This window comes from Bacillus sp. V26, assembly GCF_034296245.1.
Lineage (GTDB): Bacteria > Bacillota > Bacilli > Bacillales > Bacillaceae > Bacillus > Bacillus halotolerans.
The window spans coordinates 1-115343 of record NZ_JAXKQF010000004.1 but is presented as its reverse complement, the minus strand read 5'-3'; the positions used below and the strand labels follow the sequence as shown (position 1 = coordinate 115343).

The window sequence follows — 115343 nt, the reverse complement described above, 5'->3', positions numbered from 1 at the left end:
ATCGGCGGCCAGCTTGTTTACAAAATAGGAATTAAACCGCAAATCATAACAGGCATGCTGATTATGGCTGGCGGATTCCTTCTGTTAACCACCTTGGATTTAGACACGAGCAAACTTGTCGCAACATCCTATATGGCCATTATCGGTCTTGGAATGGGTCTTGTGATGCCGATTCTGACGCTGGCTTTACAGGAAAGCTTTTCGAAAGAGGAGCTTGGGGTCGTCACCTCTTCCAGCCAATTCTTCCGTTCTATCGGGGGCACATTCGGCATTACCATGCTGGGCGCTGTAATGAATGCCAGATCCGGAAGCTTGCTGACTGATAAACTGGTTCCATATTTAGATTCGCTTCCGGCACAGGCAAGCTCATTTGCCGCCCAGCTAAAGGGTATGATTGATACAAATCCGCAAGGGCTGCTGCAATCACTGTTCAGCCCGGACGCAATTAAACAAATCCCTGCGGCTTTCTCATCCCATATTATGCCGATATTAAAAACATCGTTGATGGATTCGCTCCACAGTGTTTTTTATGCAGGCCTCATCTTTATCGCAGTCGGAGCTGTATTTACCTTATTCTTAAAACCTATTAAGCTTTCGAATAAGAAAACGGATGAACAAAAGGAAAAAGCGGCAAAAGCCGTTGAATCCCCTTCTCATTAATAGCTCCCCCGCGGACATAACCGCGGGGGCTTTTTTATTCGATCATCTGGGCCCTTCCGTTTCCGAAGGACCAATCCTCATCCTGATTTCCGGCCAATATGATAAACACATCTTCTTTTCTTACACCGAGCTCCGAATGTATCCGGCTTGCCACTGAATGGTAAAACGATTTCTTCTGTTCTATTGTTCTTGAATCTTTCAATGTAAAATGGATGTAAATCAGTTCATCTGTGCGCTCTACCTGTAAATAAGACGGATCATAAAAAAATTCGCTTTTTTGGTATTGCCGGATCACTTGAAAGTAATCATCAGCCGGTACATTGATTTCTGCGATCATAGACTGGTGAATGGCTCTGCTCAGTTTTTGAAGCCATTCTTTGCTTCTCCCCGCTCGTAAATGAATCTGTACAAATGGCATCTCTCACGCCGCTCCTTTCTTTACATCGTCTGGCCGCTGTCAATCGTGATGATTTGTCCTGTCAGGGATTCCTGTTCAAGCACGGAACAAATCAGCCGTGCCACATCACTCGCTTCAGCAATTCGCTGCAACAGCAAAGTACCGCTCAAATTTTTCATTTTTTCTTCACGCCCCGCCCACCATCTTGTCGCGACAGCTCCGGGTGCGACACCGCACACTCTGATTTCTGGCGCCAAAGCGTGTGCCAATGATTTTGTCAGCCCGTGCACTGCTGCTTTTGACACAGCGTAAGGCATAGAAGAGCCCGCCCCGGTTGCCCCCGCGATACTGCCGGTATTAATGATCGCCCCAGCCTTGCTTTTTTTCATGAAAGGAGCCGCTGCTCTCGCGCAAAAAAACATTCCTTTGACATTGACTGCATACAACGCGTCCCATACGTCCTCTGTCGCGGCGTCGAGATCATCCATTGGAATATGCCGTGTAATACTTGCGTTGTTGATTAAAACGTCAATCGTGCCGTATTGCTTTACTATCGCTTGAACCATGTCCTGCACTTCACTGTTTTTGGACACATCGGCTTGGATAGCAACGGCCTGCCCGCCCTCTCTACTGATGATTTCTGCTGTTTCCTCCGCCTCAGCTCGCGAGCATGAATAATTCACCGCAACAATCGCTCCGCGTTTCGCTAATTCAATGCACGCTGCTCTTCCTATTCCCGTGCCGCCCCCAGTGACGAGAGCTGTTTTGTTTTTAAGATCCATTGCCGCCACTCCTTGTTGTTTGTATATATTTTGAAATCTAAACTGCTGATTCTATTGTAATGGAGGTTTGGTGTTACGTATAATGATTGTTAAAGATACTCGATATCATTTAGATTGATATCAAAAGAACGGGGGATTCAACATGGAAAGCGGAGATCTGCGTGTGTTTCAAATGGTAGCCCGTGAAGGCACAATTACGAAAGCCGCACTGCAGCTTGGCTACGTGCAATCAAATGTGACGGCCAGAATTCAGCAATTGGAAGCTGAGCTCGGCACCACCCTTTTTTTGCGCCATAATCGAGGGATGACACTCTCTTCTAGCGGAAAGCTTCTGCTGGATTATACGGATAAAATTATCGGGCTGCTGGATGAGGCGTCCAAAGCGCTCTCTTCCTCAACTGAGCCGAGCGGACAGCTGATGATCGGTTCCACTCAGACAGCCGCCGCAGTCAGGCTTCCAAAACTGCTTGCTTCGTATTATGAAGAGTATCCAAACGTACAGCTGTCTTTAACAACAGGGCATACACAATTTTTAATCGATAAAGTTCTTCGGTATGAACTCGATGGAGCGTTTATCGGCTGTGAATGCAATCATCCTGAGCTTCAGTCCTTCCCCGCATTTGAGGAGGAGCCCGTAGTCGTGTCCGCTGCATCTGTATCCTGTGCAGAAGAAGCGATCACAAAGCCGATTCTCGTTTACAGCACAGGCTGTTCGTACCGAGATACTCTTGAAAAATGGCTGCATTCCGTCGGCGTCACACAGCCGGTGATTATGGAGTTCGGCACACTTGAAGCGATTATAGGCGGGGTAACAGCGGGCCTTGGCATCTCATTGCTGCCGCGGACTGTTGTACAAAAACACGAGTCTGAAGGTTCGATCCGATTGTACACGCTCCCTGAACCTCTCAGACAGATGAAAACGGAGTTTATTTTCCGGAAGGATTCGTTTATCAGCAGCGCGCTGCGCACCTTTATGGATTCCTTCGCACCAAATGAAACAGCCACATAACAAAAAGCAGTCTGCCGTTCATGAGCGGCAGACTGCTTTTTTAGCCTATTCTTTGTTTCGATGCTCTTCGTTTAACTGTTTGATATGCTGTATGATGTCTTTCATGCCCTGCTTCGCGTCAGGATATGTAGTATTCCAATGCTTGGCGAGCGGAGGCATGCTTTTGGCGATATGCGTGTACAAGATCCACTGCTTCACTTCTTCTTTTAATTCATGATTTGACTCCCCAAGGAGCAGCTCGGTATATTTTTCAAGCAATCCATCCAGCTGTTCTTGCAGTTTTTGTTCCATTTATACATCTTCCTTTCAAAAAAACAGCAAGGAGCTTTCTTATTGATGAAAGCTCCTTTAGCCGTGTTATTTATCCATGTGATGTGAAAGCCGCTTCCCGGACAATGCATCTGCCCCGGCCATGAGGAATGCAAAGAGGCGTTCCGAACAGCGGATCCTGTGTGACCTGACAGTTCATAGAAAACACATTTTGCACCAGATCACAAGTAATGACCTCTTCCGGACGGCCTTCAGCGTAAATCTGTTTATCTTTAATAGCCACAAGGTGATGTGCGTAGCGGCACGCTAAATTCAAATCATGGAGCACCATGACGATCGTCCGCTGTTCCTTCTCATTCAGCTCAAACAGCAAATCAAGAATTTCTATTTGATGCGTCATATCCAAATACGTTGTCGGTTCATCCAGAAGTATAATATCCGTTTCCTGGGCAAGCGTCATCGCAATCCAAGCCCGCTGGCGCTGTCCGCCTGATAAGGAATCAACGGCGCGGTCAGCCATATCTTCCAGCTTTGTGGCTTTAAGCGCTCTCTCAACAGCTGCCTCATCCTCTTTTGACCACTGTTTCAGCCAGTTTTGATAAGGATATCTTCCCTGCTTTACAAGCTGATGCACCGTCAGTCCCTCCGGAGCAGAAGGCCCCTGCGGCAGAATGGCAAGCTCCTTTGCGACTTCCTTTGTCGGAAGCTTGGCGATCGCTCTTCCTTCCAATAGCACAGAACCGCCTCTCGGCTTCATCAGCCGCGCCAACGAACGTAAAAGTGTCGATTTTCCGCAGCCGTTGCTGCCGATAAATACGGTAATTTCACCTTTTGGAATCGTTAAATTCAGTTCATCAATAATAACGGCATCCCCGTACCCTAAGCTCAGCGTTTCTGTAGAAATTGCACTCATACCCTTAACCGCTCCTTTTTGCTGGCTTTTTAGCAGCTCTATGTATCGCACGTTTTATATAGACATGCATGTAAGTAAATTGTCATCAATGCAAGTGATACAATATTCAGTCTCTGATATGGTCATATATCCCTCATTGTAGCAGAAAACATTGACTTTGAAAATCATTTTCAATTAGTTTTCTGGTCAAAAATGGCGGTTATGGGTTTTTCAGCACATGATTATTTTTTAATTTCTCTGACAGCCCCGTTCTTAAGCTTCAGTTTTAAGTCGATATGATCATAGTGGCTGTCAAGGTTAAAAGCCGCCAGCACACTGTGAATCACTTCCTTCTCAGCCATTTGATCTGTCACGGATAGCTCGCTCAGAATCATTTTCATCTCATCCAGCGCTTCTTCTCCCTCTTGATTGATGCCTGAGAGCTTATCTTGTATTTCTGCTGTTTCATGAGTTCCGTTTTTTTCGTATATCCCTTCATAGCGATTATGCTCACCGTCACCATAGCTGACGCGAAGCGAGAAATTGCTGTAAGGAACAGATTTCATATGAGTTACTGCCGTATTTTCTCCTTCTGCTTGCTGCTGTTCTTCATTGAGACGGCAGCCTGCAATCAGAACAACTGCGAGACAAACGGCCCCCGCCGCTCTGATCAAATGCATAATGGTTCCCCCCTGTAGAATTCCATTTCTTTTAGGTATGTCCAAGGGATGGAATCCTCATTCAGAGAAAAGAACAGAAAAAGCCGGGCTCCAGCGCCCGGCTTTCCTTTATGATTCAGTCATTTGCAAAAAGGCTTCGGCGTCCTGCACTGCCAGCTTGATGGCATTTTCCCAAAAGTCTCTCTTCGTGATATCTGCGCCTAAATGCTTCATCGCTAAATCTTCTGCGGTCATGGATGCCGTATCACGCAATAGCGCTATATATTTCTCTTCAAACGTGTTTTTTTCTTCAAGCGCCAGAGCGTAAATACCGAGAGAAAACAGATAGCCGAACGTATAAGGGTAATTATAAAACGGCACTCTCGTAATATGAAAGTGGAGCTTTGACGCCCAGAATAGCGGATGATACTCGCCTAAAGCGCCGCAGAACGCTTCTTTTTGCGCTTCTTCCATCAGCTCGTTTAAACGGTCCGCCGGCACAATTCCCCGCTTTCGTTCCTCGTAAAATCTCGTTTCAAATAAAAACCTCGCATGGATATTCATAAAGAAAGCAACGCTTCTTTGCACTTTATCCTCCAGAAGCACAAGCTTTTCTTCCTTTGTCTCCGCCTGATTGACAGTCGCGTCTGCTACAATCATTTCCGCAAAAGTTGAAGCAGTTTCCGCTACGTTCATGGCGTAGGATCGATTTAACGGCCTTACATTGAGCATCGCTTCCTGATGAAAGGCATGCCCGAGTTCATGGGCAAGCGTTGAGACGTTCGAGGCACTGCCGGAAAACGTCATGAAGATACGGGATTCCCCGCTGTCCGGAAAGCTCGTGCAAAAGCCGCCGACTCTTTTTCCGCTTCTGTCCTCGGCTTCAATCCAGCGGTCACGGAACGCCTTTTCTGTAAAAGCGGACAACTTTCGGCCAAACGTGGAAAATTGGCTGACAATTAAGTTTGCGGCTTCATCGTATGAATATTCCTTCCCGGCAGACCCAATCGGTGCCTCAACGTCATACCAATTGAGCTTTTCGAGACCAAGCATGGATGCTTTCCGATTGAGAAACTGAACGAACGGCTGCTTATTTTCAGTAATGACCTGCCACATCGTATCCAGCGTTTCTTTTTTCATCCGGTTAATTTGCAGCGGCTCCTTCAGAACGTCCTCCCATCCCCTCGCTTTGTAGGTTTCCAGCCGGAACCCCGCCAAATGATTCAGCGTGCTGCTAAAAATATCCTGTTCCCGCTCCCAAGCTTGATTGGTGCGTTCAAAAACGGTTTTCCTGACATCACGGTCCTGAGAAGACATCATGTTTTCCGCCTGTCCGACAGATAATTGTTTTTCCTCAAACGGAATGGTCATTTTTCCGACAACGATATGATATAAATCATCCCAGGCATGATAACCGTCAACCGCAAGGCTTCCAATCAGTTTTTCTTTGTCTGGGCTGAGCTTTTCTGCAACCCGTTCTCTTCTTTCATTTAATATGTATGATACCTCTCGCAGTCCAGGTGTTTTGAGCAATTCTTCCCACACGCCTTGATCAATCTCCACAAGTTTATGATCCAATGTGACAAGGGAGGACTGAAAATCTGCGACTAGCTGATGCATGAATGATTTATGTTCATTCGCCTTCTGATCGCTAATATTCTGTGCCTGAAGACAAGAGACAAAAGCACCGGCCTGCTGCAGCTTTACCGAATTTTGTTCAAATGCATCAAGCAATGCGGTCAGCCTCCCAGCATCATCAAGTGTTTCTGGCACCTCAAATGCATCTGTCATGTCTTGAAATGCACGCAGGCTTTGTGACAGCTTTTCAATATATCCCTTGAATTCTTCTGACTGGCTCCCGCCTTTAAAAAACGAATCCAGATCCCATGTTTTGTCTACCCCTTGCAATCCCATGACTCAAAACCCCTTTCCATATTTGATTTTATTATAGAACAATTCTGAATTATTGTATAAAAATTTCTTTTATGGCGTCATTCTCTATGCATCATTGTACAATAGCTGTAGCGCCAAACAGGAGGATATGGAAAATGAATAAAAAAATAGCTATCGTAACAGGAGCGTCTAGCGGTTTCGGTCTGCTGGCAGCAGTCAAACTGGCTCAGTCATTTTTCGTCATTGCCACAGCAAGGCAGCCCGAGAAAGCGGAACAGCTGCGCGGTTTAGCAGCAAAACATCATGTAGCTGACTCCATTCACATCACCGCTCTCGATGTCACTGATGAACACTCGATCGAAGCCTTTGGAAAAACCATAAGTGCGTATGCCCCAATTGATTTACTCGTCAACAACGCGGGTACAGCTTACGGGGGATTTATCGAGGATGTGCCGATGGAGCATTTCAGAAAGCAATTTGAAACGAACGTTTTCGGATTAATCAATGTCACAAAAACCGTCCTTCCTTACATACGAAAGCATAGCAGGGCAAAGATTATAAACGTAAGCAGTATCAGCGGGTTAACCGGATTTCCCGCATTGTCGCCTTACGCCTCTTCCAAGTATGCATTGGAGGGGTTTTCAGAAAGCCTGCGTCTGGAGCTGCTTCCTTTCGGCATTGAAACCGCTCTGATCGAGCCAGGCTCATACAAAACATCGATCTGGTCAACATCGTTATCGAATCACATGACTGTGCCGGCTGACGATTCAGCTTATCATCAATACTATAAAAAGATCCTTTCTTATGTTGAAAAAAATGCCGATGAAAGCGGAGATCCCCAAGAGGTTGCCGATCTCATTTATCAATTAGCGATGAAACAGCGTTTAAAGAAATTGCGTCATCCGATCGGAAAAGGCGTCAAGCTCACCCTGTTATTCCGAGCGCTTTTTCCTTGGTCCGCATGGGAGTCTATCCTGAAGAAAAAACTATTCAGCCGATCTAAATTATAATTATTATAATTTAGTATTGATTTTTAACTAATACATGGTATAATTAAATTAACAGATCACAAGGAGGACGTAAGATTATGAAAACCGAAAACGCAAAAACAAACCTGACATTAGTTGAGAATTCAATGAACACCCAATTATCAAACTGGTTTCTTCTATACTCCAAGCTGCACCGTTTTCATTGGTATGTAAAAGGGCCTCACTTCTTTACATTGCATGAAAAATTTGAAGAACTGTATGACCACGCGGCGGAAACTGTGGATACGATTGCTGAGCGCCTGCTGGCTATCGAAGGACAGCCTGTTGCCACTCTGAAAGAATACACTGAGCAAGCATCTATCACAGACGGCGGAAACGAAACGTCAGCTTCAGAAATGGTCCAAGCTTTGGTGAACGACTACAAACAAATCAGCAGCGAGTCTAAATTCGTCATCGGCCTTGCGGAAGAAAATCAAGACAATGCGACAGCAGACTTGTTTGTCGGATTAATCGATGAAGTCGAAAAACAAGTGTGGATGCTTTCCTCTTATTTAGGCTAAAAAAAAGCTGAACCCTCTTCGGGTTCAGCTTTTTTGCTATTTAGCTGCTGAGGCTTTCTGTCTGCTTGGTCAGTGTCACGTTCAGGTTTTTCGTTTTTCCGTTTCGTATCACTTGAATTGTTGTTTTATCTCCGACTTTTAAATCTTTATATAGGATTTGACGGATATCCGCACTGCTTTGGATATCTTTTCCGTTTAATTTGACAATAACATCCTCAGATTTTATTCCTGCTTTAGCCGCCGGTGAATTAGATTGAACTTCTTTGACATAGACACCTTTGCTCAATTGATCGCCAAACAGGCCGAGTGTGTTTTCCTGGTACGTTTCAGGAACTTGTGACATATCAATCATTTGCACGCCTAAGAATGGACGATCCACTTTTCCGTTTTCAAGAAGCTGGTCAACAATTGGCTCTACATCATTGCTTGGAATCGCAAAACCGAGTGATTCAACCCCGTTTTCACTTACTTTCAAACTGTTGATACCGATCACTTGGCCGTTTGAATTGATTAACGGGCCGCCGCTGTTCCCCGGATTGATTGCCGCGTCTGTTTGCAGCACATTCATCTCAACCGTACCTTGAGTCGTATCGACATCAATCGTCCGGTTAAGTCCGCTGATGATCCCTTGTGTCACTGTTCCGGAGAATTGCTGGCCGAGCGGGTTACCGATGGCGATGACTTTTTCACCTGTACGCAGCTGCGAAGAGTCACCGAAGCTCGCCACTTTTTTGACGTTCTTTCCGCTGATTTCCAAAACAGCCAAATCTGTAATTGTATCGCTTCCCACAAGCTTGGCCGTCTCCGTTTTACCATTGTACAGAGTAACAGTCAGCTTATTCGCTCCTTCCACCACGTGGTTGTTTGTAATGATATATGCTTTGTTATTGTCTTTTTTGAATATGACCCCTGACCCCGTTCCGCTTTCACTTTCTGAGCCGGAGCTGCCTTCTGTGCCGAATGTGTTATTTTGAGAGGTTTGGATATTTGAGATTCCGACAATTGTCGGCTCTAAGTCCTCTACCATATCAGCCACGTTGGTCGCGTTTGTCACAGGTGTCGTTGTAAAGTTGTCTGATTGCACCTGTTTATTTGCGGAAGCCGTCTCGGTCGTCTGATTATGGTCAGACGGCAAATAAGGCGCGATGCCGAGCATCAGTCCGCCGCCGATGATCCCGCCTAAAATCGGGCTCAGCCATGCGGCTCTCCGCTTCTTTTCTTTTTTGACAGCTGTTTCTTTCTTTTCCATTTCTAAAGCGGAAACCGTTTCTTTTCGTCCCGCTTCATCAGGATGAGGCGGATTAAGCAATTCCTGTTCAGGATGCTCAATCAGCTTCTGGTTTTCTGTATGTGAAGGTTCTGTGTGTTGTTCTCCGTTCTGATCATCACGTCGATAATCCATATGCATACACTCCTTATTCGGTTTTCGTTTATCGTTACATATTCATCGCATGTACAAGTTCAATTGTCCCAATAATGAGGAGAAAAGCAAAGCACCAAAATAGAATATGTTTGATCATCCTACATCTTCCCCGCTCTTTTCTTTTCCTTTCTTCCCTTATACACATCATAAACAAACATTGTGGGATAAAAATGAAAAGAATATGTGAAATTATGAAAATTGCCTGCCGTATGTTAAAACTAGTTTATAATGACGTTGAAAGGATGTGAAGAGCCTTGTCATATACCATTTATCTAGTTGAGGATGAGGATAATCTGAATGAATTGCTGACGAAGTATTTAGAGAATGAGGGCTGGAACATTACATCTTTTACGAAAGGCGAAGACGCCAGAAAAAAAATGACGCCGTCTCCCCACCTGTGGATTCTCGATATCATGCTGCCGGATACTGACGGCTATACACTAATAAAAGAAATCAAAGAGAAAGACCCTGACGTGCCGGTCATTTTTATTTCCGCACGAGACGCCGATATTGACAGAGTGCTTGGGTTAGAGCTTGGAAGCAATGACTATATTTCAAAACCATTTCTCCCGCGGGAACTGATTATACGTGTGCAAAAACTATTGCAGCTTGTCTATAAGGAAGCGCCGGCCGCACAAAAAAACGAAACCGCCGTCTCCTCCTATCGGGTCGCGGAAGATGCCCGTGAGGTCTATGATGAAAACGGCAATTTGATTAATTTAACGTCGAAGGAATTTGATCTCCTCCTCTTATTTATCCATCATAAAGGACATCCATATTCCCGTGAGGATATTCTCGTCAAAGTATGGGGACATGATTACTTTGGAACTGACCGCGTTGTTGACGATCTTGTCCGGAGGCTGCGTAAAAAGATGCCTGAACTCAAAGTGGAGACCATTTACGGGTTTGGCTACAGGATGATGACATCATGAAAAACAAGCCGCTCTCGTTTCAAATATGGGTTGTCATCTCCGGCATCCTGTTAGCCATATCGATTTTATTGCTTGTTTTATTTTCAAACACGCTGCGTGATTTTTTCACCAATGAAACGTACACCACCATTGAAAATGAACAGCATGTTCTGACTGAGTACCGCCTGCCTGGTTCAATCGAAAGGCGCTATTACAGTGAGGAAGCCACGGCGCCGACGACCGTGCGCTCTGTACAGCACGTGCTTCTGCCCGAAAATGAAGCGGCTTCGTCAGACAAGGATTTGAGAATCCTGTCGTCCGCGTTTATCCATAAGGTATACCAGCTGGCTGATAAACAGGATGCCAAAAAGAAACGATACAGCGCTGAAATCAATGGCGAAAAAGTGTTTTTTGTCATTAAGAAGGGACTTTCCGTCAACGGGCAATCCGCCATGATGCTGTCCTATGCACTTGATTCTTATCGGGACGATCTGGCCTTCACCCTGTTCAAACAGCTGCTGTTTATTATAGCGGTTGTCATTTTATTAAGCTGGATTCCGGCGATTTGGCTTGCGAAATATTTATCAAGGCCTCTCGTTTCGTTTGAAAAGCACGTCAAACGGATTTCAGAACAGGATTGGGATGATCCTGTCATAGTGGATCGGAAAGATGAAATCGGCAAATTGGGGCATACCATCGAAGAGATGCGGCAAAAGCTCGTGCAAAAGGATGAAACAGAAAGAACCCTTTTACAAAATATTTCTCATGATTTAAAAACGCCGGTTATGGTGATCAGGGGATATACCCAGTCCATTAAAGATGGTATTTTTCCTAAAGGAGATCTTGAAAATACAGTAGATGTCATTGAAGGCGAAGCCCTTAAGCTGGAGAAAAAAATAAAAGATTTATTATATTTAACAAAGCTCGATTACTTATCTAAGCAAAAAGTACAACATGAAACATTCAGTATTATGGAAGTGACAGAAGAAGTCATTGAAAGACTGAAATGGGCGCGAAAAGAATTATCATGGGGAATTGATGTAGAAGAAGACATTCTCATGCCGGGTGATCCCGAGCAATGGAACAAGCTTCTGGAGAACATACTGGAAAATCAAATCCGCTATGCTGCAACAAAGATTGAAATCATCATGAAACAAGATGATCGGAATATCTTTATCACCATTAAAAATGACGGACCGCATATTGAAGATGAGATGCTTTCCAGCCTCTATGAGCCTTTTAATAAAGGGAAGAAAGGCGAATTCGGCATTGGTCTCAGCATCGTAAAACGTATTTTAACTCTTCATAAGGCGTCTATCTCAATTGAAAATGACAAAACGGGTGTAACATACCGCATAGCAGTGCCAAAATAGACTGTAGATGTTTTTGCAGTCTATTTTTTATGTGAAAGAGTAGCCGTTAAAATCTCTGTAATTTGTTTTGAGCGGCTGTTTGCATTGATGAACCCATTTTTTCTCTGACAACGTCTGCTTCGGATATTTGACTTTTTCCACTTTAATTCCTCTGTTTCGCAAGCGGCTGATCATTTCGTCCAATTCTCTCATTTCAGATTCACCCTTTCGCTTGAGCTTTGACCGTTCGGTCATCTCAATTTATAATATAAATAATACATGATAAAAAAACAAGTTACAATAAGGTTAAATTTATAACGTACGGTATGACTATATGGTCATATCCTATGTAGGCCTCAGGCTCCGAAAGGGTGGAACCATTTGAAGGAAAAAGAGAAGCTGATTATTGAAACAGCCATTAAACTGTTTGCCCAAAAAGGATATAACTCAACATCGGTTCAGGAAATTGCCAAAGCATGCAAAATTTCTAAAGGCGCTTTTTATATTTATTTTCCTTCTAAAGAAGCGCTGCTTTTGTCTATGCTGAATTACTATTATGATAAAACGTTTACCCGTATTTTAAATATTAAAACGAAAGGTGACAGTCCCAGAACAGCTTACCGCAAGCAGCTTACCGTGTTTTATGAAAACATCCTTGAACACAAAGACTTTATTACGATGCAGATGAAGGAAGGTTCTCTTCCTTATACGGAGGAAGTAGAGCAATACGCGAAAAAAATCCGACAGACTTCCCTTCAATTTCACATTGACAGTCTGTTAAACATATATGGAGAGAAAGCTGAACCTTATACAGCGGAGCTTTGTTTTCTAATAGAAGGAATCAGCCAGATTTACCTGGAATGCATGATTTTGCTCGGGTATACTGTGAAGCCGGATCAATTAGCAGATATCGTTATTAACCGAATTGATGATATGGTCAAAGGCATGTCTGAACGAAACGATGAGCCTTTCATTACATTGGAAGAAGCAAGCTCTTTATTCGGGCCCCTGTCTCACGGACGGCCTGACCCGCTGACTGAATCGATTGTGAAAAGCCTTCGCGAAAAAATAAAAAGCTTGAACACAAACTCCTCTTTTGAATTATCGGAGAGCTTGGACATACTTGAAGCAGAAATGAAGAAAAAAACACCGAAGCTGGTGATCATAAAAGGAATGATCCATAATCTGATGGAGTCGGAAGCTCTCGCAGAGGATGCCGAGCAGCTTACATATCTCTTGAAACAGCAATATATTTAGAAGAACGGCTGCTTTACAAGCAGCCGTTTTTTCTCTATTACGCCTTTGGTTTTACCATATCTTCCGGTTTCACCATTTCGTTAAATTGTTCCTCTGTCAGCAATTCAAGCTTCAAAGCCGCTTCTTTCAGCGTCAATCCCTCTTTATGGGCAAGCTTGGCAATTTTTGCGGCATTTTCATATCCGATATGCGGATTCAGCGCCGTAACCAGCATTAAAGAATTCGACAAGTTTTCCTGAATCGTTTCTTTATTTGGCTCGATACCGACAGCACACTTATCATGGAAGGAGTTCATTCCGTCACTCAGCAGCTGCACGGATTGCAGGAAGTTGTAAATGATCACAGGTTTAAATACGTTTAGTTCAAAGTTCCCCTGACTTGCGGCAAAGCCGATTGTCGCATCGTTCCCCATAATTTGCGCTGCGATCATCGTCAGTGCTTCACTTTGTGTCGGGTTCACTTTTCCAGGCATAATGGAGCTACCAGGCTCATTTTCAGGAATGACAATCTCCCCGATGCCGCAGCGAGGTCCGCTCGCAAGCCATCTGACATCGTTTGCGATTTTCATTAAATCAGCGGCAAGAGCTTTTAAAGCGCCGTGTGCATATGTGATTTCGTCATGGCTTGTCAGCGCGTGGAATTTATTCGACGAGCTGTTAAACGTTTGACCTGTCAGTTTCGTGATCTCCTCTGAAACAAGCTCTCCAAATTCCGGGTGAGCATTGATTCCTGTTCCGACAGCTGTACCTCCGATTGCAAGCGCACGCATTTTGTCTGTCGCTTCTAAAATCATTTCCTTCGAACGATCGAGCATGTGCACCCATCCGCTGATTTCCTGTCCAAGAGTCAGAGGTGTGGCATCCTGAAGATGCGTACGTCCGATTTTCACAATATCATTGTATGCTTTCGCTTTTTCGTCTAACGTATTGCGAAGCTGATCAAGCGCAGGCACAAGCTGTTCATAGACAGATAAAACGGCAGCAACGTGCATCGCTGTCGGGAACGTATCGTTTGAGCTTTGGCTGCGGTTAACGTCATCGTTTGGATGAATCGTTTGATCAGAGTTCTTTTCTTTTAATAACGCAGTCGCGCGATTGGCCACCACTTCGTTCATGTTCATGTTGCTTTGTGTGCCGCTTCCGGTCTGCCATACAACAAGCGGGAAGTTATCATCGTATTTGCCTTTGAGCACATCATCACAAACTGCTGCAATGGCTTCCGCTTTTTCCGCATCTAGATTGCCCAGGCGTTTATTAGCGATCGCCGTGCTGCGTTTCAATATTGCAAACGCCTTCACAACACGCATCGGCATTTTTTCAGAACCAATCTTGAAGTTCTCCTTGCTTCGCTGTGTTTGGGCGCCCCAAAATTTATCAGCAGGAACTTTTACTTCTCCCATGGTGTCTCTTTCAATTCTGTAGTCCATTTTATGTATCCCTCCATAACGGTTGCTTCAATAGATCAAATTCGCCAGTGATATAAAAAATCCTTTTTATTTTTCGATCTTGGCAGATTTTAATTTTAATTCAAGATATACGCGGGAGTCCTTTGAATATTTGTACTTCGGATTCGTTCGTCCGTACTCCCTTGATGTATAAGAGACATCGTAATGCTTTTCAAATGATTTAATGAGCTGTTCTATTTCTTCTTGTTTTCCTGCAAGTCTTACCTGTGCCACTTCATATCCTCCGCTTTCATAAAAAACTTCTGCCATAAAATACTGTAACACAGTATATCATTTTTTTAACAGGAAAAGATAACCTCTACTAAGGTTTTGGACAAGAGGTGACCTCGTTGGAACAAACAGAATTTAAGGAATATATACACGATAATTTAGCATTGGTGCTTCCAAAATTAAAAGAAAACGATGATCTGGTGAAAAATAAAAAAATGCTGGCGAACGGACTTGTTTTTTACTATCTCTACTTTAGTGAATTGAATGACCAGCAGAAGGTTTTAGAATCGATCAAAACCTTAATCAAGGATGAGGAGACGCTGACGCTTGAGCAGGTCAAAAAACGCCTCGACCAAATTGACGCAAGGCCGATAGAAACAGCAGAAAAAACGGTTAAGGAGATTCTCAGCGGCAATTGTGCGGTGTTTGTTAATGGACTCAACAAAGCCTATATCCTGTCCACAGGAAAGAAACAAACTAGAAGCCTGGCAGAGCCGACGACTGAAAAAGTGGTTCGCGGACCAAAGGTTGCGTTTGTGGAGGATATCGATACAAATCTTGCTCTGATCAGGCAAAGGACCTCTCATCCGAAACTCATTACCAAAAAAATCATGATTGGCGATAACAAACTGAAGCCGGCGGCGATGATGTACATTGAAGGCAAAGCAAAAAAGTCCGTTGTGAAAGAAGTAAAAGCGCGGCTTAACAATATCAAACTAGAGGATATCCAGGACAGCGGAACGCTTGAAGAACTTATTGAAGATAATAAATACTCGCCATTTCCGCAAATTCAAAATACAGAAAGGCCCGATAAAGTGTCGTCCGCCCTGTTCAACGGCCGGGTTGCGATTTTGGTGGACAGTTCCCCATTTGTGCTTTTGGTGCCGGTTTCACTCGGTGTACTCATGCAATCTCCGGATGATTACTACGAACGCTGGATCTCGGCATCCCTTATCCGGTCGCTGCGTTTTGCTTCTATATTTATCACCTTGTTTTTGTCATCAATTTATATCGCACTCGTGTCATTCCATCAAGGGCTCTTGCCGACCGCGCTCGCCGTCACAATTTCAGCAAACAGGGAAAACGTGCCGTTCCCGCCGATATTTGAAGCCCTGCTGATGGAAGTAACCATCGAGCTGCTGAGGGAAGCCGGGCTGCGTCTCCCCAATCCGCTCGGGCAAACGATCGGCCTCGTCGGGGGCGTAGTCATCGGACAGGCAGCGGTAGAAGCGAATCTCGTCAGTTCGATTATGGTGATTGTCGTCAGTGTCATTGCCCTAGCATCCTTTACCGTTCCCCAATACGGAATGGGGCTGTCTTTCCGGGTGCTGCGTTTTATTTCGATGTTTTCCGCCGCAATACTCGGGCTGTACGGGATTATTTTATTTATGCTGGTCATTTATACGCACCTTACGAGACAAACGAGCTTTGGATCTCCGTATTTTTCGCCAAATGGATTTTTCAGCCTGAAAAATACAGAGGATTCCATTATCCGTCTCCCAATTAAAAACAAACCAAAAGAGGCGAATAATCCAAATGAGCCAAAAACAGACTCCACTCAAACTTAATACCTTTCAAGGTATTTCTGTTGTTGCAAATACAATGCTCGGTGCCGGTCTTTTAACATTGCCCCGAGCGCTGACCACTAAGGGTAATACTCCTGACGGCTGGATTGTGCTGATATTAGAAGGTGTCATTTTTATTTTTTTCATTTATTTAAACACGCTCATTCAGAAAAAACATCAATATCCCTCACTGTTTGATTATTTGCGGGAAGGCCTTGGGAAATGGATTGGCAGCATCATCGGGCTTTTGATCTCCTGCTATTTTATCGGAGTGGCCAGTTTTGAAACCAGGGCGATGGCTGAAATGGTAAAGTTTTTCCTGCTGGAGAGAACGCCGATTCAGGTCATTATTATAACGTTTATCTGCTGCGGCATCTATTTAATCGTTGGGGGGCTAAGTGATGTTTCGCGGCTGTTTCCCTTTTATTTAACGGTTACGATAATTATTTTGCTGATTGTGTTTGGGATCAGTTTTAAAATTTTTGACATCAATAATTTGCGCCCTGTTTTAGGTGAAGGCTTGGGCCCCATTGCGAACTCCCTTACTGTTGTTTCGATCTCTTTTTTAGGAATGGAAGTCATGCTGTTTCTTCCTGAACATATGAAGAATAAGAAATACACATTCAGATACGCGGCTATCGGATTTCTGATTCCGATTAGTTTATATATCCTGACGTATATCATCGTTGTCGGGGCTTTGACAGCTCCTGAGGTAAAAACGCTGATCTGGCCGACCATTTCTCTCTTTCAGTCTTTTGAGCTGAAAGGCATATTCATTGAACGGTTTGAATCGTTTTTACTGATCGTCTGGATTATTCAGTTTTTCACAACGTTTGTCATTTACGGGTATTTTGCCGCTAACGGGCTGAAGAAGACGTTTGGATTATCAACTAAAAAAAGCATGGTGCTCATCGGTGCGGCTGTCTATTATTTTTCTTTATGGCCGGATGATGCCAATCAAGTCATGATGTACAGCGATTATCTGGGGTACATTTTCGTCTGCCTGTTTCTGCTTCCCTTCATTCTGTTTTTCATTGTAGCTCTCAAAAGGAGGATTACAGCAAAATGAAAATCCGGATTTTAAGTATGTTTATATGTATCCTATTGCTGACCGGATGCTGGGACAGCCGGAATATTGAGGAATTAAGCCTGATCATCGGTGTTGGCTTAGACAAGCCGGATGATAAAAATTTAGAACTGACACAGCAGATTCTCGTCCCAAAAAAAATCAGCTCCAAAGAAGGCTCTTCATCTGACCCGACACAGCTTGCTATCACAAAGGGTGAAACGGTCCATCAAATGATGAGAACATCTGCATTAAAGCATAACCCTACGTTTTCACAGCATTTGCGTCTCATTCTGCTTTCCAAGAGCGTGATTGCGAATCATGTTGGAATGGACGCGATCATTAACCAGTTTGTCAGAGACAACGGAACAAGGAGGAGTTCGTACGTCTTTGTCACCGATGGCAGAACTAAGGATATATTTAAAATGAATGATCAAGGCGAACCCGCATCCAATGTGATTTACGATCTGACAGAGAATAATGCGGTCACGATCAGAATGATGGAGCCTGTTACATTGGGGGAGATCTCAGAACACTTGACCTCTGACGATTCGTTCCTCATCCCTCATGTCGGTAAGGAAAACGGCAAACTCGCGATAAACGGGGCCACTATCATCAAAGACAAATTATGGAACCGGAATTTAACACCGGTTGAAGTTCAAAATATCAACTTATTTACAGGCACGGTCGAAGGAGGCGTCATTGATATGAGGCATAATGGCAATCTTTTTTCTTACGAAGTGTACTCCAGCAATCGTAAGATCAAGACATCCTACAAGGACGGCAAGTTTACATTCACCGTCACACGCAATATTGAAGGGCGTTTATCCGAGGACTGGAACCCTGATGAAGATTCGTTTAAGGATTCATATATCAAAGATATTGAAAGAACAGTCGAAAAACGATTAGAAGAAACAGTAACAGCATTTATTACAGACAAACTGCAGAAAGATATCAAAGCAGATGTCACCGGGCTGGGAAACGAGGTCAGAATTCATTATCCTCAAAAGTGGAAAAAGATCGCCAGAAAATGGGATGATCATTATTTCAGCGATGCGAAAATAGACTACCGGGTCAATGTGGTCGTCAGAGACTTCGGAACGAAGGGCGCGTCCAAATAACGGACGCCTATTTTACGAGGTGATTGCGGTGTGCGTAGACGGCTGCCTGTGTCCGGTCGCTGACATCCAGCTTTGATAAAATATTAGTGATGTGGGTTTTGACTGTTTTGATCGTGATAAACAGCTCCTCGCCAATTTCTTTATTTGTTTTTCCTTCTGCAATCAAACAGAGAATCTCAAGCTCCCGTTTCGTGAGGGATTCATGCGGGAGCGCGTTTTCCCCTGAGTGGCGCAGCCGGGATAATACTTTCCCCGCCACTTTTGATTCAAGCTTTGGCTCTCCCTTGCTTGCGGCACGGATCGCATCAGCGATTTCGGCCGCTTTTGACGTTTTTAATAAGTAGCTGAGCGCTCCCGCTTCAATAACCGGATACACTTTGTCATCATCAATGAAGCTTGTGAGCACAATAATTTTCGGATCGGAAAGCTTCTGGCAAATTTGCTTTGTCGCTTCAATGCCGTCCATGCCTTCCATGACAAGATCCATTAAAATCACATCAGGCTTTAATTCAACAGCAAGCTGTACACCCTCGCTGCCATCAGATGCTTCGCCGATGACATCAATATCGGGCTGTGCTTCCAAAAATGCGGCGAGCCCCATTCTGACCATTTCATGATCATCAATCAACAATACTCGAATCACGTTCGTTCTCTCCTTTTTCTTCCGGGAAAATCGGGACCTTTACTTCGATTTGTGTGCCTTTTCCTTCAACCGAAATTACCTCGGCAACTCCGCCGATTTCGCTTGCACGTTCTTTCATCGAATTCAAGCCGTAGGATGACGCTTTTACCTGGCCCATCTTGAATCCTTTTCCGTTATCAATGACCTTCAGCCGCAGCTGATTGTTCTTTGCGCCGAGGATGACGGATACTTTTGAGGCTTTTGAATGCCTGAATACATTCGAAAGGGCCTCCTGTACGATCCTGAATAAATGATCCTCTACTCCTTTGGAAATCGGTGTATCCTGAATGTCCCACACGATATCAAGCGGCTGTTTTTTCCGGAACTCGTCCAAAAGCTCCGTAAGACCCTCCTTCAGCCCTTTCCCTTCGAGTGTCACTGGCCTTAAATGGAGCAGCAGCGCCCTCATTTCATTTTGGGCTTCTCCCGCCATGTGCTCTACCATCTTGATCCGTTTCACAGTTTTATCATCCGTATCTTTTACGTGTTCTAATACGGCGGAGGTCATCATGGATATCGCAAAGAGCTGCTGGCTGACAGCATCGTGCAGGTCTCTTGCCAATCGCTGGCGTTCTTCTGTAATGACTGATTTCTTCATTTGCACCTGCCATTCAGCCCGTTCATTTGAAAGCTTTTGCAGGGAAGCGACTTGAAGTTCAACCCGCTTCGCCATTTCATTCAGCTGATCGGCTGCAAGCCCGATTTCATCGTCCCCGAGCGGAGGAATTCGATAAGCGAAGTTACCGTTTTCAAATGTTAAAATCGATTCGATCAATGTATCGACCCTTGTTTTCAGCCGGTTGCCGTACATGTAGCCTGACGCAAAACCGATCGTAAGGCTGATCAGCACCAAAATCAGGATAAACGGAATCCCGAACCAGCTTGACGACAGCAGCACAAACGGATCGAGCCGATAGTAAACCATCATAAAAGAAATCAAGCAGACAAAAAGGAGCAGACTGATTCCCGTTGTCATGCGAATGGCGCGCCACTGGAGACTGGCAAGCAGTTTTTTTCTCATACGTATTTCACATCCACATCACCGATAAATAGGGAGACGGATACCTTTACCCGGCGTTTGGACTCGCTGAAATCAGAAGACGCGGCGTATACCTTTGTGCCTAATCCGCTTTTCTTCGAGCCGATCAGATTAATGTCGCCGATAAAAACGGACGAGCTGACAGCCACTTCAAGGTCTGATGGAACATAAATATCAACGTTTCCGATCACTCCGCTGATGACAATCGTGCTCTCTCCCTCCGGAATCATCGCTTTTGACAAGTCGATTTTCACATCGCCGATAAAACCCGATACATTTAAATCATTCAGGTCAAACGGCTGCTTCATCATCAGCAGCTCGCCGATAAAAAAGCTTCGCATGTCAGGGTGTTTCACATCTTTAGGAGGCTCGGACTGTTTTTCTTTTTTCGTTAAGTCGATAGGCTTCTCATTCGGTTCAAAAATTGGCTTTCCTTTCACAAGCCGGTAGCCTGCGTAGATTAAAAATGCGGCAAACGCGTAGCCAAATAAGTTAAAGGTGATGCTAAACAGATTATTCAAAAATAAGAAAGCGGCAAAGATATACATGACGGACCCAAGCCAGTCACGGGAGTACTTTTTTAAAAAATAGCCGGCAATCAGAAAAAAGAGCGGCCAAAACAGCAGATCGCCTATTCCGATAATTTGCAAAAACATACTGATGCCAAATAAAGCAATCATAAGTCCAAGAAGCTGTTTTTTTGTCATTCTGGTTGTTCCGCCTCCTTTCTTCTGCCAGATGCTACTGTATCGCTACATCCCCGCTGTCTGTTTTAATATCAACTAGATGCTGGCCGCTTCCATGTGAGCCTGTGATTTGATGATGATCTTTATGTGCTGTATCAGCAAATGGATACGACGAGCTGACGCTTCCGCTCTCTGAAGCCGCATTGACTTTGAAACTGCCGTTTTCGGGAAGCTCCAGATACACATCACCGCTCGTTAATGTGACAGCTGAAGAGCCTGCTACCTTTTCTACATCCGCACGAAAGTCTCCTGATGTCATCCGTACATCAAGTGAGCCTGAAACACCGTCCAAGTTTGCGTCGCCTGAAGTTAAGCGAATGCCGGCTGTTTTAGCGTCTGTATTTGATATCGACACATCCCCGGAAGAGCCCTTCACCTTCAGCTCCTGGAGGCGGATACCCGTTACGTCCATATTTCCGCTTGCAGATGCTGCGTTCAGCTCGGAAAGCGTGAGATGTTTGTTACCGGCTACAGACACGTCGCCGCTTGAGGTTCTCACAGCCAAACCGCCTTTGTACGTGTATGGAATGCGGACGACAAGGGAAGAGCGATGAAATCCATTCAAAAATTGAAATTCTTTTTCCTTTGCCGTCAGCTCCAGCTTTCTTCTCTTTTCAGCCACAAACAATTTCCCGGAGTCACCTGAGATGGTTGCTGATATGTCATTACGCTCTTCCGCTATGATCTTCACATTCTTGTGATCCGATTCAATGATTACGCTTTCGATCTCATGCGGTGAAGCACTGGCTGAGTCAGCTTCAGTGCCGTTTATGAATGAAAGACCTTCAGCAAGCACGTCTTTGATTACAACTGCGGAAAAAATAAGAATACCGGCAATGATCAGCAGTTTGCCCAGCATTTTTTTCATTTGTTTTCATCCTTCTCATTCATTCTATTATAAAGGAAAAGCCTGTGAATTGATACGCGCGGAAGGGAAGGACTTGACGAAAACCCTTCCCTGTCCCACTTATTCATTTGCTGCATGTGATGTTTGATCTGATTTTTTCAATGAGAGTTCCCGCATCTTTTCGATTTCAGCTTCTACTTCACCTGCAAATTCACTTCGGCTCGATTCTGTGCCGGCTTCCGCTGATTTCGAATAATCAGCACGGATTTCCATTTCCTCAATCCGGTTTTCAATCCGCAGAAATTCACGATACGCGCTTTCACTGTCAATTTTGTCGAATGTCGCGTTCATATGCTCTTTTGCTTTTGCGGCGTTTGCCCGGGCAATCAGCGCCTGTTTTTTATCCTTTACGTCCTGAAGCCTTGTTTCAAGTGTGGCCAGCTGTTCTTTCAGCTCAGCCAGCTGGCTGCTTGCCTGTTCGTAGGAAGCTTTGTGCTCTGCTGCCTTTCCCTCTAAATACTTCATTTCTGTCAGCGCTTTTTTCGCAAGCTCTTCTTCACCGGCATCAAAAGCCAGCTGAGCTTGATTCTTACGCTTTCCAGCCACTTCATTTGCTTCTTCATATTTTTTCTTAAATTGAAAGGCAATCGTATGCTGTTTGACGATCGTTTGTTTTGCTTTTGCAATATCGCTTTCCATATCACGAACGTATTGATTCAGCATCACCTTAGGGTTCTCCAGTTTATCCAAACCTTCATGAACTGACGCAACAAACATATCTCTCATTCTTTTTAATACCATACCGTTATTCCTCCTCATATCATGTGTTATTTTTTCTTTAAGAAATTTTCCCATTCGTCATCAAAATGAGACTGGTAGCCGGCAGAAGCTGGCTCAGGATCAAAGCCTGACACATCGCTTTCCGCGGATCCGTTTTTCATCAGTTTCCAGCCGTAATACACCATAGCGGCTGCGAGTGCAATTCCGACGAGAAACGGCAGTGAGCAAATGAGCATCATCGCCCCGATTCCGCCCAAGATGATACCTGTGATGGTTTTGCCCGCTGTGAATCTTTTGATTCCCGCGTATGTCAGCAAGCCTCCGATCACAAGCGGAATCATAAATCCGAAGCTGCCTCCCCCAAAAAAGACGGAGATTCCAAATACAATTAATAAGAATCCGCCTATCGTTTTCTTGTTGATCTTCATGCAGATCCTCCTTTCGTTTTCCTTGTCTTCATCTTATACAAAACAGAAGATGAGCAAAACGAATCAGAGATTGATTTTTGGTTAAGACCAGAGTCGTAGACAGCACCGGACCCAGCGGCATAAAAAAAAGCCATGCACGAGGCATGGCTTCTTCAAAAACCTTTACAGATGAACACTTGCTTCCCTTTCTTTTACCAAATCGGATTGTTCTGCTTTGGCCAGCTTTGTAAACAGAAGGATTCCGATTCCCGCGATAATTTCCACAACTCCCCCGGCAGCGATCACATTTCCTGAACCAAAAGCATTTGCGGCATATCCGCAAATGACAGCGCCGGCCGGAATCGAAATATTTGAGATCATATGTATGACGGCATAAACTTGCGGCTGGTCCTCGCTATCGACAGATGTCTGTATAATCGTATACTCAGGAACATTGATCGCACTGACTGCAGCGCCAAAAGTAAAGGCGGCGAAAAAGACGAGCGGCAAAAAGGTATTCATTCCGGTAATAAAGAAAGCGAACCCTTCAATAATGCCTGCCGTTACAAAAAGCAGTCCGTACTTGTTTACTTTTACTTTTGTCAGTACAAATCCCAATAAAAACGCGCCTATTGCGGTGGTGGCTTTTAATAGCGAATATACAATCGGCTGTCCGTTTAAATCCTCCGCAACATACACAGCGGAGAGCGCTTCCCAAGGGGCTGCCGCGAAATTCATAAAAATACAATAGATAGCGAGCGGATATAAGATTTGGTGTTTTCTGACAAGGACAAAACCGCGTTTCAGTCTGCCAAAATATGTACCTCTCTGTGCAACGGCCGCTGATTCCGATTTTGTTTCAACAGCAGTGTATTTGATAAAGAGAACAAGAAAACCAGAAATAAGATAAAGTACGAGAGCCATAAGCATTGTATATGAAGGACTGATAAACGTAAGGAGAGCGCCGCATAGTGTCACAGCTCCAAGCCGGACAATTTGGGCGGATGACTGCAGCACAGCATTTGCTTTTTGAATGCCCTTTTCATCTACAATTTGAGGGATTAAAGCAATGGAAGCAGGATTGTAGGCAGCGCCAGTAGCTGAATGCACAATCATAAGAGTCATAACAAACCACAGCGGAGAGAATCCGCCGAAATGGCAGATCGGAATGATTAAAACAACCGCGGCTCTTGTCAGGTCTGAAAAGTACATCCAGAATTTCAATGTATTCTGCTTCATGAAAGGACCCGTCACAGGTGCTAAAACGGCTTCCGGCAAAAAGGTGACAGCAATCAATAAAGCAGTTCCGATCGCACCTTCACCGTCAAAAATTAAAAACCATAATATCGAATTAAATGCGAACATATCGCCGGAAATCTTGACTATTCTTGAGAAAAAAAGAAAGTTGAAATTTCTCTTCCAGACGCTATCACTTTCAATGAGTCTCACCATCTATCAGAGCCCCCCACTGCCTATTTTTTACATCATTTTGTTACAATATCTCATTTTTCCATTTTTCAGTCAATAATTCATAAGGTTCATTTTTTGTCGTAAAAAGGGAAATTGACAAAATGAAAAAAATAAAAAGCCGGCATGTATTGAAAATGCCAGCTTTCATTCATGTTTTTTATGATCCGCTGCTGTTTCGATCGCGAAACACAATAGCGCTTCTTTCATACTCCACATCGTCAATACCGCTTCTCACGTTGACAACCCGTGCTGCGGCAAAGAAATAGTCGGACAATCGATTGAGATAACGGAGCACCATTTCATGGATCTCTTCCGTTTTCATCAGCGCCACCACTTGGCGTTCCGCCCGCCTTGTAATGGTGCGCGCCACATGGAGAAGCGAAGCGGCCTTTGATCCGCCCGGAAGAATAAATCTCTTTAGTTCAGGTGCCTCTTCTGTATAGGCGTCGATGCGCATTTCTAAAAAGGAGACGGATTCTTCCTTCAATTTATAGTCTCTTTTTTCTGTGATGATTGCCAGATCGCCCCCGCAGTCAAAGAGCTCGTGCTGAATGTTGAGCAGCTCGGCCGTTAGATCCTCAAAGCCGCGCTTCCCGGAAAGTTCAGCCAAAGCCAGTCCGACAAAACTGTTCAGCTCATCAATCGTGCCGTAGCTTTCTACTCGGAGGCTGTCCTTGTCTGTTCTGCCTCCGATTAAACTCGTTTGCCCGTTATCGCCTGTTTTTGTATATAGTTTCATCTTATCTGTCTCCTTTACAGACTTATTCAAGCAGGTCCGCAGCCGCCCGCACACATTCAGCTGTCCCAAACCGAATCAATTGATTCAGCCGTTTTTCTATGGTTTCTGAAGATGTCTCTTCAGTTTGTGTCGCTGCAACGAGGATTTCTCCATGTTCATCCTGTTCACCGCCCAGCACTTTCATGCGCTCGGCTTCTGCCCCCATGACAGCCCTGACGAAGAATTGGTCTGTCGCAAAGCCGTTGATCAAAATCCATATCGAAAAGCCGGACATGACACAAATACAAACGGACAGCTCTTCGTCTTCAAACGTACGGCACACAAGCCGGTCAAGTCTGCCGGAGGAGGCCATCGCACAGGTTTCCTGCGGATAAAAGCCGTTTTCAGATAAATAGGCTGTAAGCTCCTCTTTTTGATCTGACTGGGCAGGCAGCCATTTATGGAGAAACGTCCGGTTCCAAGAAAAGCCTGAACCGACAGGAGCAGAAGACAGCGTGCGGAGCGGGATTTCCGTTTGCAAGAGGATCTCGTCGCGCCGCACTTGCAGCAAAGTTTCAAACGGAATCGCCTGCTGCTTTAGGGCGCTGTTTTCAGGCTGAATTGCAATAAGCGGTTTAGGCAATTGATGATGGATGAAAGTGCTGACTTTCGTGTTATACAACGCCTTAATGTGCTCTTCTGTGATGGCGGTTTCCGGTTTTTGCTTAGGCCCGGCTGTTCCGTTTTTTATAAAGACGATTTCATCACAGTACAGGCTAGCGGTGTTCAGATCGTGAAAAACACTGACAGCAGTCAGCCCATTTTCTCTCGTCAGGCGCTTGATAAGATCGAGCAGTTCTTTTTGATAGGCCAAATCCAGAAAATTAGTCGGTTCGTCTAAAAATAAAATGCGCGGCTGCTGCGCCAGTGCTTGAGCCAAATAAACCCGCTGCTGTTCGCCCCCGCTTAGTTCACGAATCGATTTCTCAGCGAAAGCGAGTACCCCTGTTTGTTCCATCGCATTCCGAATAATGGCTTCATCCTCTTCAGTCTGCTGGCTGAACAGCCCTTTTTGAAATGGATATCTGCCGAAGGATACGGTTTCTTTGACAGTGAAGCTAAAGGCTTGATCTGTTTTTTGCGGCAGAACTGCCATCATTTGCGCCAGTTTCTTCGGTTTATATTCAGTGAGTGGTTTGCCAGCCAGACAAACGGAGCCTTCTATTGCCGGAAGTGTCCCTGTCAGCAAGTGAAGCAGTGTTGTTTTTCCGCTCCCGTTCGGTCCGAGAATGCCAAGAAATTCTCCCTTCTTCACTGTTAAACTGATATTTTTAATCAGCCGGCTGTCTCCGTGACCTCCCGACAGCCCCTCTGCCTTGATCATAAGCTTCTCCCCCCGCGATGCTGCCGAATTAAAATCAGAGCGAAAACAGGAGCTCCCGCTAAGGCTGTAATAATGCCGATCGGCAGCTCAACCGGTTCAATCATTGTTCTCGAAAGCAGATCGGCCAAAACGAGAAATCCCGCGCCAAGCAAGGCAGACAGCGGCAATAAATGCCGATGATCCGTTCCCCACAGCAATCTTGTGATATGCGGAATCACAAGCCCGACAAATCCAATGGTGCCGGATACAGCCACAGCACTGCCTGTCAGCAGTGACCCTGCAATTAAAATCAGCATTTTTCTGTGCTGGACGCTGACCCCGAGAAGCCTTGCTTTCTCCTCTCCATAGGTCATCACATTGAGTTCTCTTCCGTTTATGATCAGGAGCATGGTTCCTAAAAGAAAAAACGGGAGAAACAGGGCAACGTAGCTCCAGCCTCTCATCGAGACGCTGCCAAGCAGCCAATGCACAATCGGCAGCAAATTATCGCCTGTCAGAGCAATGATGAGAGAAATAAATGCGCCCAAAAATGAATTGATGATGACACCGGTCAGAATAAGCGTAGAGACAGACATCGAAGCGTGAACGAGGCGGCTGAACGAAAGAACAGCCACAATCGTGACAAGCGCTGCAGCTACACTTACAACCGGCAGTGTAAAGCCTCCTATGACGGGGAATTGCAGTCCAAAAAATAAGGTTGAAACCGCCCCGACGGAAGCACCGGACGAAACACCGAGCGTATACGGATCAGCGAGCGGATTTTTTAAAAGTCCCTGAAAAGCAGCCCCTGCGATAGAAAGAGCCGCCCCCACAAGGGCGGCCAGCACGACTCTCGGCAGTCTGATATTCATCATAATATTTGTATACATTGGATCATAGGAGCCGGCAGAGCCGCCAAAACCTTCATGCCAAAAGATATGAAAGATGGCGGATATCGGAATGGGCAGACTGCCGCAGGAAATGCCCAATATGATACTGGCAGCTAAAAATAAGAAACTGATGCTATAAGCAGCAAAGCGATTATTCTTTAAACGTATCCGGGTAGATGCTTTCCGCAAGTTCTTCGACCCCTTCGATCAGACGCGGACCTGAACGTGTGACGAGATCAGGATCAACATCATAAACGCGATGATGTTTCACAGCATTGATTCCGCTCCAGCCATCGCGTTTTTCCACCGCATCCGCTTTCACACCGTCCGTTGTGACAATGGCGTCTGGATTCAGCTTTACGATGGCCTCGTCTGTCATTTGCACCCAGCCTTTTTGATCCGCTGCAGCGTTTTTAGCATGGATGACATTCAGCATTTCATTCATAAACGTGTCTTTTCCGGTTGTGTAAATGTCAGGATCAGGCGAAACCTCAATAAAGACGCTTTTTTCCTCGTCTTTTGAAATGGATTTCGCTTTTTCTTTAATCTCCTGCAGGTCTGATTTCATGCTGTTGACCAGTTGGTCCGCTTTTTTCTCAGCTCCGGCAGCTTCACCGATCATTTCGATTGATTTGTATACCTCTGCGAATGATTGTGCATCATTGACAGTCAGCACAGCAATGCCAGCGTCCTTCAGCTGCTTGATGGCATCTGCTGAAGCTGACATGGAAGATTCATGAGCGAGAACGAGATCAGGTTTAAGAGAAATGACTTTCTCGACGTTTACATTCATATCCCCAACCTTCTCAACCTGTTTGACTTCCTTTGGATATGTATCGTTTGTGGTGACGCCGACCACTTTGTCACCGAGTCCGAGAGCATATGTAATTTCCGTGTTGCTCGGCATTAACGAAACAATTTTTTTCGGCTCCTTTTTGATGGTAACATCCTGATTTGACGCATCATCAATTGTGACAGGGAACGCTTCAGACGCGGCTGTCTTTTGCTTCGCATTGGAATCCTTCTCACCTGCCGCATTGCCGCAGCCTGAAATCATAATGGCGGTCAGCAGAAGCGCCGTCCATATTCCGGCTAATTTTTTCATACCCTTTCCTCCTAAATGAACTAAAAAAGCATCTCTACGATGGTAAAGACGCTGTAAACAACAAAAAAGCCTATTGTTTACACATCATCTGTCCTCGCAGACTTCGTGTTTATCAAACAGGCAGGTATCCTGGCTCTTGGCGCAAAGGCCAATTACAGTGGCGGGACCGCACCGGCTTTTACCGGTTTCCCTATTAAGCCGGCTATTTTCACGTACCGGCACCTGTTTGACATTCGTATCCTTTTTCGGAGTTATTATACTATATGGCTGACAGGCTTGTATATGCAGTATGAATGACTTTTCCGCCGCTGCATGTATGGAAGCAAAATTCTCGTAAACACTAAATTTCATCTTGTATACTAAGTAGCATGATCAATAAAAAAGGAATGATTCTTATGGACTTACAGCTAAAAGACAAGCTTGTCTTAATCACAGGCTCAACTTCCGGCATCGGGAAAGCAGCAGCGAAAAGCTTTTTGCAAGAAGGTGCAGCCGTTATAGTCAATGGCCGAAAACAAGAGACAGTCGATCGCACGGTTGAAGAGCTTTCTTCATATGGAACGGTGCATGGAGTAGCCGCCGACTTATCAAAACCGGATGAAGCAGCAGCTTTTCTTGAAAAAGTGAAGCAGATCGGTGATATAGATGTTCTTGTCAACAATCTCGGTTTCTTTGAAGTGAAGGATTTCGCCGAGGTAACGGATGAAGAATGGAATCAATATTTTGAAGTAAACGTGATGAGCGCTGTTCGGACAAGCCGTCACTTCCTTCCAAAGATGCTTGCCAAAAACAGCGGCCGCATTTTGAATATCGCAAGTGAAGCAGGCGTCAAACCGCTTTCGACTATGATTCCTTATTCAATGACCAAAACAGCGCTGATCAGCCTGTCCAGAGGAATGGCTGAAATGACGAAGGGCACAAAGGTTACGGTTAATTCAGTGCTCCCGGGTCCTACTTGGACAGAAGGCGTTGCTTCCTATATGGAGGGCGCCGCAAAGGCAGCCGGCCAGGATACAGATACATTTGTGAAAGACTATTTTAAAGTGAATGAGCCGACTTCACTCATTCAAAGATACGCAACAGCCGAAGAAGTCGCGAGCACAATTGTATTCCTCGCATCTGATGCCGCATCTGCCATTAACGGCACGGCACAGCGTGTGGAAGGCGGAATTATCCGTTCACTTTAAATGCAAAAACGCATCCGTTTTCGGATGCGTTTTTTTATAACTCCCCAGCGAATGGAACCGGCTGGTATCCGCCCGTTTCAAGTTGGGCTGAAAACAATCCGCCCGCATGAGGCTGTTCATATCTTTCTGTTTCGGTCATTTGTTCAGTAGCTGTTGTGATGTAAAGGGTTTTCATGTCCTGGCCGCCGAACGCACAGCACGTGACATATTTGGCCGGAACACTTATTGAATCAATTTCTTTTTTCTGAAAAGGATCAATGTGAACCACACGGCTCCCGCCAAACAGCGCCACCCACAGCATGCCGTTTTGATCAATTGTCATGCCATCCGGCAATCCATCCGATTTTTCAAAACGATAGACGGTTTCTGGGTTTGAAACGTTTCCGCTTTCGGGATCGTATTGATAGCACACAATCTCCTGCGTCGGCGTGTCAATGTAGTACATCAAGCTGCGTTCGCGATCCCAATCCAAACCGTTCGAGGTTGAGACTTGATCTTTCATTTTGACAAGGCTGCCATCTGTGTCCAAACGGTAAAGCGAGGCTTGTTTTTGTTCGCCTTCCATGCTCGTCGTTCCTGCCCAAAGCCTTCCGTACGGATCACATTTGGCGTCGTTAAACCGAAGGCTCTCATGCATATCCTTGGGCTGTTTGATTTTTTCAAGACTGTCATCATGAAGATGATACAGGTAAAAACCGTCTTTCATCGTCATGATCAGCTCATCCTTTGAATATTTCGCAAGCGCCGTCACAAAGGATGTAAATTTGACCGAACGATTGATTTTTTCTTTAGGATCGAAAATATGGAGCTCGCTTCCTAAAATATCAACCCAGTATAGACGGCCGTTTTCTTCATCCCATAACGGACCTTCACCGATTACTGCCCTAGTGTCTGCTTCTAATATTGCATCCATGTGTAACACCTCTTTAGCTTCAGTCTATATATTGTTATTCCCGGCAAAGAGGTGTCCAAACCACACGCCTTATTCTTTTTTAAAAAGAATGGTAATGACGGAGCCAATATTGATCCTGCTGTTGACGTGAATCGTTCCGTTATGCAGGTGCACCAGCTCTTTGGCAATCGCCAGTCCAAGCCCCGTCCCGGCAGACGGATCTTTCGTATTGGTTCCTCTGTAATAACGGTTAAATAAATGGGTGATCGTTTCCTCATCCATTCCTTTCCCATTGTCTTTGACCTTCAATGAAATATGATTTTTTGTCTGTTCAAGAATCACCTGAATCGCTGTTCCTTTATCGTTGTGCTTCACAGCATTTCCAAGCAGATTTTCCAGAATGCGTCTGAACCAGGCTTCATCCAGCGCAAATTCAATATGCTCTTCTCTTGATACAAATGAAATATCATATCCTTCAGAAAACGGATTTTTCTTGAAGTCCTCAATGACATTCTTAAAAAACGGAATGAGGCTCGTGAGCTTTCTTTCCATCGGCAGAGCGTCATTTTTCAGACGATACGTTAAATTTAAGTCCTCGATCAGCTTTGACATGTATTCCGATTTCTCTCTGACAACCTGTCCCATTTCTTTCACTTCATCAGGAGACCAGTCGTATTGCTTCGATTCAAGCATCATGCTGTAGCCGTAAATGCTGCTGAGGGGCGTTTTTAAATCATGAGACAAACCGGCGATCCATTCTTCCCGTGTCGCCTGGATTTTTTCTCTGTTTGTCTTATCCCGTCTCAGCGTTTCAGTCAGCTGATCCATAGATTCAAATATCTCACCGAAGAAGCGGTACGGCTGTTTGATTTTTCCCTTTTTGTTTTTACTGACAGGGCGCCCTTTACGGTTTTTCGGTTCTTCAAGCTTCCCTTTTGATAGATTGACAAGCCATTTGATTGTATGAAAAATCGGCAAGCCGAATCTGAACATATACCAGGCAGTCATCCAGAATATATAAAGAATCAGAACGCCCATGATCAGAAACATCGCTTTCAGGACAACCCTCAGAAACGATTTATTAAACTCCTGGTCAGTAATATAGACAGGGTTTGGCACCGAAGCGACCATCCACCTGTTTTGATCGAGGAATTTAACAGAAATCTCCCGTTTATAGTTCCATGGTTTAGAGCTGTATTTGAGAAGCTCCAGCTGGTTCATCGTTTTTCTTTCGCTTTTCTTGCTGTTAATGCTGTCGAGTATGTTCCCGTTTCTGTCTAACAGATACACGGCTCCTTTTTCACGCTTAATATAGTCAATTGTACTGGACTTATATTGTGACAAAGAGTCGATGGAGGGTTCACGGCTTTCAATGGAAGTCAGCAGCTGTTCGCTCTTTGATTTCCAGCCGAACAAGAGGAGGTACGACTTGTCTTCAATATTGATTGCCCAATAATTCAGCTTATAGTTATCAAGCTTCTTGCTTTTATAAATAGACAAAAGCTCCTTCTTTGTGTAGGTGCCGGGCACGTCTTTCGGCACGCTGTAGGAATAATCCGTTTTTCCATTAGAATCAATGATTTGCATCCAGCCGTGCTGTTTATCAACAGATTTCTTCAGAAAATCGTCCACTTCCCATGACCCGTCTTCGTTTACATCGAGATACGCCTCAAGCGTGTCAGTCGTTGCCTTTGTCAGCCCTGAATTGGATTCCGCATCGCTGAATCGCGCGTCTAAATAGAAAAAGGACGCCACAAGCATGATCGAAAGAAGAAGGATAACAATCAGCATCTGCCCGAAAAAGTGAAACAGAAACTTCCACCTTAACCTCATGGGCGCTTTCCGTTTCCTTCTGGACTCGGGATAAAACGGTATCCGAGACCGCGAACGGTTACGATATATTCCGGATTGCTCGGGTCACGCTCAATTTTTTCCCGGAGCTTACGGATATGAACCATGACGGTATTGTTATCTCCGTACGAAGGATAGCCCCATACTTTTTCATAAATTTGATCTTTAGAAAGCACCACATTGGGATGTTCGCAAAAATACTGAAGCAGCTGCAAAAGCTGAGCCGAACAGGCTACAGTTTCCCCGCCCACAATCAACTCGGCATTTTGCGGAGAAAATGTAAAGTAATCATATGTATAGGTTTTGTTTGATTCAGCTGCATTCGACTGATACGTACGCTTTAAATGCGCTCTGATCCGCGCGGCTAATTCCAGCGGATTAAATGGTTTTGTAATATAATCATCAGCTCCGACCGCAAAACCCGATAATTTGTCAGCGTCCGATGATCTCGCCGTCAGGAAAAAAATCGGGGCGTCTGAATACTCCCTGATTAATGTGCAGGCCTCAAAACCGGTCATTCCGCCCATCATGACATCCAATACGATTAAATCAACCTTATTAGTCTTGACAACCGGAATGGCTTCCTCTGCACTTGCCGCATCCAGTATATGTCGATAACCTTCTTTTTCGAGAACGCGTTTGATCATATCCACAATCGCTTTCTCATCGTCTACGATTAAAATTGACGCATTTTCCACTTTTATGTTCCTTTCTGTCACTGTTTTTTTCATCTTATCATTATATCGTTTCTTTTTGGTACATTTTTGAATAGGAGGGCTCTTGACGGGGGTGAACAGCAGGAAACGGGAACCTGCAAAATGTTCCCGTTTTTCTTAGAATGAGGTATCGTTATGAGTTCTCGTCTACCATATACAGAATAAACTCCCAAAATCCCGGAACATCCTGACACAGAAGCATATCAGCCTTTTCAAACATTTTGATTTTCAGCTCCTGCTCCAAATCTTCTCTTTCTTGATAGGACGTATTGCTGAGTTTTTTTCTGATCATCGGTGAAAAGCATGCAATCAGATGCTCAATGTCGTATATTTCATCTTTATTCCTATGATGTTCAAACTGGCCGCCCACAGTTTACTTTTCCCCCTTTTTTTGCGCCTCTAGCTGCTTCCTGATATTTTCTAATCCCTTTTTATGAATATTAGAGATATTTTGCCGGGACTCACCTAATGAATCAGCGATTTCCTGCATCGTGGCACCGTGAAGATAGACTTTTGTCAGCACGCTTTTTTGTTTGTCAGTCAGCTTCTGGATCGCTTGATAAAGCTGATAATCCTGGACATGCTGGCTCAAATCATCCTGCAGGTCTAAAAATTCCTCAAACGCGTCACTTCCCGCTTCGGAAGGAAGTCGTTCCCCTGCTTCCGGATGATCAACCGTCAGCGGATACCGTTTTTGATTCTTGCGAACCCGCTTATCAAAATCGATGGAAAAAATCCGAATCATTGAATTCATATACTTGACGATGCGAATCTCCTTATAAAATTGCTTGAATTGCTCGTCCAACGATTTTGCATCCTTTTCATTCGGGTTTTCCATTACATTTTTGAACAAACGGTAATGCTGAGGGTTGCTCAAAAAATGCTTCACGATGGGATGCTTCATAATCTCCTTACATTTCGATCGCAACAGACCTTGATAGTCCATCAAACCGCCTCCCTACTAAATTAAATGAAGGAAAGCAAAAAAAAGTAAACTACTACTTTCAGACTAGCGCTTGCTGAAGCAAACCTTCCAGTCATGGTTTACGATTTCTTGGATTCCCTTCACTTACTTACATGACTGCACAAAAAGGAGGGAGGTGTTTTTCATGGATCAGGTTTTTATAGAGGAAGTCGTCAAGCAGATCAGCAATCTCGGGTTCCCGGCACTGATCGCGATGTACCTGCTGACCCGTTTCGAGAAAAAATTCGATCAGCTCATTGAACTGATGACAGAGCTGAAAGATCAGAAAGCGAAACATTAATTTTGTATCGAAGTTGACTTTTCATCGGTTTTTTTCACTTAACAAGACAGAAGGGAAAACGAAAGGCCTTTCACATTCTCTTTCTGCGCCACAATTATTTTTAAGGAGGAGACAGGAAAATGAAAAAACAAAACGACATTCCCCAGCCAATCAGAGGAGATAAGGGAGCGACAGTGAAAATCCCGCGTAATATTGAAAGGGACCGGCAGAATCCCGATATGCTCGTACCGCCGGAAACCGATCATGGCACCGTTGAAAATATGAAGTTTTCTTTCTCAGATACTCATAACCGTTTGGAAAAAGGCGGGTACGCCCGTGAAGTTACCGTACGTGAGCTGCCGATTTCAGAAAACCTGGCTTCTGTTAATATGCGGCTGAAGCCAGGCGCCATTCGCGAGCTTCATTGGCATAAGGAAGCAGAGTGGGCTTATATGATCTACGGGAAAGCACGCGTCACGATTGTGGATGAAAAGGGCCGCAGCTTTATTGATGATGTAGGCGAAGGAGATTTATGGTACTTCCCGTCAGGCCTTCCGCACTCGATTCAAGCGCTTGAAGAAGGGGCAGAGTTCCTGCTCGTGTTTGACGACGGGTCATTCTCTGAAAACAGCACGTTCCAGCTGACAGACTGGCTTGCCCACACCCCTAAAGAAGTGATTGCCGCTAATTTTGGCGTAACAGAAAAAGAAATCGCGAATTTGCCAGGCAAAGAAAAATATATATTTGAAAAGCCTGTGCCCGGCTGTTTAAAAGATGACATTGTGGAAGGGCCGTACGGTGAAGTGCCTTATCCGTTTACGTACCGCCTTCTTGAACAGGAGCCGATTGCATCAGAAGGAGGAAAGGTGTACATTGCGGATTCGACAAACTTTACAGTGTCTAAAACCATTGCATCTGCGCTTGTAACCGTGGAACCAGGCGCCATGAGAGAGCTTCACTGGCATCCGAATACGCATGAATGGCAATATTACATCTCCGGTAAAGCGAGAATGACTGTTTTTGCTGCTGACGGCCACGCGAGAACCTTTAACTATCAAGCCGGTGATGTTGGTTATGTTCCATTTGCGATGGGCCACTACGTAGAAAACCTCGGCGATGAACCGCTCGTCTTTTTAGAAATCTTTAAAGATGACCATTATGCCGATGTGTCTTTAAACCAATGGCTCGCAATGCTTCCTGAAACCTTCATCCAAGAACACCTTGACTTAGGCAAAGAATTTACGGATGTCCTTTCAAAAGAAAAGCATCCGGTTGTGAAAAAGAAAAGCAGTAAATAAAAAACTGGCAGCTTGCAGAGAGCGCTCGTTCTCTCTCTGCAAGCGCTGATAAGGAGATGAACCAGTGATACATCAAAAGTATTTATTACGGCAGGCCGTACAGTATGTGCTGGCAGCGGCGGCTGTGTTATTTTGCTATTTTACAATCATTCTCTGTGTCTTTTCTTTGGCGGGAACGAGCTACCGATCAGCTGCTCATGTCCTGCTTTTTGCTGTGTTATTTCTTGTGCTCGGACTATGCTTTGAACCTTTTGAACGGCTGATGATACATAGTTTTACGTTTTTTAAGACTGGAAAACGAGCTTTTATCCTTATGGCCGGCACCGTCCAGCTGCTGTTTTTATGGATGACCGCTTATACGGCAGATCAAATGATTCATAACATTTGGCTGTCAACCACAGAAGAAATGATCCTCGCAGCCGTTTTTCTTATTTTGGATAAATGCAATTCAGCACTGCCCAAATAAAAAAAGAACGCCATCCGATTGGATGCGTTCTTTTTATTCATATCGAAGCGCATCAACAGGCTGAAGCTTCGATGCCTTAATGGACGGCAGCAAGCCGAAAATAATGCCGACTGCCATTGAGAAAACGAGTGCTCCGATAACTGCCGGAACGGAGATGATAAAAGGCATCGGAAAGATAACCGTGATAAGTTTAGCGATGCCAAAGCCCGCCAGCACACCGAGAATTCCGCCAATACTTGTCAGCACGACGGCCTCTGTTAAAAATTGAAATAAAATCACGCGCCGCTTGGCACCGAGAGCCTTCTTAATTCCGATTTCCCGCGTGCGCTCCGTCACTGAAACAAGCATAATGTTCATGACACCGATGCCTCCGACCAAAAGCGAGATGCTGGCAATTCCGCCAAGCAGCAGAGCAAATGACTGGTTAAAGGACTCCACTTCCTGAGCGACCTCCTGAAGATCCATCACGCTGTACTCCGCTTTTTCCAAATCAGCATCTGAAAGTCCTTGATTTAGAAGGTCCGCGGCCATTACACCGGCTTCTTGGATATGCTCAGAAGAGTCTGCCTGCACCGCAATCTGTGTCGGCGCGTCAAATCCTTCAATAAGCGGCCACACTTTTTTCGGCACATATAAAACCGGATTCGCATAGTCGCCATCAAACATGCTTTCTTCCTGTTTCTTTTCATGAAAAACACCGGCAACCCGGAACGGCACACCATTCATCTCAATGTTTTTGTGCAGAGCGTCACCGTCAGGAAACAGCTCATCTCTTGCGGCCTCATTGATCATAACCACTTGGTGTGTGCTGTTTAATTCTTTTTCCGCCAGCTTTCTCCCCTCAGTGATGCTGATCGGGAACATATCGAAATAATCAGCATCAACTCCGTACACTTGAGGATAAGAAACGTTCGTTAAGTGAAAAACGGTTGCGCCTTCGGACAAGTAATATAAAGATAATCCTTTTACAACCGGGTCTGATTTTATCGTCTGAATGGTTTCTTCAGATACAGGGGGTGCTGACGTATAAGAAACCTCCTGGTAACCGCCTTCCTCTTCCCCGCCTGTTGGCTGGTACACAACATTAATCGCGTTATTTCCCATGCCGATCATGCTTTGCTTTAATTGCTCGCTTTGGCCTTTCAGCATAGAGACGATTGCAATGATCGCCGCTATACCGATAATGACACCAAGCATCGTAAGAATCGACCTCAGCTTATGTGAAAAAATAGATTGAAAGGAGATCCGAATATGTTCAAGCATGGCTAATCCCTCGCTCGTCTAACACTAATTCTCCGTCTCTGATAAACACGGTTCTGTCGGCTTTTCTGGCGACGTCCGGGTCATGGGTAATCATAATGATCGTTGTGCCTTCCTGATGCAATTGTGAAAACAGCGACAAAATTTGTTCACTTGATTTTGTATCAAGCGCCCCGGTCGGTTCATCTGCCAGAATAAACCGAGGTTGATTGACAAGGGCTCTGGCAATCGCCACCCGCTGCTTTTGTCCGCCGGACAGCTTTGGCGGCTTGTAAGAGATCCTATCTTTCAAACCAACCTTTTCAAGAGCTTCATAGGCTCTTTGCCTTCTTTCTTTTTTCTTTACCTTATTGTAAATCATCGGCAGCTCGACATTTTGCAGTGCGGTAAGGCGCGGCAGCAAATGAAAGGTTTGAAACACAAACCCGATCGATTCGTTGCGAATGTCAGCCAAAGCACCGTCTTTCCCTTTTAATACATCCATCTGGTCCAGCATATAGGTTCCGGAGGTCGGCCTGTCCAAACAGCCTATTATATTCATTAACGTAGACTTCCCTGAACCGGACGGCCCCATAATGGCCAGAAATTCACCAGCTTTGACGGTGAGATTAATATGCTTTAAGATCGGCACCTCTTCTTTGCCCAGCTTGTACGATTTAGAAATATTATTCAGTGTCAGCATTGACTGTAACCTGCTTTCCTTCCTTGACCGCGGGATCAGGATAGATCACATAATCTTCCGGTGTCAGGCCGCTTTTGATTTCGACCATGTCACTTTCGTCTGTCTCTCCGATTTCAACAGGCTGTTTAACCGCTTTCTGCTCCTCATCCGTCTTCCAAACGTATGGTTCGCCATCGTCCTGGATAATCATGTCGGACGGCAGCTTAATCGTATTCGCATCTGCTTCGTCACTCATGACTTCAATATTGACATGATAGCCGACTTCAAGGCCCTTATGGCTGTCCAATAAAACAGTGAAAGGATAGTTAGAGGATTGGGGATTCATTTCCTCTTCAGCATAACTTTCTGACTCTTCCCCCTCGCCTGTTCCAGCAGGAAGCTTGCCGATTGAAGTGATCTTGCCTTTCCACTCGCCTTCGCCGCCTGTTTTCAGCGTAACTCTGACTTTGCTGCCTTTTTTAATCGTGTCCATTAACAGCTCGTTGATTTGGCTTTTCACAAGGTATTTGCCCGTTGAAACGATTTGGATATACGGGCCTGCTGCCTGATCACCCGTTGCGCCGTCCGCAATATCCTGATTGACGCTTTGAACGATACCGTCATGCTTGCTTGTGATCACATTAGAACCTTTGTTTTTCGTTAGTGCAGCCAGTTCTTTTTGGTGCTGCTTCAGTTCAAGCTGGCTTGTCTTTAAATCAAAATTGGCCTGGTCAAGCTCGTCTTGAAGCTGTGCTTTCTCGTCTTTTCCGGCTGTCTTCAGCTTCTTCTCAGTTTCTGCTATTGATTTTTGCAAGCGGCTGATTTGAAGGTTTGTCATTTCGGTTTGTAAATTGCTTTGCTCAATTTCGTCAGAATGATCCTCGCCCTCGTACTCGAAAAGCTTATCGCCTTTTTTAACCTTATCGCCTTCTTTGACGTACGTTTTTTTAATGCTTCCTTTCTCTGAATCTATGTACACTTTTTGCTGTTTCTCTGGTTCAACTTTTCCCGAAAACGATTGGGCAGATTCAGATTCACCGCCCATATACACCGCGACCGATTCAGCATAAGGCTCCGATGATACGGCAACTTGGTTCATGTGAGTAAAAAAGTAAAAACCGCCGGCGCCGATCCCCGCCAGTAGGAGCACACCGGCACATATCGAACCGGCAATAAGCCATTTTTTCTTCTTGGACACAATGATCTCCTCTTTCTGTAATCTTCGTAATATTAACGAAACATTCTAACCAATATTATCTATTAATTCAAATAGACTTTCAATCTTTTTCTTCAAAATCTGGAATTAGCAAGGGAAATTATATTTTTATGGTTAAAAATAAAAAATCCCGGCGTCATACCGGGATTTTTCTTACACAGAAACAAGCTGTTTTTCAGTTTTAATCAGGTCATAAGTTAAGCATACTGGTTTATTTGTACGAGGATCAGTGACGATTTCGGCATCAATCTGGAATACCCGCTTCAAAATATCCGGCGTCATGACCTCCAGTGCGGTCCCTTCCTTGATGACCGTGCCTTTTTTGAGCGCAATCATATAATGGGAAAAACGGGCCGCGTGATTCAGATCATGAATCACCATTAAAATCGTCCGCCCCTGTTCCTTATTCAGTCTGTCAAGCAGCTGCAGGATTTCGAGCTGATGTGCGAGATCGAGATATGTTGTTGGCTCGTCAAGCAAAAGCAGCTCTGTCCCTTGTGCAAGCGCCATCGCAATCCACACGCGCTGACGCTGTCCGCCTGACAACGCCTCAATCGGACGCTCATGGTATTCCGCCATGCCGGTTTCTTCGAGGGCCCATTTGATGATGCGGCGGTCTTCATCATTTAATCTGCCGAAGCCTGATTGATGCGGAAATCTGCCGTATGACACCAATTCGTACACCGTTAATCCGCTCGGAGCCTCAGGCGTCTGCGGCAGAATGGCCATATCCTTCGCAATGTCCTTAGTAGACATTTTATGAATCGCATTGCCGTTTAAGTAAACGGCACCTTGATGCGAGCGCATAATTCTGGACATCGTTTTTAATATCGTTGACTTTCCGCAGCCATTCGGCCCAATTAAGGTTGTTATTTTTCCTTTAGGAATGGATATATTTAAATCTTCTACAATCAGCCTGTCGCCATAACCGATCCCAAGCTGTTCCGTTGATAATGAATTCAAGTTCGGTCCCCTCCTCAATTCGATTTCATCAATAAATAAATAAAGTAAGGCGCACCTAAAACGGAGATGACAAGTCCGACCGGAATTTCTGACGGTGCCAATACATTTCTCGCCAGCGTATCAGCCAGCAGAAACAGAAACGCGCCGATAAAGGCGGAAACCGGTATAAGCGTCTGGTGGCGGGGACCGGTAAGCCTTCTTGCCACATGCGGTGCGATTAATCCGAGGAACGCGATGCCTCCTGCAGCTGCGACACAGGATGCGGCAAGAGCGACCGCTGCCAGAAGGAGAATCCGCCTTTCCTTTTCAACAGCAGTGCCAAGTCCGGTCGCTAATTGGTCTCCCAGCTGTAAAATGTTCAAATAGCGTGCTTTATATAAAGTAAAAGGAAGCAAGATCACAATCCAGGGGAGTACCGCCCAGATCATGTTCCAATTGGCCCCCCATATCGAGCCTGATATCCAAACCGCAGCCTGCATAAAGTCATGCGGGTCCATTTTGAGCTGAAAAATAAGCAAAAGGGCATTAAATCCGGCATTCACACCGATTCCGACTAGGATCAGCCGAATCGGAGTCACACCTTTTTTCCAAGCCAGAAGATAAATGAGAAACGCGGCGAGGAACGCGCCTGCCAAAGCGCTGAACGGCAGCATAAACGTTCCTAAAAAGCCGAGATCTGATGCTGATCCTTGAAAAAAGTAAATAAAGAGCACAACGGCAAGCGAACCCCCGGCGTTAATCCCGAGAATACCCGGTTCAGCCAAATCATTTTGAGACACGCTTTGCAAAATGGCTCCGGCAACAGCGATACCCGCCCCAACAAGCAACGACAACATTATTCGCGGCAGCCTGAACTCAAATAAGACAAGCTCATCCCGCGCCGTCCCTTGGCCGAAAAAGACATTGAGCGTTTGCAATGGGGCAATTTTAATGACACCCATATTCAGACTGATAAAAAAGACAAGCACGATCAGCAGAAGAGTCACTGCTATCACAACAAGAGGTTTTTTCGTTTTCGTTTTCATTACAGCCCTCTCCTTTCACGACGTGCCAAATAAAAGAAAAAGGGAACACCGATGAGGGAGGTCAGCGCGCCGACAGGTGTTTCAAACGGCGCGTTCACGAGTCTGGCCGCAATGTCAGCAAAAACAAGCAAAACAGCGCCAAGCACCGCCGAGCAAGGAATGATCCACCGATAATCAACCCCTACCAAAAACCTTGTGATATGAGGAATGATCAGTCCGATAAACGCGATAGTGCCGGCAATAGAAACAGCAGCTCCCGTCAACACCACAACGACAAGCATGCCAACCAGTTTCACCGCTGATGTATACTGCCCAAGCCCCTTCGCCAGATCGTCACCGAGGCTTAACACCGTCACAGACCTGGCAATGATAAACGCAAACGTCAAACCGACAGCTCCTGCAATAACCAGCAGCTGAACGCCTGACCATTTCACACCCGCTACCCCGCCTGCGTACCAAAAGCTGACATCCTGTGCTACATCAAAACGGAGCGCAATTGCGGTTGAAATGCCCGTAAAGAAATAACTGACGGCCGTTCCGGCAAGAGCAAGCTTTACAGGCGTGAGACCGCCCCTGGAAAACATGCCGATGCCCAATACCGTCGATGCCCCCAGTCCCGCGCCCGCAAAGGACCACAGCACAAGCCCGAAGGCAGAAAGTCCTGGAAAAAAAGCAAACGCAATCGAAATAGCAAAAGCAGAGCCCGATGTTATCCCCATAATAGAAGGCTCCGCCAATGGGTTTCTCGTCATGCCCTGCATGATCGCCCCAGACACGGCTAACAATGCGCCGACAAGCGCGGCAGCAGCCGTTCTTGGCAGCCGAAGATCGTGTATGATTTGGTGTGAGGTTTCATTTGGCTGGAAATGAAAGATGGCGTCCCACACAGTCCGTAAATGGATATCCGCAGCACCGAGAGAAATGGACAGCATCGCGCCGAAGCATAGTAAGCATACCCCCGCAACAAGCACAATGACCGCATCAAACGACCGGGATGTCCATTGAATTTCTTCATCTGATATCATCTGTTTATTTTTCATGTGACTCAACAGCCGTACTTCCTTTCGATAATGATAATGATTATCAATTGCTGTTTCAGTATATCACTTTTTTCCGCTGATTTAATAGAGCGTTTTAAACAAAAATGAGAATATAATTGCAAAAATATCGTGTCAACTGGCTCTTGCGATGGTATAATCACATTGATAATGATTCTCTTTATCACCTATTTTCCAGAAAGAAGGTATGAGATATGACCCATATATATAAGAAACTCGGAGCCGCATTTTTTGCCCTGCTATTGATTGCAGCGCTGGCAGCCTGCGGAAATCACTCAGAAAGCAAAGGCTCTTCCTCTGGTTCAAAAGACGAAGAAACCGTTACATACAAGGCTGAAAACGGAAATGTGAAAATCCCTAAACATCCTAAACGGGTGGTTGTCATGGCTGACGGCTACTACGGAGACTTCAAAACACTGGGCATCAACGTCGTCGGTGCACCTGAAAATGTATTTAAAAACCCTTACTACAAAGGTAAAACCGACGGTGTCACAAATATCGGAGACGGCACTTCTGTTGAAAAAGTGATTGATTTAAAGCCTGACCTGATCATCGTTTGGACTACACAAGACGCCGATATTAAAAAGCTCGAAAAAATCGCGCCGACTGTTGCGGTGAAATACGATAAGTTCGATAACATCGAACAGCTGAAAGAATTCGCAAAAATGACAGGAACGGAAGATAAAGCGGAGAAGTGGCTTGCCGAGTGGGACAAAAAAGTCGCGGCAGCCAAAACAAAAATTCAAAAAGTCATCGGTGACAAAACGGTTTCCATTATGCAAACAAACGGCAAAAACATTTATGTGTTCGGTAAAGATTTCGGAAGAGGCGGAAGCATCGTTTACAAAGATCTTGGTTTACAGGCCACAAAGCTGACAAAGGAAAAAGCCATTGACCAAGGCCCAGGGTATACCAGCATTTCTTTAGAAAAGCTCCCTGACTTCGCCGGAGATTACATTTTCGCGGGTCCATGGCAATCAGGCGGAGACGATGGCGGCGTATTTGACAGTTCTATTTGGAAAAACCTCGATGCTGTTAAAAATGATCATGTCTATAAAATTGACCCGATCGGCTTCTATTTCTCAGACCCGATTTCACTAGAAGGACAGCTGAAGTTTATCACGAAAAGCTTAACAAAATAAACAAAGAGCCGCACTGATCTGCGGCTCTTTTCTATATTGCAAAGAATCCGACAGGACGGAGCAACCCATATTGAACCACATGCATATTTTCTTTCTCAATTCATATTAAGCTGCATCATCATCGCCATTAGTTTTTTCAACGGTCTTTATATCGGAAACCCTTTTTCTCATGTGCTTCTCGTTTTTATCCTAGTGCTGGCTTTGTTTCATTTTCTGGAGAAACTGAAACAGCGTTTTTTGCATATTCGAATGTCTCTAAAGATATTTCTATCACTGGCAGCGTTCCTGTCCGCTATTTTGTGTATGCGACTTATAACAGGAGAAATATCTTTTTTTTTATGCTTGTTTTTCTTTCGAGAATTTCTTAATCACAAACGGATAAATCACCAGACCGACAAAGAACAAACCGATGCCGAGAATAAATGTCGTTAAATCCGCTGTGCCTGTTACGATAACAAACAATGAGTATACACACGCTAAAATCGCGATCAATCCGTCTTTTACCCGGGAACCTTTCAGCTGATCATACGTTTCGCCTTTTATAACAAGCTTCAGGCTGTAAATCGCAGACACTAAATACGGAATTAAATACGCAAGGGTCGCCGCTGTCGTTAAAAACGTAAATGCGTCACTTATTGTCCGGGAAATAACAGAGAATATGAAGACCTGTGACATCACATTTGTAATGATCAAAGAAATAACCGGGCTTCCTTTTTTATTTGTTTTCGCAAAGACCGCCGGAAAATCTCCTGCTTTAGCAGCTTGGTACGGAACCTCAGAGCCAAGCAAAATCCAGCCGAGCATCGTTCCGAATAAGCAAAGAATCGCCAGTAGCGCCATAATCACGCTTCCTGCGTTTCCGACAATCGCATACAGCACATCAACGAACGGTTTTTCAGATCCGACAAGCTTATCGTGCGGCAGAACCCCCATTGTGATCAATGTGACAATAATGTAAATGCTTAACGCGATCAACAAACCTGTGATGGTCGCACGTTTCACATCACGCTGAGTACGCGCGCGTCCAGACAAGATCACTGCTGATTCAATTCCGACAAACGCCCATAGAGTAGAAATGGCGGCGTTGTGAACCTGTCCGCCGATGCCAATGCTTGTGCCGTTCTCACCTTGAATCGGAAAATAAAAATGATCGAATAATGTCGTTTGAAACACAAACAATCCGGCAATGATAAAGAAAACAAAACCTAATACTTTTGAAAACGTTGTGATAAAGTTTAATTTACTTGCACCGTTAATGCTTGCAACAAGAATCGTGTGCGTTCCCCAGAGCAAAATCGTACATACAGCAAACGTCAGCAATTGGCCGAGTGTCACCTCTTGGCTGCCGACAGCAAACAGTACACGTTTATCAACTAAAATCGGGAAAAACGAAGTCAAATAACCGGCAAGACTTGTGATAATCGCCACGTTACTGATCCAGCTCGCCACCCAGTAGCCCCACACCATTGTGAATCCGGCAGCGTTCCCTTTCTTCGGATCAGAAAACAGCGCTCTCGCATAACTTTGCGGCCCCGCTGTCAGCTCAGGCTTTCGAATGGACAAGTGCCCGAAGACAAGCGCAATCATCAGCACGCCCGCACCTGTCAAAAGCCAGGCGGACGTAGCGCCAAGCGGACTTGCAATCGATGCAAGCGAACTCGGCAGGGAGAAAATCCCCGATCCAACCATATTTCCAACGACAAACGCCGTTAATAACCAAAAACCCCATTTTTTTGTCTGTTCCATTCCAGTACCTCCAATGATTCTTTGTACGGACCAGAACCCGAGATCATGTAAACACAAAAAAAGCCTGAACAAAAGTCCATGCTTAAAGAAACACACACCCTTGATCTCCGGATAGCCCTCCGCGAAAAAGCACGCGGCAGTCCTGCACTTATTCAGATACAGTCCCAGCATAGAGAAGGATCGGCTTTCTCCACACTTCGGCGCTGATGCCTTTTACACATGTTTAACAGCTCCTGTCAGCCTGACATGTGTGACTCATCATCCGCGCAACCTCTACCTCACTGAGAAAGAGTGAGGATTTATTTATTCAGTTACTCCCAGAAGGTTATCAAAGAAAGAATGATCTGTCAAAGGGAACAGATGGAAAATACGGATAGAGCCAAGCCCTATCCGCATGCGGTTAGCGATTATTTTTCTTTTTTTGCACAGCTTCTTGAAGCGGATCATCTTTAAGAGCTGAACCGGCATCCTCAAGAGCTCCTTGGATTACGTTTTTTTCTTTTTCAGAACGTTTACCTTTATCTTTATTAAAGAAAGCCATTCGTATCACCTCTTTTAGAAAATAGGTACATCTTTAAGATGCCTTTTTCTCAGGAAATTATGCGGCTCATTTTTTTATCGGCCAAAGTTCTGTTGCTCAAACATACATTCTCTTGATATATTTGTAATTCAGAGATTTTTGTAAAAGATAAAGGAGAAGCGGGGAAATGACAGGAAAAACACACATCATGGGAGGCATCGCTTCTTGTACCGCAGCGGCTTATTATTATGGATTTGACCCAGTACTCATGGCGGCGTCCGGCGCAGTTGGCGCATTAATTCCCGACATCTGCCACACGCAGAGTAAAATCGGAAGAAGATATCCTATCTTATCGAAAATTGTCAGTTCTGTATTTGGCCACCGCACCTTTACACACAGCCTGCTGTTTCTGCTCATCATGTTTTTTATCACAGCCACATATATTCCGGATAATAACATATCAGCAGGGCTGATGATCGGAATGGCAAGCCACTTGGTTCTGGATGCCTGGACAGTGAATGGCATCAAATTGTTATTCCCTTCAACCATTCGCATACGGCTGCCGCTGTATATGAAGACAGGCAGTTTTTCCGAACAGCTTGTGTTGGCCGGTCTGACAATAGCATCATGCTATTATTTTTATATGCTGTTCCATGGGCGTATGTTTTAAACACGAGTGCTGAAGCTTGTCTAAGAAGACTGTTTTTAGTAGGTTTTACATAAGAAGCATCTCATGCAGATGTTCAAGAAAACGTGAGGAGTTATCAATTGATGAAAGGAACCTTTTTTCACAATCAGCGTTTTTTAAGTTTATCCATCTTATTCATGTGGATCAAAACTTATGTGATCTATAAACTGGGTTTTGATTTGCAGATCGATTCTCTATTGCAGGAGCAGATTCTGCTGATCAATCCGCTTAGCTTCATACTCCCTCTATTTGGGATTGGACTGCTTTTAAAAGGCAGCAAGCAGCGCATCTTTTTGCTGATTGCCAATTTGGTTCTGACTGCCATTTTGATCTCCAACACGATTTTTTACGGCTTTTATATCGATTTTATTACCATCCCGGTTTTGTTTCAGGCCAGCAACATGAGCGATATGGGCAGCAGTGTAAAAGAACTGTTCAATCCTTTGTTCATCGCTCTGTTTGCGGATTTGGCTTTTCTTCTGCTGCTCTCCAGAAAAGAGAAGAGTCCCGAGTCAAAAGCGAACCCCCGTACGGTCAAGCGGTACTATGCCGCTTCCTGCGGGATTCTTATATGTACGCTGGGGCTTGCAGAAATTGAACAGCCGAAGCTATTGGCACATTCCTTCGACCGGGAAGTGCTTGTCAAAAGCATTGGCCTGTTTCAGTTCCACATCTACGATACCATTTCTCAGACTGTCAATATGAGTGCGAAGGCATTTGCCGATGAAGACAGCCTCTCTACAATCAAAAACTACACTGAGGCTGACTACAGCAAGCCTGATCAAAGCAAGTTCGGACTGGCAAAGGGACGGAATGTGATTTTTGTGACACTTGAATCGACTCAAAGCTTTGTTCTGAATGAAAAGGTAAACGGAAAAGAAATTACCCCGTTTATGAATGATCTGATGAAAAAAAGCTATTCCTTTGATCATTTTTACCAGCAAACAGAGCAAGGCAAAACGTCTGATTCGGAATTTATCGTCGCTAACTCTCTATATCCTTCCCTAAGCGGCGCCGTCTTTTTTACGAAAAGTGACCATCAATTTCATACGATGTACAAATCACTCAAGCAGAATGATTATTATTCAGCCGTCTTTCACGCCAATCATAAAACATTTTGGAACAGAGATGTGATGTATAAAACGTTTGGGATTGACCGCTTTTTTGATGTCGATGAGTTCCATGTGACTCCTGAAACCTCAACAAGCTGGGGATTAAAGGATAAGGAATTTCTGGAACAGTCAGCTGCTAAACTGAAAAGCCTGCCGCAGCCGTTCTACAGCAATTTCATCACATTGACGAACCATTTTCCGTTTGAAATTGATGAAAAGGATCAGCTGATTGATGAATATGATTCGAGCAGCGACCTGTTAAACCGCTATGTGACGACGGTTCGCTATGAGGATGAAGCACTGAAGCATTTTATCAAAAAGCTCAAGGATGAAGGCTTATACGAAAACTCGATGATTGTCTTTATGGGAGATCATTACGGCATATCAGAAGCCCATAATAAAGCCCTGGCTGAGTTTTTAGGAAAAAGTGAAATTACGCCATATGACACCGTCCAGCTTCAGCGGGTGCCGTTTATCATTCATATTCCTGGAATCACTGATCAAAACCCGGAAACAATCTCCGATGCCGGAGGACAGGTTGACGTCAGGCCGACTCTGATGCACCTGCTCGGAATTGATACAAAAGGTGATATTCAGTTTGGCAATGATTTGCTGTCAAACAACCGAACGCCATTTGCTGTGCTGAGAAACGGCAGCTTTATCACGAACGACTATGTATATACGAAAAACACATGCTACAGCCAAAAAACAGGTGAAGTGTTAGAAAACCAAGATGCGTGCGCTCCCTATAAAGAAAAAGCAAATGAAGAGCTGTCTCTCTCTGATAAAATGCTAAACGGAGACCTTCTGCGTTTTTATGGTCAATAAAAAAATCCCTCTACGAGGGATTTTTTTCATGTTTCGTATATCACTTTACCTGTCAGCTTCGTTTGATAGCCATTAAGATGAGACAGGTTGGCCTTATATTCTTCCGATTTCAAGATGCTCTTTACAGCTTCAAGCAGCTGCTGGTGTTTTTTCAAAATGACAATGTCGTATTGTTCCTCGATAAGCGGGATAAAATCAACGCTTCCCATATGTGCCGCGTGCTGCGCCCCGATTCCCGCGTCTGCCTGTCCGCTCGAGACTTGGGAGGCAACAGCATAATGATCAGTCACAATGTCACTGTAGCCCTTGACATCTGAAGGTGTCACACCAAGCAGACCAAGCTGTTCGTCAAGCAGCACTCTTGCGCCCGATCCTTTTTCTCTGTTGATGATGCGGATGTCGGTTCGTTTCAGGTCATCCCAGCCTTGTATGTTTTTCGGATTTCCTTTTTGAACGTATAAGCCGGCTTTGCGAAGGACAACATTCATCTGACAAAACGGTTCGCCTGACAGAATGCGTTTCACATAAGGCGTATTATATTGAGCGGTTTCCGCATCGTACAGATGCAGGCTGACAATGTCGCATTTGCCTTGGTACATGTCAATGAGGCTGTTTAAGCTGCCTTTGTATTGGCGGAGCGGCGTCTCTTGAATGGCATTTTCCAAATGCTTGCTGAGCAGATCCATCGATAGATCCTGTCCGCTGATGACGACATTCCGCCTTCCCTCCGGCATCGGCTCCTGTGCCTTTCTCGGCTCTTCGGGTGAAGACACAGGCTGAGACATTCTCATGTTCGCCTTATATTGCTTTAAATCTGCTTCATCGACACGCATCTGCCTTCCGACACGGTAAGCAGGGATCATGCCTTTTTTAATCAAATCATAAACGGTCAGCTTTGATACCTTCAGCAGACCAGCAACTTCTTCTATCGTATAGGAAGAGGTTTCATTCATCATCATCACTCTCCTATTTCATTATACCTTTTCGGAGAATGTAAAAAAACCCACATAACCCAAACATAATCAGTTATAATTAGATATAACTAATTATAAGGGGTGCAATCATGTTTAAGAAGTATTCCGTTCTGACCACAGCATTAACTGTTTTTCTGCTTGCAGCAGGCTGCTCTGCCAGCCAATCATCAAGTGACAATGAGAAAAAAGTGACCTTAACTGTCTCAGCAGCTGCCAGTGCCCAGGATGCACTCGAGGAAATTCAAAAGAATTACGAGAAAACCCATCACAATATTACGATCCAAGATAACTTTGGCTCATCAGGTGCCTTGCAAAAGCAAATTTCTCAAGGAGCCGGGGCCGATCTGTTCTTCTCAGCCGCTGAGGACAAATTCCAAAAGCTTGTAGATGATGGGGATATCGCTAAAAAAGACAGCACTCATTTAGTCGGAAATGAAATTGTGCTCGTTGTGCCTAAGGATGGTGATTCACCGGTCACAGGCTTCGACAATCTGACTGATTCAGAAAAAATCGCTCTCGGGACTCCAGAATCTGTACCGGCAGGAGCTTATGGAAAAGAATCACTGACAAAGCTGTCTCTATGGGACAAAGTAAAAGATAAGATCGTGTACGGAAAAGACGTTCGCCAGGTTCTTTCATATGTAGAAACAGGCAATGTAGACGCAGGTGTCGTTTATAAAACAGACGCGCTGATCTCTAAGAAAGTCAAAATCGTTGACGAGGCAAAAGCTGATACACACAGCCCGATCGTTTATCCGTTAGGAATTGTAAAAGATACGAAACACCATAAGGAAGCGAAGGAATTTTACGATTACCTGCAAACAGATGAAGCGATGAAAGTGTTTGAGAAATATGGTTTTACTGCTGAATAACATCAGCACTTCAGAATTTTTCACGCCGGTTATGCTTTCCTTTCAAGTGGCGGCGGTCGCCGGAATCGCGGTGATCATTCTCGGAACTTTGACAGGGGCATGGATGTCACGAGCGTCATTTTTCGGAAAAACCGTACTCGAAACGATTTTTATGCTTCCTCTCGTTCTTCCGCCCACCGTTGTCGGTTTTATTTTGATCGTCATGTTTGGAAAGCACAGCTTCATCGGACAAGCGATCGAATGGATCTTTCACCAGCCCGTGATCTTCACCTGGTGGGCTGCTGTGATTGCTTCTGCTATCGTGGCTTTTCCGCTTATGTATCAATCGGCCAAAACCGGATTTTCCGATATTGACCCCGATATAGAGGGAGCGGCAATGGTAGACGGAGCAAGCAGATGGAAGGTGTTTATCCATATCTCCATTCCACTGGCGTATCCATCGTTGCTGACCGGAAGCATTCTCAGTCTGGCGCGGGCGCTCGGTGAATTCGGCGCCACCTTAATGTTTGCCGGGAATATCCCGGGTGTTACCCAAACACTGCCGACAGCCATTTATGTCGCTTTGGATTCCGGCAACAACGCACTTGCATGGGCGTGGGTCGTCTGTATCATCGTCATTTCTTTTCTGATGCTTTTTTTGATTCAACTGAAAAAAACGCACTAAAAAAACTCCCCGTGTGTAGACGGGGAGTTTTTGATTAAAACAGAAGCTCATCGGGGTTTGGACCGACACGTTCATCTTGATTTAACGCATCAATCTTGTCCATGTCTTCTTGAGACAATTCGAAATCAAAAATATCAGCATTTTCGATAATACGGTGTTCTTTAATCGATTTTGGAATCGTTACAACTTCATGCTGAAGATCCCAGCGCAAAATCACTTGTGCTACAGATTTATTATATTTTTCAGCGATCTGTGTCAGCACTTCGTTATCAAGCAGCTGGCCCTGCATAAGCGGAGACCATGCTTCCAGCTGGATGCCTTGCTTTTTGCAGTAGTCTCTTAATTCTTTTTGCGTCAAACGAGGGTGAAATTCAACTTGGTTCACCATCGGTTTGATTTCAGCATCTTTCAAAAGCTCTTCTAAATGATGAACTTGGAAGTTGCTGACGCCGATCGCGCGGATTTTGCCGTCTTTGTACAGCTTTTCAAGCGCGCGCCATGTATCTTTATACTTATCCTTGCCAGGCCAGTGGATTAAATATAAGTCTAAATAATCAAGCTGAAGTCTTTCCAGGCTTTTTTCAAAGGCAGCAAGCGTTGTGTCGTAACCCTGATCTTCATTCCATACTTTTGATGTAATGAAGAGCTCTTCTCTTGCAACACCGGATTCTTTAATGCCGATGCCTACACCTTCTTCATTTTTATAGACAGCCGCTGTATCAATGCTGCGATAGCCATTTTTAATCGCAGCTTTAACCGATTCAGTCGCTTCACTTCCGTTTTCTACTTTAAAAACACCAAGACCGAACCAAGGCATTTCAACTCCGTTATGTAGCTTTACAGTATCTTTTAAACTTGTTGCCACTTGAACATCCACCCTTTCATCGAAATGTAAGCGTCTATATTATCTCACATTCCTCTCAGCAGATACCAATAATACGCTTAATAGCCTCTTTTTGCTTCTTTTTTCATACGGACGTTTTTTATTTCATAGTAAACAATGCGCATTTGTACTATTTTTTTCCTATTTTATCAATTATAAGATTATTTAGACAGTGAGCAGGGTAAGCGAATACTGTAGCCCACAAAAACATAGAGGAGGAAACAAATTGAAACGTATTCGTATCCCAATGACTCTTGCACTTGGCGCCGCTTTGACAATTGCCCCTTTGTCCCTTGCCTCTGCTGAGGAAAATCCCGCACCGAAGATCTCACAGAAAACAACAGCCGGAACAGCTGCCGCAGAAGTCGGTTTAAACGTCAACCTTGATTTGCTTGGGATTGCCAACCAAATCTCAGATGCCATTAAATCAGCCCAGAACAGGGACGGTTTTGTGAAAAATCTCATGGAGTCTTCCTTCTATGCATCCGGCCAAAAATACAACGTCATGGTTTTTAACTTAAGTCAGGAATATGAAGATCACTTAAATGGTGTTCAGTTTTACGGCTCGGCCGTTTATGACGGCATTACGTACGGCATTTGGGTATTTGAAGACGGAAGCTTCACAAACAAAGGAGACGGCGGCTGGATCAACTGGGCCTTCAGAGGCTGGTTCGACCGAAACGACAACACTGTCGAATTCCATCGCCCCTAACCTATAGAAAAAAGCTGGCGTCCGATGCCAGCTTTTTTTCTTGGAATTATTCGCCGCCTTCTAGCATTGCGGCTTCCACATCATTAATATATTGGCGAAGCTCATGAGAGATGTCCCGAGAAATTTCCCGCTCCTCAAAGAGCGTCTGAATCTCATTTCTGATCGCCTGCACAGCCTTCAGCTTCACTTCCAGCTTCTGATTTTCAAAATGGGCGTTCGATTTATGTTCGTGATGGCTGTGCTCCAATCTGAAAATTAATTGTTTATAAAACGAGATGACAGATAAAAATACTTCCTTATGTTCTTCCGGTATATGCTTTTCCAAATGTCCTATCGCAGCTTTAGCCGTTTTAACCCTAGTTGCTCTCATTAATCCCTCTTCGTTTAAAATCGACATCTCCGGCTTTTTATGTTCTCCGAAGAAAATCCAATACATCAGACGTTTCAGCCTTGTTTTTGATAAACCGACTTTAAACGGGTTGGCATACAAAATTTCCAATTCATTAAACCGTTCTTGCAGAGCGTTTGCCGTTTCTTCCGGGATGTCTCCCCGCTCCAGCAGTTTCATCAGTTCTTCCTGCTCGGCTTTAATCCCTTGAGCGCGGACTTTCCGTTCATACTTTTTTATGCGGGTTGACGTTGTATATTGCTGAAAACGAAGGTTTTTCATTTTCTCATTGTATTCGGCAATGACCGCAAGAGACGCCGTTTTGTTTGTATCATTCATGTCTTCTTTAATCGTTTTGAGAGCCGTTTTAATCAGTTTGCGTCTCGCCGTCAGCAGCTTCTTATTTTTTTCTTCGTCATCTTCTTCTTTTTCAGTCAGAAGCGGAAGCACGAAGGTGGCAATAACAAGCGTGCATAAAATGACGCCTGCGGCTAAAAAGAGAATCAGATTTCTTTCCGGAAACGGTGTGCCATCCTCCAGGAAATATGGGATGGAGAATGAACCTGCAAGCGTAACCGCTCCCCGCACACCTGAAATGGAAATTAACAATGTAGAACGAAGTCCCGGCTTATAAATGGTTTGATCTTTATTAAAGAACCACTTGCCGTTCCAGAAGAACAGCACCCACAGAAATCTAAGAAGCATTAACGTAAATGTAATGACCAGAATATAGCCGATCACTTTCATGTTGCTGATCGCTGTATCGTTAAAAATCACCGAAATGACATCCGGAATCTGTGTGCCAAGGATGACAAAGACAAGACCGTTCAAAATAAATAAAATAATGTTCCACGTACTCGATGAGACGATTTGCAGCTTCACCATCGTCGATTCGAGACGGTCCTGTTCAACCGCATGCGTAATACCGCCCGCCACAACGGCTAAAATGCCGGAAACACCGATTTCCTCCGCTGCCAAATAAATCACAAAAGGCGTCAGAATTTGAATCAGCATGTGCATCGTGACATCCTGCATGCCAAGACGGCGCAGGAATAGACGAAAGCGGATAATCAAGAACGAAATGACAACCCCGCACAAAAGGCCGCCAGCAGAAATAAACACAAAGCTGACAGCTGCTTGCGCCAGTGAAAATGCCCCGGTAACCGCTGCGGCAATCGCAAATTTAAAGGCGACCAGACCTGATGCATCATTCATCAGCCCTTCCCCTTCAAGCAGGCGCAGAATTCCTTTCGGCATCTTCACCCTTCCTGATAATGCGCTGACAGCGACAACATCAGTCGGTGAAAGAATGGCTGCCAGTCCAAAGGCCGCTGCCAGCGGAATATCAGGAATCATCCAATGGATCGTGTATCCTCCTACAATCACAGTCGCAAATACAAGGCCAAGTGCAAGCAATAAAATTGGAGCTCTTAAATTCCAAAGCTCCGCCCGAGGCGTCCTCTTTCCATCATTAAATAGAAGAGGCGCAATAAACAAGACGAAAAACAATTCCGTGTTTAATTCAAAATGAAGCCCCTGTGGAAATGAGGCGGCAATAATCCCAAGCGCCACCTGAATCAGAGGCACTGGAATAAACGGGATAAACCGATTGACAATGTTAGAAATCGCAATAATAGCCAGTAAAACAAGGACGACTAAAAATATGTCCAAATGCATAACCTCCTTAATCTGCTGCGTATCTGCATGATGAGTTGATAAATTTTTGTCCGAAGAGGCTGAGGCTTGCAAAAGATAAAGGATGGCCTTACATCCAATACTGGATTCCGCAGGAGTCTCCTCCACACTAGTCTTCTTTTATAGTACCCTTTTTAGGGTATTTTTTCTCATGATATGCTCATGGTGAACTTTTTTGCCGCAAAGCAAAATCAAAAAGAGACAGGGCAATTCCCCTGTCTCTCATCTCAATTATGAAAATTCATCCCGTCAGTTGTCGCTTTAATGATACCGGCGCGAATGACGAAATCACCGAAGTGCTCACCTTCCTCGCGTTCTTTCGCATAGCGGGAAAGCAGGACGCGCAGCTCGCTCAAAATGTCTTCTTCTCCGATATTTTCGCGGTACATTTTGCTTAAGCGGCTGCCGTCAAACGCAGCGCCTAGATACATATTATATTTCCCAGGCGCCTTTCCGATAAATCCGATCTCTCCGAGCGCATGGCGGGCGCACCCGTTCGGGCAACCTGTCATGCGAATGGTAATTTCCTCATCACGAAGACCGTTTTCGTCAATAATCTCATCCACTTTATCTAAAAGGGACGGCAAATAACGTTCTGCTTCAGCCATCGCCAATCCGCAGGTCGGAAGAGCAACACACGCCATAGAGCTGCGGCGCAGCGCTGTATAATGCTTTCCGTCAGTTAACCCGTATTGATCGATTAATGCGTTGATTTCATCCTTTTTCTCGCTTGGAACATTACCGATAATCAAGTTCTGATTGGCTGTCAGACGGAAATCGCCTGTATGAACTTTAGCAATTTCACGCAAGCCTGTCATCAGCTTATAATCTTCGTAATCCGTCACACGGCCGCCTTCGACAAACAGCGTAAAATGCCATTTATCCTCAATGCCTTCCACCCATCCGTAGCGGTCGCCGTTATGATCAAAATGGTACGGCTTCGCTTCTTCCAGGCTCCAGCCGAGACGGTTTTCCAATTCCTCTTTCACTGTTTCCAAACCGAGGCGGTCAACTGTGTATTTGAAACGGGCATTTTTACGGACGGAACGGTTTCCGTAGTCACGCTGAATCGTAATTGTTTTTTCAGCAACGTCATACATCTGTTCAGGGCGGCAGAATCCAATTACCTTGGCTAACTGCGGATATGTCGCTTTGTCGCCGTGCGTCATTCCCATACCGCCGCCAATTGCCACGTTAAAACCGATGAGCTTGCCATCTTCCACAATCGCAATGAATCCGAGATCCTGCGAAAAGACGTCAATGTCATTTGACGGCGGAACCGCAATACCGATTTTGAATTTCCGCGGCAGGTAAAGCGGCCCGTACATCGGCTCGACTTCTTCTGCGTCAGGCGTGCCGGCCACTCTTTCCTCATCAAGCCAAATTTCATGATACGCTCTTGTTCGAGGCAGGAGATCATCACTTAATTTTTTGGACCATTCGTATACTTCAGAATGGATTTCAGACTGGTAAGGATTCGATGCGCACATCACATTACGGTTTACGTCTCCGCAAGCCGCGATTGTATCCAGAAGAGCCGAATGGATCGTCTGAATGGTTTTTTTCATGTTCCATTTTAAAATCCCGTGCATCTGGAACGTTTCACGCGTCGTCAGCTTTAGGGTGCCGTTACCGTATTTCTGCGAAAGATCATCCATCACGAGCCATTGCTCAGGCGTCGATACGCCGCCCGGCATACGGACGCGCAGCATGAACTGATAAGCCGGTTCAAGCTTTTGCTTTTGGCGTTCATTGCGGAGATCGCGGTCATCCTGCAAATAACTGCCGTGGTGTTTCATCAGGCGGTTGTCATCATCCGGAATTCCCGCACTGATCCGATCCAGCATCACTTCTTTTAATGTGCCGCGCAAATAATCGCTTTCTTCTTTAATGCGCTCGACGTCACTTGGAGAGCCGTCCGGTGCTTTTAAGATTTTGGTCACCATGTTGAAAAACTCCTTTCAGGTCAAATCAGTATACATCACGCTGATAACGTTTTTGCTGCTGCATATCGGCAAGATAAACCTCCGCTTCTTCACGGGTCATATTGCCTTCTTTTTCTATAATTTCTAAGAGTGTGTTATGGACATCGTGTGCCATGTGCTTTTCATCTCCGCAAATGTAAACAGCCGCTCCTTCTTGAAGCCATTCAAACAGTTCTGCGCTCTGTTCAAGCATGCGGTGCTGCACATACACTTTTTCTTCCGTATCGCGTGAGAACGCTACGTCCATTTTTGTCAGCACGCCGTCTTTCAGCCAATTCTGCCACTCTGTCTGATATAGGAAATCTGTGACAAAATGCTGATCACCGAAGAACATCCATGCTTTTCCTTCAGCTCCCGTCTCCTCGCGCTCCTGCATAAAGGAACGGAACGGCGCAACGCCTGTCCCAGGGCCGACCATGATAATCGGTGTTTCAGGATCCTTCGGAAGCTTGAAGTTCTGATTATGCTGGACATAAACCGGCAGTGTGTCTCCCGGCTGCAGACGCTCCGCACATAAAATCGAGCAGACGCCTTTTCGTTCGCGGCCATGCGCGTCGTACCGGACTGCACCAATCGTTAAATGCACTTCATCCGGGTTTGCGGATAAGCTGCTCGCAATTGAATAGAGGCGGGCCGGCATTTTTCGAAGTATGGATACAAACTCCTGCGCCGTTACACTGAATGGGCCATAATCTCGGATCAGATCAAGCAAATCGCGCCCTTCAATATACGCTTTCACTTTACCCTCATTTCCCGGTGCTAAAAGCTCTCTAAGCTCCTCGCTTCCCGTCAAATGAGCAGCCTGTTCAAGAAGCGGCTTTGTGAGAACAGTAATTTCATAATGAGAAATCAGCGCTTCTTTCAGCGGGCGGACATCGCCTTGCTTATTCAGCGTCACAATTTCTTCGGGGTCCCAATTCATTTCCTGAAGCAGCAAATCGACAAGTACCGGATCATTTTCCGGATAGACGCCAAGGCTGTCACCAGGTTCATACGTAAGGCCTGACCCTTCAAGAGACAACTCTACATGTCGTGTTTCTTTATTTGATCCGCGGCCGTTTAAATTTAAATTTTCTAACACTTCCGCCCGGAAAGGATTTGTTCTTGAATACGCAGATTCACCAGTTTGAGGCGCTGCGGCCGGCGCAGGCACGGCGCTTCCGCCCTCGGCTTCACTTAAGCCCTCACATACGCTTTCCAGCCATTCAGCAGCCGGCTCATCATAATCCAAATCACAGTCAACGCGCGGAGAAATTCGTTTTCCGCCAAGCTCTTCCAAGCGCTGATCAAATTCTTTTCCTGTCTGACAGAAGAATTCGTATGAACTGTCACCAAGCGCCAAAACAGAAAAGCGAAGATCATCAAGCTTAGGCGCCCGTCTTCCGTGCAAAAATTCGTGAAACGACAGCGCGTTATCAGGCGGCTCACCTTCTCCATGCGTACTGACAACAATCAGAAGATTGTTAATTCTCTTGAGCTGGTTCGGCTTAAAGTCGCTCATGGATGAAACGGTGACTTGAAAGCCTCGCTCCTCAAGCTGCTTGCCGGCGTTCTCTGCAAGCCCTTGTGCGTTTCCCGTCTGTGAACCGTAAAGGACGGTGACTTCTTTTGAAATGGCCGGTGCCGTTACACCCGCAGACACAGCAGCCGGCGCCCCCGAAGTTTCCAGTACGGAAACAGATTGCGCTGATAAATAGCCGCTCAGCCAGATTTTCTGAGATTCTGTCAAGGTTGGCAGAAGGCGGTTAAGGAGCTCTGCCTGCTCCTGATTAAACGGACTGTTCATTACCTGAAGTTGCAACGTATCCACCTCACAAAATTGTATAAACTGATCGAAATAGTATCTAATTGAACTTTACCGGAAGACACACCGCAAGTAAAATATATTTACATGATGATAACGATTAAGATTATTAATGATAAAACCCCTTTGTCTCATTTAAATGAAGAAAAAAGAGAAGGCATCCCTTCTCTCTCAATCAGCACTCTTATATAAATCAGGGGGCACAGCACTCACAAACGGACTTGGTTCACCGATAGAAGAAACGGTCAGGCCGTGCATGGCCCGGGTGCAGGCAGTGTACAGCAGCCTGCGGTCGTGCTCTGTTCTATATTGTTCTTCTGAGGCATCATAGACAAGTACTGCGTCAAACTCAATTCCCTTCGCTAAATAAACCGGAATAACACAGACTCCCTTTTGAAACGTTTGGTTTTCTTTATGAATCAGCCGAATATCGGTATATTCGCTCATTTGAGCGTGTGCCTGTCTTGACTGCTGCGCCGTTTTGCAAATAACAGCAATGGTTTCATGCCCTTTCTTTCTAAGTCGCCCAATTTCTCGCGTAAGCTTTTGACAAAGATCCTCGCGACCCTCGCTTTTTAACACGCAGGGCATTTCCCCATCTCTGTTAAAAGGCTCAATGTCCGCTCCGTCCTGCAGCAGCGCTTTTGTCAATTCCACAATTTGTCTCGTTGATCTGTACGTTCTTTTTAAACGGACACACTCAGCCTGCTCTTTTTCAAAGCCGGCATCCATACGTGCTGCACCGTTTATTGCATGGGCGTAAATAGACTGATTGATATCACCGAGCACCGTCGTGCTGGCAGACGGAAAAATACTCCTTATATACGCCATCTGGAATGGAGAATAATCTTGAGCTTCATCGATAAATAGATGTTTGATCTGTGTGTTTTTCTTTCTGCCTTCTAGCAAATCCTGCAAATATAGAAATGGAGACGCGTCCTCATAGAGCAGTTTATTTTCTCCAAATGCCGATCTTGTCAGCTCCCCTATTGCCGCAGTATCCTCTGTTTGAGTTTTGCTTCCCCAGTCAGAAAACAATTGCAGATACAGCTGTTTGACATCAAGAAACGCCAGCTGCCTGACCGCCTGTTTAATTGGTTTGAAGGCCTTTTTTACAATCATGGCGGCAAGCAGCTGCTGTTCTCTCTGATGATCGTTAAATGTACTCTCACTAAACCGTTTCTTTGCCTGCAGCTTTTTGTACACTTCCAAATATTCCTCTTTGTCAAGAAGTTCGGCTTCCTGAACGACCCAATCCTTTCGCCGTTCCTTTTTCTCCAGCTTGTTAAGCTCACTCAGCAGCCAATTTGCCGTTTGTTCCATCCGGTTCGGAATGGACAGGCTTTGATCGAGCGAGTAAAAATACGCTTGGACTTGTTCCTTTGTGATCAGTTTTTGTCCGCGGAAAACGATATTTTTAAAGATCATTCCTTCAGAAGACAGCCTGCTGGCGTATTCATCAATAAATTGCTGAAAAGATAAGCCTGCCTTCCACGTGATTCCGGCAAGCCTTGATTGAAAACTGCCATCTTTTGTTTTGGTCAGGCAATATTCCAGCTGATCAAAGGGGCTTTCACATTGAAACTTGCGGCCAAGCCGATGCTCGATATATTCCTGAAACGTCGTCTGTTCCATATTTTCTTCGCCTAATTCAGGCAAAACAGAGGAGACATAGCTGTTAAACAAAAAGTTTGGGGAAAATAAAACGATTTGTCCGGCATCAATTACACCGCGGTGCCTGTATAACAAGTAAGCGACACGCTGAAGCGCTGCTGACGTTTTTCCGCTGCCTGCCGCACCCTGCACAATCAGAAATTTGCTTTTTTCATTTCGGATAATCTGATTTTGTTCTTTTTGAATCGTGGACACGATGTTTTTCATTTGTGTATCAGAGTGATGGCTTAATACCTCTTGCAGCATTTCATCGCCAATCGTCATATCAGTATTAAACATCGCTTTGAGAGCGCCGTTTTTAATGATAAACTGGCGCTTCAGCACCATTTCCCCTTCTATCGTTTCGCCGGGAACCTCGTATTCAGCTTTTCCTGGGGAATAATTATAGTAAAGGCTTGATATCGGTGCTCTCCAATCATAAATCAGAAAGTGTTCCTCCTGCTCATCCATACAGGATGCTAAACCGATATAGATCTGGTCCGCCTGTTTCTCGCCGTTTTCAATAAAATCAATCCGGCCGAAATAAGGCGATGCTTTTAATTGATGAATTCGTTTGAGCTGCTGATCCATATGCCGATGATTCCGTTCCCGATCAGACAGCAGCTCAGCCTGCTGCTTAATGCTTGCCATCGTTTCAACCGCTTCATGGACGTCATCAAAGTTAACCGTGACATCCTCCCAGAAGTTTTTTCGTAATCCGATAATATCATGCTTTAATCCGCCCGCGGACGTTTCGAGAAGCCGCTCTTTATTCTCGAGCTCCTGCAGTACATCATCTATTCTTGACTGCTCTTCTTTCCATTCCTTATCATGCTGATTCATGAACGGCACCTCCAGAAAATAGTTGACAAACGAAGAAGAAATAATGTAAAATAGAATTGGATATATATTTAATATATGATAAAAGCAGGCAAATACAATTTATAATAGCACATTCACCCAACATCGTTCAAGGTTTGGGTTATTTATATGCATAAAAAACCGATTTCAACTCGAAATCGGTTTTTTTATTTTAACACTTTGATCACTGTTGTACGTGCTTTTTTTAGGTTGCGAATCTTCTCTTTCATCAGTATCGATTCCTTATAACATTCAATCTTCCATATGAAAATATATCTTTTTCATTTTAAACACACACAGAGCGTTGCCGTGTTTATCAGTTCATCTCACGTGAAGAGTGACTAAACTGGCTGTATTATCATCCATATAGCAAACAAAATCAATAGCCTTCCATCCTTGCTATCATACCTATAGACGCAGTAAAATAGTCATTTTTTATCCAATTTCGACATATTTCAACAAAATGAAGTTTCTAATTTGGGAGATTAGGACGATGTTACATTATTTCTCACGGTTTATGATATGAACATGAAGAAAGAACCAGAATAAGCTAGGAGGAAATACTCAATGAAGAAAAAGCTATATATGATGTTGCTGGCTTTCGTCGTAGCCGTAACTAGTTTTACGGCTATTGACCTAGTAAACAACAAAGCAGAAGCTAAAGATTGGGTTAAAAAAGGTCAAATATGGAGTACTCATTACCATTCGGGCTCATTTAAAAACTATACTTACTCGCCAACTTTTCATATTTATTATCCAGGGCAAGGAACTTGGGCCAACATTACGGCAAACGGATCAGGCAGCGGGAAAATTACAGCCACTCTGCAACAAAAGACAAATAAAGGCTGGAAAAATGTGAAAACTTTTTATGCAAAGAAAAAAGGCTCTACAAATTTAAGTTACAAACAAGCTTCTAAAAGCTACAAAACAAATTACAGATTCAAATTCACTAACACAGGAACTAAAAAGACCATCAGCTATACATTTTGGGCTACTTATTAATTTCAAACAACTTTGCTCTGCGCGGTCAGCATTTGAAAGGACTTTGATCCAGCTGGCTGCAATAAAAAAACCTCTCCGACATGGATGAGGTTTCTTTTATTTACTGGCTATCTAAGCGAAAATAACGGTTTGGCAGCTTCCAATTAAACATATAAGAACAAACGCGGCATACGACGAGTACAAAAAACAGCGCGTATAAACCGATCGAGTTTCCGGTCCAGCCCAAGCCGACGATTAAACCGCCGAGCGCCGCCCATACCGCATAGATTTCCGCTTTCAGCACGAGCGGCTTGCGCCCGGCAAGCAGGTCGCGAATGATTCCTCCGCCGCTTCCCGTCAGCACCGCAGCCACGATAACGGCGCTAAGCGGATGCCCCATTTTGACGGCGTACAGAGCGCCTTGAATAGCGAAAGCTGCAAGACCGATCGCATCCGATAAATTTCCCCATTTGTTCCAATGCTTCAGCAGCAGCTTCGGAAACAAGAAAACGATCGTGATCGATACCAGAGCAATTTGAAAGTACGCACCCTGCTCCCACAAAGCTGACACCGGAACACCGATCAGCAAATTGCGGATCGCTCCTCCTCCAAAAGCTGTGACAATCCCTAATATATAAACACCTAAAATATCATATTCTTCTTCCATTGCAACAATTGCGCCGCTGACAGCAAACGCAATGATGCCGATCACACTGAGCAGCTCCCAAGCCATTCTGATGACTCCCTTTATATTTGTTAAATTTTCTGACGACCTCTAGATTTTATAACCGCTTCAGCTTAAAATCAATAACATTTTTATGATAAAAAAAGATAAATTTAGAGGGAAAACAGTAAACGCCGATCAGCATGAGGCTGCCGCTGGCAGTGCCTATCATTTGTACCGTAAAAAAAAGCGCCCTGCATTCGCGGGCGCTTTTTTCTTATTCAGATTTTTCGCCTTTGAGGAGGCACATAAAAATGATGATCAGAATAAAAGCAATCAAGGCCAGAAACGGAATGGTCACAAAACCGAACCAGTTAATATATTGGCCTGAGCAAGGCACACCGCTTACACATGGCTTGATGCCGCTAAAGCCCGGCACTTTTTGCTCCAGATAATGCATAATCGAAATAAATACGCCGATAATCGCCATCGGCAGCACATACTTTTTCACGCGTGTGTCACCCTGAAAGGTGGCGATTCCTAAAATCAGAACGAGCGGATACATGAGAATACGCTGGTACCAGCACAGTTCACACGGGATGAACTTTCTGATTTCACTGAAATACAGGCTGCCCAGCATGGCGATAAGAGCAACAACCCAGGAAGCATATAAAAAAACAATTCTATTTTTCATTCGCTTACTTCCCTTTCAGCTCTTTTTCTATCGTTTCTTTAATTTCTTCATAATCTGAAAAATTACTGATCACTTTATCATTAACATAAATCGTAGGCGTTGCTTTTATGTTCATTTTATGATTAAGGTCCGAATCCTTTTCCACTGCAGAAGCAAATGTTTCCTTATCAAGATTGTCCTTCAGCGTATCAGGGTTTACCTTTGTCGTACTTTTTGCGATATCACCGAGAACCGCTGGCGTTACCCATTCCTGTTCTGTGTCCGGCTGCTTGTCAAACAGCTTTTCATGAAATGCCCAGAAAGAATCAGGATCTTCTTTCCATACTTCCTCTGAGGCAAGAGCCGCTAACGTTGAGCCTTTTCCATGGAACATGACGTTCACGAAAGAAAATTTCACATCGCCCTTGTCAATAAAGTCTTTTTGGATTTTGGGGAAGATGTCGCTGTTAAACATCTTGCAAGACGGACATTTATAATCTCCGAATTCCACTACTGTTACCGGTGCATCATCTTTGCCAAGCACAGGCTGGCCTTTGATAGACGGCTGTCCTGACACTGCTTCGTTGCCTTGCTCCGTTTTGTTATTAATGATTACAATTGCTGCTAATAAGACAACAACGACAACCGTAAGGATGACCGCGAATTTCGCAGAAGACTGCTGTTTCTTTTTCACTCCGACACCTCATCGTTTTAAAATTAAAAAAGAAGCGGATCTCAATTGACCCACTTCTTTATTTTAACAAGACAACCGTCTATAAGAAAAGCCCGAAATAGTGAATTCTCTCCGACAATTATCTCATTTTGAGGCGCATCACGCGCATAGCGTTTGCAACAGCGAGAAGCGTAACACCGACATCTGAGAAAACCGCCTCCCACATGGTCGCAAATCCAAACGCTCCGAGTAAGAGGAAAATGGCCTTAACACCTAAAGCAACTCCGATGTTTTGCCACACGATTCGCCGAGTCCGTTTTGCAATCCGAATCGCTTCCGCTATTTTTGACGGCTGATCTGTCATCAGCACAACATCCGCGGCTTCTACAGCTGCATCTGATCCGAGTCCGCCCATCGCCGCTCCAATGTCCGCGCGTGCAAGCACCGGAGTGTCATTAATTCCGTCACCGACAAAAATGAGTTTTTCATTCGGGAGCAGCTTCGATTCCAATGCTTCTACCCGCTCCACTTTATCCTCCGGCAGCAGCTCCGCATAAACCTCGTCGAGGCCGAGCTGTTTTCCGACTGTTTCTCCTGTCTGTTTTGAATCGCCCGTCAGCATGACTGTCTGTTTGATACCGAGCGATTTCAAATCTGCGATCGCTTGTTTTGCGTCTTCCTTTACTTCATCTGCTATGATGATCGCCCCGGCATAGCGCTGATCAATAGCCACGTGAACAATTGTACCGGCGTTTTCATCCGGGACGCTCTCAATCTGCTCTCTTTCCATCAGCTTCTTGTTCCCCGCAAGGATTTCTTTTCCGTTCACCTTTGCGAAAATACCGTGCCCGGATATTTCCTCATATGACTCGATTGTGTCCGGGGAAAGCGGCTTCCTATAGGCTTTCCGCACAGATTCTGCAATCGGGTGCTGAGAGTGGAGCTCAGCGTATGCCGCGGCTTCGAGTAAAGTCTCCTTTGAAAAACCTTCCGCAGGTTTGATCTCTGTCACTTCAAAGCTGCCTTTTGTCAGTGTGCCTGTTTTATCAAACACAGCGTATTTGACTTGATGTAAGGCTTCTAAGTAATTGCTTCCTTTCACAAGCACCCCGGCCTTCGAAGCTGCGCCGATTCCGCCGAAGAAACCGAGCGGAATGGAGACAACAAGGGCGCATGGGCATGAAATGACTAAGAAAATAAGCGCGCGATACACCCAATCAGAAAGTAAAGCGCCAGGAATAAACAGCGGCGGGACAAATGCCAGCAAGGCGGCGATAATGACGACAGCCGGTGTATAATACTTGGCAAACTTCGTGATAAAGTTTTCAGTCCGCGCTTTGCGGCTGCTCGCATTTTGAACCAAATCTAATATTTTGGATACTGCGGAATCCTGATAGCCTTTTGTTACTTCGATATGCAGAACGCCGTTTTGATTGATAAAGCCGGACATGACTTCTTGTCCTTCTGCCGCTTTTCTTGGTACAGATTCTCCTGTCAGCGCTGATGTATCAACCATCGCCGATCCCTGCACAACCTTTCCGTCCAGCGGTATGCTTTCTCCCGGGTTGACGACAATGATATCTCCTGTCTGCACGTCCTCCGGAGAAACGGTCTTGATGCCGTCTCCTATTTTCATATTGGCGTAATCCGGCCTGATATCCATTAATGCACTGATCGATTTTCTAGAACGGCTGACCGCGGCTCCTTGAAACAGCTCGCCGATTTGATAAAACAGCATCACAGCAACGCCTTCTGGGTATTGCTGAATTAAAAAAGCGCCGATTGTAGCAAGAGCCATTAAGAAATGTTCATCAAACACTTGTCCGCGGCTGATATTTTTGACCGCTCGAACGACAATGTCTCCTCCGATTATCAAGTAGGCAGCGAAAAATAATAAAAATTCCAGCATTGGGCCGGCATGAATCAAATATGCCGCCGCTCCGAGAAGGACCGCTGCTGCCATTCTGATCAGCATATTGATCATTCTTTTTCGATAACCGTCATCTGCTGATTTCTTTTTATGTTTCGGACGAACTGTTACATGAGGATCAATTGATTTTACTTTTTTCTCGACCTTATTGGTGACCCATTGTTCTTCTTTGCCATCGGCTGAGACAGTCAGTGTGCTTGCTGCAAAGTTAACCGCGCATCCGTCAACGCCTTTGATGCCTTTGACGCCATTTTCGATTTTTTGTGCGCAGTTGCTGCAATCCAAACCGTCCAGAACATATTCCCGCGTCACTTGTTTCATTTGTCTCACCTTACCTTCCGATTTAGGGTTCCCTCAAGCATATGAATGAGTGTGAGTATCAAAATTACATATATGAGCATATACTCATATAATAGTTACATCTATTATATGGTGTTTTCCAAGAAAGTGTCAATGAAAAATAAAAACCGGCAAATCACCGGTTTTTATTTTACTTTTTGCAGACGCAGCGCATTCAGAACAACAGATACAGAGCTAAAAGCCATTGCCGCTCCCGCTATCCATGGCGCTAAAAATCCAAGGGCCGCGACGGGAATGCCGAGACTGTTATAGCCAAGCGCCCAGAATAAGTTTTGTTTAATGTTTTTCATGGTAAGTCTGCTCATACGGATGGCGTCCGCAATACTGTTCAGATCGCCGCGAATGAGCGTTATGTCCGCTGTTTCCATCGCGATGTCGGTGCCTGTTCCAATTGCCATGCCGATATCCGCTGTGGCAAGCGCGGGTGCATCGTTGATTCCATCACCGACCATTGCCGTCTGGCGTCCTTCTTTTTGCAGGCGGGAGATTTCAGCGGCCTTTTGCTCAGGAAGGACCTCAGCAATGACGCTGTCAATTCCAGCTTCCTTCGCTATCGCTTCTGCCGTTCTGCGATTGTCCCCGGTCATCATGATGACATCCAGACCCATCTCTTTCAGACGGGTGACTGCCTCCCGCGACGTGTCTTTTATCGTGTCGGCAACCGCTACCAGTCCCGCTGCTGCTCCATCAATGGACACGAGCATCACCGTTTTTCCTTCTCCTTCAAACTCCTCCATCCGAGGAAGAAAAGCCTTATGCTCAATCCGTTCGCTCTCCATTAACCGTCTTGTGCCGACGAGTATCGTTTTGCCTCCGGCTTTGGCTGAAATACCAGCGCCTACTTTCGCTTCAAAATGGGTGAGCTTCGGTATCTCCAGCCCTTTATCTTTCACACCGGCAACGATCGCTTCGCCGAGCGGGTGTTCCGAGCCCGTCTCAGCTGCTGCTGCGAACCGGAGCAGCTCTGTTTCTTCAAAGCCATCGGCCGGAATGGCATCGGTCAGCTTCGGCTTTCCGTTTGTCACTGTTCCGGTTTTATCGAGAACAATGGTATCAAGGCGGTGTGTTTTTTCTAAATGCTCTCCGCCTTTAAAAAGAATGCCGAATTCAGCCGCCCGTCCGGATCCTGCCATAATGCTTGTCGGGGTGGCAAGACCCAGTGCACATGGACAGGCGATGACGAGAACCGCAATAAACTTGCTGATTGCTTCAGCAAAATCACCTGGAGACGCCCAAAGATACCAAATAAGGAACGTAAGGACGGCGATCCCCAATACAATCGGCACAAAAATGCCGGAGATCTGGTCGGCGAGACGCTGGATCGGCGCTTTTGATCCTTGTGCTTCCTCCACAATTTTGATGATATGAGAAAGCGCTGTTTCTTTCCCGACGTTAACAGCCTTGATTTTCAGGAAACCGTTTGAGTTCACAGTCGCTCCTGTCACGCTGTCACCGGGAGATTTGTCAACAGGAAGACTTTCTCCTGTAATCATGGATTCATCTACAGCCGAGCGGCCTTCCAGCACCTCTCCATCGACAGGAATTCGTTCGCCTGGTTTGACATGAACAATATCACCAACAGCCACTTCATCTATCGGGATGATTTGCTCCCGTCCGTCTCTTACGACCGCCGCTGTTTTGGCTTGCAGCTTCATGAGCTTTTTAATGGCATCTGATGAGCGCCCTTTCGCCTTCGTTTCAAACAGCTTTCCTAACAAAATGAGCGTCAGCAATATCGCGCTTGTTTCATAGTAAAGGCCGTCAGTATGCCCATGGGAACCGAGGCTTCGAATCGTAAGATAAAGACTGTAAGCATAAGCAGCCGTTGTTCCGAGTGCAACCAATACATCCATATTGGCGCTTTTATTTCTGAGCGCCTTATATGCGCCGACGTAAAACGGCCAGCCGATCAAAAACTGCACGGGAGTCGCAAGGGCAAATTGCATCCACGGATTGAGGAATAGATCCGGCACCCAAATGAACGAAGTAAATGTAAAATGGCTCACCATCGCCCACAGCAAAGGAAATGACAGAATAGCTGAAAAGATCAGTCTCGCTGTTTGCTGCCGTTCTTCTTTCTTTTTGGAAGCAGCGGCTTCGCTATCCTCATCGCCTTTCAGTTTAAGTTGATATCCGAGCTTATCAACGACTTCTTTAAAATCGCTGACAGCCGCTTCTTTTGGGTTGTATTCAACTGTTACAGTTTCTAAAGCAAAGTTCACCGGAGCATTTGTAACGCCTTCTAATTTGCTAAGCCGCTTTTCAATCCGATTGGCGCATGCCGCACAGGTCATACCCTCGATATCAAACTCAGCTTTTTCCGTTACGACGTGATAACCCAGTTTTTCTATTTTTTCTTGGATTGCTTCTGTTCCTGTTTCAGCAGGGTCATAGGTGACATTTGACGTTTCCGTCGCCAGATTCACATTGGCATCCGTGACACCAGGCATCCGCTTCAGTCCTTTTTCAATTCTGGCGGCACACGCCGCACAAGTCATACCAGATACTTGCATTGCAATTTCCTTTTGCTCACTCAATACACTCACTCCTTTATATACACCCGGGGGGTATATAAAAATGAAAGAAATATCGCGCCTTGATGAAGGCGCGATACCGTGAATCAGTTGGCTACATCATAGCCTTGGTCTTCTATCGCATCCGTAATGTCTTTGACTGACACTTTGCCGGCATCAAACGTGACATCAACTTTCCCCGCTTCAAGATTGACATGAACAGCACTAACCCCGTCTAGTTCTCCCACACTCGTTTCAACTGCTTTGACGCAGTGCTGACAAGACATGCCTTCAACTTGCAATGTTTTTTGTTCCATATGAATTCCTCCTGTTTATTCGATCTGTTTTCATCCTACCATACCCCCGTAGGGTATTACAATAATAAAACATCATTATTTCGCTAATTTTTTAAATACGTCTAATAGCTCAGAAATGGCTTGGTCCCCGTCTCCGCTTTTGATGGCGTCTGCTACGCAATGATGGGCGTGATCTTCAAGCAAGTGGAGAGCCACTTTTTGCATTGCCGCCTGAACAGCTGAAATCTGCACAAGAATGTCAACACAATATCGATCGTTTTCCACCATATTTTGAATGCCTCTGACCTGGCCTTCTATCCGTTTCAATCGGTTTGTAATTTGATCCTTTTCTTTCGAGCTTTTATGGTTTAATGCTTTATGTTCATTATGCTTCTCCATGCGCACACCTCTGTTTCATATATTAATTCCCATTATACTGATTGTCCAAACCGTTGTCTAAGCTTGCGGCGGCAAAAAAATTCACTATGCAGGTTTTACCATTTGAAGATAAGGGTATATACCTTTATCAATGCACTTTTAAAAGGGGAGAAGAAAAGTGAATACGATACAGGTAGGGATATTAGGGTACGGACTGTCAGGCTCGGTCTTTCACGCGCCGCTGCTTGCCGTTCTGGATGAGTATCATATCAGCAAGGTGATGACATCGCGAACGGAAGAGGTGAAGCGTGATTTCCCTGATGCCGAGGTAGTGCATGAGCTTGAGGAGATGACAAATGATCCGGCAATTGAGCTTGTCATCGTCACCACTCCGAGCGGCCTCCACTACGAGCACGCATTGGCATGCATTCAGGCGGGCAAACATGTCGTCATTGAAAAACCGATGACAGCCACTGCTGAAGAAGGGGAGAAATTAAAAAAAGCGGCCGACGAACGAGGCGTCTTGTTAAGCGTATACCATAACAGGCGATGGGATAATGACTTTTTAACAATTAAGAAACTCATTGATGACGGGTCTTTAAAAGATATCAATACATATCAGGTCTCCTATGACCGATACAAACCTGAGATTCAAGCAAGATGGCGGGAAAAAGAAGGGGCTGCCACCGGTACGCTGTATGATCTCGGCTCTCATATCATAGACCAGGCACTGCATTTATTCGGAATGCCTAAAGCTGTAACCGCAAAAGTCATGGCTCAAAGAGAACATGCTGAAACCGTTGATTATTTTCATCTGACAATGGATTACGGCAAGCTTCAAGCCATTCTATACGCCGGATCAATCGTCCCGGCAAACGGGCCGCGTTATCAAATTCACGGACAGCAATCAAGCTTTATCAAATACGGGATCGACGGACAGGAGGATGCCCTCAGAGCCGGGAAAAAACCGGAGGATGACAGCTGGGGTGCGGATGATCCCGAGTCTTACGGTCAGCTGACAACTGTTCATGGCGAGAATAAAAAAACAGAAACCATTCCATTAGTTAACGGCTCTTACCTTACCTATTACCGCAAAATAGCGGACAGCATACGCGAAGGCGCGCCACTGCCTGTCACAGCTGAAGAGGGAATTGATGTCATCCGAATCATTGAAGCGGCTGTGAAAAGCAGTGAAGAGAAACGGACCATTTTGTTAGAACAATAAAAAAAGCCTCCCTTTATACGGGGAGGCTTATTCATTAGAATGTTTTTCCTGCTTCTTTTGCACGGGCAATCGCATCTTCTTTGATTTGCTGTGCTTTGTCAGGCTCTGCATTATGACCCTCTACGAAAATGCCATCGAAGGATGGGACGCCGAAGAAGTTCATCATGATCCCAATGTAACGGTGGCCCATTTCCATTTCAGCCGCAGGGCCTTCTGAATAATAGCCGCCGCGCGCTTGAATGTGAATCGCTTTTTTATCAGTTAACAAGCCGATAGGACCTTGTTCAGTATATTTAAAAGATTTTCCTGCTACTGCAACTGAATCAAGGTACGCTTTCATCACCGGCGGGAATGAGAAGTTCCATAATGGTGTGACGAACACATATTTATCAGCAGATGCAAATTGATCGCTAAGCTCTCCTAAACGGCCCACTTTCGCTTTTTCGTTTTCAGAAAGTGCATCGCCGGACTGGAGTTTGCCCCAGCCGCTGAATACATCAGCATCAATGTGAGGAATGTTTTCTTTGTACAAGTCGATATGTACAACTTCATCGTTTGGATTTGCTTCTTTGTATGATTCGATGAACGCTTTACTGGTTGCCATGCTGTAAGAAGTCGCTTCATCATGCGGGTGAGCAGTGATATACAATACTTTTGCCATTTTTACCAGCCCTTTCAATTTTAAAATTACACATCCGTTATTATCATTCAGGCGCGTCATGATTATTCTTTATCTCTTAAACCTTATTATAGGTGCAATAAAAATTGCTTTCAAGTAAAATATCTCGAATTAAAGATTTTTTTAAACCAGTACGAACAGCTTACTTCTCATAAGCTGTTCGCAAACCTGTATACATTGTGTAGAGCTCCCCGCTGATTCGCGGATAATACGGAAAACGCGGCACTTCTACAACAGCAGGCGGCATTTTCATCAGTACTGATTGCTCAGCCTGTTCAAAAAACGCTCTCAAATGGTTTATTTCTTCTTCAGAAACCGGAGAGGACGGGCGGTGATGGGCTTGAGCCGAGAGCAAATAATAACCTAAGTGCTGTACTCCAGAGATCGCCGGCCACAGCGTATCCGCTTTCGCTTTTGGAAAATCTCCAAGTGCTTTATCATATGCATCCCGAAGCCTGACTAAGCTCACTCTAAGCTGATGTCCGTCTATTTGCTGTCCGGCTAACAGTTTCTCCATAAACTGCCCTTCCAGCCTGATCACTTCCCTCATGTATTCAGGCAAGCGTTTTGCTGAAAAACGTCTCCACAAAAGCATCGTTCCCAATAGGCCAATTATGCTGCCGACAGCCACATCGGTCAGCCTCGCCGCTATAAAATAACCAGCCCCCAAGCCGCCATGCATGCTTTCTGTGATGACAAGCGCGTTTGCGGTCAGAAAAGGAACAGCCAAAGCATAATTGCGGACAATCAGCATTTCAAGAAGAAATTGAAGCATTGTGATACATAAAGCGATATACACGCCGGATGGCTTAAAGAACAGGATCGCCCCTGCCAGCATCACGCCTATTACGGTTCCTGCCGAACGCTGAATGGCTCTTTGCAGCGTAAAGACAACAGTCGTACCCAGCATCACCGCCGCTGCCGAGAGCGGAATCCAGTAAGAACGGTGAAAACCGAAGGCATTGGCAAACAAAGCCGCCGCAAACAGCACAATCCCATACTTTAATGCCCGAATCAAAACAGGTGACTCCCAGTCAAAGGCATTTCTCAGAAAGTAATAGGAGGATGGCAGACGGCTTGGCTCCGCGTCCGATGGATCATCATTCCGCCCTGAAGCGATACTCAACACCTCGTTGATTTCTTCATACAGCTTCCGGGCTGGCTCCGCTTCATCCTCCTGAATAGGAAACGCATCGGAAACACGAGATTGCCCCAGCATGTCGGCAGTTTGGCGAAGTGCCTTTGTGATCTGCGCCGTATCCGCGTTTGGTGTTTCGGCAGAAAAATGAATGATCGAGATAAAGAGATCATCCGCTTTTTCCAGCAAGCGGATAAAACGTTCATCATGAGGCGATTTTCTCCATCTATTCCCTTTGCCGAGCACCGTTTGACGGGCTGTTCTCAGCATCAGCACGGTCTGATGCTGCGCGTTATGAAAATCAGGAGTTCCGACATCGGAAAGGCAGGATGCAAGCTGGCGGTATGTTCTTTTCAGCACTGTATTTTCCGGTCCATGGCTGTTATTGATCCAGCCCATCAAGGCGATTCCTGTGGCGAAAAGCCCGCCGGCAAATGTCAGTCCCGCTCTGAATGGAGCTTCTGAAGGATCTGCCGGCAAACCCGAGCTCACCAAAAAGGCAAGGACAAAAAACATCGGTGCTGGCCCTTGTATCCCAAGCGCGCCAAAAATAAACATTGCAGCTGCCCCGATAAGCCCCAGAACAGCCGCCATGCTCCAGAAAGTCCCTGCCAAAAGCGTCCCTAATCCAAACGATGCGGCGATCCCCATTGAAACTAACAGCAGCTTCAGAATACGTTTCGTATACGATTCCCCGCCTGCATATAAAAAAACAAAGCCGCCGATGCTAGCGGTCAAACCGAAATCCGTGTGTCCCGACAATGCGCCGACAAACACAGGAAATCCTGAAGCGATGCCTGAACCGATTGCCTTTTTCCATGGGAAAGGGGTTGCATGAATGCGAAAGGCATCCTTGACGACACTTGGCACTGTTCTTCGATTTTGATCAGAAGACTTGTTCATATTACATAACCCTCTTTAACGACATGATATTGGTCTCTTCCCGTTTATTCGCCATAGTATGCCCCAGATACAGACTCATCTTCTCATTGGATATGCTCTCATCAAAAAAGACAGAGACATATCTTCTCTGCCTTCATTACACAAGTTTTTTCGCAATGTCATGCATTGGTTTGATCCAGTTGCTGTATGTCAGCTCAGCCGCCTTTTTCCGGTCCTTCTCCTTATAAGCCTGAATGATTTGGTTATGTTCTTCAATAGAATTCTGCGGAGACTTGAAAAAGAGGTACTCAAGCCGAAGAATATGCATGTGAAGAACAGAGGTGAAATTACGGATATATTCATTATCAGCCGCCTCAATTATCACATCATGAAACGCTTTATCAATGCCAAGCACTTCATAGATTTCGTTTCGGTCAATTGCCGCTCTCATTTCGTGATTGATGGCTGTCAGCTGCTCTATATGAGACGAATGAATGTTTTCAATTGCCAATTCGGCAGCGGTGGACTGGAGAGACGCCATCGGCGGATAGACTTTGAAGACATCATTTTTTTCAATCTGTGAAATTCTTGTTTCTTTCCCCGGAGACATTTCAACAAACCCCTGCATCTCTAATAATTGCAAAGCCTCTCTGACCGGTGTTCTGCTGACGCCAAGCGCTTTGGCCAACGCATCGTCATTCAATTTTTCTCCGGGCACAAGCACTCCTTCCACGATCCATTTTTGAATTTGCTCAAAAGCAAGCTTTTTGGCAGTCTGCCGTTTCGGCTTCGGGGCATTTGACGGTATCGGCACAAAGCATCACCTCTGAATATGGGTTTGGTTTTTTAATGCTGCCGTTTTGCCGGCACTTTTCTTCTGTGAAAGGACAAAAATCATGACTAAAATGCATGCCGCTCCTGCTGCTTGAAACAACCCAAAGGACACGCCAAGCCAAAGAATAGAAGACGCGACTGCGGCAACCGGCTCAGTGCATCCTAGCATGCTCGCTTCTTGCGGGAATAAATATTTCAAACTTTCTAGGTACATGCAGAATCCCAATAACGTTCCGAAAATAACAATAAAAGCGACCGATATAATTCCAGAAACCGTCCAGCCTTCTGCCTGTACAGCCCAAGGCGGATGAATAAAGCTCATGCCGACGCCCCCGATCAGCATCCCCCAGCCAATGACGAGAGCCGACCCCCATGTTTTCAAAAGAGAACTGGAATACAGCGTATAGAAGGCAAGTGCGCCAGCAGAAAGAAGACCCCATACAACAGATGAAGGAGAAACTGTTAAATTGCTGATGTTTCCATTCGTCAGCAGCAAAAAAGTGCCTGCTAAAGCCAATAATAGCCCCAAAAAATCGGAAAACTGAAATGAATTCTTTCGGGTCAGAAGCAAATACAGCATAATCAGAACAGGTGCTAAGTATTGGAGCAGCGTGGCTACCGCTGCGTTTCCGGTTCCGATTGAAGCTAAAAACGTATACTGAACACCCAGCATGCCGGCAATCCCGAAAACAATCAGCTGGACAGCCGCTTTTTTATCTTTCCATATGCCCCAAACTGCCCTCCTGTTTTTACCGGCGGACACAATAATCAGCACCAACAGGCCTGATAACAGCAAACGCACCGTTACAAGCCACTCCACCGATACATCACTCGTTTCAAATAAATGCTGGGCAACCGTTCCCGATAATCCCCAAAAAGCAGCTCCGACAATCACCATTAAAAAGCCGTACAACCGTTGTTTCTGAGTCGCCAACGTATATCCTCCTGACATGTAATATGCAATATATTACATATTATAACGTTTTATTTTTCAGAAAACAAAGTGTTTTCGAAAAATAAAAACAGTGCTACTCGCACTGCTTAGATAAAAGTCTGTGAATAAAAAATAAAGGATAAATCAAAAGGTATCCATTAAACAGCCACCATGCAAGATCAAAATCCCCGCTGAATGTCCAGAATGATAAAGCCTGAAGGCCTGAACAGAAGATCAGCACAAGAGAAATCAGCGCCATCTGCCTCCATATTGCTCTTTTGACGCGCTGCAAATACAAGCTGTACAAACCAGTAATGGAGATTAAGATATCCAAGGGAAAAAAGGACCAATTCCAGGCGATCATAAACGGATCTTGATAATGTTTAAAGGCCCAGCTTTCCGGCATTAATGAAAAGCCGGCAGACAGCCAGTACAATATAAAACCGATATCCGTTACGAGAAAGAACAGTTTCATCACTCTCATGTTACTGCTCACTTTTATGTACCGTTTGAGACTCCGCCCCTTGATCGATCAGGTTTAAAGACACAACACCGGCAATAATCAGCCCGATTGAAATCAGTTTCATGACACTTATATTCTCTTGAAAATACAAAAACCCGATAACTGTGACCAGGACAATGCCCATCCCCGACCAGACAGCGTAAGCAACAGATACATCAATAGATTTGAGCGTAAGCGTCAGAAAGAAAAGACTCCCGCCATAAAAAAACATCAATAGCACACTCGGCAGAAGCTTCGTGAAACCCGCTGAAAGCTTCATACTGACCGTTCCGGCAACTTCAAATAAAATGGCCAAACATAAAAACATCCACTGCACGCGCCACCAGCCTCCTCATTTTTCTGTTATGCCGTTACATAATACATCTACGATTGATTCAAGAACTTCTCCTGTCGTGTACTGATGTTTGAGCGGATAATCAGGATCATATACTTGGTTGATGCTGCCTATATACATTTGAACCAATAAATCAATGTTGATGTTTCTGATCTTCTTTTGCTCCCTGCACTCGTTTAACAATCCAATAACAACTGACCATTCTTCCTTCATAAACGTGTCTAATTTGAGCCACGCATCGTAATGGGTTTTCTTCAGCTCTTGTAATAACCCCATGTTCAGCAGTTCCATTTCCTTTGGAAGACCGATCAGCATTTGCTTCACCTTTTCAAGCGCATCTAGGGTCTCATCTTCATAGATGCTTTTTTCCATTTGCTTCATCTCTGCGATAAACTGCGCCACGACGGCCTCCGCAAGCTGATCTTTCGACGGATAATGCGCATAAAGCGTCCGCTTGCTTGTTCCAAGCGCTGCCGCCAGATCGTTCATTGTAAATGAAAAACCTTTCTGTCTGATCAGGCGAATGGTTTCCGCCAATATTCTTTCTTCCAAATCAATCACCTCGCTTTCGGTACTATAAAAACTATTTTAGTACCAAAATTATACGACAGCAGGTTCTGGAAATCAATCAATAAAAAAACCTCTTCCCAAAGGGAGAGGTTTTTTAAAAGACGCTGCGGACCAGGCCGCCGTCCGCCCGAAGTGCCGCGCCATTAATCGCTGAAGACAGCGGGCTGCTTAGGAATGTGACAAAGTGAGCGATTTCTTCCGGCCGGATCAGCCTTTGGATAATTGAAGTCGGACGGTTTTCCTTCATAAAACGAGTCTCAGCTTCTTGAACAGTCAGGTTTTCACCAGGATAAAGAGAGTTCAGCATTGTTTCCACTCCCTCTGTTAAGGTTGAACCCGGCATGACTGTATTTACCGTTACATTTGTGCCGGTTGCCAGCTCCGCCAAGCTGCGGGAAATGGAAAGCTGCATCGTTTTCGTCGCGCTGTAATGGGCCATTTCCTGAGAAGGCATGATTGCCGCTTCACTGGCAATAAAAATCACCCGGCCTTCTTTCTTCTCTATCATTTTGTGTAAATACTTGCGTGTGAGCCTCACACCGCTCATAATATTCACTTCAAAAAATCGGAACCACTCATCATCGGGAATATCAAAATACTCCGCCGGTTCAAAAATCCCTAAATTATTGACCAAAATATCAACCTGCGGATATGCCTGAAACAGGTCACTGCAGCCTTCTTCGGTTCCAAGATCAAATGCGGCCGGATAAAACACAGTCTCTGCATGCTGTGTTTTCAAATCGTCTATCGTCTGATTCACTTTTTCTTCCCGGCGTCCGTTAATGATAACCGCCGCGCCTTCTTCCGCTAACGAAGCGGCAATCGCTTTGCCGATCCCCGACGTTGAGCCGGTCACCAGTGCGGTTTTTCCATGTAAATTCAGCTTCATTCGTTCATCCCTCCGTTTTTGTTTCCTCTTATTTATTAACAGAAATGCGATTGGTAAAACATCTGCTGTAAAACCAGTATGAAACAGCTGGGATTCAAATGGAAGTACGCACTTTTTGGTGCCTGTTATACGAAAAAAAATAAAGCAGAACCTGTAAAAGGTTCTGCTGGATAAGGGAAACGACATTCCTTATACCATTAGACATATTACAAAAAACTATTTTTCACGTAAATATTGGAAATTCTCTTTCCATTTGCGATAATAAAACTAATATATGATGGATAAATGGGCCGAATAAGGATATGGCATTTTAAAACAATAGCATTGAGCCTTATTTTATTAACCGACGCGCAAGCCATTTCACCTTCAAGCGATTTTTAAACCGAAGAAAATGGGTACTTTGGATAAGCGGTAAGTAGACTCTCTGCAAGTCTATTTTATTTTTTTTCATAAATAAACGAGGTGAAAATCAATGAATGGTATAGAATTTTTAGAATCTGTGTCGCAATTTGGACAAATCATTTTATTGTTCTCCGGCTACGCCCTGTATTGGAGATTAGGTAAAACAAAAAGAGAACGAAGACTAACAAAATATGAAACTTTTCTTAGGTTCTTTGTAATGTTCGGCATATTGGCATGGGCGTTTTCGTTTCTTGCTTTGCATTTGTGGTAACAATCTTCTGTCGATATTTGACTTATTATGATTAAAACCCTATAGTATGATCGCTTTCGCTTATTATATGAATAAGGAATATCATTATACGAATGTCAAAATCAGTAGTGTTCAAGGATGTTTGGAAGATGCACTTAACTTAAGTAAAGGTGCTTTGAATCAAGTCCAGGCAACACTGTGTATTTACTAAAATCCAGTGGTACGCAGTGCCCGACAAGCATGCATAACCTCCTTTGTTCTTTTTCATGTGTACAGCTCCCCTAACACTAAGTCCCAAACCTCCCATACTATCTCAATTGCATCTACCGAATAATTGAGATTAAGGATAAAATTCACATGCAGATTCAGAGAGAGCCGATAGAGTTACTGTCTCTTTTAAAAGACATAAAAAATAGCGCTGAAAACACAGCGCCAGTAAAATCAGATTATAAGATTTTTGGTTCTTTTTACGATAGCACAGCGACTAGCACAATTGATAGACGCTACGAAAAATACCTTAAAAAATCAGGGGTTAAAAAAATAGTGCTCCACGACTTCAGACTTCACATGCGTCATACTTAATCAATAAAAAATGCAATCCATTGGTCATCGCATTGAACAAGTATAGTCACCTTTATCCGTCTGCACAACATGAAGTTATTGGCATCATGGAAAACGAAAAATTTTAAAAGTGTTACCAAAAAGTAACCGCAGTGCCTTCGAAAGCTTTAGAAGCCTTGATAGCACTGCGGTTTCAAAGTATGTATGGAGACGGTGGGAGTCGAACCCACGTCCAGAAACATCGATTACTTAAGCGTCTACGAGCGTAGCCTGCATATTTGTGTTTTCACTCATCTTCTTGCCTGCGGGCGGGCCTTCCGAGAGCTAGTCTGTTTGTCTCTTCTTACGTTCTCAGACGGGAACGCAAGCGTAGCCTACTTGGATGTGCTCTTCACAGACACATAGGCAATGTCAGGAAGAGCTCGCTGCGCTTATTAGGCAGCTAATGCTACGTTTTGGTTAAAACTGTTAGTTTTGCCAGTTATATTTATGTGCGTGTTTACGAGATCGCCTCTCGGCTCGCAGCTCAAGCTCGATCCATCCCTGTCGAATCCGTAACGTCCCCTTGTTATAAGGGAAATACGGGAGAAATATCAAGCTCTCACTCAAACTGGCTACATTCCTATTATAACATGATCACGGCTCATTTCAATTGACAAATCCTTCAAGAAAAGTCCGTGTCATCTCATCGTGAAATCAGTATAGCACAGGCTGGATTTCAGTATCAAGCGTTATGCTTTTAGAACCCTTTTTGACTGTCTCTGAACGCTCTTTCAATTTCACGCTTCGCATCCTTGCGCTTCAGATCTTCACGTTTGTCATAGTTTTTCTTCCCTTTACCCAGACCGAGAAGAACTTTGGCAAAGCCGTTTTTCAAATACAGCTTGAGCGGAACGAGAGAATAACCTTTTTCCTTCGTTAAGCCGATCAGCTTGTTAATTTCCTTGCGGTGCATTAACAGCTTTCTCGTCCGGAGCGGATCGTGGTTATAGCGGTTTCCCTGCTCATACGGGCTGACGTGCATATTGTGGAGAAATACTTCTCCCCGTTCGATTTTGGCGAAGGAATCTTTAAGGTTCACGCGGCCGGCGCGAATCGCTTTGATTTCTGTTCCTTGCAATACAATGCCTGTTTCATATGTTTCTTCTATAAAATAATCGTGATTGGCTTTTTTATTTTGAGATAATACTTTTCCTGACCCTTTCGGCATGCCAGAACCTCCTCTCACTAAGGAAAAACTGTCCACCTTTGCGATACGCTCTATTTTACCAAATGTCACGCATGGCTACAATGAAAAGCTGTTTCCGAAAGAAAGCAAATAGAGCGCTGCGGCCCTATTTGCTGGTTGAGCTGCTATTTCTTCTTTTTCCGTTTCTGCTTCGGTGCGTTTTGAAAGCCGCGTTTTTTCTTTTTCTTCTTCGGCTTTGTGAACCACTCTCCTTTTTCCTCGGAAGGAGCAGGAGATACAGGCGTATTTGTGCTTAACACGCGTTTTCTGGCAGGTTTTCCGCGTTTTCGGCTGCGGCTGTCCATTTCTCTCGGACGGCGCGGGGTGCCTTTCATACCGACGATTTCGAAGTCAATATTGCGCTCGTCTTTATTGACGTCAACGACTTTGACTGTAATTTCATCTCCGATACGGAACACATTCCCCGTCCGCTCGCCGATCATCGCAAAATGCTGCTCGTCAAAGCGATAATAGTCATCCGTCATAAAGCTGACGTGGACGAGTCCTTCAATTGTATTCGGCAGCTCGACAAACATCCCGAAGTTTGTCACAGAGCTGATCATGCCGTCAAATTCTTCACCGATTTTATCAAGCATATATTCCGCTTTTTTCAGATCATCTGTTTCACGCTCTGCGTCAACTGCACGGCGTTCCATTGATGAAGTATGTTCAGCGATATCCGGAAGCCGTTCAGCCCACTTCTCCTGTGTCGCTTCATCGACCTTGCCGTTGATTAAGTACGTTCTGATCAATCTGTGGACGATTAAATCCGGATAACGGCGGATCGGCGATGTGAAATGGGTATAGAATTCCGTTGACAGGCCGAAGTGCCCTAAGCTTTGCGGATCATATTTTGCCTGCTTCATGGAACGGAGCATGACAGTAGAAATCACTGTTTCCTCTGGTCTGTCACGAACAGCGTCAAGAATGCTTTGCAGCGCGCGCGGATGAATATTTCCCGCCGTTCCTTTTACAACATAGCCAAATGTTGTCACAAACTCTAAAAACTTTTGCAGTTTTTCAGCATTAGGCTCTTCGTGTATCCGGTAAATAAACGGAACGTTCATCCAATGGAAATGCTCTGCAACGGTTTCGTTCGCAACAAGCATAAATTCTTCAATCAGTTTTTCGGCGACTGAGCGTTCTCTGATCACAACGTCTTTGACCGCCCCTTCTTCATCGACAAGCACCTTTGCTTCTTTGAAGTCAAAATCAACGGCGCCGCGGTTCATCCGCTTTTCGCGAAGAATTTCTGCCAGCCGCTCCATATCTTTGAACATCGGCACGAGCGGTTCGTACTTTTGTTTTAATTCTTCATCATCATCAACAAGAATCTGATTCACATCGGAATATGTCATTCTTTCCGTAGTTTTGATGACGCTTTGGAAGATTTCGTGCTCTGTGACTTCTCCCCGACTGTTGATGGTCATTTCACAAGAAAGTGTCAGGCGGTCAACCTTCGGATTTAATGAACAAATACCGTTTGACAGTCTGTGCGGAATCATCGGAATCACACGGTCAACCAAATACACACTCGTTCCTCTTTCCATCGCTTCTTTGTCAATCGGCGAGTTTTCAGTCACGTAATGGCTGACGTCGGCAATATGAACGCCAAGCTTATAGCTGCCGTCATCCAGCTTTGTCACTGTAACCGCATCATCCAAGTCCTTCGCGTCCGCTCCGTCAATGGTGACAATGACCTGGTCACGGAGATCACGGCGGTCTTTCAGGTCTTTTTCATCAATCGTATCAGGCGTGCTTGTCGCCTGTTCCATTGCATCGGCAGGGAATTCACCCGGCAGTCCGTGCTTATGGATGACTGATAAAATATCAATGCCCGGATCATTTTTATGGCCGAGAATGGATTCAATCTCACCCTCTGCATTCATTCGGCCTTCAGGATAGCTGGTCAGCTTAACAACCACCTTATGCCCTTCAGCCGCTCCATTTTTCCCGCTATTAGGAATGAAGATATCGCTTGTGATTTTTTTGTCATCCGGAATGACAAAACCGAAGTTTTTTGTTTCTGTATAGGTTCCGACTACCCGCTGAATCGCTCTTTCTAAAATACGAATGACGGTACCCTCTTGTCTAGAGCCGCTTGACTGCGAATTCAGGCGTACCATTACGATATCGCCGTTCATAGCTGTATTCAGCTCATTAGGCGGAATAAACACATCGCTTAACGACGTATCCTCAGGCAGCAAAAAGGCAAATCCCTTCGGATGCGCAGAAAGCTTTCCTTTAATTAAATTCATTTTTTCCGGAATGCCGTAGCGGTCGCTTCTCGTCCGCACGATAAGCCCTTTTTCCTCCAGCGCAACCAGCGCTTTGACGAGCTCTTTAAATTCCTCGGCATCCGTAATCTGTAACATCTCCTCAAGTTCCTGAACAGTCAGAGGCTTGTACGCCTCTTCCTTCATAAACGAGAGAAGCTTATCCATAAATGCTTCTTTTTCCATAATCCGACCTCCTGTTGGTTACCAATCCAGCTTCTCTAAAAATTCATACACATCTTGATGTACGATGTCCCGTTCCTTGTCCAGCGTGATAACATGGCCTGATTCCTCATACCATTTCAGCTGTTTATCGTCAGTTTCCACTTCATTGTAAATAATATTGGCACTTTCGGTATTAATCATGTGATCATGACGGGCTTGCACAACAAATGTCGGAGAATAGATCATATCGACATTCTTTCGCACATCGGCAATCAAGTCTTGCAGCGCCTTAAGGGTATTCATCGGCGTTTTTTCAAATTCCTTCATTTCCTCTTCTATTTGCTCCGGGCTTTTCCCCTCGAATTTTTTGTAATTGCGCGCGTAGGAAAGGACGCCCTGATACATGACTTCTTCGCTTTTAATATGCATTGGCGCGCACATTGGAACAATTCCCTTTATGGGTACAGTGTAACCCAATTTCAGCGAAAAAACCCCGCCAAGCGACAGTCCGCAGGCAGCAATGTCCTCATAGCCTTCAGATTTTAAATATTCATAGCCATCCATGACGTTTTTCCACCAGTCTTCAGGCCCCGTATGTACCAATTCTTCAGGCGGAACGCCGTGTCCTTCATATTGAGGCGCATGGCACGTATAGCCCCGTTCATTCAAATAACGTCCCAGCATTCTCACATCTGCTGTATTCCCTGTAAAGCCGTGCAGCAAAAGCACCGCTTTGTCTCCGCCCTTAAATGTAAATGGTTTTGGTGTCACAACTTTCATGCTCATGTCTCCCTTTCTTTCTGCACGATCATTTTAGTTTTCCACAGTTTGATAAGAAAAAAACGCTCTGAATATCAGCCAGAAACGTGAAAAAGGCCTGACTTTACATCAGACCTTATACAAACATTGCCCTATAGGATATAAGCAAGCGCAATCGTCAACACGAAAAACAAGACTGCCAGCACAACCGTAATGCGGTGCAGAATCAAATCAAGACCTCTTGCTTTTTGTTTCCCGAAGAGCTGCTCCGCTCCGCCTGAAATCGCACCAGATAATCCGGCGCTTTTACTGGATTGAAGCAAAACGACAATAATAAGTGCAATACTGACGATAACCAATAAGGTAATCAAAACCGCGTGCATCCCTTACACCTCCAGACTCACTGGCCTACTTTACTTCTATTTTACATGAAAAGGTTTGGCATGTCACGCCGTATCAGACGCCAAAAGGGCCGGATAAGACATTTTGTTTTGGTTAGCCTATTCGTATGAATTGAACGAAAAGGGAGAACAACAATGCCGATCATCAGCACAGTCAATAAGAAACATCTATATTATGAGGAATATGGACAGGGAATCCCTATCATTTTTATTCACCCGCCGGGCATGGGACGCAAGGTTTTTTATTATCAGCGCCTTCTGGCGGATCATTTCAGGGTGATATTTCCCGATTTAAGCGGACATGGCGACAGCGATCATGCAGACCAGCAAATCTCGATTTCCTATTACGCAAACGAGATCGTGCAATTTATGGATCGTTTGCACATTGATCAGGCTGCAGTATTCGGTTATTCCGCCGGCAGCTTAATCGCACAGCACATTGGCTTCACCCGGCCGGACAAAGTATCTCATTTGGTGTTGGCCGGTGCTTACCCCGCTGTTCATACCATGGCCGGTCAGCAGCTTCACAAAATGGGAATGTATCTTCTTGAAAAAAGTCCCGGCATGCTGATGAAAATTATCGCCAGCAGCCATACGAAAAACAGACAGCTCCGAAATCTATTAACGAATCATATGAAAAAAGCTGACCTCGGCCATTGGTATCAATATTATCGGGATTCTCTCCGCTACAGCTGCCTTGAACAATTGCCCCGTTTTAACATGCCGATGCTGTTTATGTATGGCGGCCTGCGCGACTGGACCTTTACACATGCAGGCTATTACCGGAAAGCATGCAGCCACGCTGAATTTTTCAGGCTGGAATACCAGGGCCATCAGCTGCCGACAAAACAATGGAAAACATGCAATGAACTTGTGACGGGTTTTGTTTTGACACATTGATGATAAGGCTTAGAAAACGCTTGGTTCCCCAGGCGTTCTTAAGTTATTGACTTTTGTCAACAAAATCATAGTAAAAAAGATCCTCAAACTTCAAGTCAAAATAGTGAAGCATTTTTCCGATCACAAGCTGCCCCGGCCGTCTTTCTCCATTCAGCACACGGCTCAGTGTGGCGGGTGAGACTCCGATTTCCAGCGCAAGCTGATTGAGGGAATAATCGTTATTGACCATATACTGCAATACATAATCACGTCTAATCTGTATCTTTTCTACTGGCACTTTCCTCACCTTCCGTTCATGAAAAAACTTTTTCTATACATTTACATTACGGCGTATGTTAACTTTTGTCAATACATTTCCAGCCTACCTATTCCCTTTAGTCAATAAACATACTAAAATATGAGTAACAGTGAGGGACGGGGTGAGACATATGGAAAGCTTCGGCGAACAATTACGGGCATTGCGTGAGGAGAGAAAGTTGACAGTCAACCAGCTGGCGACTTATTCCGGTGTAAGCGCGGCCGGCATCTCCAGAATTGAAAACGGCAAACGCGGCGTTCCTAAACCTGCCACCATCAAAAAATTGGCGGAGGCCTTAAAAATTCCTTATGAAGGGCTTATGTATAAAGCGGGATATATCGAAGAGATTCATGAAGCCAGAGCGCCTTATGAAACGAAGTGCCAGCTGCTTGAAAAGGCGGAGGCTTATGACCTGAAAAATCTTGCCCTTCTTGAGAGTGAAAAATGGCAGTATCTCAACAAAGAGGATTTGCTCATGCTGGATCATTATTTCTCTTTTATTTCAGACGAAGCAAAAAAACGATCTGCTGATCAATAACTCTTTCCAGAAATGCGAGGCGATCATCATGTCAACATTCGGACAGGAATTAAGGGCGCTGCGTCGCGCCCGCAAACTGACAGTGAATCAGCTTGCGGTGTACTCGGGCATCAGCTCAGCGACCATTTCAAAAATAGAAAACGGCAAGCGCGGCACACCAAAGCCCGCGACCATAAAAAAGCTTGCAGCGGTGCTGAAAATACCGCACGAAAACCTGATGGCAGCCGCAGGGCACATTACCGCTTTTCCTGAAGAAATTCGAGAGGCTTCGGAAAGCTATCAGTCTATTTATGCGATTTATCAGACGGCTGTCACCCGCGGAACGGAGAACCTGTCTCTTTTTAACAGCGAAAAATGGCGGCATCTCTCCAAGCAGGATATTGAAAATCTCAGCAAATACTTCGATTTTTTAGCTTCCGAAGCGAAAAAACGCTCCTCTTCCACGTAATCCTCTGCATCTCTTTCCGCATTTTATCAATCACGCATGCATACGTTCCCTCGTTATTTGCGTTATAATAATGACAGACGAGGTGAAAAGTATGAACCAATCAGAAATGTGTCCTAGATTTGAAAAAGCAGTCGACATCTTGAGCAAACGCTGGGTTGCTTTGATCGTTTTTCAGCTGTTGAACGGTCAGCAGCGATTTAGCGAAATAGAAGCAGCACTTCCAAATCTAAGCGGCAGAGTTCTGTCAGAAAGGCTGAAAGAACTTGAGCTTGAAGGAGTGGTTAAGCGGGACGTCATCCCCGAAACTCCGGTTCGCATCGAATATTCATTAACCGACAAAGGAATGGCGTTAGCGCCCATTCTGGGTGAAATCTCTAAATGGGCGACTGAATGGATTGACCCTTCCTTTCATATGTAATTGCTAAAACGGTTCTGATCTCAACGGAGAGAAGAGCCGTTTTTTATTTTTTATTTCCAGGTGAAAAAACAATTTCTCAGCCGATATATAGTACATCACATCACTTTTTTTAAAAGGAGAACACTTATATGCGACTGACGATTTCCCGCAAATTCAGCCTGGTATTTTTGACACTGATTCTCATCAATCTGCTTATAGGCGGAATAGGCGCTTTCAATATGCAGCACATCATCAAACAGACAGATGAAATCAACACGAAATGGATAGACGGCATTAAAGAAATTACATCTATTAATTATTTGACAGAGCACCTTTCCTCTAAGGAAAAGGATTTCCTGATTTATACAGACAAAGATAAATTGGATACGCTGGACCAAGATATGAACCAGATCCTTAAGGATATCAATGAAAAGCTTGATAACTATGAAAAGACAATCTCTAATGACAAAGAACGCAACATTTTCGAACAGCTCAAGACTGAAGTCAACTCATATACGAATATTCATAACCAGATTTTAGAGAGCGGACGCACGAATGATATAGATAAAGCAAGGGGGTTATTGGTACAGACTGAAGCAAGCTTTGAGGATATGAAAAAATCAATCACTGAACTTGTTGATTTTAATAAAGAAGGCAGCAACACGGCTGTGAAAGAAACCAAGGACGTTTATCATAAAGGTCTCATTTACACGGCTTTGCTTCTGGCAGCCTCCATCGCCATCAGCATATGTATTTGGCTTTATATCAATCGCAGCATTGTAAAACCGATTATTCGAATGAAGTCATCTGCGAATGAGATCGCTGAAGGCAATCTGTCAAATGACATAGAGCCGCTGGCCTCAAAAGACGAGCTCGGCGATCTGAACGAAGCGCTTCAGAAAATGGTAGGGAATTTAAGAGATATCGTCGGCTATTCAAAAGAAATTTCCACCCGCGTGCTTTCTTCATCACAGGTGCTGACCACTGCAACGAATGAAACAAGAACCGGCAGCAGGCATATTACCGAAACGATGAACGAAATGGCTGAAGGCTCCGAGCAGCAGGCGCAAGACGCTGTGACGATTGCCGAATCAATGAATGAATTTACAGAAAGCATTGATAAAGCCTACAATCACGGCATGACGATCAGCGATACGTCTCAAAACGTTCTCCAACTCGCCGTAAACGGAAACGAAAATATGGATACGTCAGTGCAACAAATGAAAACAATCCATCATATCGTTCAGGAAGCCGTTCATAAAGTGAGATCGCTGGAACAGCATTCACAGGACATCAACAAGCTTGTTCAGGTCATCAACGGCATTGCCGAGCAAACGAACTTATTGTCACTTAATGCCGCAATTGAGGCAGCCCGCGCAGGAGAAAGCGGCAAAGGCTTCGCCGTTGTGGCCGAGGAGGTCCGAAAGCTCGCAGACGGCGTATCTGACTCCGTTCAGGATATCACTAAAATAGTTGGCGGCACACAGCAGGAAATCAACACTGTCATTCAATACCTGGAAAGCAGCTTTACCGAAGTAGAAAAAGGTACTGAAAATCTGACTGACACCGGTCAGGCCATGCAGAACATTAAGCAATCGGTCACCTATGTAGCGGAAAGCATTAAGGAAGTAACGGACGGATTAAAGCAGTTAACAAACCAATCGATCACAATTAACCAATCGATTGAAAATATCGCCTCCGTTTCTGAAGAATCCGCCGCCGGCATTGAAGAAACATTTTCCATTACCGAGCAATCCGCCCATTCAATGGATCAAGTGCTTCAAAATGCTGAGGAGCTTGAGCGTTTGGCGAAAGAACTTAATGAAAAAATGGATCAGTTTACAATTTAAATAAGAAAAAAGAGGCTGGAATCATCCAAGCCTCTTTTTTTGTTCTTATGCAGCTGTTTGAATACGTCTCACCCTGGTTCTTTTTTTCTTGACCGGATGTAACACCCGCTCCAGCCAAGCCATGAGCAAATCAGCCGCAACCGCCATCACCGCAGTCGGAATCGCACCGGCTAGAATAATCGCCGTTCCGTTTGTGGCGTTTGACCCGCGGACGATCATATCCCCAAGGCCGCCGGCGCCGACAAATGTGCCGATTGCTGTAATGCCGATAGCGATGACGAGAGCCGTTCGAAGGCCTGCCATAATGACAGAAAGCGCGAGCGGGAGCTCAACCATCCGAAGAACTTGGAACTTCGTCATCCCCATCGCTTTACCTGATTCTAAGTATGCGTGTTCAATAGTGACAATGCCTGTGTACGTGTTTCGGATAATCGGCAGCAGGGAATACAGAAATAATGATAAAATCACTGTGTTTGCACCGAGCCCCATGACAAGCATCAGGACTGCCAGCATGGCGAGCGCCGGAATCGTCTGAATGACATTTGTTACAGCGAATACCCATCCTGACAAGCGGCGGAAATGCGCAATGAGGATTCCGACCGGAATCCCGACGACAGCAGCAAACAAGACGCCGTAAGCCGACATGAGAAAATGGCGGCCGAACTCTTCCATTACGTAGCTGCCGTTCTGTGCATAATACGTCATTAACTGTTCAAGCATATTCATTGGTCAATCCCCCTTTCACGATTCGAAGTAGTGATGCTTTTGCAAATATTCCTTGGCAACGACAGACGGTTCTTTTAGATTACCGTCGACTTCATAGTTAAGCTCCTGCATCGTGGCTGTATCAATTTTTCCGATCATTTTCTGAATGATGCCTTCCAGTTCAGGATGTTCTTTAAGCACCTGTTCCGGAACAACAGGAGAGCAGTCGTACGGAGGGAAAAATTGTTTATCATCCTTTAGCATTTTGAGATCATAGGACTTGATTCTCCCGTCCGTGGAGTAAGCGAGGACAATGTCCATTTTTCCGCTTTTCACCGCGTCATACACAAGCCCGATCTGCATCGGATACGTGCCGCCGAATGTCATGCCGTAGGTTTTCGTGAAATCCTGATAGCCGTTCCCTTTCAGCTTCATCCAATAATTGTCGACGCCCAGCTTTAATTGCGGCGCCCATTTTTTGACGTCTGATACGTTTTCTAAATGATATTGGTCCGCAAGCTTCTTGCTGACGGTAAAGGCATACGTATTATCAAACCCGTAGGAGTCATACCATTTTAAATCGTATCTTTTTTTAAACTCCTGCTGTGTCAGCGCCAGCGCTTTGTCCGGATCTTTTTCAGGTTTCATCCTCAGCGTGCCTGTCAGCGCGTCACCTGTATATCTTGTGGCCGCAATATCGATTTCTCCGTTTATTAAGGCCTGCTGCTGCACCGCGTTGGAGCCGAGATTTTTAATGGTTGTTGTTTTTAGATCCGTATGGTGTTCGATCAGCTGGCCAAGCATGCTTGCGATGATTTCTGATTCACTCATGCTTTGCGCGCCGATTTTGATGGTCTTTTCTGAAGCGGCGCTGAGCCCGGGAAACGAACAGCCGCTTAGCATCAGCATTACTGCGAGCGTGAAACCGCTCAGCCATTTAAGATGTTTTCTTTTCATGAGCAGCCTCCTTATGAAACTTCCTTCATTCCCTGCAGTCCGGCAGGCGTGATTTTTCGTTCTGTCAACGCCAGCACATAATCAATGACAATCGCCAATATCGTGACGGGAACCGCTCCTCCGATGATATATTCCGGCTGATATAAATTCAGGCCGATGAAAATATAATCACCCAATCCGCCGCCTCCGATAAAGGATGCAAGCGTCGCCCAGCCGATTAAATAAATCGTGGATGTTCTGATCCCCGCCATGATGACGGGCGCGGCAAGCGGCAGTTCAACGAGGCGGATTTGTTCAGCGGCCGTCATCCCGATGCCTTTTCCTGATTCAAGCAGATTTTTGTTAACGCCGCGAATCCCGGTATACGTGTTGCGCAGGATCGGCAAAACGGAATAGAAAAACAAGGCCACAATAGCCGGAACTTTTCCGACTCCCAAGAGCGGGATAAAGAAAGCGAGGATTGCCAGACTGGGCAGCGTCTGAATGATATTCACAATGCCGATAATGGTGCCGGCTCCTTTTTTCATTCTGGTAAGCACAATCCCAAGAGGTACAGCGGCAGCAACGCCTAAAATGACGGCGATGAGAGAAATGCTGATATGCTCATATGTTTTGTAAAGCAGCTCGCCTCCGTTGGTTTGCAAAAATTCAATGATATGATTCATGTCTGACAACCTCCCTATGACAATACTGCGAGCTGTTTTTCTTCTCCCCAGATGGACTCATACACAATGTCAACCAGGTTCGCTCTCGTTACAATTCCTATTAAACGGCGGTCTTCATCTACAACCGGCACGTACTTTACACCACGTTTTAAAATTTTGTGTACTGTATCCCGCAGCAGTGTTGCGCCTAAGACGGTGTAGATGTCTTGATGCAGGACCTCGCCTACGAGCTCGGCTTTCTTCCGGCATTGATCAATGATTTCCACATCTACATAGCCTAGAAGAACGTGGCTGTCATCTACCACCAGCAGCGAGTCGACACGCTCCTGCCTCATCAGCTGGATCGCTTCAGAGAGCGTTTTATCCGCCGTAATGGTCACCGGGTGTGTACTCATAATTTGATCAACCCGCTCAACATCAGGACTTGATGACTGAATCAGGCGCTCTTTGCCGATAAACTCCTCAACAAATTCGTTTGCCGGGTTTCTCAGAATATCATCAGGCGTTCCGATCTGCACAATCTCTCCGCCTTTCAAAATGACAATCCGGTCTGCTAGCTTAATCGCTTCATCCATATCATGGGTAACAAATACGATGGTTTTATGTAAGGTTTTTTGCAGTTTTTTAAATTCTTCCTGAAGGGAATCCCTCGTAATCGGGTCAAGCGCCCCAAACGGTTCATCCATTAAGATAAGCGGCGGTTCCGCGGCAAGTGCCCGTAATACACCTATTCGCTGCTGCTGTCCCCCGCTTAATTCATGAGGATAACGGTCTAAATATTCAGGTCCCATATCGACCAATTTTAAAAGCTCACGCGCACGTTCTTTCCGCTGCTGCTCCGGCCATTTCAGCAGCTTAGGCACAAGTGAAATGTTCTGCTGAATGGTCATATGGGGGAACAGTCCGATCTGCTGAATGACATAGCCGATCTTACGCCTGAGTTCTACCGGGTCCTGTTCCATGATGTTCTCGCCGTCAATAAAAATCTGACCGGCTGACGGCTCAATTAATCGGTTAATCATTTTCATCGTTGTCGTTTTTCCGCAGCCGCTTGGACCGATAAAACAAATAAATTCGCCTTTTTCAATTTCCAGATTCACGCTGTTCACAGCTTTTTTGCCGCCTTTATATGTTTTCGAGACATTTTTTAATGTCAGCAAACATCGCACCTCCAAAATTAAATTCATTCAATTCGTTCAGTTCATATTTAATTTTTCAGACAATTGAATGCTTCCCATTATAGAATAAAGTTTATAAAATAAAAAGTTTACAATTTGTTCATATTATTTATAAAGTATGTGTAAACCCTGATTTACCCGTATTGACCGGTAATGATCTCCTTATTGCTCCAATTTCCTGCCAAATTCTATGATTACAGCATTTCCGCTGCATCAAAAATGTGGTATATTGACATCGGAATTGTTAGCTGAAAGGATTGAAACTGTTGGAGAAAGATCCGTTAACGATAATTGAACAGACTGAAGACCACCTCATAGAAAGAATCGCGGAAAACATGCATGCATTTGGAATGCCCTCTACCGTTGGACGTGTGCTGGGCATTATTTATATGAATCGCAAGCCGATGACGCTGACGGAATTATCAGAAGCAACCGGCATGAGCAAAACGCGAATGAGCCAGGTCGTGCGGGACATGCTCGATGCCAACATCGCCGAGAAGGTGTTCGAAAAGGGCGTGCGAAAAGACTTATACGATGTTGAAGAGGATTACTACCAAACCTTTATCACTCTGTTTACAGCCACTTGGAGCAAAGTCGTCAGCAAAAATAAAATGATGCATAAAAAACTCAACCGGGAGCTGCTCAGTATCTTGGATGAAGAGCTTTCTCCTGAAGCGGAAGAAAAGGTGAATGAGCTGTTGAAGGAATTAAAGGATTGGCTCGACTATTACAATTGGCTCGGCCGTCTGATTGAGTTTTTTGAGAGTGAAGAGATTTTTAAATATGTGCCGAAACCGTAAAAAACGCCCTGTCATGAAGGGACTGACCCCCGTTTTTGAGACAGGGATCAAAACACCTTTTATACAGCCAATTGCCGATAGCTTATCGGTGATTGGCTGTTTAGTTTCGTTTGAATACGAATGTTGTTATAATAATAAATGTATTCTTTGACAGTGCGTTCTACGATGGCGGTCGTGGTTCGATCAATACTGTTAAGATAGAACGTTTCAGACTTTAGTGAGGAATGAAACGATTCGATGGAGGCATTATCAGCGGGCGTCCCTTTGCGGGACATGCTCATGGTAATGCCTTTTGTTTTAACAGCTTTCTGATACTCATAAGATGTATACACAGATCCTTGGTCACTATGTAACACGCAGTTCTGAGGCAGTGTTGGCAGTTGATCAAGTGTGTTTAAGACAAAGTCTGTGTCCTGCTTATCTCCAATCGTGAAAGCAATTACTTCTCCATTGTATACATCCAATATACTGGAAAGGTACAATTGTTTCTGTCCATAAGGCAAATACGTGATATCCGTTACTAGTTTTTCAAGAGGATGATCGGACTGAAAGTTCCGATCTAATATATTATCAACCACGGCATATGGCTGCCCATTCTTCTTGCGCTTTTTCACCTTAACCCGGCACTGCCACTGATTTTTCTGCATGATACGCTGAACCGTTTTATGGTTAATACGCATTTCCTTTTTTAATATAGCTGTAATTTTTCGATATCCATATCGATACTTGTGCTCTCGGCACAACGTGCCGATTTGTTTTTCCAAATGGCACTTGGGATGATCTTTCATCAGGTTCTTCTTCCAACGATAATAAGACGCTCGTGAGATACCTAAATGAACACAGATATTCTGTACGGTCATTGTGCCGTGCAATACTTCTACAAGTTCAACTGACGTTTGGCTATCAACTTCCTTTCCAATTCGTTGTACTTTTTTAGAACTTCATTCTGTTGTCTCAGATAACGGTTCTCTGCCTGCAGTTTCTCTAATTCGGAAGCATACTCCGGACCTTTTCCGTAAGTGTATTGCTTACCAACAGGCTGTTCGATCGATGTGTATCCCCATCCTTATGCCATCTAACCCATGTCTGAATCTGTGTCTTATTCTTAATGTTTAATTTCTCCATGATCTCTTTCATAGGCATGCCTGCCAATCTCATTTCTACAGCCTTCTGCTTAACTTCAACCGGATAACTCATTCTTGTTCCCATACAAAAAACACCTCCAAGTCTTATTTAAGGATAACAACTATCCGTTTTCAAACTTGAAGGTGTTTTTTATTTGTCTCATCTTATGGGGTCAGTCCCTGAACAAGGCGTTTTTTTATTAAGCTGCATTGGCCAGTTTTTTCTTCTTTTTCTTTTTAATCGGGCTTAACGTGCGTTCAAGCCAGCCCATGACCAAATCAGCTATCACCGCCATAAGGGCTGTCGGGATCGCGCCAGCTAATATAATCGCGGTCCCGTTTGTTGCGTTTGACCCCCTGACGATGATGTCTCCAAGGCCTCCGGCGCCGACAAATGTCCCGATGGCAGTAATGCCGATGGCAATGACGAGCGCGGTGCGGAGGCCGGCCATAATAACAGAAAGCGCCAGCGGAAGCTCGACCATCCGCAGCACTTGAAACTTTGTCATACCCATCGCTTTTCCGGATTCAAGATAGGCATGTTCAATGCTGACAATGCCTGTGTACGTATTTCTGATGATCGGCAGCAGTGAATAAAGAAATAACGATAAAATGACCGTATTCGCGCCAAGCCCCATCACTAGCATCAGCACGGCCAGCATGGCGAGCGCCGGCACCGTCTGGATCACGTTCGTGACGGCGAAAACCCAGCCGCTTAATGTTCTGTACCTGGCAATCAGGATGCCAAGCGGAATACCGACGATGGCCGCAAACAAAACACCGTACACCGACATCAGAAAGTGGCGGTAAAACTCTTGCAGCACATAACTGCCGTTTTGCGAATAGTAAGAGCCAAGCTGCTGTAATACTTCCATTTGGTCTGCCTCTTTTCTTAGTCAAAATAATGATGTTTCTCTAAAAATTCCTTTGCCACAACAGACGGCTCCTTCAGTTTGCCGTCCACTTCGTAGTTGAGCTCCTGCATGGTTTCCGTGTCAATCTTCCCGATCAGTTTATCAATAATGCCTTCAAGCTCCGGATGTTCCTTAAGCACCTTTTCCGGAATCACCGGCGAACAGTCATACGGCGGGAAAAACTGTTTATCGTCTTCTAGGATTTTGAGATCATACGCCTTAATCCGGCCGTCTGTGGAATAAGCAAGAACGGCGTCCATTTTCTCGTTTTTGACTGCGTCATAAACAAGTCCGATCTGCATCGGATAGGTTGTTCCGAACTCAAATCCATACGTGCTGACAAAACCTTTATATCCGTCGCCCTTCCGTTTCAGCCAGGCATTGTCGACCCCCAGCTTATATTCAGTAGCGTTTTTCTTCAGATCAGACACGGTGTTTACATGCTCCTTTTCCGCAAACTTTTTTGTTACGGTAAAGGCATATGTGTTATCAAACCCGTAAGAATCAAACCATTTATATTTAAAACGTTTGTCAAACTCTTTCTGCACGATATTCAGCGCTTTTTCCGGATCCTTCTCCGCCTCCATTCCGAGGGTGCTCGTTAAATCCGTGCCAGAATAGCGTGTGGCGGATATGTCAATGTCACCGCCGAGCATCGCCTGGTGCTGAACATAGTTTGATCCGAGATTTTTGACTAAAGCCGTATTTAAATCCGTATCGTGTTCAATGAGCTGCGCAATCATATTCGCTAAAATTTCTGATTCTGTTATGCTTTGCGCCCCGACCTTGATCGTATCTTGTGAGGCGCCGCCAAGTCCCGGCAGAGAACAGCCGCTCAGCAGCATGACAAAGGCGAAAGCGAGCGCGCCGATCCATCTGATTTTTTTCGTTTTCAATACAGCCAACTCCTTAAGAAACTTCCTTCATCCCTTGCAATCCCTTCGGTGTCACTTTTCGTTCCGTCACGGCTAGCAAATAATCAATGATAATGGCTAAGATTGTAACCGGCACAGCACCGCCAATGATGTATTCAGGCTGATACAGGTTCAGCCCGATAAAAATGTAATCACCGAGTCCGCCGCCGCCAATAAATGAGGCAAGGGTCGCCCAGCCGATTAAATAGATCGTGGATGTGCGGATGCCTGCCATAATAATCGGAATCGCCAGCGGAATCTCGACGAGCCGGATCTGCTCCCAGCCGGTCATTCCAATCCCTTTTCCTGACTCAAGCAGATTTTTGTTTACACCTTTAATGCCTGTATACGTATTGCGCAGAATCGGAAGCACCGAATAGAAAAATAAAGCGACGATCGCCGGCACTTTTCCCACACCGAGAAGCGGGATAAAAAATGCCAGAATCGCCAGACTCGGCAAGGTTTGCACAATGTTGACGGCACCTATAACCGCGCCTGCGCCTTTTTTCATTCTGGTCAGCAGAACGCCGAGCGGCACCGCAACGATAATACCCAATACAACAGCAATGAGAGAAATGTATAAATGTTCACCTGTTTTATACAGCAGCTCTCCGCCGTTCGTCTGTAAAAAAGTCATCATTTGATTCATGTGTAAGAGCTCCTCCCCTGATCAGATCGTCATTAGCTGGTTTTCCTCGCCCCATATGGAATCGTATACGATGTCCACAAGGCTTGCTCTTGTCACAATCCCTGCTAAATGGTGCTCTTCATCAACAACCGGAACATACTTAATTCCTTGCTTCAAGATTTTCCGGACGGTATCGCGGAGAAGGGCTCCTTTTTGCACGGTATACATATCCGAGCGGTACACATCACCAACAACGCTCGCTTTTTTGCGGTTTTGATCAATGATTTCAACATCTACGTATCCCTTCAGCACATTTTGCTCATCTACAACAAGCAACGAGTCGACGCGTTTTTCTCTCATCAGCTGAATGGCCTGAGAAAGCGTTTTGTCCGCTGTAACCGTGACAGGCATTCTGTTCATCATCTGCTCAACCCGCTCAATTTCAGGCCTTGTCTGGATCAGGCGCTCTTTCCCGATAAATTCTTCTACAAATTCATTTGCCGGATTTCTGAGAATCTCATCAGGTGTGCCGACCTGAACGATTTCACCCGCTTTTAAAATCACAATCCGGTCAGCTAGCTTAATGGCTTCGTCCATGTCGTGGGTCACAAACACAATGGTTTTATTTAATGTTCTCTGCAGTTTTTTAAATTCTTCCTGAAGGGAATCCCGCGTGATAGGGTCAAGCGCTCCGAACGGTTCATCCATTAAAATGAGAGGGGGTTCCGCAGCCAGTGCGCGCAGCACGCCAATTCTTTGCTGCTGTCCGCCGCTGAGCTCGTGGGGATATCGGTCTAAATATTCAGGGCCCATATCAACAAGCTTTAACAGCTCTCTCGCCCGTTCTTTCCGTTTTTCTTCAGGCCATTTCAGCAGCTTCGGAACGAGTGAAATGTTCTGCTGAATGGTCATGTGGGGAAACAAACCGATCTGCTGAATCACATAGCCGATTTTTCTCCGCAGTTCAACCGGGTCCTGTTCCATTATGTTTTCTCCGTCGATAAAGATCTTTCCTGACGACGGTTCTATCAGTCGATTAATCATCTTCATCGTCGTCGTTTTTCCGCAGCCGCTCGGGCCGATAAAACAGATAAATTCGCCCTTGGCAATATCTAAATCAATGCTGTTCACAGCTTTTTTGCCGCCTTTATATACTTTTGACACTTGTTCTAATTTCAGCAATCCGTGCACCTCCGCAGGTTTCCGTTAATTTTTCTGAAAAGTATAATCTTTATTATAATTTGAACTTTGTAAAATAAAAAGTTTACAATGTGTTGAAATTATATGTTATTTACAGATTATTTATTGTTATGACTCAGGCAGAGAGGGTGTTCTTACAATTACGCCGGATACCTCTCGCTTCCTCCGCATACAGCTGTTTTCAACAACTGGCAGAAATATGATATATTGACACCATCAATTGCCATTTGAAGGGATGATCAGCTGTGGAAAAAACTGCTCTCGACATCATTGAACATGCTGAAGAGCATCTCATCGAGAAGATTGCCGAAAACATGCATACGTTTGGAATGCCTTCTACTGTCGGGCGTGTGCTCGGGATTATTTATATGAATCGAAAACCGATGACATTAAGCGAGCTGTCAGAAGCAACAGGCATGAGCAAAACACGGATGAGCCAGGTCGTCCGTGAAATGATTGATGCCAACATTGCCGAAAAGGTGTTTGAAAAAGGCGTAAGAAAAGATCTTTACGACGTAGAGCAGGATTATTATCAAACCTTCATATCTTTATTTGCGGCGAACTGGACAAAGGTCGTGAGCAAAAACAAAGTGCTGTACAAAAAATTAAACCGGGAGCTGACAGATCTTTTACAAAGGGACGAGCTTCCCCGAGAAGCCGAAGAGAAAGTCAATCAGCTGCTGAATGAATTAAGAGAATGGCTTCATTACTATGATTGGCTGAGCCGCTTAATTGAGTTTTTTGAGAGTGAAGAAGTATTTGAATACGTGCCGAAAACAGCTGAAAGCAGCTCCCTGAAGTAAGGGAACTGCTTTTCTACATGATGAGATGAATATTGGAAACATCATATATGAGAACATCGTATACTTCCTCCATGTGACATTGGCCTTACCAAGAGGCTGATTCTTCGCAAACGTTTATAGCCGTTCGGAAACGCCGCGTGCTACAATGAAGTGACTATGTAAATAGGAAGGATGTATCTATATGTTCAAGAAAATTGCAGCAGATGCACTCGGATTATCAGATATCGGAAAAATTATCGAACCTCAGGATTATGACAAAACAGATGCTGATGACTATGTCATGCATGAAGACAACGAAAAAATTTATTTCCTGATTAAAACAAAAGCCGATGAATATTGCTTCACGAATCTGGCGCTGATCCATGTTGACGGCGAACGTGCCACTTCCTCCAAACGAACGCTGAAACGCTATCCTTATTCCCAATATAAAATCTCTGATGTTTTTCTGGAAACCGCCGGGAAGGTCGATTTGGATGTTGAAATCAAGTTCAAGCTGGGCTCTGAACAATTTGACATCGATGTGCATAAAGAGCAAATTGAAAAGCTGAAAGATTTGTATAAAGCCCTTCTCCGTATCTCTGAAACGATCTATGAAAATGACATTTTGATCAATCAGGCTGAACAAAGTCTGGAACGAGCAGTCACCATCCTTCAGCATACCCGCCCTGAGCACGTCAATATTGAAACACAATATAAAGAGCTGACCGAATTCGGATTTACATGGGTCACTTCCGTCCGCTCGCAGTATCATATTAAAGATTTCGGTGACGTATTTGAAAAATATATGAATAACTAGAAAAAAGACACGAGTTCGCATCTGGCAGCTCGTGTCTTTTTTCTGATACATAATCTTGGAGAAAATTTTTGGCTGGATATTGGTTACTTTTCTACTTTTTTCTTTTATAATGACATTATTAGTCTATTTTCCCTATATTACATGTAAAAGGAGTCATCATATGTTTTGTCCTCAATGCGGCCATCAAGCAGATGGCGGAAAGTTTTGCGAGAAATGCGGATCGCCTCTTCCACTCCAAGCCGGCGAAAATCAAGGAGCACAGGCGGGAGCTGAAGCTGCAAAACAAGCAGCAAAGCAGTTCGGTTCATTTGTCCTAGCTGTTCTGAAACGCCCTTATCAGGAGTGCAAAACAACAGGCGGCGAACAGCTGATCAGCGGAATCATTACAATGGTGCTTTTCAGTTTACTAACTCCGCTGATGTTTTATATTCTTTTTTCAGATGGTCCCGGCAGTGCGAGCTTTACAGAAATCTTTTTAAAGCCAACCATTTACTTTGCCCTTTTTATTTTCGGGTTGCATGCATTGATCTTTTTTTCCTTAAAAATCGCGGGAAACCAAGTCTCATTTAAAGATTCATTCTCCAGATTTGGTGCGTTTCTTATTCCGTTTACAGCTATTTTGATTCTTGCACTTTTATTGTTTTTATTACATACAGATCTTTGTTTCACCGTGTTAGCGATTGGTTTAATCGGCGCATTCTTCGCTATTCCCCCTGCGATGCTGAGCAGTTACCAGCATTCGTATAAAGGAAAGGCTGATATCATTTACTCAACCATTGTGATTTATCTGATCACGTGCGTTGCGTTTCGATTCATCATCGAACATTATATCAAAGAGATTTTCCGTTATATCTTCTTTTAAAAAACAACCCCATCGCCTGCTGGTGATGGGGGTTTGTTTTTATTGAATAGATGTTAAATAAATTCTTCCGTCTTTCACTACGCCGGTGTAGGTCCAGTTGTATGTTCTGCGCTTTGTACTGCCGCCTGATTTTGTAATATCAAATTCTTCATATGTTTTAATTGTGATATTCGAGCCGCTTTGATTAAAGCTTTTTACCTCTACATCAATAAATACTTCAGTCGTCCCCTCGCTGTACAGCTTCTTAACCAATTTCTGCTGATCATTATATAATGAACTTCCTTTTTCCAGATTGCCTTCCATGACCGCAAATTCATTTAAATTCACTGCGGTTGATTGATTTGTAAGATAACTAACCATAAATGATGTCACTTGTTCATCCGTGACATCGCCGGCCGATGGGCTTACGCTTGCTTTCTTGCCTTTTGCGTCTGCCCAGGCTGACGTGTACGTCTCTGCATGATCATTTTTTATTTTCTTTATATTTGTGCCGGCAGAATCAAAAGATGATTCTGCACCTTCGAACATCCACTTTTTCTGTTTTTTATCATATGAAAGCAGATATTCATAGCTCGGGCTCTCATCCGACATTTCAGGTTTCGTATAGTCATTATAATTAGACGACTGGTGAAGTTCTTTTCCTTTTACTGACGCCTGCCATGTACCGTCATTTTTCTGGAATAGAGCAAATGTATCCAAATCAAAGTCTGTTTCCAGATATTTATCTTTTAAGTAAGAATCCGTGTTTTTCATCGAGTCCACGTTATCTTTTACTTCGGCTTTCCAACTGGCACTTGCCTCTGTCATCTGAGCTGTATTTCCATCAGAAAGCGCTTTGGAATATTGCTTTGTCGTTTTGACAATCGTATTCATGATTGTTTCTTGTGTGTCTTGGTCAGGAATTAACGTTAACTCCATTTCTTTGCTATCAATCGGCACACCCGCTGTTTTTGTTTTTCCCCACGGAAACTCCGCTTCGACCGCAGCTGTCATTGATCCGTCTGTCAGAAGCGGACCGTAGGTAACAGATTTGAACGGATCCTTATGGATGGATTTACCGTTAATCAGCAAATCTCCCTTTCCATCCTTCATGTCGTCCGCTAAGCTGAATGTTACATTATCTGCTTCCAATGAGAGATCAACACGAAAGCTGTTGTCACCAACCGCCTGAATGTCTTCCTTTTTCACAAGATCGACTACATCGTTTTTCAGTTTGGCTGAGACTGTATATTCGCCGGGAATGTACGGTCCGAGGGTTTGTGCTTGATCTGCTATCTTTACAGATCCGGCTTCCTCTTTATTCACATAGAGATCCGTATGTTTATAATTGCTGGTTACTTCAAAATAAACAGGTGCTATCTTTAAATCATAATGGTCAAATACTAGCAAGCTTTTCCCGTCTTTCTCCGCGTATACAATATCCTTTTGGACTGTTTCAGCACGCAGCGATGCAAAAAGCTCATCTTTTTTGTCAGGATGATCCTTTAAATATGTAAGAAACGGCTTTACGTTTTGTTTAGTAAGCTTGAGCTTGTCATTTGCCGGTGTTAGCAGCGAAGCGATTTGGTCTTTATCCTCATCATTTACAGCCTGCACAAATTTGTCGACTAACCTGTCCTTAGAAGTAAGGTACGCTCCGGTTTTATATGCAGCGAATAATATGACGCACGCTGCGGCAATGCTGCTCCATAACATGATGGTTTTCTTAGGGATTGGTTTCCGCGGAGCCTGCCTCGTTTCAGCAGTGCTTGCTGTTTCTTTATTCGCCTGTCTGCGGCTCCCTCCGATCCGGGTGCCGCATTCTTTACAAAACTTGGCCCCTTCATTATTTTTTTGACCGCATTCCTTACAAAACATGTGACTTTCCTCCTGTTTTTTATCCACTATTTTGTACATATTTCCTATGTTACATATTTTATAATAGAATGGTATGAAATTGGAGGAAATCATGAAAATATCTCTATAAACATATGAAAAGGTGGAATGACCATGCAACATCTCACCATTCAAAAAGCAATAAACTATGATCAAGCGCTGTATGACCTTCTGCTGCTCGCCGATCCGTCAAAAGAAATCGTTGATGAATACATTGCCAGAGGGGAATGCTACACAGCTTATATATCGGGAGAATTAGCCGGTGTATACGTGATCATCACAACTAGACCGCAAACTGTAGAAATCGTTAACATAGCGGTAAAAGAAACAATGCAAAAACAGGGCATTGGCAAGCTTCTTATCCGCGACGCCATCGAAAAAGCAAAACATATGAGAGCAAGGGTGATTGAGATTGGCACTGGAAATTCCAGCATCCATCAGCTGTCTCTTTACCAAAAATGCGGATTCCGTATGCAGGCGATCGACCATGATTTTTTTATCAGACACTACGATGAGGACATCTTTGAAAACGGCATTCAATGCCGGGATATGGTGAGGCTTTATTTGGATCTCTAAAAAGCATAAAAAAAGCCGCCGAGACATATCTCGGCGGTCTTTTTATTACTTATTCAAGTTGTAGAAAGAGTTAATACCGTGGTATTGAGCAGTTTCAGCCAACTGATCTTCGATGCGAAGAAGCTGGTTGTATTTCGCAACACGGTCCGTACGTGACGGAGCACCTGTTTTGATTTGTCCTGCGTTTGTTGCCACAGCGATGTCAGCGATTGTGCTGTCTTCAGTTTCACCAGAACGGTGAGAGATAACAGCAGTGTAGCCTGCGCGTTTCGCCATTTCGATCGCATCGAATGTTTCAGTCAATGTACCGATTTGGTTTACTTTGATCAGGATAGAGTTGCCTACGCCGTTTTTGATACCTTCAGCAAGTTTTTTCGTGTTTGTAACGAAGAGGTCATCACCAACAAGCTGAACTTTTTTGCCAAGACGCTCAGTAAGAAGCTTGTGGCCTTCCCAGTCGTTTTCGTCAAGTCCGTCTTCGATAGAGATGATTGGGTATTTAGAAACCATTTCTTCGTACCAGTCAACCATTTCAGCAGATGTTTTCACAACGCCTTCGCCAGACAGATGGTATTTGCCGTCTTCTTTGTTGTAGAACTCGGAAGATGCAGCATCCATTGCAAGTTTTACTTCTTCGCCAGGTTTGAAGCCGGCTTTTTCAATTGCTTCAACGATTGTTTGAAGCGCTTCTTCGTTAGAACCAAGGTTTGGAGCGAATCCGCCTTCATCACCTACAGCTGTGTTCATTCCTTTAGCAGAAAGAACTGATTTCAGGCTGTGGAAGATTTGAGCGCCCATGCGAAGTGCTTCACGGAAGTTAGGAGCACCTACTGGCATGATCATGAATTCTTGAATATCTACGTTGTTGTCAGCATGCTCTCCGCCGTTGACGATGTTCATCATCGGTACAGGAAGCGTTTTTGAGTTGAATCCTCCAAGGTATTGGTAAAGAGGAATCTGTAAGAAATCAGCAGCAGCACGTGCACAAGCCATAGATACGCCAAGGATTGCGTTCGCACCAAGTTTGCCTTTGTTTTCAGTACCGTCAAGCTCGATTAAAAGCTGGTCGATTGCGTTTTGTTCAGTTACATCAAAGCCAAGAAGCTCTGGAGAAATAATTTCGTTTACGTTGTTAACAGCTGTTAACACGCCTTTTCCAAGGTAACGGTCTTTGTCGCCGTCACGAAGCTCAACTGCTTCGTATTCACCTGTAGAAGCTCCGCTTGGCACTAATGCGCGGCCGAATGCTCCTGTTTCTGTATATACTTCAACTTCAACTGTTGGGTTGCCGCGGGAGTCTAATACTTCGCGTGCATAAACATCAACAATGTATGGCATGAGTTTGTCTCTCCTTTGATTTTCAGCTTATTTTTGAATTAAAGATGTTCCAGTCATTTCTTTCGGTTTTTCAACACCGAGAAGGTCTAATAACGTTGGTGCAAGGTCGCCTAGGATTCCGCCTTCACGCAGCGTGATGCCTTCTTTCGTAACAATTACAGGGACTGGATTTGTCGTATGTGCAGTGTGCGGTTCGCCTGATTCTGTGATCAGAATATCAGCATTACCGTGATCAGCGGTAATGATAGCGTGTCCGCCTTTAGCGAGAATCGCGTCAACGACTTCGCCTAAGCATTCGTCCACTGCTTCAATCGCTTTAATTGTAGGTTCAACCATTCCGGAGTGGCCGACCATGTCTGGGTTTGCGAAGTTAAGGATAATCGCGTCATGCTTGTCAGCTTCGATTTCTTTGACAAGCGCGTCCTTCACTTCATACGCACTCATTTCAGGCTTCAAGTCGTATGTTGCGACTTTCGGCGAGTTGATAAGAATACGCTCTTCACCCGGGAATTCAGCTTCACGGCCCCCGCTCATAAAGAACGTGACGTGCGGATACTTTTCAGTTTCTGCAATTCGAAGCTGTTTTAATCCTTGCTGAGATAATACTTCTCCGACTGTATTATCAAGATTTATCGGTTTAAACGCCACATAGCCGTCAACTGTTTCACTGAAGTGAGTCAGGCAGACGAAATGCAGGTTTTTCGGATAATTCTCGCCGCGGTCGAAATCGCGGAAGTCTTTGTTCGTGAACGTGTTGGAAATCTGGATGGCGCGGTCCGGTCTGAAATTATAGAAAATCACAGAATCGCCGTCTTCGATTTTCGCAACAGGCTCACCGTTTTCTTTTGTGATGACAGATGGAATAACGAATTCATCGTGGATTCCATTCGCATATGAATCATCAACAACATCCAGTGCGCTGCGGTATGTCGGGCCTTCGCCGTATGCCATTGCACGGTACGCTTTTTCTACACGGTCCCAGCGTTTGTCGCGGTCCATTGAGTAGTAGCGTCCGGAAATGCTGGCGATTTCTCCGACACCGATTTCCTCGATTTGTTCGTTCAGCTGGTTGATGTACGTTTTCGCTGTTTGCGGACCTACATCACGGCCGTCAAGGAAGCCATGGATATATACCTTTGTCAGCCCTTCTTTTTTCGCAAGCTTTAACAGCGCGAATAAATGATTGATATGGCTGTGCACGCCGCCGTCTGATAATAGACCGAACAGATGCAGGGCTTTGTTGTTTTCTTTCGCGTTGCTGATCGCGTCAAGGAATGTTTGATTGCGTTCGAACTCTCCCTCGCGAATGGCAACATTTACGCGTGTTAAGCTTTGGTACACAATACGGCCCGCACCGATATTTAAGTGTCCTACCTCGGAGTTCCCCATCTGTCCGTCAGGAAGACCTACAGCCTCGCCTGAAGCAGTCAGTGTCTGATGAGGATACTGATTCCAATAGCGGTCAAAATTCGGTTTTTTCGCCATAGCGACTGCGTTCCCTACTGTTTCATTTCGTAATCCGAACCCATCAAGAATGATGAGTGCAGCTGGTTTTTTACTCATATTGACCTTCCTCCAATAATTGAACGAATGACTGTGGCTCAAGGCTCGCGCCGCCGACCAAAGCACCGTCAATATCGGACTCTGCCATATATTCTTTAATGTTTGCAGGCTTTACGCTTCCGCCATATTGAATGCGAAGCTTGTCTGCCGCTTCTTGGCCGAAGCTTTCAGCGACGGTTTTACGGATATGTGCACACACGTCGTTCGCATCTTTAGATGTAGAAGATTTGCCTGTTCCGATTGCCCAGATTGGCTCATAAGCAATAACAGAAGCTGCAACTTGTTCTTCAGAAAGACCAGCAAGGCCTTTTTTCACTTGGTCAGCTACAAGATCATTTGTTTTGCCGGCTTCGCGCTCTTCAAGCGTTTCACCAACACAGATGATCGGCACAATGCCGTGTTTGAAAGCAGCATGTGCTTTTTTGTTAACTGTTTCATCAGTTTCAGCGAACATTTCACGGCGCTCAGAGTGGCCGATGACGCAGTAGTCAACGCCAAGGTCTTTTAGAGCAACCGGGCTGATTTCGCCTGTGAACGCGCCGCTTTCTTCGAAGTGCATGTTTTGGGCGCCGACTTTAAGGTCAGTGCCTTTAACAGCAGAAGTCAGCTTTTCTAGGAAAAGCGCTGGCGCGCAAACAACAGCTTCCGCTTTGTCTGCTGCTGGAATGGAAGATTTCACTTCTTCAACGAAGCTGACAGCCTCGCCGAGTGTTTTGTTCATTTTCCAGTTACCGGCTATAATTGGTTTTCTCATCTGTTCCACTTCCTTATAGCAGTTTTAAAATTATTTATCGTTCAGTGCAGCTACCCCTGGAAGCTCTTTGCCTTCCATGAACTCAAGGGATGCGCCGCCTCCTGTTGAGATGTGGCTCATTTTGTCAGCTAGGCCGAATTTTTCAACCGCTGCTGCAGAGTCTCCTCCGCCGATGACAGAGTATGTATCTTTTGCCTCTGCCAATGCTTCCGCAACCGCTTTTGTTCCTTGAGCGAACAAGTCGATTTCGAATACGCCCATCGGTCCGTTCCACACGACCAGTTTGCTGTTTTTGATTACATCAGCATACGTTTCGCGTGTTTTTGTACCAATGTCAATCGCTTCTAAATCACTAGGGATTTCAGAGATCGGCACAATTTTTACGTTTGCATCGTTAGAGAAATCATCTGCAACGAGCACATCTTCAGGCATGTAGAAGTTAACGCCTTTTTCTTTCGCGCGATCCATAAATGTTTTCGCAAGCTCGATTTTATCTTCTTCAAGCAGAGACTTACCAACCTCATAACCAAGCGCTTTAACGAATGTGTAAGCAAGACCGCCGCCGATGATCAGGTTGTCTACTTTATCAAGAAGACTTTCGATGACGCCGATTTTATCTTTTACTTTCGCTCCGCCGATAATGGCAGTGAACGGACGATCAGGGTTGGAAATTGCTTTTCCGAGTACGTCAAGCTCTTTTTCCATTAAGAAACCTGCAACCGCTGGCAGATGCTCGGCAATTCCAGCTGTAGATGCATGAGCACGGTGGGCAGCACCGAATGCGTCATTCACATATACATCTGCAAGCTCAGCAAATGCTTTTGCAAGCTCAGGATCATTTTTCTCTTCACCAGGGTAGAAACGTACGTTTTCCAATACAAGAACGTCTCCGTCCTTCATGTCGGAAATTTGTGATTTTACAGCATCACCGTATGCTTCATCCGCTTTTTTCACTTCTTTGCCAAGCAGTTCGCCGAGGCGTGCAGCAACAGGAGTTAAACGAAGCTCCTCAACGACTTCGCCTTTCGGGCGGCCTAAGTGGCTCGCAAGAAGGACTTTGGCGCCTTGGTCTGCAAGGTGTTTGATTGTCGGAAGTGCAGCACGGATACGTGTATCGTCTGTTACTTCCCCGTCTTTCATTGGAACGTTAAAGTCAACGCGGCAGAATACAACTTTGCCTTTTACGTCGATGTCTTTGAGAGTTTTCTTATTCATGCTTTAGGAGATCCTCCTTCAAAATGGTTTGCATGCAGCACGAAAAACGTGAAACCGTCTGATCAAGCGATTACTCCGCGAGGGCAGATCGCATACTTTTCGGCACAGGGCAGATCGTCTGAAGCCAGGGCAGTGGCCGCAGGCGAAGGCGCCGGAAAGCTGCAAAACGCAGATGCTTCTCTTTCACAGAACGTTTTCTGAAAGCCGGTCTTCATGGAAAAAGGGAAAGGGAGTCCGTCCCCTTCCCTTGTCCGCTTTCATTATAGCGCTTCTATTCAAAAGAACCAAGTAAGGTCCTTTTTTCAGCTATGAATTAAAGACCTTTTTTAGCGATGTAAGCTGCAAGGTCAACAACGCGGTTAGAGTAGCCGCTTTCGTTATCGTACCAAGAGATTACTTTTACCATGCTGCCTTCCATAACCATTGTAGAAAGAGCATCGATTGTAGAAGAATTTTTGTTTCCGTTGTAGTCGCCAGAAACTAATGGCTCTTCGCTGTAGCCAAGGATTCCTTTAAGATCTCCTTCAGCTGCTTCTTTAAGAGCCGCATTTACATCTTCAGCTGTTACTTCTTGGTTCAGTTCAGCAACCAAGTCAACTAAAGAAACGTTTGGAGTTGGAACACGCATTGCTCCGCCGTTCAGTTTGCCTTTTAGTTCAGGAAGAACTAGAGAAACTGCTTTAGCAGCACCAGTTGAAGTTGGGATGATGTTTTCAGCTGCTGCACGCGCACGACGGTAGTCTTTGTGCGGAAGATCAAGAATTTGCTGATCGTTTGTGTAAGAGTGAACTGTTGTCATCATACCGCGTTTGATGCCGAATTTGTCGTTAAGTACTTTTGCAAACGGCGCAAGGCAGTTTGTTGTGCAAGATGCGTTAGAGATAACGTCGTGGTTAGCCGCATCGTATTTATCTTCGTTAACACCCATAACGATTGTGATATCTTCTTCGTTAGCAGGAGCAGAGATGATTACTTTTTTCGCGCCAGCTTCTAAGTGTTTCGCAGCGTCTGCGCGTTTTGTGAAGAAACCAGTAGATTCAACTACGATTTCAACGCCTTGTTTACCCCAGCTAAGTTTAGCAGGATCGCGTTCTGCAGAAACTTCAATTGTTTTACCGTTAACAACAAGGTTGTTACCGTCAACTGAAACCTCAGCGTCTAATTTTCCGTGTACAGAATCATATTGTAAAAGGTGAGCGAGCATGTTAGCATCTGTTAAATCGTTAACCGCTACTACCTCAACTTCAGGATTGTTTAATGCTGCGCGGAATACGTTACGTCCAATACGACCAAAACCGTTAATACCGACTTTTACTGCCATGATTGTTTCCTCCTTTAAATAAGTGAGAGATATTTATATTGAGGGATTATTCATCCCTTAATAACTTCTTTGCGGCTCCTTCGTCAGTGACGAGAACCGTGTTGCGCGGCTTTTTAAAGTAAGCCTCGATCGCCTCGGCTTTTGATGATCCGCCCGCTACCGCTATAATATCGGGAATGGCGTCTATGTCATCCAGCTGCATTCCGACAGAATGCACTTTGTGGACCACTTCGCCGTCCGCGTTAAAATAGTAGCCGAACGCTTCTGTCACCGCGTTGTTATCATCTATTTTCTTTAAGTCTTCTAAAGGTGTGTTTCTCCGCTCAGCCATAGTTTTAGCTTCGCCGATTCCGTGAACCAGCATACTCGCTGATTTAATCGTGTTCAGCACCTCTTTGACAGAAGGTTCTTCAATAATAGATGAATAGGCGCCTTGTGACAGCTGACCCGGAACAAACAAAAGCCGGTAAGTGCCTGAAGCCTTTTCCGCCATATGCGCGCATATGGTGTTCGCCTGGTTTTTTACGTCTTCGCCTAAACCGCCTCTTGCAGGCACAAACAAAAGCTCGCGGTTTTTAGAATCCGGCGTCATCATCTCGGCGACAGCTTCAATTGTCGTACCGCCGGTCACAGCGACGATATTTTTGCCTGAAAATCTTTTTTTCATACATGCGACAGCCGCTCTTCCCATTTCTTTTTTGACCCATGGGGATTGATCGCTGTCTCCGGATACAATAATGACGTCCTTTAGATTTAATCGTTCTTTTAATGTCTTTTCCAAAAGCGTCAAACCTAAAACATCTTTCATCGTATCTTCTAAAACGGAAAGCAGTTCATAACCTTCTTCTGTCAGCGTCATGCCGTTTGTTTTAATATCGACCAGATTCTGTTCCTTCAAAAACTGAACCTCGCCTCTCAGCACACGCTCGCTGATTCCGAGACTGGCAGACAGGCTTCTGCGGCCGATGGGTTCTGTCAGCCTGATATACTGCAAGATTTCGAACCTCTTTTGCATAACGAGCAGAAGATCAGGCAATAATTTTTTTTGAGCTTGTATTAACTGGTTCATGACTCAAACGTTCCTTCCTTTTTTTGCTGGACACCAAACGTCCCGCTATGACAAAAAACGTCCCATCATAGCCAAAAAAAATTATTTCTGCTTTCTTTAATTATTTTAACAGGGTGGAAATGTTTATTCAACTGTTAAGAGCCAATTCATCGACAATATTCGCGCAGTTTTCATGCAGCTGCGTTTCTTATTCATTATTTTTTCCTTTATATCTCTATCTTATACAGCAAACCGTTAATGGTGCGCACAAAATAAAAGAGCCCTCTCAATCGAAAGGGCTACATATTTTAAAGCGTTTTCATTTTATCCAGAGCTTTTCAATCTCTTCGAGCGATTTATTCTTCGTTTCCGGACAGATTGTGACGACAAACAGGAAGCAGAGAATGTTAATGACGGCAAAGATCCAGAACGTGTAGGCCAGTCCGAACGAGCTGATCATCATCGGCACAAACTGCCCGATCGCCCAGTTTGCACCCCATAAAAAGATGGTGGCGATTCCTGCGGCTCTCGCCCGCAGATGGTTCGGGAAAATTTCAGAAATCATAATCCATGTGATCGGCCCGACCGATACACAGAACGCGGCGACAAACCCTAATATAAAGAAGATCAGCATAAATCCGCTTGTTAGCTGAAAATAAAACGAAGTCCCGATTAAGATCATAAAAATAGCCATGAAAGCAGAACCGATGGACATCAGTTTTTTGCGCCCGACTTTATCAATCAATAAAACTGCGATGACGGTAAAAATGACTTCCACGACACCGACAATACAGGTTGTTACAAATCCGGCATTTTGTCCGAATCCCATCATTTTAAAGATTTCCGGTCCGTAGTAAGTGATGGCGTTCATGCCGATCACTTGATTAAAGAGCGCCAGCAGGATTCCAATGATAAGCGCTTTTCTGAGGCCTGGTTTGAAGAGCTGTGATAGTGACCCCATTTGTTCTATTTTTAAAGAGTTTTCAATGTTCTTCAATTCTTCTTTTGCGACAGTTTCTCCATTAATGCGTGTCAGAATCGATAACGCTTCTTTTGTTCTGCCTGCTTTCGCCAGCCATCTTGGACTTTCCGGCACGACCAGCAGGACTAGGAAAAAGATAACGGATGGCACCATTCCGTAAGCGAGCATCCATCTCCATCCGGTTTGCACGCCCCATTCATATGTTCCGGAACGCTGGACAGCGAGATTAATAAAGTACGTTGCGGAAATACCCAGTATCGTAAAGAGCTGATATAAGGAAGATAAACTTCCGCGTATGGCGGGCGGCGCCGCTTCCGTAATATAAGTCACGGATAATGACGAACCCATTCCGATCCCTAAACCTCCGATAATCCTCGCAATGATTAAGGTCGATACGTCTTGTGAAACAGCAGAAACAACTGCTGATACCGCAAATAACAGGGCCGCTGTCATTAAGATTTTTCTGCGTCCGAACCTGTCGCTTAAAAACCCGGATACCCCGACTCCCGCAACTCCTCCAATCATAATGCTTGAAATCACCAGCCCCTCCATGAACGGACTCAGGCTGTATAAATCCTTTAGAAAACCAATAGCACCGGAAATAACTGCAGTGTCATAGCCGTACAATAAACCGCCAAGCCCCGCCGCGCATGATATCAAAATCACAAATCCCATTGAATGGCTTCTTGTTACAGGAGCATTTGGTTCTAATTGAGTTGGAGTATTCTTCATTTCTCTGCCCTCCCGAAAGTTGAGTAAAGCGTTTACATTTTCCTTTCTAATTGTACGTACTTATTTAAAAATTTAACGAAAATTATTGTTTATTAGTACGTACAAATATAGAATAATCCCGTTTGCATTTTCTGTCAATGTTTTCTTGTATAGATCACTGTGATATACTGAAATTTGTCCGTATACATTTTGGAGGAATGGCTATGTTACCAAAATACGCCCAAGTAAAAGAAGAAATCAGTTCATGGATTAATCAAGGCAAAATTCTGCCCGATCAAAAGATCCCTACCGAAAACGAGTTAATGCAGCAATTTGGCGTCAGCCGGCATACCATTCGTAAAGCCATCGGAGACCTCGTATCGCAAGGCCTGCTTTACAGCGTGCAAGGCGGGGGCACCTTTGTCGCTTCACGATCTGCTAAATCAGCGCTGCATTCCAATAAAACGATCGGCGTTCTGACGACCTACATATCAGACTATATTTTTCCGAGCATCATTAGGGGAATCGAGTCTTATTTAAGCGAGCAGGGATATTCTATGCTTCTGACAAGCACAAACAACAATCCGGATAATGAACGCAGAGGATTAGAAAACCTGCTGTCACAGCATATTGACGGATTGATTGTAGAACCGACAAAAAGCGCTCTGCAAACGCCGAATATTGGCTACTATCTCAATTTAGAGAAAAACGGCATTCCTTTTGCTATGATTAATGCGTCATACGCCGAGCTTGCCGCACCAAGTTTTACTCTGGATGATGTGAAAGGCGGCGTGATGGCGGCCGAGCACCTGCTCTCTCTCGGCCATACGCACATGATGGGTATTTTTAAAGCTGATGACACGCAGGGTGTCAAACGGATGAACGGATTTATACAGGCGCATCGCGAGCGTGAGTTATTTCCTTCTCCGGATATGATTGTGACGTTTACAACGGAAGAAAAGGAATCAAAGCTGCTGGAGAAAGTAAAAGAGACATTGGAGAAAAACAGCAAAAACATGCCGACTGCTATTCTTTGCTATAATGATGAAATTGCACTGAAGGTTATTGATATGCTTCGGGAGATGGATATCAAGGTGCCTGAGGATATGTCCATCGTTGGGTATGATGATTCCCATTTCGCGCAAATCTCTGAGGTGAAATTAACCTCTGTGAAGCACCCGAAGTCTGTGCTGGGAAAAGCGGCTGCAAAATATGTTATTGACTGTTTGGAGCATAAAAAGCCTAAGCAGGAAGATGTCATTTTTGAGCCTGAGCTGATCATCCGCCAGTCCGCAAGAAAGCTGAATGAATAAAAAAGCAATGTATGGGTTTCCCCTTTACATTGCTTTTTTTTATGACCTTTATCTGTTTTTCCAAATGTCAGCCACGATTTCAAATGAACGCATTCTGTCAGCGTGTTCAAAGGTTTCTGAGTTGACCATAATTTCATCGGCCTGAGTCGTTTTGACAAAGTCTTCAAGCTTTTCTTTCACTTCTTCAGGACCGCCAACGATGGTTGAACTGAGCTGCTCATGAACCATTGCTTTTTCATATGGGCTCCAGATTTGGTCCATGTCTTCTACTGGCGGCTTCAGCTGGTTCGGCGTACCGCGGACAAGATCAAGGAATCGCTGGTAATGCGATGTAGCCAGATGCTGCGCTTTCTCGTTTGTGTCTGCGGCGATAATCGTTACGCCGACCATCGCATACGGTTCATCAAGCACTTCTGACGGTGTAAAGGAATTGCGGTACAGCTCCAAAGCGGGAACCGTATTCGCCGGTGAGAAATGGGCAGCGAATGCAAACGGAAGACCCAGCTCACCTGCCAGACGGGCGCTGAAGCCGCTTGAGCCCAGCAGCCAAATCGGCACATCTATGCCCTCTCCCGGAATGGCGCGGACTTGATTGCGCACGTTTCCTGACGGTTTAAAGTAATTGCGCAGTTCCTCTAATTGTTCTGGGAAATCTTCACCGCTGCTGATGTTTCTGCGGAGCGCCCTTGCAGTCAATTGGTCTGTTCCCGGTGCACGTCCGAGCCCCAGATCAATCCGTCCGGGATACAGTGTTTCCAGTGTGCCGAATTGTTCAGCGATGACAAGTGACGAGTGATTCGGAAGCATAATGCCGCCGGAACCGACGCGGATTTTCTTTGTGCCGCCGGCTATATGGCCGATCAGAACCGCGGTGGCAGAGCTTGCGACACCTTCGATATTATGATGCTCTGCAAGCCAATAACGGTGATAGCCCCACTCCTCAGCACGGCGCGCCAAGTCCATGCTGTTTCGGAATGACTCTGCTATCGTTCCCCCTTGAACAACAGGAGATAAATTCAAGACAGAAAGCAAGGTATCTTTGCGTTGGTTGTTAGACATATTGTTCTCCTTTGCAGTTGTGATATAAGTAAACAGCCTTATGCTGTTATGTCTTTATCGAAAGGACTTCTATCACACCATAACACAACTGCGTTTAGGATTAAAAGAATTTGATTCGATGAAATTCGAACAATAAAAAAGACGTTTCTTCATTTTGATTTTTACGCAAACAGTTCCTGTGCCATATCAATGAAAAGCTTAGCCGCCAAAGAAGCCTCATGTAATGAAGGAACGGCAAGCTGCACATCCCGATACACCTGCGGATCGAGATCCCGCGTCACCACATGCTCCGGCAGCGGCATTCCCGACATGGACATTTCTGATAAAATCGCCAGCCCCAAGCCTTCTTTGATCATGCTGATCGAGGTGTTAATGTTATAGACAGTGAAAGCAGTGTGCAGCGTTGAACCAGCTTGCTTGAACTTATCGATAAAAGGTGATTCATAGCCGCCGTCGCAGACAACCATCGGCTCACAATCAAGATCTTTCAGCGTGATGGCCGGGCGATTGCACAGCGGGTGATCATCACGCAGCACGACGACCATTTTGTCTTTTTTCAGCCGAATGTACTCCATCTCGTCTGCCGGATACAGAAGAATGCCGGCATCGATCATCCGCGTGTGAAGCCACTCCTTGACTTCATCTACGGTTCCTTCATGCAAAACAAGCTCCAATTTCGGATACCTTTGTTTAAACTCGCTGATCAGCTTCGGCATAAAATAAGTGGAAGCGGTTGGAAATGTGCCGATATGAATCGTTCCCAGCTCAAGCCCTTTTTCTGCCGCTGCGACCTGCTCAACTTTTTCGATTCCTTTTAACACTTCTCTGATATGGACTAAGATCTTTTTTCCCGTGTCTGTCAGCATCAGGCCGTTTCTGCGGTCACGGATGATTAATTTCACATCAAGCTCGGCTTCAATCGCGGAAATGGCATGGCTGACAGCCGGCTGTGTCATGTTCAGCGCCTGTCCCGCTTTTGTAAAACTCCCCGTTTCAGCTACTTTGACGAAAACTCTTAATTGTGTAATGGTCATAACAATTTACTTATGCTCCTCATAAAAAAGATTCATTTTATTTATCTTATGTTCTACCGTATCATATGATGGAAATGTTCTACAAGGAGTGATCAAAAGTGAAGCAGCTATCAAAAACGCGGACAGCGCTCCTTCTCGCCTTTCTCGTTATCATGTGGGGGGTCAATTGGCCGCTGTCGAAAGCCGCGCTTGCCTATTCGCCGCCTTTATTGTTTGCGGGCATCCGGACGCTGATCGGCGGGCTTTTATTAGTGATTGTCGCATTGCCGCGTATTCATAAACTGCGTTTTAAAGAGACGTGGCCGATTTATCTTGTTTCTGCTCTTTTAAATATTACGTTATTCTACGGCCTGCAAACGATTGGCCTGAATTATCTTCCTGCTGGTCTCTTTTCCGCTATCGTGTTCTTTCAGCCGGTGCTGATGGGTGTCTTTTCTTGGATGTGGCTCGGAGAATCCATGTTTGCGATGAAAGTGATCGGGCTTGTGCTCGGTTTTGCCGGGGTTGCAGTCATCAGTGCCGCGGGCTTTGGCGGGCATATTTCTGTCATAGGGGTTCTGCTGGCTCTGGGTTCCGCGCTCAGCTGGGCACTTGGAACAGTATTTATGAAAAGAACAGGCAGCCGCGTCGATTCCATCTGGATGGTCGCCTTGCAGCTGACAATCGGCAGCGTATTTTTGCTCGTATCCGGCTTCTGGACAGAGAGCTTTTCCGCGATCCAATGGACAGTCCCGTTTGTCGTCAGTCTGCTGTTTATCTCAGTGTTTGTCATCGCGCTTGGATGGCTTGTCTTTTTTACCCTTGTCGGTTCTGGAGAAGCAAGCAAGGTTGCTTCCTACACCTTTTTGATTCCGCTCATTTCCATCGTGGCCAGTTCGATTTTCCTGCATGAGCCGTTAACCGTCAGCCTCTTGGCAGGCCTTCTTCTGATTGTCACAAGCATTTGCCTCGTCAATACAAAATCAAAGGCTCAGAAAGCGGCTGCGCTCGGTGTAAATGAGAAGGCTGCACAATAAAAAACTCTTGTCTAATGACAAGAGTCAGGCTGTCGAGAAAATCTCGACAGCCTTTATTTTTTCTTAAAATATCCATTCTCATGTAATAAAATAAAAGAAAGACTTACAAGGACGGTGTCTTTCTCATGTTGCACACAAGAAATTCTTCTCA

At 44.9% G+C, this 115343-nt stretch carries 114 protein-coding genes, 1 other RNA gene, 2 pseudogenes and 2 riboswitches (1 of these 119 running past the window's edge); of the genes and pseudogenes, 37 read left to right on the top strand and 80 right to left on the bottom strand.

From position 1 onward, the window contains the following. Window positions 1–660, top strand: partial view of a multidrug efflux MFS transporter MdtP gene (gene mdtP / locus UJ203_RS13905; RefSeq protein ID WP_322011654.1) — the 3' end only. It extends 954 nt beyond the left edge of the window; 660 of the gene's 1614 nt are visible here — the last part of the coding sequence; its start codon lies beyond the left edge, outside the window; its stop codon occupies window positions 658–660. A gap of 34 nt (window positions 661–694) precedes the next feature. Here mdtP and UJ203_RS13900 read toward each other — a convergent pair whose 3' ends face one another. Together UJ203_RS13900 and UJ203_RS13895 are read right to left on the bottom strand one after the other, a co-directional pair. Continuing rightward, window positions 695–1078, bottom strand: a complete 384-nt coding sequence (locus tag UJ203_RS13900; protein ID WP_322011652.1) for a tautomerase family protein — start codon at window positions 1076–1078, stop codon at window positions 695–697. Between the two features lie 20 nt (window positions 1079–1098). Beyond that, the gene (locus tag UJ203_RS13895) at window positions 1099–1839 is read right to left on the bottom strand and encodes an SDR family NAD(P)-dependent oxidoreductase (RefSeq protein ID WP_322011650.1); all 741 of its coding nucleotides are present in this window, start codon (window positions 1837–1839) and stop codon (window positions 1099–1101) included. A 142-nt stretch (window positions 1840–1981) separates the two neighbouring features. Here UJ203_RS13895 and UJ203_RS13890 point away from each other — a divergent pair, with 142 nt between their 5' ends. Beyond that, window positions 1982–2848: a LysR family transcriptional regulator gene (locus tag UJ203_RS13890; RefSeq protein WP_268509729.1), complete on the top strand. Its 867-nt coding sequence runs from the start codon at window positions 1982–1984 to the stop codon at window positions 2846–2848. A 45-nt stretch (window positions 2849–2893) separates the two neighbouring features. Here the strand turns inward: UJ203_RS13890 and UJ203_RS13885 are convergent. From UJ203_RS13885 to UJ203_RS13870, 4 genes and pseudogenes are all read right to left on the bottom strand, one after another. Continuing rightward, a pseudogene (locus UJ203_RS13885) lies at window positions 2894–3182 on the bottom strand (YusU family protein). Window positions 3183–3209: 27 nt separating this feature from the next. Beyond that, window positions 3210–4031: an ABC transporter ATP-binding protein gene (locus UJ203_RS13880; protein WP_024122786.1), complete on the bottom strand. Its 822-nt coding sequence runs from the start codon at window positions 4029–4031 to the stop codon at window positions 3210–3212. A gap of 221 nt (window positions 4032–4252) precedes the next feature. Further along, window positions 4253–4690, bottom strand: coding sequence for a YusW family protein (locus UJ203_RS13875; protein ID WP_095714038.1), 438 nt, complete (start codon window positions 4688–4690; stop codon window positions 4253–4255). 108 nt (window positions 4691–4798) lie between these two features. Further along, window positions 4799–6583 (bottom strand): M3 family oligoendopeptidase, encoded by a 1785-nt coding sequence (locus tag UJ203_RS13870; RefSeq protein ID WP_322011642.1) that lies wholly within the window; start codon window positions 6581–6583, stop codon window positions 4799–4801. A 134-nt stretch (window positions 6584–6717) separates the two neighbouring features. Here UJ203_RS13870 and UJ203_RS13865 point away from each other — a divergent pair, with 134 nt between their 5' ends. Then, window positions 6718–7572, top strand: a complete 855-nt coding sequence (locus tag UJ203_RS13865) for an oxidoreductase (protein WP_322011640.1) — start codon at window positions 6718–6720, stop codon at window positions 7570–7572. Window positions 7573–7649: 77 nt separating this feature from the next. Continuing rightward, a complete protein-coding gene (mrgA, locus tag UJ203_RS13860; RefSeq protein WP_322011638.1) occupies window positions 7650–8111 on the top strand; it encodes a metalloregulation DNA-binding stress protein MgrA in 462 nt (153 codons plus the stop codon). Between the two features lie 40 nt (window positions 8112–8151). Here mrgA and UJ203_RS13855 read toward each other — a convergent pair whose 3' ends face one another. After that, window positions 8152–9513 (bottom strand): S1C family serine protease, encoded by a 1362-nt coding sequence (locus tag UJ203_RS13855; protein ID WP_322011636.1) that lies wholly within the window; start codon window positions 9511–9513, stop codon window positions 8152–8154. A gap of 275 nt (window positions 9514–9788) precedes the next feature. On the opposite strand from UJ203_RS13855, the gene cssR reads away from it, so the two are divergent. Together cssR and cssS are read left to right on the top strand one after the other, a co-directional pair. Further along, entirely contained in the window at window positions 9789–10466 is a 678-nt protein-coding gene (gene cssR, locus UJ203_RS13850) for a secretion stress-responsive two-component system response regulator CssR (protein WP_105953858.1), read from the top strand. Then, complete coding sequence (cssS, locus tag UJ203_RS13845; protein WP_105991596.1) at window positions 10463–11818, top strand: secretion stress-responsive two-component system sensor histidine kinase CssS; 1356 nt, start codon at window positions 10463–10465, stop codon at window positions 11816–11818. The genes cssR and cssS overlap by 4 nt, the downstream gene beginning before the upstream one ends. A gap of 27 nt (window positions 11819–11845) precedes the next feature. Here cssS and spxO read toward each other — a convergent pair whose 3' ends face one another. Continuing rightward, on the bottom strand, window positions 11846–12010 hold the full coding sequence (spxO, locus tag UJ203_RS13840; RefSeq protein WP_003221681.1) for an anti-adapter protein SpxO: 165 nt from the start codon (window positions 12008–12010) through the stop codon (window positions 11846–11848). Window positions 12011–12178: 168 nt separating this feature from the next. On the opposite strand from spxO, the gene UJ203_RS13835 reads away from it, so the two are divergent. Then, window positions 12179–13054, top strand: coding sequence for a TetR/AcrR family transcriptional regulator (locus tag UJ203_RS13835; RefSeq protein WP_044159068.1), 876 nt, complete (start codon window positions 12179–12181; stop codon window positions 13052–13054). Between the two features lie 37 nt (window positions 13055–13091). On the opposite strand, the gene fumC is transcribed toward UJ203_RS13835, so the two are convergent. Further along, window positions 13092–14480: a class II fumarate hydratase gene (fumC, locus tag UJ203_RS13830; protein WP_010331827.1), complete on the bottom strand. Its 1389-nt coding sequence runs from the start codon at window positions 14478–14480 to the stop codon at window positions 13092–13094. A 66-nt stretch (window positions 14481–14546) separates the two neighbouring features. Next, window positions 14547–14732, bottom strand: a complete 186-nt coding sequence (locus tag UJ203_RS13825; RefSeq protein WP_010331829.1) for a YvzF family protein — start codon at window positions 14730–14732, stop codon at window positions 14547–14549. Between the two features lie 116 nt (window positions 14733–14848). Between UJ203_RS13825 and UJ203_RS13820 the strand changes: the two genes are divergently transcribed. Genes UJ203_RS13820 through UJ203_RS13810 form a run of 3 tightly spaced genes read left to right on the top strand, consistent with a single transcriptional unit; the run spans window position 14849 to window position 18481 of the window. Then, window positions 14849–16297, top strand: coding sequence for a spore germination protein (locus tag UJ203_RS13820; protein WP_305934720.1), 1449 nt, complete (start codon window positions 14849–14851; stop codon window positions 16295–16297). Continuing rightward, complete coding sequence (locus UJ203_RS13815; RefSeq protein ID WP_322011629.1) at window positions 16266–17363, top strand: spore germination protein; 1098 nt, start codon at window positions 16266–16268, stop codon at window positions 17361–17363. The genes UJ203_RS13820 and UJ203_RS13815 overlap by 32 nt, the downstream gene beginning before the upstream one ends. After that, a complete protein-coding gene (locus tag UJ203_RS13810; protein WP_322011627.1) occupies window positions 17360–18481 on the top strand; it encodes a Ger(x)C family spore germination protein in 1122 nt (373 codons plus the stop codon). Before UJ203_RS13815 ends, UJ203_RS13810 begins: the two co-directional genes overlap by 4 nt. 7 nt (window positions 18482–18488) lie before the next feature. On the opposite strand, the gene liaR is transcribed toward UJ203_RS13810, so the two are convergent. From liaR to UJ203_RS13755, 11 genes are all read right to left on the bottom strand, one after another. Then, window positions 18489–19124, bottom strand: a complete 636-nt coding sequence (gene liaR / locus UJ203_RS13805; protein WP_024122798.1) for a two-component system response regulator LiaR — start codon at window positions 19122–19124, stop codon at window positions 18489–18491. After that, a complete protein-coding gene (liaS, locus tag UJ203_RS13800) occupies window positions 19102–20184 on the bottom strand; it encodes a two-component system sensor histidine kinase LiaS (protein WP_105991591.1) in 1083 nt (360 codons plus the stop codon). Before liaS ends, liaR begins: the two co-directional genes overlap by 23 nt. Further along, entirely contained in the window at window positions 20181–20909 is a 729-nt protein-coding gene (gene liaF, locus UJ203_RS13795; RefSeq protein WP_322011624.1) for a cell wall-active antibiotics response protein LiaF, read from the bottom strand. Before liaF ends, liaS begins: the two co-directional genes overlap by 4 nt. A 34-nt stretch (window positions 20910–20943) precedes the next feature. Beyond that, on the bottom strand, window positions 20944–21816 hold the full coding sequence (locus UJ203_RS13790) for a DUF4097 domain-containing protein (protein WP_322011622.1): 873 nt from the start codon (window positions 21814–21816) through the stop codon (window positions 20944–20946). Window positions 21817–21915: 99 nt separating this feature from the next. Beyond that, the gene (gene liaH / locus UJ203_RS13785; RefSeq protein WP_024122802.1) at window positions 21916–22596 is read right to left on the bottom strand and encodes a stress responsive protein LiaH; all 681 of its coding nucleotides are present in this window, start codon (window positions 22594–22596) and stop codon (window positions 21916–21918) included. Window positions 22597–22622: 26 nt separating this feature from the next. Then, complete coding sequence (locus UJ203_RS13780) at window positions 22623–23003, bottom strand: protein liaI (protein ID WP_322011619.1); 381 nt, start codon at window positions 23001–23003, stop codon at window positions 22623–22625. 162 nt (window positions 23004–23165) lie between these two features. Then, window positions 23166–24434 (bottom strand): MFS transporter, encoded by a 1269-nt coding sequence (locus UJ203_RS13775; RefSeq protein ID WP_024122804.1) that lies wholly within the window; start codon window positions 24432–24434, stop codon window positions 23166–23168. A gap of 175 nt (window positions 24435–24609) precedes the next feature. Further along, complete coding sequence (locus tag UJ203_RS13770) at window positions 24610–25191, bottom strand: cob(I)yrinic acid a,c-diamide adenosyltransferase (protein ID WP_217827975.1); 582 nt, start codon at window positions 25189–25191, stop codon at window positions 24610–24612. A gap of 22 nt (window positions 25192–25213) precedes the next feature. Beyond that, a complete protein-coding gene (locus UJ203_RS13765) occupies window positions 25214–26551 on the bottom strand; it encodes an ATP-binding cassette domain-containing protein (RefSeq protein WP_322011888.1) in 1338 nt (445 codons plus the stop codon). Further along, entirely contained in the window at window positions 26551–27612 is a 1062-nt protein-coding gene (locus UJ203_RS13760) for a FecCD family ABC transporter permease (protein WP_105991586.1), read from the bottom strand. The genes UJ203_RS13765 and UJ203_RS13760 overlap by 1 nt, the downstream gene beginning before the upstream one ends. Continuing rightward, window positions 27575–28528 carry an ABC transporter substrate-binding protein gene (locus UJ203_RS13755; protein ID WP_322011609.1) on the bottom strand — a complete coding sequence of 318 codons (954 nt, stop codon included), beginning with the start codon at window positions 28526–28528 and terminating at the stop codon, window positions 27575–27577. Before UJ203_RS13755 ends, UJ203_RS13760 begins: the two co-directional genes overlap by 38 nt. Before the next feature lie 101 nt (window positions 28529–28629). Then, window positions 28630–28769, bottom strand: a riboswitch (cobalamin riboswitch). A gap of 154 nt (window positions 28770–28923) precedes the next feature. On the opposite strand from UJ203_RS13755, the gene UJ203_RS13750 reads away from it, so the two are divergent. Beyond that, window positions 28924–29715 (top strand): SDR family oxidoreductase, encoded by a 792-nt coding sequence (locus UJ203_RS13750; protein ID WP_322011605.1) that lies wholly within the window; start codon window positions 28924–28926, stop codon window positions 29713–29715. A 34-nt stretch (window positions 29716–29749) separates the two neighbouring features. Here UJ203_RS13750 and UJ203_RS13745 read toward each other — a convergent pair whose 3' ends face one another. The 5 genes from UJ203_RS13745 to sigO all read right to left on the bottom strand — a co-directional run bounded on the left by UJ203_RS13745 (window position 29750) and on the right by sigO (window position 34078). Beyond that, window positions 29750–30628 carry an SMP-30/gluconolactonase/LRE family protein gene (locus UJ203_RS13745; protein ID WP_188323296.1) on the bottom strand — a complete coding sequence of 293 codons (879 nt, stop codon included), beginning with the start codon at window positions 30626–30628 and terminating at the stop codon, window positions 29750–29752. A gap of 69 nt (window positions 30629–30697) precedes the next feature. Continuing rightward, window positions 30698–32440 (bottom strand): HAMP domain-containing sensor histidine kinase, encoded by a 1743-nt coding sequence (locus tag UJ203_RS13740; protein ID WP_322011602.1) that lies wholly within the window; start codon window positions 32438–32440, stop codon window positions 30698–30700. Further along, window positions 32437–33156, bottom strand: coding sequence for a two-component system response regulator YvrH (gene yvrH / locus UJ203_RS13735; protein WP_024122812.1), 720 nt, complete (start codon window positions 33154–33156; stop codon window positions 32437–32439). Before yvrH ends, UJ203_RS13740 begins: the two co-directional genes overlap by 4 nt. 151 nt (window positions 33157–33307) lie before the next feature. Continuing rightward, the gene (gene rsoA, locus UJ203_RS13730; protein ID WP_322011600.1) at window positions 33308–33544 is read right to left on the bottom strand and encodes a sigma-O factor regulator RsoA; all 237 of its coding nucleotides are present in this window, start codon (window positions 33542–33544) and stop codon (window positions 33308–33310) included. A 3-nt stretch (window positions 33545–33547) separates the two neighbouring features. Then, complete coding sequence (sigO, locus tag UJ203_RS13725; protein ID WP_202853410.1) at window positions 33548–34078, bottom strand: RNA polymerase sigma factor SigO; 531 nt, start codon at window positions 34076–34078, stop codon at window positions 33548–33550. Window positions 34079–34283: 205 nt separating this feature from the next. On the opposite strand from sigO, the gene UJ203_RS13720 reads away from it, so the two are divergent. The 3 genes from UJ203_RS13720 (at window position 34284) to UJ203_RS13710 (ending at window position 36182) form a co-directional block, all read left to right on the top strand. Beyond that, window positions 34284–34439, top strand: a complete 156-nt coding sequence (locus tag UJ203_RS13720) for a YvrJ family protein (protein ID WP_024122815.1) — start codon at window positions 34284–34286, stop codon at window positions 34437–34439. A gap of 119 nt (window positions 34440–34558) precedes the next feature. Beyond that, entirely contained in the window at window positions 34559–35716 is a 1158-nt protein-coding gene (oxdC, locus tag UJ203_RS13715; RefSeq protein WP_202853404.1) for an oxalate decarboxylase, read from the top strand. A gap of 64 nt (window positions 35717–35780) precedes the next feature. Beyond that, window positions 35781–36182, top strand: a complete 402-nt coding sequence (locus UJ203_RS13710; protein ID WP_105953877.1) for a YrvL family regulatory protein — start codon at window positions 35781–35783, stop codon at window positions 36180–36182. A 33-nt stretch (window positions 36183–36215) separates the two neighbouring features. On the opposite strand, the gene UJ203_RS13705 is transcribed toward UJ203_RS13710, so the two are convergent. The 6 genes from UJ203_RS13705 to UJ203_RS13680 form a co-directional block, all read right to left on the bottom strand. Beyond that, entirely contained in the window at window positions 36216–37445 is a 1230-nt protein-coding gene (locus tag UJ203_RS13705) for an ABC transporter permease (protein ID WP_322011596.1), read from the bottom strand. Continuing rightward, window positions 37438–38124 (bottom strand): ABC transporter ATP-binding protein, encoded by a 687-nt coding sequence (locus UJ203_RS13700; protein WP_024122819.1) that lies wholly within the window; start codon window positions 38122–38124, stop codon window positions 37438–37440. The genes UJ203_RS13705 and UJ203_RS13700 overlap by 8 nt, the downstream gene beginning before the upstream one ends. Beyond that, on the bottom strand, window positions 38108–39301 hold the full coding sequence (locus UJ203_RS13695; RefSeq protein ID WP_044159093.1) for an efflux RND transporter periplasmic adaptor subunit: 1194 nt from the start codon (window positions 39299–39301) through the stop codon (window positions 38108–38110). Before UJ203_RS13695 ends, UJ203_RS13700 begins: the two co-directional genes overlap by 17 nt. Before the next feature lie 171 nt (window positions 39302–39472). Beyond that, the gene (locus tag UJ203_RS13690; RefSeq protein WP_024122821.1) at window positions 39473–40282 is read right to left on the bottom strand and encodes an ABC transporter ATP-binding protein; all 810 of its coding nucleotides are present in this window, start codon (window positions 40280–40282) and stop codon (window positions 39473–39475) included. 14 nt (window positions 40283–40296) lie between these two features. Next, window positions 40297–41307 carry an iron ABC transporter permease gene (locus UJ203_RS13685; protein ID WP_322011591.1) on the bottom strand — a complete coding sequence of 337 codons (1011 nt, stop codon included), beginning with the start codon at window positions 41305–41307 and terminating at the stop codon, window positions 40297–40299. Then, a complete protein-coding gene (locus UJ203_RS13680) occupies window positions 41307–42347 on the bottom strand; it encodes a FecCD family ABC transporter permease (protein WP_415859192.1) in 1041 nt (346 codons plus the stop codon). The genes UJ203_RS13685 and UJ203_RS13680 overlap by 1 nt, the downstream gene beginning before the upstream one ends. 212 nt (window positions 42348–42559) lie before the next feature. Here UJ203_RS13680 and UJ203_RS13675 point away from each other — a divergent pair, with 212 nt between their 5' ends. Beyond that, the gene (locus UJ203_RS13675; protein ID WP_322011587.1) at window positions 42560–43507 is read left to right on the top strand and encodes an iron-hydroxamate ABC transporter substrate-binding protein; all 948 of its coding nucleotides are present in this window, start codon (window positions 42560–42562) and stop codon (window positions 43505–43507) included. Between the two features lie 336 nt (window positions 43508–43843). Here UJ203_RS13675 and UJ203_RS13670 read toward each other — a convergent pair whose 3' ends face one another. Together UJ203_RS13670 and sspJ are read right to left on the bottom strand one after the other, a co-directional pair. Continuing rightward, on the bottom strand, window positions 43844–45253 hold the full coding sequence (locus UJ203_RS13670; protein WP_103671332.1) for an amino acid permease: 1410 nt from the start codon (window positions 45251–45253) through the stop codon (window positions 43844–43846). 104 nt (window positions 45254–45357) lie between these two features. Continuing rightward, window positions 45358–45537, bottom strand: a riboswitch (Lysine riboswitch). 116 nt (window positions 45538–45653) lie between these two features. Continuing rightward, window positions 45654–45794 (bottom strand): small acid-soluble spore protein SspJ, encoded by a 141-nt coding sequence (gene sspJ / locus UJ203_RS13665; protein ID WP_010331863.1) that lies wholly within the window; start codon window positions 45792–45794, stop codon window positions 45654–45656. A 166-nt stretch (window positions 45795–45960) separates the two neighbouring features. Here sspJ and UJ203_RS13660 point away from each other — a divergent pair, with 166 nt between their 5' ends. Then, window positions 45961–46443: a metal-dependent hydrolase gene (locus tag UJ203_RS13660; protein WP_322011583.1), complete on the top strand. Its 483-nt coding sequence runs from the start codon at window positions 45961–45963 to the stop codon at window positions 46441–46443. A gap of 101 nt (window positions 46444–46544) precedes the next feature. Further along, window positions 46545–48401 (top strand): LTA synthase family protein, encoded by a 1857-nt coding sequence (locus UJ203_RS13655; protein WP_322011581.1) that lies wholly within the window; start codon window positions 46545–46547, stop codon window positions 48399–48401. 26 nt (window positions 48402–48427) lie between these two features. On the opposite strand, the gene UJ203_RS13650 is transcribed toward UJ203_RS13655, so the two are convergent. Continuing rightward, a complete protein-coding gene (locus tag UJ203_RS13650) occupies window positions 48428–49354 on the bottom strand; it encodes a substrate-binding domain-containing protein (protein ID WP_322011885.1) in 927 nt (308 codons plus the stop codon). Window positions 49355–49464: 110 nt separating this feature from the next. On the opposite strand from UJ203_RS13650, the gene modA reads away from it, so the two are divergent. Next, window positions 49465–50247 carry a molybdate ABC transporter substrate-binding protein gene (modA, locus tag UJ203_RS13645; protein WP_322011579.1) on the top strand — a complete coding sequence of 261 codons (783 nt, stop codon included), beginning with the start codon at window positions 49465–49467 and terminating at the stop codon, window positions 50245–50247. Continuing rightward, complete coding sequence (gene modB, locus UJ203_RS13640) at window positions 50219–50911, top strand: molybdate ABC transporter permease subunit (RefSeq protein ID WP_322011577.1); 693 nt, start codon at window positions 50219–50221, stop codon at window positions 50909–50911. Before modA ends, modB begins: the two co-directional genes overlap by 29 nt. 34 nt (window positions 50912–50945) lie before the next feature. Here modB and pgoN read toward each other — a convergent pair whose 3' ends face one another. Beyond that, a complete protein-coding gene (gene pgoN / locus UJ203_RS13635; RefSeq protein ID WP_044159103.1) occupies window positions 50946–51776 on the bottom strand; it encodes a glyoxal/methylglyoxal reductase in 831 nt (276 codons plus the stop codon). Window positions 51777–52020: 244 nt separating this feature from the next. Between pgoN and yvgO the strand changes: the two genes are divergently transcribed. Then, window positions 52021–52506 (top strand): stress response protein YvgO, encoded by a 486-nt coding sequence (gene yvgO / locus UJ203_RS13630; protein ID WP_024122833.1) that lies wholly within the window; start codon window positions 52021–52023, stop codon window positions 52504–52506. Window positions 52507–52552: 46 nt separating this feature from the next. Here yvgO and UJ203_RS13625 read toward each other — a convergent pair whose 3' ends face one another. The 4 genes from UJ203_RS13625 to helD form a co-directional block, all read right to left on the bottom strand. Then, window positions 52553–54565, bottom strand: a complete 2013-nt coding sequence (locus UJ203_RS13625; RefSeq protein WP_322011574.1) for a Na+/H+ antiporter — start codon at window positions 54563–54565, stop codon at window positions 52553–52555. Window positions 54566–54816: 251 nt separating this feature from the next. Then, on the bottom strand, window positions 54817–56535 hold the full coding sequence (gene cysI, locus UJ203_RS13620; RefSeq protein ID WP_044159104.1) for an assimilatory sulfite reductase (NADPH) hemoprotein subunit: 1719 nt from the start codon (window positions 56533–56535) through the stop codon (window positions 54817–54819). Window positions 56536–56560: 25 nt separating this feature from the next. Then, the gene (locus UJ203_RS13615) at window positions 56561–58375 is read right to left on the bottom strand and encodes an assimilatory sulfite reductase (NADPH) flavoprotein subunit (RefSeq protein WP_322011570.1); all 1815 of its coding nucleotides are present in this window, start codon (window positions 58373–58375) and stop codon (window positions 56561–56563) included. Window positions 58376–58549: 174 nt separating this feature from the next. After that, entirely contained in the window at window positions 58550–60874 is a 2325-nt protein-coding gene (gene helD / locus UJ203_RS13610) for an RNA polymerase recycling motor HelD (RefSeq protein WP_322011568.1), read from the bottom strand. A 585-nt stretch (window positions 60875–61459) separates the two neighbouring features. Here helD and UJ203_RS13605 point away from each other — a divergent pair. Beyond that, window positions 61460–61894, top strand: a complete 435-nt coding sequence (locus UJ203_RS13605) for a hypothetical protein (RefSeq protein ID WP_024122837.1) — start codon at window positions 61460–61462, stop codon at window positions 61892–61894. A gap of 100 nt (window positions 61895–61994) precedes the next feature. Here UJ203_RS13605 and UJ203_RS13600 read toward each other — a convergent pair whose 3' ends face one another. The 7 genes from UJ203_RS13600 to csoR form a co-directional block, all read right to left on the bottom strand. Beyond that, window positions 61995–62606: a trimeric intracellular cation channel family protein gene (locus tag UJ203_RS13600; RefSeq protein WP_010331875.1), complete on the bottom strand. Its 612-nt coding sequence runs from the start codon at window positions 62604–62606 to the stop codon at window positions 61995–61997. A 208-nt stretch (window positions 62607–62814) separates the two neighbouring features. Then, window positions 62815–63231, bottom strand: a complete 417-nt coding sequence (locus UJ203_RS13595) for a disulfide oxidoreductase (RefSeq protein WP_322011564.1) — start codon at window positions 63229–63231, stop codon at window positions 62815–62817. Between the two features lie 4 nt (window positions 63232–63235). Then, the gene (locus UJ203_RS13590) at window positions 63236–63904 is read right to left on the bottom strand and encodes a DsbA family protein (protein ID WP_105953895.1); all 669 of its coding nucleotides are present in this window, start codon (window positions 63902–63904) and stop codon (window positions 63236–63238) included. A 118-nt stretch (window positions 63905–64022) separates the two neighbouring features. Beyond that, window positions 64023–66134, bottom strand: a complete 2112-nt coding sequence (locus UJ203_RS13585) for a heavy metal translocating P-type ATPase (protein WP_322011561.1) — start codon at window positions 66132–66134, stop codon at window positions 64023–64025. A 164-nt stretch (window positions 66135–66298) separates the two neighbouring features. Continuing rightward, the gene (gene copA / locus UJ203_RS13580) at window positions 66299–68710 is read right to left on the bottom strand and encodes a copper-exporting P-type ATPase CopA (protein ID WP_322011559.1); all 2412 of its coding nucleotides are present in this window, start codon (window positions 68708–68710) and stop codon (window positions 66299–66301) included. A gap of 83 nt (window positions 68711–68793) precedes the next feature. Then, window positions 68794–69003: a copper chaperone CopZ gene (copZ, locus tag UJ203_RS13575; RefSeq protein ID WP_044159112.1), complete on the bottom strand. Its 210-nt coding sequence runs from the start codon at window positions 69001–69003 to the stop codon at window positions 68794–68796. Window positions 69004–69078: 75 nt separating this feature from the next. Next, entirely contained in the window at window positions 69079–69381 is a 303-nt protein-coding gene (gene csoR, locus UJ203_RS13570) for a copper-sensing transcriptional repressor CsoR (RefSeq protein ID WP_024122845.1), read from the bottom strand. A 157-nt stretch (window positions 69382–69538) separates the two neighbouring features. Here csoR and UJ203_RS13565 point away from each other — a divergent pair, with 157 nt between their 5' ends. Next, on the top strand, window positions 69539–70585 hold the full coding sequence (locus UJ203_RS13565; RefSeq protein WP_322011542.1) for an oxidoreductase: 1047 nt from the start codon (window positions 69539–69541) through the stop codon (window positions 70583–70585). A 34-nt stretch (window positions 70586–70619) separates the two neighbouring features. Here the strand turns inward: UJ203_RS13565 and azoRB are convergent, their stop codons facing one another. The 8 genes from azoRB to UJ203_RS13525 form a co-directional block, all read right to left on the bottom strand. Further along, window positions 70620–71246, bottom strand: coding sequence for an FMN-dependent NADH-azoreductase AzoRB (gene azoRB / locus UJ203_RS13560; RefSeq protein ID WP_322011540.1), 627 nt, complete (start codon window positions 71244–71246; stop codon window positions 70620–70622). Between the two features lie 160 nt (window positions 71247–71406). Then, window positions 71407–73305, bottom strand: a complete 1899-nt coding sequence (locus UJ203_RS13555; RefSeq protein ID WP_322011535.1) for an FUSC family protein — start codon at window positions 73303–73305, stop codon at window positions 71407–71409. A 136-nt stretch (window positions 73306–73441) separates the two neighbouring features. Further along, a complete protein-coding gene (locus UJ203_RS13550) occupies window positions 73442–74098 on the bottom strand; it encodes a GntR family transcriptional regulator (protein WP_322011533.1) in 657 nt (218 codons plus the stop codon). Window positions 74099–74104: 6 nt separating this feature from the next. Continuing rightward, on the bottom strand, window positions 74105–75052 hold the full coding sequence (locus tag UJ203_RS13545) for a DMT family transporter (protein ID WP_322011531.1): 948 nt from the start codon (window positions 75050–75052) through the stop codon (window positions 74105–74107). Between the two features lie 94 nt (window positions 75053–75146). Beyond that, window positions 75147–75536 carry a YvaD family protein gene (locus UJ203_RS13540; protein WP_322011529.1) on the bottom strand — a complete coding sequence of 130 codons (390 nt, stop codon included), beginning with the start codon at window positions 75534–75536 and terminating at the stop codon, window positions 75147–75149. A 1-nt stretch (window position 75537) separates the two neighbouring features. Beyond that, the gene (locus UJ203_RS13535) at window positions 75538–75891 is read right to left on the bottom strand and encodes a multidrug efflux SMR transporter (protein WP_322011527.1); all 354 of its coding nucleotides are present in this window, start codon (window positions 75889–75891) and stop codon (window positions 75538–75540) included. Between the two features lie 15 nt (window positions 75892–75906). Then, window positions 75907–76461, bottom strand: coding sequence for a TetR/AcrR family transcriptional regulator (locus UJ203_RS13530; protein WP_105953904.1), 555 nt, complete (start codon window positions 76459–76461; stop codon window positions 75907–75909). A 112-nt stretch (window positions 76462–76573) separates the two neighbouring features. After that, on the bottom strand, window positions 76574–77368 hold the full coding sequence (locus tag UJ203_RS13525; protein WP_322011525.1) for an SDR family oxidoreductase: 795 nt from the start codon (window positions 77366–77368) through the stop codon (window positions 76574–76576). Between the two features lie 472 nt (window positions 77369–77840). Between UJ203_RS13525 and UJ203_RS13520 the strand changes: the two genes are divergently transcribed. Together UJ203_RS13520 and UJ203_RS13515 are read left to right on the top strand one after the other, a co-directional pair. Next, the gene (locus UJ203_RS13520) at window positions 77841–78041 is read left to right on the top strand and encodes a hypothetical protein (protein WP_024122855.1); all 201 of its coding nucleotides are present in this window, start codon (window positions 77841–77843) and stop codon (window positions 78039–78041) included. Between the two features lie 336 nt (window positions 78042–78377). Next, window positions 78378–78602, top strand: coding sequence for a hypothetical protein (locus UJ203_RS13515; protein WP_322011522.1), 225 nt, complete (start codon window positions 78378–78380; stop codon window positions 78600–78602). 181 nt (window positions 78603–78783) lie between these two features. Here the strand turns inward: UJ203_RS13515 and ssrA are convergent. The 5 genes from ssrA to secG form a co-directional block, all read right to left on the bottom strand. Next, window positions 78784–79146: a transfer-messenger RNA gene (gene ssrA / locus UJ203_RS13510) on the bottom strand. A 174-nt stretch (window positions 79147–79320) separates the two neighbouring features. Then, window positions 79321–79791 carry an SsrA-binding protein gene (gene smpB / locus UJ203_RS13505; protein ID WP_010331890.1) on the bottom strand — a complete coding sequence of 157 codons (471 nt, stop codon included), beginning with the start codon at window positions 79789–79791 and terminating at the stop codon, window positions 79321–79323. A 143-nt stretch (window positions 79792–79934) separates the two neighbouring features. Continuing rightward, window positions 79935–82271 (bottom strand): ribonuclease R, encoded by a 2337-nt coding sequence (rnr, locus tag UJ203_RS13500; RefSeq protein WP_095713015.1) that lies wholly within the window; start codon window positions 82269–82271, stop codon window positions 79935–79937. 18 nt (window positions 82272–82289) lie between these two features. Next, window positions 82290–83030: an alpha/beta hydrolase gene (locus UJ203_RS13495; protein ID WP_044159124.1), complete on the bottom strand. Its 741-nt coding sequence runs from the start codon at window positions 83028–83030 to the stop codon at window positions 82290–82292. A 131-nt stretch (window positions 83031–83161) separates the two neighbouring features. After that, window positions 83162–83392 carry a preprotein translocase subunit SecG gene (gene secG, locus UJ203_RS13490; protein ID WP_003220028.1) on the bottom strand — a complete coding sequence of 77 codons (231 nt, stop codon included), beginning with the start codon at window positions 83390–83392 and terminating at the stop codon, window positions 83162–83164. 153 nt (window positions 83393–83545) lie between these two features. On the opposite strand from secG, the gene UJ203_RS13485 reads away from it, so the two are divergent. Then, window positions 83546–84310, top strand: a complete 765-nt coding sequence (locus tag UJ203_RS13485; protein ID WP_105953907.1) for an alpha/beta fold hydrolase — start codon at window positions 83546–83548, stop codon at window positions 84308–84310. Window positions 84311–84353: 43 nt separating this feature from the next. Here the strand turns inward: UJ203_RS13485 and UJ203_RS13480 are convergent, their stop codons facing one another. Beyond that, the gene (locus UJ203_RS13480; protein WP_024122859.1) at window positions 84354–84587 is read right to left on the bottom strand and encodes a helix-turn-helix domain-containing protein; all 234 of its coding nucleotides are present in this window, start codon (window positions 84585–84587) and stop codon (window positions 84354–84356) included. Between the two features lie 151 nt (window positions 84588–84738). Here UJ203_RS13480 and rghR point away from each other — a divergent pair, with 151 nt between their 5' ends. The 4 genes from rghR to UJ203_RS13460 all read left to right on the top strand — a co-directional run bounded on the left by rghR (window position 84739) and on the right by UJ203_RS13460 (window position 87841). Continuing rightward, window positions 84739–85146, top strand: coding sequence for a transcriptional repressor RghR (rghR, locus tag UJ203_RS13475; protein ID WP_024122860.1), 408 nt, complete (start codon window positions 84739–84741; stop codon window positions 85144–85146). A 28-nt stretch (window positions 85147–85174) separates the two neighbouring features. Then, window positions 85175–85594, top strand: a complete 420-nt coding sequence (locus UJ203_RS13470; protein ID WP_024122861.1) for a helix-turn-helix domain-containing protein — start codon at window positions 85175–85177, stop codon at window positions 85592–85594. Window positions 85595–85685: 91 nt separating this feature from the next. Beyond that, on the top strand, window positions 85686–86012 hold the full coding sequence (gene catR / locus UJ203_RS13465) for a catDE operon transcriptional regulator CatR (protein WP_010331897.1): 327 nt from the start codon (window positions 85686–85688) through the stop codon (window positions 86010–86012). 128 nt (window positions 86013–86140) lie between these two features. Next, entirely contained in the window at window positions 86141–87841 is a 1701-nt protein-coding gene (locus UJ203_RS13460; RefSeq protein WP_322011513.1) for a HAMP domain-containing methyl-accepting chemotaxis protein, read from the top strand. Between the two features lie 45 nt (window positions 87842–87886). Here UJ203_RS13460 and UJ203_RS13455 read toward each other — a convergent pair whose 3' ends face one another. Genes UJ203_RS13455 through opuBA form a run of 4 tightly spaced genes read right to left on the bottom strand, consistent with a single transcriptional unit; the run spans window position 87887 to window position 91328 of the window. After that, window positions 87887–88567: an ABC transporter permease gene (locus UJ203_RS13455; protein ID WP_322011511.1), complete on the bottom strand. Its 681-nt coding sequence runs from the start codon at window positions 88565–88567 to the stop codon at window positions 87887–87889. A 15-nt stretch (window positions 88568–88582) separates the two neighbouring features. Continuing rightward, the gene (gene opuBC, locus UJ203_RS13450) at window positions 88583–89503 is read right to left on the bottom strand and encodes a choline ABC transporter substrate-binding lipoprotein OpuBC (protein ID WP_322011509.1); all 921 of its coding nucleotides are present in this window, start codon (window positions 89501–89503) and stop codon (window positions 88583–88585) included. 11 nt (window positions 89504–89514) lie between these two features. Continuing rightward, on the bottom strand, window positions 89515–90168 hold the full coding sequence (locus tag UJ203_RS13445; RefSeq protein ID WP_322011507.1) for an ABC transporter permease: 654 nt from the start codon (window positions 90166–90168) through the stop codon (window positions 89515–89517). Between the two features lie 14 nt (window positions 90169–90182). Further along, a complete protein-coding gene (gene opuBA, locus UJ203_RS13440) occupies window positions 90183–91328 on the bottom strand; it encodes a choline ABC transporter ATP-binding protein OpuBA (RefSeq protein WP_322011505.1) in 1146 nt (381 codons plus the stop codon). A 284-nt stretch (window positions 91329–91612) separates the two neighbouring features. On the opposite strand from opuBA, the gene UJ203_RS13435 reads away from it, so the two are divergent. Further along, window positions 91613–92146, top strand: a complete 534-nt coding sequence (locus UJ203_RS13435; protein ID WP_105953914.1) for a GbsR/MarR family transcriptional regulator — start codon at window positions 91613–91615, stop codon at window positions 92144–92146. Window positions 92147–92205: 59 nt separating this feature from the next. On the opposite strand, the pseudogene UJ203_RS13430 reads toward UJ203_RS13435, so the two are convergent. The 5 genes and pseudogenes from UJ203_RS13430 to opuCA form a co-directional block, all read right to left on the bottom strand. Beyond that, window positions 92206–93355: pseudogene (locus UJ203_RS13430) on the bottom strand (IS3 family transposase). Between the two features lie 115 nt (window positions 93356–93470). Continuing rightward, complete coding sequence (gene opuCD, locus UJ203_RS13425) at window positions 93471–94145, bottom strand: glycine betaine/carnitine/choline/choline sulfate ABC transporter permease OpuCD (RefSeq protein ID WP_322011502.1); 675 nt, start codon at window positions 94143–94145, stop codon at window positions 93471–93473. Between the two features lie 17 nt (window positions 94146–94162). Beyond that, entirely contained in the window at window positions 94163–95029 is an 867-nt protein-coding gene (gene opuCC, locus UJ203_RS13420; protein ID WP_083244514.1) for an osmoprotectant ABC transporter substrate-binding lipoprotein OpuCC, read from the bottom strand. 64 nt (window positions 95030–95093) lie between these two features. Next, window positions 95094–95747: a glycine betaine/carnitine/choline/choline sulfate ABC transporter permease OpuCB gene (gene opuCB, locus UJ203_RS13415; protein ID WP_024122875.1), complete on the bottom strand. Its 654-nt coding sequence runs from the start codon at window positions 95745–95747 to the stop codon at window positions 95094–95096. A 21-nt stretch (window positions 95748–95768) separates the two neighbouring features. Next, window positions 95769–96908 (bottom strand): osmoprotectant ABC transporter ATP-binding protein OpuCA, encoded by a 1140-nt coding sequence (opuCA, locus tag UJ203_RS13410; protein ID WP_101859940.1) that lies wholly within the window; start codon window positions 96906–96908, stop codon window positions 95769–95771. 263 nt (window positions 96909–97171) lie between these two features. On the opposite strand from opuCA, the gene opcR reads away from it, so the two are divergent. From opcR to UJ203_RS13395, 3 genes are all read left to right on the top strand, one after another. After that, the gene (opcR, locus tag UJ203_RS13405) at window positions 97172–97729 is read left to right on the top strand and encodes an opuC operon transcriptional regulator OpcR (protein WP_044159138.1); all 558 of its coding nucleotides are present in this window, start codon (window positions 97172–97174) and stop codon (window positions 97727–97729) included. 181 nt (window positions 97730–97910) lie between these two features. Further along, complete coding sequence (locus UJ203_RS13400; RefSeq protein ID WP_024122878.1) at window positions 97911–98525, top strand: PH domain-containing protein; 615 nt, start codon at window positions 97911–97913, stop codon at window positions 98523–98525. 160 nt (window positions 98526–98685) lie between these two features. Beyond that, window positions 98686–99387, top strand: a complete 702-nt coding sequence (locus UJ203_RS13395) for a zinc ribbon domain-containing protein (protein ID WP_322011497.1) — start codon at window positions 98686–98688, stop codon at window positions 99385–99387. Window positions 99388–99426: 39 nt separating this feature from the next. Here UJ203_RS13395 and UJ203_RS13390 read toward each other — a convergent pair whose 3' ends face one another. Continuing rightward, entirely contained in the window at window positions 99427–101244 is a 1818-nt protein-coding gene (locus UJ203_RS13390; RefSeq protein WP_322011495.1) for a zinc ribbon domain-containing protein, read from the bottom strand. Window positions 101245–101370: 126 nt separating this feature from the next. On the opposite strand from UJ203_RS13390, the gene UJ203_RS13385 reads away from it, so the two are divergent. After that, the gene (locus UJ203_RS13385; RefSeq protein WP_396022389.1) at window positions 101371–101838 is read left to right on the top strand and encodes a GNAT family N-acetyltransferase; all 468 of its coding nucleotides are present in this window, start codon (window positions 101371–101373) and stop codon (window positions 101836–101838) included. Window positions 101839–101883: 45 nt separating this feature from the next. Here UJ203_RS13385 and eno read toward each other — a convergent pair whose 3' ends face one another. From eno to UJ203_RS13365, 4 genes are read right to left on the bottom strand one after another with little or no spacing between them, the layout of a single operon-like run. Then, entirely contained in the window at window positions 101884–103176 is a 1293-nt protein-coding gene (eno, locus tag UJ203_RS13380) for a phosphopyruvate hydratase (RefSeq protein ID WP_007409956.1), read from the bottom strand. Between the two features lie 27 nt (window positions 103177–103203). Next, window positions 103204–104739 carry a 2,3-bisphosphoglycerate-independent phosphoglycerate mutase gene (gpmI, locus tag UJ203_RS13375; RefSeq protein ID WP_105953929.1) on the bottom strand — a complete coding sequence of 512 codons (1536 nt, stop codon included), beginning with the start codon at window positions 104737–104739 and terminating at the stop codon, window positions 103204–103206. Continuing rightward, complete coding sequence (tpiA, locus tag UJ203_RS13370; RefSeq protein WP_010331914.1) at window positions 104732–105493, bottom strand: triose-phosphate isomerase; 762 nt, start codon at window positions 105491–105493, stop codon at window positions 104732–104734. The genes gpmI and tpiA overlap by 8 nt, the downstream gene beginning before the upstream one ends. A 30-nt stretch (window positions 105494–105523) precedes the next feature. Beyond that, window positions 105524–106708, bottom strand: a complete 1185-nt coding sequence (locus UJ203_RS13365; RefSeq protein WP_095712992.1) for a phosphoglycerate kinase — start codon at window positions 106706–106708, stop codon at window positions 105524–105526. Between the two features lie 48 nt (window positions 106709–106756). On the opposite strand from UJ203_RS13365, the gene UJ203_RS13360 reads away from it, so the two are divergent. Further along, window positions 106757–106909 (top strand): hypothetical protein, encoded by a 153-nt coding sequence (locus UJ203_RS13360; RefSeq protein ID WP_024122894.1) that lies wholly within the window; start codon window positions 106757–106759, stop codon window positions 106907–106909. A gap of 112 nt (window positions 106910–107021) precedes the next feature. Here UJ203_RS13360 and gap read toward each other — a convergent pair whose 3' ends face one another. The 3 genes from gap to araE all read right to left on the bottom strand — a co-directional run bounded on the left by gap (window position 107022) and on the right by araE (window position 110791). Then, complete coding sequence (gene gap / locus UJ203_RS13355) at window positions 107022–108029, bottom strand: type I glyceraldehyde-3-phosphate dehydrogenase (RefSeq protein ID WP_010331916.1); 1008 nt, start codon at window positions 108027–108029, stop codon at window positions 107022–107024. Between the two features lie 46 nt (window positions 108030–108075). Beyond that, window positions 108076–109098 (bottom strand): gapA transcriptional regulator CggR, encoded by a 1023-nt coding sequence (gene cggR / locus UJ203_RS13350; RefSeq protein ID WP_284559762.1) that lies wholly within the window; start codon window positions 109096–109098, stop codon window positions 108076–108078. A 298-nt stretch (window positions 109099–109396) separates the two neighbouring features. Continuing rightward, window positions 109397–110791, bottom strand: a complete 1395-nt coding sequence (araE, locus tag UJ203_RS13345; protein ID WP_024122896.1) for an arabinose-proton symporter AraE — start codon at window positions 110789–110791, stop codon at window positions 109397–109399. Window positions 110792–110994: 203 nt separating this feature from the next. On the opposite strand from araE, the gene araR reads away from it, so the two are divergent. Further along, the gene (gene araR, locus UJ203_RS13340) at window positions 110995–112083 is read left to right on the top strand and encodes an arabinose utilization transcriptional regulator AraR (RefSeq protein WP_139372588.1); all 1089 of its coding nucleotides are present in this window, start codon (window positions 110995–110997) and stop codon (window positions 112081–112083) included. A gap of 48 nt (window positions 112084–112131) precedes the next feature. Here the strand turns inward: araR and UJ203_RS13335 are convergent, their stop codons facing one another. Further along, entirely contained in the window at window positions 112132–113142 is a 1011-nt protein-coding gene (locus tag UJ203_RS13335) for an LLM class flavin-dependent oxidoreductase (RefSeq protein ID WP_059292524.1), read from the bottom strand. 161 nt (window positions 113143–113303) lie between these two features. Next, complete coding sequence (locus UJ203_RS13330; protein ID WP_322011481.1) at window positions 113304–114176, bottom strand: LysR family transcriptional regulator; 873 nt, start codon at window positions 114174–114176, stop codon at window positions 113304–113306. A gap of 98 nt (window positions 114177–114274) precedes the next feature. On the opposite strand from UJ203_RS13330, the gene UJ203_RS13325 reads away from it, so the two are divergent. Further along, window positions 114275–115192 carry a DMT family transporter gene (locus tag UJ203_RS13325; protein WP_105992115.1) on the top strand — a complete coding sequence of 306 codons (918 nt, stop codon included), beginning with the start codon at window positions 114275–114277 and terminating at the stop codon, window positions 115190–115192. Window positions 115193–115343: the final 151 nt, after the last annotated feature.

What these genes read in the sequence shown, in the direction of transcription:
- UJ203_RS13900 (WP_322011652.1), bottom strand. Translation starts at nt 1,078, where the DNA reads ATGCCATTTGTACAGATTCATTTACGAGCGGGGAGAAGCAAAGAATGG.
- UJ203_RS13895 (WP_322011650.1), bottom strand. Translation starts at nt 1,839, where the DNA reads ATGGATCTTAAAAACAAAACAGCTCTCGTCACTGGGGGCGGCACGGGA.
- UJ203_RS13890 (WP_268509729.1), top strand. Translation starts at nt 1,982, where the DNA reads ATGGAAAGCGGAGATCTGCGTGTGTTTCAAATGGTAGCCCGTGAAGGC.
- UJ203_RS13880 (WP_024122786.1), bottom strand. Translation starts at nt 4,031, where the DNA reads ATGAGTGCAATTTCTACAGAAACGCTGAGCTTAGGGTACGGGGATGCC.
- UJ203_RS13875 (WP_095714038.1), bottom strand. Translation starts at nt 4,690, where the DNA reads ATGCATTTGATCAGAGCGGCGGGGGCCGTTTGTCTCGCAGTTGTTCTG.
- UJ203_RS13870 (WP_322011642.1), bottom strand. Translation starts at nt 6,583, where the DNA reads ATGGGATTGCAAGGGGTAGACAAAACATGGGATCTGGATTCGTTTTTT.
- UJ203_RS13865 (WP_322011640.1), top strand. Translation starts at nt 6,718, where the DNA reads ATGAATAAAAAAATAGCTATCGTAACAGGAGCGTCTAGCGGTTTCGGT.
- mrgA (WP_322011638.1), top strand. Translation starts at nt 7,650, where the DNA reads ATGAAAACCGAAAACGCAAAAACAAACCTGACATTAGTTGAGAATTCA.
- UJ203_RS13855 (WP_322011636.1), bottom strand. Translation starts at nt 9,513, where the DNA reads ATGGATTATCGACGTGATGATCAGAACGGAGAACAACACACAGAACCT.
- cssS (WP_105991596.1), top strand. Translation starts at nt 10,463, where the DNA reads ATGAAAAACAAGCCGCTCTCGTTTCAAATATGGGTTGTCATCTCCGGC.
- spxO (WP_003221681.1), bottom strand. Translation starts at nt 12,010, where the DNA reads ATGAGAGAATTGGACGAAATGATCAGCCGCTTGCGAAACAGAGGAATT.
- fumC (WP_010331827.1), bottom strand. Translation starts at nt 14,480, where the DNA reads ATGGACTACAGAATTGAAAGAGACACCATGGGAGAAGTAAAAGTTCCT.
- UJ203_RS13815 (WP_322011629.1), top strand. Translation starts at nt 16,266, where the DNA reads ATGAGCCAAAAACAGACTCCACTCAAACTTAATACCTTTCAAGGTATT.
- UJ203_RS13810 (WP_322011627.1), top strand. Translation starts at nt 17,360, where the DNA reads ATGAAAATCCGGATTTTAAGTATGTTTATATGTATCCTATTGCTGACC.
- liaS (WP_105991591.1), bottom strand. Translation starts at nt 20,184, where the DNA reads ATGAGAAAAAAACTGCTTGCCAGTCTCCAGTGGCGCGCCATTCGCATG.
- liaF (WP_322011624.1), bottom strand. Translation starts at nt 20,909, where the DNA reads ATGACAAAAAAACAGCTTCTTGGACTTATGATTGCTTTATTTGGCATC.
- UJ203_RS13790 (WP_322011622.1), bottom strand. Translation starts at nt 21,816, where the DNA reads ATGAAAAAAATGCTGGGCAAACTGCTGATCATTGCCGGTATTCTTATT.
- liaH (WP_024122802.1), bottom strand. Translation starts at nt 22,596, where the DNA reads ATGGTATTAAAAAGAATGAGAGATATGTTTGTTGCGTCAGTTCATGAA.
- UJ203_RS13780 (WP_322011619.1), bottom strand. Translation starts at nt 23,003, where the DNA reads ATGAAGATCAACAAGAAAACGATAGGCGGATTCTTATTAATTGTATTT.
- UJ203_RS13775 (WP_024122804.1), bottom strand. Translation starts at nt 24,434, where the DNA reads ATGGTGAGACTCATTGAAAGTGATAGCGTCTGGAAGAGAAATTTCAAC.
- UJ203_RS13770 (WP_217827975.1), bottom strand. Translation starts at nt 25,191, where the DNA reads ATGAAACTATATACAAAAACAGGCGATAACGGGCAAACGAGTTTAATC.
- UJ203_RS13755 (WP_322011609.1), bottom strand. Translation starts at nt 28,528, where the DNA reads ATGAAAAAATTAGCCGGAATATGGACGGCGCTTCTGCTGACCGCCATT.
- UJ203_RS13750 (WP_322011605.1), top strand. Translation starts at nt 28,924, where the DNA reads ATGGACTTACAGCTAAAAGACAAGCTTGTCTTAATCACAGGCTCAACT.
- UJ203_RS13745 (WP_188323296.1), bottom strand. Translation starts at nt 30,628, where the DNA reads ATGGATGCAATATTAGAAGCAGACACTAGGGCAGTAATCGGTGAAGGT.
- UJ203_RS13740 (WP_322011602.1), bottom strand. Translation starts at nt 32,440, where the DNA reads ATGAGGTTAAGGTGGAAGTTTCTGTTTCACTTTTTCGGGCAGATGCTG.
- sigO (WP_202853410.1), bottom strand. Translation starts at nt 34,078, where the DNA reads ATGAAGCATCCCATCGTGAAGCATTTTTTGAGCAACCCTCAGCATTAC.
- UJ203_RS13720 (WP_024122815.1), top strand. Translation starts at nt 34,284, where the DNA reads ATGGATCAGGTTTTTATAGAGGAAGTCGTCAAGCAGATCAGCAATCTC.
- oxdC (WP_202853404.1), top strand. Translation starts at nt 34,559, where the DNA reads ATGAAAAAACAAAACGACATTCCCCAGCCAATCAGAGGAGATAAGGGA.
- UJ203_RS13705 (WP_322011596.1), bottom strand. Translation starts at nt 37,445, where the DNA reads ATGCTTGAACATATTCGGATCTCCTTTCAATCTATTTTTTCACATAAG.
- UJ203_RS13700 (WP_024122819.1), bottom strand. Translation starts at nt 38,124, where the DNA reads ATGCTGACACTGAATAATATTTCTAAATCGTACAAGCTGGGCAAAGAA.
- UJ203_RS13685 (WP_322011591.1), bottom strand. Translation starts at nt 41,307, where the DNA reads ATGAAAACGAAAACGAAAAAACCTCTTGTTGTGATAGCAGTGACTCTT.
- UJ203_RS13680 (WP_415859192.1), bottom strand. Translation starts at nt 42,347, where the DNA reads ATGAAAAATAAACAGATGATATCAGATGAAGAAATTCAATGGACATCC.
- UJ203_RS13675 (WP_322011587.1), top strand. Translation starts at nt 42,560, where the DNA reads ATGACCCATATATATAAGAAACTCGGAGCCGCATTTTTTGCCCTGCTA.
- UJ203_RS13670 (WP_103671332.1), bottom strand. Translation starts at nt 45,253, where the DNA reads ATGGAACAGACAAAAAAATGGGGTTTTTGGTTATTAACGGCGTTTGTC.
- sspJ (WP_010331863.1), bottom strand. Translation starts at nt 45,794, where the DNA reads ATGGCTTTCTTTAATAAAGATAAAGGTAAACGTTCTGAAAAAGAAAAA.
- UJ203_RS13660 (WP_322011583.1), top strand. Translation starts at nt 45,961, where the DNA reads ATGACAGGAAAAACACACATCATGGGAGGCATCGCTTCTTGTACCGCA.
- UJ203_RS13655 (WP_322011581.1), top strand. Translation starts at nt 46,545, where the DNA reads ATGAAAGGAACCTTTTTTCACAATCAGCGTTTTTTAAGTTTATCCATC.
- UJ203_RS13650 (WP_322011885.1), bottom strand. Translation starts at nt 49,354, where the DNA reads ATGAATGAAACCTCTTCCTATACGATAGAAGAAGTTGCTGGTCTGCTG.
- modA (WP_322011579.1), top strand. Translation starts at nt 49,465, where the DNA reads ATGTTTAAGAAGTATTCCGTTCTGACCACAGCATTAACTGTTTTTCTG.
- cysI (WP_044159104.1), bottom strand. Translation starts at nt 56,535, where the DNA reads ATGGTGACCAAAATCTTAAAAGCACCGGACGGCTCTCCAAGTGACGTC.
- helD (WP_322011568.1), bottom strand. Translation starts at nt 60,874, where the DNA reads ATGAATCAGCATGATAAGGAATGGAAAGAAGAGCAGTCAAGAATAGAT.
- UJ203_RS13605 (WP_024122837.1), top strand. Translation starts at nt 61,460, where the DNA reads ATGAAGAAAAAGCTATATATGATGTTGCTGGCTTTCGTCGTAGCCGTA.
- UJ203_RS13600 (WP_010331875.1), bottom strand. Translation starts at nt 62,606, where the DNA reads ATGGCTTGGGAGCTGCTCAGTGTGATCGGCATCATTGCGTTTGCTGTC.
- UJ203_RS13595 (WP_322011564.1), bottom strand. Translation starts at nt 63,231, where the DNA reads ATGAAAAATAGAATTGTTTTTTTATATGCTTCCTGGGTTGTTGCTCTT.
- UJ203_RS13585 (WP_322011561.1), bottom strand. Translation starts at nt 66,134, where the DNA reads ATGAAACAAGTGACGCGGGAATATGTTCTGGACGGTTTGGATTGCAGC.
- copZ (WP_044159112.1), bottom strand. Translation starts at nt 69,003, where the DNA reads ATGGAACAAAAAACATTGCAAGTTGAAGGCATGTCTTGTCAGCACTGC.
- csoR (WP_024122845.1), bottom strand. Translation starts at nt 69,381, where the DNA reads ATGGAGAAGCATAATGAACATAAAGCATTAAACCATAAAAGCTCGAAA.
- azoRB (WP_322011540.1), bottom strand. Translation starts at nt 71,246, where the DNA reads ATGGCAAAAGTATTGTATATCACTGCTCACCCGCATGATGAAGCGACT.
- UJ203_RS13555 (WP_322011535.1), bottom strand. Translation starts at nt 73,305, where the DNA reads ATGAACAAGTCTTCTGATCAAAATCGAAGAACAGTGCCAAGTGTCGTC.
- UJ203_RS13540 (WP_322011529.1), bottom strand. Translation starts at nt 75,536, where the DNA reads ATGAGAGTGATGAAACTGTTCTTTCTCGTAACGGATATCGGTTTTATA.
- UJ203_RS13525 (WP_322011525.1), bottom strand. Translation starts at nt 77,368, where the DNA reads ATGAAGCTGAATTTACATGGAAAAACCGCACTGGTGACCGGCTCAACG.
- UJ203_RS13520 (WP_024122855.1), top strand. Translation starts at nt 77,841, where the DNA reads ATGAATGGTATAGAATTTTTAGAATCTGTGTCGCAATTTGGACAAATC.
- UJ203_RS13515 (WP_322011522.1), top strand. Translation starts at nt 78,378, where the DNA reads ATGCAGATTCAGAGAGAGCCGATAGAGTTACTGTCTCTTTTAAAAGAC.
- smpB (WP_010331890.1), bottom strand. Translation starts at nt 79,791, where the DNA reads ATGCCGAAAGGGTCAGGAAAAGTATTATCTCAAAATAAAAAAGCCAAT.
- rnr (WP_095713015.1), bottom strand. Translation starts at nt 82,271, where the DNA reads ATGGAAAAAGAAGCATTTATGGATAAGCTTCTCTCGTTTATGAAGGAA.
- UJ203_RS13495 (WP_044159124.1), bottom strand. Translation starts at nt 83,030, where the DNA reads ATGAAAGTTGTGACACCAAAACCATTTACATTTAAGGGCGGAGACAAA.
- secG (WP_003220028.1), bottom strand. Translation starts at nt 83,392, where the DNA reads ATGCACGCGGTTTTGATTACCTTATTGGTTATCGTCAGTATTGCACTT.
- UJ203_RS13485 (WP_105953907.1), top strand. Translation starts at nt 83,546, where the DNA reads ATGCCGATCATCAGCACAGTCAATAAGAAACATCTATATTATGAGGAA.
- rghR (WP_024122860.1), top strand. Translation starts at nt 84,739, where the DNA reads ATGGAAAGCTTCGGCGAACAATTACGGGCATTGCGTGAGGAGAGAAAG.
- UJ203_RS13470 (WP_024122861.1), top strand. Translation starts at nt 85,175, where the DNA reads ATGTCAACATTCGGACAGGAATTAAGGGCGCTGCGTCGCGCCCGCAAA.
- catR (WP_010331897.1), top strand. Translation starts at nt 85,686, where the DNA reads ATGAACCAATCAGAAATGTGTCCTAGATTTGAAAAAGCAGTCGACATC.
- UJ203_RS13460 (WP_322011513.1), top strand. Translation starts at nt 86,141, where the DNA reads ATGCGACTGACGATTTCCCGCAAATTCAGCCTGGTATTTTTGACACTG.
- UJ203_RS13455 (WP_322011511.1), bottom strand. Translation starts at nt 88,567, where the DNA reads ATGAATATGCTTGAACAGTTAATGACGTATTATGCACAGAACGGCAGC.
- opuBC (WP_322011509.1), bottom strand. Translation starts at nt 89,503, where the DNA reads ATGAAAAGAAAACATCTTAAATGGCTGAGCGGTTTCACGCTCGCAGTA.
- UJ203_RS13445 (WP_322011507.1), bottom strand. Translation starts at nt 90,168, where the DNA reads ATGAATCATATCATTGAATTTTTGCAAACCAACGGAGGCGAGCTGCTT.
- opuCD (WP_322011502.1), bottom strand. Translation starts at nt 94,145, where the DNA reads ATGGAAGTATTACAGCAGCTTGGCTCTTACTATTCGCAAAACGGCAGT.
- opuCC (WP_083244514.1), bottom strand. Translation starts at nt 95,029, where the DNA reads ATGCTGCTGAGCGGCTGTTCTCTGCCGGGACTTGGCGGCGCCTCACAA.
- opuCB (WP_024122875.1), bottom strand. Translation starts at nt 95,747, where the DNA reads ATGAATCAAATGATGACTTTTTTACAGACGAACGGCGGAGAGCTGCTG.
- UJ203_RS13400 (WP_024122878.1), top strand. Translation starts at nt 97,911, where the DNA reads ATGTTCAAGAAAATTGCAGCAGATGCACTCGGATTATCAGATATCGGA.
- UJ203_RS13395 (WP_322011497.1), top strand. Translation starts at nt 98,686, where the DNA reads ATGTTTTGTCCTCAATGCGGCCATCAAGCAGATGGCGGAAAGTTTTGC.
- UJ203_RS13390 (WP_322011495.1), bottom strand. Translation starts at nt 101,244, where the DNA reads ATGTTTTGTAAGGAATGCGGTCAAAAAAATAATGAAGGGGCCAAGTTT.
- UJ203_RS13385 (WP_396022389.1), top strand. Translation starts at nt 101,371, where the DNA reads ATGACCATGCAACATCTCACCATTCAAAAAGCAATAAACTATGATCAA.
- eno (WP_007409956.1), bottom strand. Translation starts at nt 103,176, where the DNA reads ATGCCATACATTGTTGATGTTTATGCACGCGAAGTATTAGACTCCCGC.
- gpmI (WP_105953929.1), bottom strand. Translation starts at nt 104,739, where the DNA reads ATGAGTAAAAAACCAGCTGCACTCATCATTCTTGATGGGTTCGGATTA.
- tpiA (WP_010331914.1), bottom strand. Translation starts at nt 105,493, where the DNA reads ATGAGAAAACCAATTATAGCCGGTAACTGGAAAATGAACAAAACACTC.
- UJ203_RS13365 (WP_095712992.1), bottom strand. Translation starts at nt 106,708, where the DNA reads ATGAATAAGAAAACTCTCAAAGACATCGACGTAAAAGGCAAAGTTGTA.
- gap (WP_010331916.1), bottom strand. Translation starts at nt 108,029, where the DNA reads ATGGCAGTAAAAGTCGGTATTAACGGTTTTGGTCGTATTGGACGTAAC.
- cggR (WP_284559762.1), bottom strand. Translation starts at nt 109,098, where the DNA reads ATGAACCAGTTAATACAAGCTCAAAAAAAATTATTGCCTGATCTTCTG.
- araE (WP_024122896.1), bottom strand. Translation starts at nt 110,791, where the DNA reads ATGAAGAATACTCCAACTCAATTAGAACCAAATGCTCCTGTAACAAGA.
- araR (WP_139372588.1), top strand. Translation starts at nt 110,995, where the DNA reads ATGTTACCAAAATACGCCCAAGTAAAAGAAGAAATCAGTTCATGGATT.
- UJ203_RS13335 (WP_059292524.1), bottom strand. Translation starts at nt 113,142, where the DNA reads ATGTCTAACAACCAACGCAAAGATACCTTGCTTTCTGTCTTGAATTTA.
- UJ203_RS13330 (WP_322011481.1), bottom strand. Translation starts at nt 114,176, where the DNA reads ATGACCATTACACAATTAAGAGTTTTCGTCAAAGTAGCTGAAACGGGG.